The 111,490-nt window shown below is 72.7% G+C and carries 108 protein-coding genes and 2 pseudogenes (2 of these 110 running past the window's edge); 65 read left to right on the plus strand and 45 right to left on the minus strand.

Annotated elements, in window-relative coordinates; all coding sequences use genetic code 11:
* Window positions 1-17 carry the 3' portion of a hypothetical protein gene (locus ESZ52_RS01060; protein WP_131103301.1) on the plus strand. It extends 412 nt beyond the left edge of the window, so the window shows 17 of its 429 coding nt (coding positions 413-429); its start codon lies off the left edge, out of view; its stop codon occupies window positions 15-17.
* Window positions 18-69: 52 nt separating this feature from the next.
* Here the strand turns inward: ESZ52_RS01060 and ESZ52_RS01065 are convergent, their stop codons facing one another.
* Genes ESZ52_RS01065 through galE form a run of 5 tightly spaced genes read right to left on the minus strand, consistent with a single transcriptional unit; the run spans window position 70 to window position 3,811 of the window.
* Window positions 70-513, minus strand: a complete 444-nt coding sequence (locus ESZ52_RS01065; RefSeq protein WP_131103302.1) for a guanyl-specific ribonuclease — start codon at window positions 511-513, stop codon at window positions 70-72.
* Complete coding sequence (locus ESZ52_RS01070; RefSeq protein ID WP_131103303.1) at window positions 510-908, minus strand: barstar family protein; 399 nt, start codon at window positions 906-908, stop codon at window positions 510-512. The genes ESZ52_RS01065 and ESZ52_RS01070 overlap by 4 nt, the downstream gene beginning before the upstream one ends.
* Window positions 908-2,341 carry an adenylosuccinate lyase gene (gene purB, locus ESZ52_RS01075; RefSeq protein WP_131103304.1) on the minus strand — a complete coding sequence of 478 codons (1,434 nt, stop codon included), beginning with the start codon at window positions 2,339-2,341 and terminating at the stop codon, window positions 908-910. The genes ESZ52_RS01070 and purB overlap by 1 nt, the downstream gene beginning before the upstream one ends.
* A 37-nt stretch (window positions 2,342-2,378) precedes the next feature.
* A complete protein-coding gene (locus tag ESZ52_RS01080; RefSeq protein ID WP_131103305.1) occupies window positions 2,379-2,729 on the minus strand; it encodes a hypothetical protein in 351 nt (116 codons plus the stop codon).
* A 50-nt stretch (window positions 2,730-2,779) separates the two neighbouring features.
* Window positions 2,780-3,811 (minus strand): UDP-glucose 4-epimerase GalE, encoded by a 1,032-nt coding sequence (gene galE / locus ESZ52_RS01085; RefSeq protein ID WP_131103306.1) that lies wholly within the window; start codon window positions 3,809-3,811, stop codon window positions 2,780-2,782.
* A gap of 106 nt (window positions 3,812-3,917) precedes the next feature.
* Here galE and ESZ52_RS01090 point away from each other — a divergent pair, with 106 nt between their 5' ends.
* Window positions 3,918-4,304, plus strand: a complete 387-nt coding sequence (locus ESZ52_RS01090; protein ID WP_131103307.1) for a BlaI/MecI/CopY family transcriptional regulator — start codon at window positions 3,918-3,920, stop codon at window positions 4,302-4,304.
* 2 nt (window positions 4,305-4,306) lie between these two features.
* The gene (locus ESZ52_RS01095; protein WP_131103308.1) at window positions 4,307-5,347 is read left to right on the plus strand and encodes a M48 family metalloprotease; all 1,041 of its coding nucleotides are present in this window, start codon (window positions 4,307-4,309) and stop codon (window positions 5,345-5,347) included.
* Window positions 5,348-5,368: 21 nt separating this feature from the next.
* On the opposite strand, the gene ESZ52_RS01100 is transcribed toward ESZ52_RS01095, so the two are convergent.
* From ESZ52_RS01100 to ESZ52_RS01130, 7 genes are all read right to left on the minus strand, one after another.
* Window positions 5,369-6,100, minus strand: coding sequence for an ABC transporter ATP-binding protein (locus ESZ52_RS01100; RefSeq protein WP_131103309.1), 732 nt, complete (start codon window positions 6,098-6,100; stop codon window positions 5,369-5,371).
* On the minus strand, window positions 6,100-7,041 hold the full coding sequence (locus ESZ52_RS01105; RefSeq protein WP_131103310.1) for an ABC transporter ATP-binding protein: 942 nt from the start codon (window positions 7,039-7,041) through the stop codon (window positions 6,100-6,102). Before ESZ52_RS01105 ends, ESZ52_RS01100 begins: the two co-directional genes overlap by 1 nt.
* Window positions 7,042-7,043: 2 nt before the next feature.
* The gene (locus ESZ52_RS01110; protein ID WP_131103311.1) at window positions 7,044-9,929 is read right to left on the minus strand and encodes an FtsX-like permease family protein; all 2,886 of its coding nucleotides are present in this window, start codon (window positions 9,927-9,929) and stop codon (window positions 7,044-7,046) included.
* A complete protein-coding gene (locus ESZ52_RS01115) occupies window positions 9,929-13,555 on the minus strand; it encodes an FtsX-like permease family protein (RefSeq protein ID WP_131103312.1) in 3,627 nt (1,208 codons plus the stop codon). Before ESZ52_RS01115 ends, ESZ52_RS01110 begins: the two co-directional genes overlap by 1 nt.
* A gap of 196 nt (window positions 13,556-13,751) precedes the next feature.
* Entirely contained in the window at window positions 13,752-15,065 is a 1,314-nt protein-coding gene (gene paaK, locus ESZ52_RS01120; protein WP_131103313.1) for a phenylacetate--CoA ligase PaaK, read from the minus strand.
* The gene (gene paaI / locus ESZ52_RS01125) at window positions 15,062-15,553 is read right to left on the minus strand and encodes a hydroxyphenylacetyl-CoA thioesterase PaaI (protein ID WP_238154700.1); all 492 of its coding nucleotides are present in this window, start codon (window positions 15,551-15,553) and stop codon (window positions 15,062-15,064) included. The genes paaK and paaI overlap by 4 nt, the downstream gene beginning before the upstream one ends.
* Complete coding sequence (locus ESZ52_RS01130; protein WP_238154699.1) at window positions 15,550-16,881, minus strand: 3-hydroxyacyl-CoA dehydrogenase NAD-binding domain-containing protein; 1,332 nt, start codon at window positions 16,879-16,881, stop codon at window positions 15,550-15,552. Before ESZ52_RS01130 ends, paaI begins: the two co-directional genes overlap by 4 nt.
* A 171-nt stretch (window positions 16,882-17,052) precedes the next feature.
* Here ESZ52_RS01130 and paaN point away from each other — a divergent pair, with 171 nt between their 5' ends.
* Genes paaN through ESZ52_RS01145 form a run of 3 tightly spaced genes read left to right on the plus strand, consistent with a single transcriptional unit; the run spans window position 17,053 to window position 20,663 of the window.
* Window positions 17,053-18,768 (plus strand): phenylacetic acid degradation protein PaaN, encoded by a 1,716-nt coding sequence (gene paaN / locus ESZ52_RS01135; RefSeq protein ID WP_131103315.1) that lies wholly within the window; start codon window positions 17,053-17,055, stop codon window positions 18,766-18,768.
* Complete coding sequence (locus ESZ52_RS19585; RefSeq protein ID WP_238154698.1) at window positions 18,765-19,577, plus strand: NUDIX hydrolase; 813 nt, start codon at window positions 18,765-18,767, stop codon at window positions 19,575-19,577. Before paaN ends, ESZ52_RS19585 begins: the two co-directional genes overlap by 4 nt.
* 36 nt (window positions 19,578-19,613) lie before the next feature.
* The gene (locus tag ESZ52_RS01145; protein WP_131103316.1) at window positions 19,614-20,663 is read left to right on the plus strand and encodes an alpha/beta fold hydrolase; all 1,050 of its coding nucleotides are present in this window, start codon (window positions 19,614-19,616) and stop codon (window positions 20,661-20,663) included.
* A gap of 7 nt (window positions 20,664-20,670) precedes the next feature.
* Here ESZ52_RS01145 and deoD read toward each other — a convergent pair whose 3' ends face one another.
* Window positions 20,671-21,390 carry a purine-nucleoside phosphorylase gene (deoD, locus tag ESZ52_RS01150; RefSeq protein WP_131103317.1) on the minus strand — a complete coding sequence of 240 codons (720 nt, stop codon included), beginning with the start codon at window positions 21,388-21,390 and terminating at the stop codon, window positions 20,671-20,673.
* Between the two features lie 147 nt (window positions 21,391-21,537).
* On the opposite strand from deoD, the gene ESZ52_RS01155 reads away from it, so the two are divergent.
* The 3 genes from ESZ52_RS01155 to ESZ52_RS01165 are packed head-to-tail and all read left to right on the plus strand — an operon-like array spanning window position 21,538 to window position 25,279.
* The gene (locus tag ESZ52_RS01155) at window positions 21,538-23,448 is read left to right on the plus strand and encodes a glycosyltransferase family A protein (protein WP_131103318.1); all 1,911 of its coding nucleotides are present in this window, start codon (window positions 21,538-21,540) and stop codon (window positions 23,446-23,448) included.
* On the plus strand, window positions 23,445-24,710 hold the full coding sequence (locus ESZ52_RS01160; protein WP_131103319.1) for a phosphotransferase: 1,266 nt from the start codon (window positions 23,445-23,447) through the stop codon (window positions 24,708-24,710). Before ESZ52_RS01155 ends, ESZ52_RS01160 begins: the two co-directional genes overlap by 4 nt.
* A 32-nt stretch (window positions 24,711-24,742) precedes the next feature.
* Window positions 24,743-25,279: an NADPH-dependent FMN reductase gene (locus ESZ52_RS01165; RefSeq protein WP_131103320.1), complete on the plus strand. Its 537-nt coding sequence runs from the start codon at window positions 24,743-24,745 to the stop codon at window positions 25,277-25,279.
* Between the two features lie 9 nt (window positions 25,280-25,288).
* Here the strand turns inward: ESZ52_RS01165 and ESZ52_RS01170 are convergent, their stop codons facing one another.
* A complete protein-coding gene (locus ESZ52_RS01170; RefSeq protein ID WP_131103321.1) occupies window positions 25,289-26,119 on the minus strand; it encodes a crotonase/enoyl-CoA hydratase family protein in 831 nt (276 codons plus the stop codon).
* 113 nt (window positions 26,120-26,232) lie between these two features.
* On the opposite strand from ESZ52_RS01170, the gene uidA reads away from it, so the two are divergent.
* Entirely contained in the window at window positions 26,233-28,017 is a 1,785-nt protein-coding gene (gene uidA / locus ESZ52_RS01175) for a beta-glucuronidase (protein WP_131103322.1), read from the plus strand.
* A gap of 27 nt (window positions 28,018-28,044) precedes the next feature.
* Here uidA and ESZ52_RS01180 read toward each other — a convergent pair whose 3' ends face one another.
* Entirely contained in the window at window positions 28,045-29,352 is a 1,308-nt protein-coding gene (locus tag ESZ52_RS01180) for a glucose-1-phosphate adenylyltransferase family protein (RefSeq protein WP_238154697.1), read from the minus strand.
* A gap of 51 nt (window positions 29,353-29,403) precedes the next feature.
* Between ESZ52_RS01180 and ESZ52_RS01185 the strand changes: the two genes are divergently transcribed.
* Entirely contained in the window at window positions 29,404-30,057 is a 654-nt protein-coding gene (locus ESZ52_RS01185; RefSeq protein ID WP_131103323.1) for an alpha/beta fold hydrolase, read from the plus strand.
* 7 nt (window positions 30,058-30,064) lie between these two features.
* Here ESZ52_RS01185 and ESZ52_RS01190 read toward each other — a convergent pair whose 3' ends face one another.
* The 4 genes from ESZ52_RS01190 to ESZ52_RS01205 form a co-directional block, all read right to left on the minus strand.
* Complete coding sequence (locus ESZ52_RS01190) at window positions 30,065-30,274, minus strand: hypothetical protein (protein WP_131103324.1); 210 nt, start codon at window positions 30,272-30,274, stop codon at window positions 30,065-30,067.
* 70 nt (window positions 30,275-30,344) lie between these two features.
* Entirely contained in the window at window positions 30,345-31,382 is a 1,038-nt protein-coding gene (locus tag ESZ52_RS01195) for an NAD-dependent epimerase/dehydratase family protein (RefSeq protein ID WP_131103325.1), read from the minus strand.
* Between the two features lie 55 nt (window positions 31,383-31,437).
* Window positions 31,438-32,406 carry an HAAS signaling domain-containing protein gene (locus tag ESZ52_RS01200; protein ID WP_131103326.1) on the minus strand — a complete coding sequence of 323 codons (969 nt, stop codon included), beginning with the start codon at window positions 32,404-32,406 and terminating at the stop codon, window positions 31,438-31,440.
* Between the two features lies 1 nt (window position 32,407).
* Window positions 32,408-32,743 carry a PadR family transcriptional regulator gene (locus ESZ52_RS01205; protein WP_131103327.1) on the minus strand — a complete coding sequence of 112 codons (336 nt, stop codon included), beginning with the start codon at window positions 32,741-32,743 and terminating at the stop codon, window positions 32,408-32,410.
* Between the two features lie 97 nt (window positions 32,744-32,840).
* On the opposite strand from ESZ52_RS01205, the gene ESZ52_RS19045 reads away from it, so the two are divergent.
* Together ESZ52_RS19045 and ESZ52_RS01210 are read left to right on the plus strand one after the other, a co-directional pair.
* Window positions 32,841-33,350: a YqeB family protein gene (locus ESZ52_RS19045; protein ID WP_132974545.1), complete on the plus strand. Its 510-nt coding sequence runs from the start codon at window positions 32,841-32,843 to the stop codon at window positions 33,348-33,350.
* Between the two features lie 131 nt (window positions 33,351-33,481).
* Window positions 33,482-35,092, plus strand: a complete 1,611-nt coding sequence (locus ESZ52_RS01210; protein WP_186364090.1) for an HNH endonuclease — start codon at window positions 33,482-33,484, stop codon at window positions 35,090-35,092.
* A gap of 47 nt (window positions 35,093-35,139) precedes the next feature.
* Here the strand turns inward: ESZ52_RS01210 and ESZ52_RS01215 are convergent, their stop codons facing one another.
* Complete coding sequence (locus tag ESZ52_RS01215; RefSeq protein WP_131103329.1) at window positions 35,140-36,318, minus strand: M24 family metallopeptidase; 1,179 nt, start codon at window positions 36,316-36,318, stop codon at window positions 35,140-35,142.
* A 314-nt stretch (window positions 36,319-36,632) separates the two neighbouring features.
* On the opposite strand from ESZ52_RS01215, the gene ESZ52_RS19050 reads away from it, so the two are divergent.
* The 9 genes from ESZ52_RS19050 (at window position 36,633) to ESZ52_RS01255 (ending at window position 43,622) form a co-directional block, all read left to right on the plus strand.
* The gene (locus ESZ52_RS19050) at window positions 36,633-36,788 is read left to right on the plus strand and encodes a hypothetical protein (RefSeq protein WP_181009828.1); all 156 of its coding nucleotides are present in this window, start codon (window positions 36,633-36,635) and stop codon (window positions 36,786-36,788) included.
* Between the two features lie 170 nt (window positions 36,789-36,958).
* Window positions 36,959-37,873 (plus strand): ABC transporter ATP-binding protein, encoded by a 915-nt coding sequence (locus ESZ52_RS01220; protein ID WP_131103330.1) that lies wholly within the window; start codon window positions 36,959-36,961, stop codon window positions 37,871-37,873.
* A complete protein-coding gene (locus ESZ52_RS01225; RefSeq protein ID WP_131103331.1) occupies window positions 37,870-38,715 on the plus strand; it encodes an ABC transporter permease in 846 nt (281 codons plus the stop codon). The genes ESZ52_RS01220 and ESZ52_RS01225 overlap by 4 nt, the downstream gene beginning before the upstream one ends.
* Before the next feature lie 5 nt (window positions 38,716-38,720).
* The gene (locus tag ESZ52_RS01230; RefSeq protein ID WP_145968816.1) at window positions 38,721-39,503 is read left to right on the plus strand and encodes a hypothetical protein; all 783 of its coding nucleotides are present in this window, start codon (window positions 38,721-38,723) and stop codon (window positions 39,501-39,503) included.
* 99 nt (window positions 39,504-39,602) lie between these two features.
* The gene (locus ESZ52_RS01235) at window positions 39,603-39,806 is read left to right on the plus strand and encodes a hypothetical protein (RefSeq protein WP_131103333.1); all 204 of its coding nucleotides are present in this window, start codon (window positions 39,603-39,605) and stop codon (window positions 39,804-39,806) included.
* Window positions 39,803-40,762, plus strand: coding sequence for a TOMM precursor leader peptide-binding protein (locus tag ESZ52_RS01240; protein ID WP_131103334.1), 960 nt, complete (start codon window positions 39,803-39,805; stop codon window positions 40,760-40,762). Before ESZ52_RS01235 ends, ESZ52_RS01240 begins: the two co-directional genes overlap by 4 nt.
* Window positions 40,759-42,171, plus strand: a complete 1,413-nt coding sequence (locus tag ESZ52_RS01245; RefSeq protein WP_131103335.1) for a YcaO-like family protein — start codon at window positions 40,759-40,761, stop codon at window positions 42,169-42,171. The genes ESZ52_RS01240 and ESZ52_RS01245 overlap by 4 nt, the downstream gene beginning before the upstream one ends.
* A 33-nt stretch (window positions 42,172-42,204) precedes the next feature.
* The gene (locus tag ESZ52_RS01250; RefSeq protein ID WP_131103336.1) at window positions 42,205-43,038 is read left to right on the plus strand and encodes a SagB/ThcOx family dehydrogenase; all 834 of its coding nucleotides are present in this window, start codon (window positions 42,205-42,207) and stop codon (window positions 43,036-43,038) included.
* Window positions 43,038-43,622 (plus strand): CPBP family intramembrane metalloprotease, encoded by a 585-nt coding sequence (locus tag ESZ52_RS01255; RefSeq protein ID WP_131103337.1) that lies wholly within the window; start codon window positions 43,038-43,040, stop codon window positions 43,620-43,622. The genes ESZ52_RS01250 and ESZ52_RS01255 overlap by 1 nt, the downstream gene beginning before the upstream one ends.
* A gap of 7 nt (window positions 43,623-43,629) precedes the next feature.
* Here ESZ52_RS01255 and ESZ52_RS01260 read toward each other — a convergent pair whose 3' ends face one another.
* From ESZ52_RS01260 to ESZ52_RS01275, 4 genes are all read right to left on the minus strand, one after another.
* Window positions 43,630-44,268: a response regulator transcription factor gene (locus ESZ52_RS01260; RefSeq protein ID WP_131103338.1), complete on the minus strand. Its 639-nt coding sequence runs from the start codon at window positions 44,266-44,268 to the stop codon at window positions 43,630-43,632.
* A complete protein-coding gene (locus tag ESZ52_RS01265; RefSeq protein ID WP_131103339.1) occupies window positions 44,265-45,476 on the minus strand; it encodes a sensor histidine kinase in 1,212 nt (403 codons plus the stop codon). The genes ESZ52_RS01260 and ESZ52_RS01265 overlap by 4 nt, the downstream gene beginning before the upstream one ends.
* Window positions 45,473-46,285 carry a class I SAM-dependent methyltransferase gene (locus ESZ52_RS01270; protein WP_131103340.1) on the minus strand — a complete coding sequence of 271 codons (813 nt, stop codon included), beginning with the start codon at window positions 46,283-46,285 and terminating at the stop codon, window positions 45,473-45,475. Before ESZ52_RS01270 ends, ESZ52_RS01265 begins: the two co-directional genes overlap by 4 nt.
* Window positions 46,286-46,389: 104 nt before the next feature.
* Window positions 46,390-46,548, minus strand: a complete 159-nt coding sequence (locus ESZ52_RS01275) for a hypothetical protein (RefSeq protein WP_238154306.1) — start codon at window positions 46,546-46,548, stop codon at window positions 46,390-46,392.
* 282 nt (window positions 46,549-46,830) lie between these two features.
* Here ESZ52_RS01275 and ESZ52_RS01280 point away from each other — a divergent pair, with 282 nt between their 5' ends.
* Entirely contained in the window at window positions 46,831-47,766 is a 936-nt protein-coding gene (locus ESZ52_RS01280; protein WP_131103342.1) for an ABC transporter ATP-binding protein, read from the plus strand.
* A gap of 29 nt (window positions 47,767-47,795) precedes the next feature.
* Here the strand turns inward: ESZ52_RS01280 and ESZ52_RS19590 are convergent.
* Together ESZ52_RS19590 and ESZ52_RS01295 are read right to left on the minus strand one after the other, a co-directional pair.
* Window positions 47,796-48,664: pseudogene (locus ESZ52_RS19590) on the minus strand (IS3 family transposase); the annotation flags it as partial.
* Window positions 48,665-48,712: 48 nt separating this feature from the next.
* Complete coding sequence (locus tag ESZ52_RS01295; protein ID WP_131103345.1) at window positions 48,713-49,057, minus strand: hypothetical protein; 345 nt, start codon at window positions 49,055-49,057, stop codon at window positions 48,713-48,715.
* Between the two features lie 288 nt (window positions 49,058-49,345).
* Between ESZ52_RS01295 and dnaK the strand changes: the two genes are divergently transcribed.
* The 4 genes from dnaK to ESZ52_RS01315 all read left to right on the plus strand — a co-directional run bounded on the left by dnaK (window position 49,346) and on the right by ESZ52_RS01315 (window position 53,521).
* Window positions 49,346-51,253 carry a molecular chaperone DnaK gene (dnaK, locus tag ESZ52_RS01300; RefSeq protein WP_131103346.1) on the plus strand — a complete coding sequence of 636 codons (1,908 nt, stop codon included), beginning with the start codon at window positions 49,346-49,348 and terminating at the stop codon, window positions 51,251-51,253.
* The gene (locus ESZ52_RS01305; protein WP_131103347.1) at window positions 51,250-51,951 is read left to right on the plus strand and encodes a nucleotide exchange factor GrpE; all 702 of its coding nucleotides are present in this window, start codon (window positions 51,250-51,252) and stop codon (window positions 51,949-51,951) included. Before dnaK ends, ESZ52_RS01305 begins: the two co-directional genes overlap by 4 nt.
* Before the next feature lie 80 nt (window positions 51,952-52,031).
* Complete coding sequence (locus tag ESZ52_RS01310) at window positions 52,032-53,063, plus strand: DnaJ C-terminal domain-containing protein (protein ID WP_131103348.1); 1,032 nt, start codon at window positions 52,032-52,034, stop codon at window positions 53,061-53,063.
* 17 nt (window positions 53,064-53,080) lie between these two features.
* Complete coding sequence (locus tag ESZ52_RS01315) at window positions 53,081-53,521, plus strand: heat shock protein transcriptional repressor HspR (protein WP_131103349.1); 441 nt, start codon at window positions 53,081-53,083, stop codon at window positions 53,519-53,521.
* Window positions 53,522-53,630: 109 nt separating this feature from the next.
* Here the strand turns inward: ESZ52_RS01315 and ESZ52_RS01320 are convergent, their stop codons facing one another.
* Together ESZ52_RS01320 and ESZ52_RS01325 are read right to left on the minus strand one after the other, a co-directional pair.
* Window positions 53,631-54,470 carry an ABC transporter permease gene (locus ESZ52_RS01320; RefSeq protein ID WP_186364092.1) on the minus strand — a complete coding sequence of 280 codons (840 nt, stop codon included), beginning with the start codon at window positions 54,468-54,470 and terminating at the stop codon, window positions 53,631-53,633.
* Between the two features lie 83 nt (window positions 54,471-54,553).
* Window positions 54,554-55,465, minus strand: coding sequence for an ABC transporter ATP-binding protein (locus ESZ52_RS01325; RefSeq protein WP_131103351.1), 912 nt, complete (start codon window positions 55,463-55,465; stop codon window positions 54,554-54,556).
* Between the two features lie 160 nt (window positions 55,466-55,625).
* On the opposite strand from ESZ52_RS01325, the gene ESZ52_RS01330 reads away from it, so the two are divergent.
* Both ESZ52_RS01330 and ESZ52_RS01335 read left to right on the plus strand, forming a co-directional pair.
* Complete coding sequence (locus ESZ52_RS01330) at window positions 55,626-56,945, plus strand: sensor histidine kinase (protein ID WP_131103352.1); 1,320 nt, start codon at window positions 55,626-55,628, stop codon at window positions 56,943-56,945.
* A 40-nt stretch (window positions 56,946-56,985) separates the two neighbouring features.
* Window positions 56,986-57,681 carry a response regulator transcription factor gene (locus tag ESZ52_RS01335; RefSeq protein ID WP_131103353.1) on the plus strand — a complete coding sequence of 232 codons (696 nt, stop codon included), beginning with the start codon at window positions 56,986-56,988 and terminating at the stop codon, window positions 57,679-57,681.
* Between the two features lie 250 nt (window positions 57,682-57,931).
* On the opposite strand, the gene ESZ52_RS01340 is transcribed toward ESZ52_RS01335, so the two are convergent.
* Both ESZ52_RS01340 and ESZ52_RS01345 read right to left on the minus strand, forming a co-directional pair.
* Entirely contained in the window at window positions 57,932-58,819 is an 888-nt protein-coding gene (locus ESZ52_RS01340) for a patatin-like phospholipase family protein (RefSeq protein ID WP_131103354.1), read from the minus strand.
* Between the two features lie 30 nt (window positions 58,820-58,849).
* Window positions 58,850-59,641, minus strand: a complete 792-nt coding sequence (locus tag ESZ52_RS01345; RefSeq protein ID WP_131103355.1) for an ICP22 family protein — start codon at window positions 59,639-59,641, stop codon at window positions 58,850-58,852.
* A 178-nt stretch (window positions 59,642-59,819) separates the two neighbouring features.
* On the opposite strand from ESZ52_RS01345, the gene ESZ52_RS01350 reads away from it, so the two are divergent.
* From ESZ52_RS01350 to ESZ52_RS01375, 6 genes are all read left to right on the plus strand, one after another.
* Window positions 59,820-60,587 carry an SIR2 family NAD-dependent protein deacylase gene (locus ESZ52_RS01350; RefSeq protein WP_131103356.1) on the plus strand — a complete coding sequence of 256 codons (768 nt, stop codon included), beginning with the start codon at window positions 59,820-59,822 and terminating at the stop codon, window positions 60,585-60,587.
* Window positions 60,588-60,743: 156 nt separating this feature from the next.
* Window positions 60,744-61,853 (plus strand): ATP-binding protein, encoded by a 1,110-nt coding sequence (locus tag ESZ52_RS01355; protein ID WP_131103357.1) that lies wholly within the window; start codon window positions 60,744-60,746, stop codon window positions 61,851-61,853.
* Window positions 61,850-63,076: an MFS transporter gene (locus ESZ52_RS01360; RefSeq protein WP_131103358.1), complete on the plus strand. Its 1,227-nt coding sequence runs from the start codon at window positions 61,850-61,852 to the stop codon at window positions 63,074-63,076. The genes ESZ52_RS01355 and ESZ52_RS01360 overlap by 4 nt, the downstream gene beginning before the upstream one ends.
* 362 nt (window positions 63,077-63,438) lie before the next feature.
* Entirely contained in the window at window positions 63,439-63,627 is a 189-nt protein-coding gene (locus ESZ52_RS01365) for a hypothetical protein (RefSeq protein ID WP_131103359.1), read from the plus strand.
* Window positions 63,628-63,816: 189 nt separating this feature from the next.
* Complete coding sequence (locus ESZ52_RS01370; protein WP_131106354.1) at window positions 63,817-64,119, plus strand: ribonuclease E inhibitor RraB; 303 nt, start codon at window positions 63,817-63,819, stop codon at window positions 64,117-64,119.
* An 81-nt stretch (window positions 64,120-64,200) separates the two neighbouring features.
* Complete coding sequence (locus tag ESZ52_RS01375) at window positions 64,201-65,868, plus strand: CYTH and CHAD domain-containing protein (protein ID WP_131103360.1); 1,668 nt, start codon at window positions 64,201-64,203, stop codon at window positions 65,866-65,868.
* A 37-nt stretch (window positions 65,869-65,905) separates the two neighbouring features.
* Here ESZ52_RS01375 and ESZ52_RS19595 read toward each other — a convergent pair whose 3' ends face one another.
* Together ESZ52_RS19595 and ESZ52_RS19600 are read right to left on the minus strand one after the other, a co-directional pair.
* Window positions 65,906-66,088, minus strand: coding sequence for a hypothetical protein (locus tag ESZ52_RS19595; protein WP_238154359.1), 183 nt, complete (start codon window positions 66,086-66,088; stop codon window positions 65,906-65,908).
* A 31-nt stretch (window positions 66,089-66,119) separates the two neighbouring features.
* Window positions 66,120-66,275: pseudogene (locus ESZ52_RS19600) on the minus strand (macro domain-containing protein); the annotation flags it as partial.
* Between the two features lie 137 nt (window positions 66,276-66,412).
* Between ESZ52_RS19600 and zupT the strand changes: the two are divergent.
* The 10 genes from zupT to ESZ52_RS01430 all read left to right on the plus strand — a co-directional run bounded on the left by zupT (window position 66,413) and on the right by ESZ52_RS01430 (window position 79,004).
* Window positions 66,413-67,216 (plus strand): zinc transporter ZupT, encoded by an 804-nt coding sequence (gene zupT / locus ESZ52_RS01385; protein WP_181009786.1) that lies wholly within the window; start codon window positions 66,413-66,415, stop codon window positions 67,214-67,216.
* A gap of 112 nt (window positions 67,217-67,328) precedes the next feature.
* Complete coding sequence (gene clpB / locus ESZ52_RS01390; RefSeq protein ID WP_131103363.1) at window positions 67,329-69,899, plus strand: ATP-dependent chaperone ClpB; 2,571 nt, start codon at window positions 67,329-67,331, stop codon at window positions 69,897-69,899.
* A gap of 218 nt (window positions 69,900-70,117) precedes the next feature.
* Entirely contained in the window at window positions 70,118-71,290 is a 1,173-nt protein-coding gene (gene pstS / locus ESZ52_RS01395) for a phosphate ABC transporter substrate-binding protein PstS (RefSeq protein WP_238154307.1), read from the plus strand.
* A 130-nt stretch (window positions 71,291-71,420) separates the two neighbouring features.
* Entirely contained in the window at window positions 71,421-72,386 is a 966-nt protein-coding gene (gene pstC, locus ESZ52_RS01400; protein WP_131103364.1) for a phosphate ABC transporter permease subunit PstC, read from the plus strand.
* Window positions 72,386-73,540 (plus strand): phosphate ABC transporter permease PstA, encoded by a 1,155-nt coding sequence (pstA, locus tag ESZ52_RS01405; protein ID WP_131103365.1) that lies wholly within the window; start codon window positions 72,386-72,388, stop codon window positions 73,538-73,540. The genes pstC and pstA overlap by 1 nt, the downstream gene beginning before the upstream one ends.
* A gap of 20 nt (window positions 73,541-73,560) precedes the next feature.
* Window positions 73,561-74,340, plus strand: coding sequence for a phosphate ABC transporter ATP-binding protein PstB (pstB, locus tag ESZ52_RS01410; protein ID WP_131103366.1), 780 nt, complete (start codon window positions 73,561-73,563; stop codon window positions 74,338-74,340).
* A 231-nt stretch (window positions 74,341-74,571) separates the two neighbouring features.
* Complete coding sequence (locus ESZ52_RS01415; protein WP_131103367.1) at window positions 74,572-75,300, plus strand: LppX_LprAFG lipoprotein; 729 nt, start codon at window positions 74,572-74,574, stop codon at window positions 75,298-75,300.
* Window position 75,301: 1 nt separating this feature from the next.
* Window positions 75,302-77,185 carry an MFS transporter gene (locus ESZ52_RS01420; protein WP_425600027.1) on the plus strand — a complete coding sequence of 628 codons (1,884 nt, stop codon included), beginning with the start codon at window positions 75,302-75,304 and terminating at the stop codon, window positions 77,183-77,185.
* Entirely contained in the window at window positions 77,182-77,763 is a 582-nt protein-coding gene (locus tag ESZ52_RS01425; RefSeq protein ID WP_131103368.1) for an HhH-GPD-type base excision DNA repair protein, read from the plus strand. The genes ESZ52_RS01420 and ESZ52_RS01425 overlap by 4 nt, the downstream gene beginning before the upstream one ends.
* Window positions 77,760-79,004, plus strand: a complete 1,245-nt coding sequence (locus ESZ52_RS01430; RefSeq protein WP_131103369.1) for an MFS transporter — start codon at window positions 77,760-77,762, stop codon at window positions 79,002-79,004. Before ESZ52_RS01425 ends, ESZ52_RS01430 begins: the two co-directional genes overlap by 4 nt.
* Before the next feature lie 16 nt (window positions 79,005-79,020).
* Here the strand turns inward: ESZ52_RS01430 and ESZ52_RS01435 are convergent, their stop codons facing one another.
* Together ESZ52_RS01435 and ESZ52_RS01440 are read right to left on the minus strand one after the other, a co-directional pair.
* Window positions 79,021-79,818 (minus strand): exodeoxyribonuclease III, encoded by a 798-nt coding sequence (locus tag ESZ52_RS01435; protein ID WP_131103370.1) that lies wholly within the window; start codon window positions 79,816-79,818, stop codon window positions 79,021-79,023.
* Between the two features lie 9 nt (window positions 79,819-79,827).
* On the minus strand, window positions 79,828-80,268 hold the full coding sequence (locus ESZ52_RS01440; protein ID WP_181009787.1) for an SRPBCC family protein: 441 nt from the start codon (window positions 80,266-80,268) through the stop codon (window positions 79,828-79,830).
* A 47-nt stretch (window positions 80,269-80,315) separates the two neighbouring features.
* Between ESZ52_RS01440 and ESZ52_RS01445 the strand changes: the two genes are divergently transcribed.
* The 3 genes from ESZ52_RS01445 (at window position 80,316) to pyrE (ending at window position 82,536) form a co-directional block, all read left to right on the plus strand.
* Complete coding sequence (locus tag ESZ52_RS01445; RefSeq protein WP_131103372.1) at window positions 80,316-81,110, plus strand: deoxyribonuclease IV; 795 nt, start codon at window positions 80,316-80,318, stop codon at window positions 81,108-81,110.
* Window positions 81,111-81,130: 20 nt separating this feature from the next.
* Window positions 81,131-81,925 carry an SDR family NAD(P)-dependent oxidoreductase gene (locus ESZ52_RS01450; protein WP_131103373.1) on the plus strand — a complete coding sequence of 265 codons (795 nt, stop codon included), beginning with the start codon at window positions 81,131-81,133 and terminating at the stop codon, window positions 81,923-81,925.
* Window positions 81,926-81,990: 65 nt separating this feature from the next.
* Window positions 81,991-82,536, plus strand: a complete 546-nt coding sequence (gene pyrE, locus ESZ52_RS01455; RefSeq protein WP_131103374.1) for an orotate phosphoribosyltransferase — start codon at window positions 81,991-81,993, stop codon at window positions 82,534-82,536.
* Between the two features lie 103 nt (window positions 82,537-82,639).
* Here the strand turns inward: pyrE and ESZ52_RS01460 are convergent, their stop codons facing one another.
* The gene (locus tag ESZ52_RS01460; RefSeq protein WP_131103375.1) at window positions 82,640-83,734 is read right to left on the minus strand and encodes a sunset domain-containing protein; all 1,095 of its coding nucleotides are present in this window, start codon (window positions 83,732-83,734) and stop codon (window positions 82,640-82,642) included.
* A gap of 196 nt (window positions 83,735-83,930) precedes the next feature.
* Here ESZ52_RS01460 and ESZ52_RS01465 point away from each other — a divergent pair, with 196 nt between their 5' ends.
* The 6 genes from ESZ52_RS01465 to ESZ52_RS01490 all read left to right on the plus strand — a co-directional run bounded on the left by ESZ52_RS01465 (window position 83,931) and on the right by ESZ52_RS01490 (window position 89,274).
* On the plus strand, window positions 83,931-84,539 hold the full coding sequence (locus ESZ52_RS01465) for a DedA family protein (protein ID WP_131106357.1): 609 nt from the start codon (window positions 83,931-83,933) through the stop codon (window positions 84,537-84,539).
* On the plus strand, window positions 84,536-85,180 hold the full coding sequence (locus ESZ52_RS01470) for a TrmH family RNA methyltransferase (RefSeq protein ID WP_238154308.1): 645 nt from the start codon (window positions 84,536-84,538) through the stop codon (window positions 85,178-85,180). Before ESZ52_RS01465 ends, ESZ52_RS01470 begins: the two co-directional genes overlap by 4 nt.
* Window positions 85,181-85,244: 64 nt before the next feature.
* Complete coding sequence (fbaA, locus tag ESZ52_RS01475) at window positions 85,245-86,273, plus strand: class II fructose-bisphosphate aldolase (RefSeq protein ID WP_131103376.1); 1,029 nt, start codon at window positions 85,245-85,247, stop codon at window positions 86,271-86,273.
* Window positions 86,270-86,683: a DUF3151 domain-containing protein gene (locus ESZ52_RS01480; RefSeq protein WP_131103377.1), complete on the plus strand. Its 414-nt coding sequence runs from the start codon at window positions 86,270-86,272 to the stop codon at window positions 86,681-86,683. The genes fbaA and ESZ52_RS01480 overlap by 4 nt, the downstream gene beginning before the upstream one ends.
* Window positions 86,684-86,950: 267 nt before the next feature.
* A complete protein-coding gene (locus ESZ52_RS19055) occupies window positions 86,951-87,928 on the plus strand; it encodes a helix-turn-helix domain-containing protein (protein ID WP_181009788.1) in 978 nt (325 codons plus the stop codon).
* A 53-nt stretch (window positions 87,929-87,981) separates the two neighbouring features.
* Window positions 87,982-89,274, plus strand: a complete 1,293-nt coding sequence (locus ESZ52_RS01490) for an adenylosuccinate synthase (RefSeq protein ID WP_131103378.1) — start codon at window positions 87,982-87,984, stop codon at window positions 89,272-89,274.
* A gap of 55 nt (window positions 89,275-89,329) precedes the next feature.
* On the opposite strand, the gene ESZ52_RS01495 is transcribed toward ESZ52_RS01490, so the two are convergent.
* Window positions 89,330-89,845 (minus strand): pyridoxamine 5'-phosphate oxidase family protein, encoded by a 516-nt coding sequence (locus ESZ52_RS01495; RefSeq protein WP_131103379.1) that lies wholly within the window; start codon window positions 89,843-89,845, stop codon window positions 89,330-89,332.
* 140 nt (window positions 89,846-89,985) lie between these two features.
* Between ESZ52_RS01495 and ESZ52_RS01500 the strand changes: the two genes are divergently transcribed.
* From ESZ52_RS01500 to ESZ52_RS01510, 3 genes are read left to right on the plus strand one after another with little or no spacing between them, the layout of a single operon-like run.
* Window positions 89,986-90,429, plus strand: coding sequence for a helix-turn-helix transcriptional regulator (locus ESZ52_RS01500; RefSeq protein ID WP_131103380.1), 444 nt, complete (start codon window positions 89,986-89,988; stop codon window positions 90,427-90,429).
* Window positions 90,430-90,434: 5 nt separating this feature from the next.
* Window positions 90,435-90,842: a VOC family protein gene (locus ESZ52_RS01505; RefSeq protein WP_131103381.1), complete on the plus strand. Its 408-nt coding sequence runs from the start codon at window positions 90,435-90,437 to the stop codon at window positions 90,840-90,842.
* A gap of 17 nt (window positions 90,843-90,859) precedes the next feature.
* On the plus strand, window positions 90,860-91,291 hold the full coding sequence (locus ESZ52_RS01510) for an iron chaperone (protein ID WP_131103382.1): 432 nt from the start codon (window positions 90,860-90,862) through the stop codon (window positions 91,289-91,291).
* Between the two features lie 2 nt (window positions 91,292-91,293).
* Here the strand turns inward: ESZ52_RS01510 and ppk2 are convergent, their stop codons facing one another.
* Genes ppk2 through purD form a run of 4 tightly spaced genes read right to left on the minus strand, consistent with a single transcriptional unit; the run spans window position 91,294 to window position 98,662 of the window.
* A complete protein-coding gene (gene ppk2 / locus ESZ52_RS01515) occupies window positions 91,294-92,190 on the minus strand; it encodes a polyphosphate kinase 2 (protein ID WP_131103383.1) in 897 nt (298 codons plus the stop codon).
* Window position 92,191: 1 nt separating this feature from the next.
* On the minus strand, window positions 92,192-96,256 hold the full coding sequence (gene purL, locus ESZ52_RS01520) for a phosphoribosylformylglycinamidine synthase (protein ID WP_131103384.1): 4,065 nt from the start codon (window positions 96,254-96,256) through the stop codon (window positions 92,192-92,194).
* A gap of 10 nt (window positions 96,257-96,266) precedes the next feature.
* Window positions 96,267-97,313 (minus strand): phosphoribosylaminoimidazolesuccinocarboxamide synthase, encoded by a 1,047-nt coding sequence (locus ESZ52_RS01525; RefSeq protein ID WP_131103385.1) that lies wholly within the window; start codon window positions 97,311-97,313, stop codon window positions 96,267-96,269.
* Window positions 97,313-98,662 (minus strand): phosphoribosylamine--glycine ligase, encoded by a 1,350-nt coding sequence (purD, locus tag ESZ52_RS01530; protein ID WP_131103386.1) that lies wholly within the window; start codon window positions 98,660-98,662, stop codon window positions 97,313-97,315. The genes ESZ52_RS01525 and purD overlap by 1 nt, the downstream gene beginning before the upstream one ends.
* Window positions 98,663-98,965: 303 nt before the next feature.
* Between purD and ESZ52_RS01535 the strand changes: the two genes are divergently transcribed.
* The 8 genes from ESZ52_RS01535 (at window position 98,966) to ESZ52_RS01570 (ending at window position 108,881) form a co-directional block, all read left to right on the plus strand.
* Entirely contained in the window at window positions 98,966-99,985 is a 1,020-nt protein-coding gene (locus ESZ52_RS01535; RefSeq protein ID WP_181009789.1) for a LuxR C-terminal-related transcriptional regulator, read from the plus strand.
* Between the two features lie 143 nt (window positions 99,986-100,128).
* Window positions 100,129-102,366 carry a HelD family protein gene (locus ESZ52_RS01540; protein ID WP_131103388.1) on the plus strand — a complete coding sequence of 746 codons (2,238 nt, stop codon included), beginning with the start codon at window positions 100,129-100,131 and terminating at the stop codon, window positions 102,364-102,366.
* 130 nt (window positions 102,367-102,496) lie between these two features.
* Entirely contained in the window at window positions 102,497-105,043 is a 2,547-nt protein-coding gene (locus tag ESZ52_RS01545) for a DNA polymerase III subunit gamma and tau (protein WP_131103389.1), read from the plus strand.
* A 10-nt stretch (window positions 105,044-105,053) separates the two neighbouring features.
* Entirely contained in the window at window positions 105,054-105,728 is a 675-nt protein-coding gene (locus ESZ52_RS01550; RefSeq protein WP_131103390.1) for a lysophospholipid acyltransferase family protein, read from the plus strand.
* Window positions 105,725-106,399 (plus strand): HAD family hydrolase, encoded by a 675-nt coding sequence (locus ESZ52_RS01555; RefSeq protein WP_131103391.1) that lies wholly within the window; start codon window positions 105,725-105,727, stop codon window positions 106,397-106,399. The genes ESZ52_RS01550 and ESZ52_RS01555 overlap by 4 nt, the downstream gene beginning before the upstream one ends.
* 63 nt (window positions 106,400-106,462) lie before the next feature.
* On the plus strand, window positions 106,463-107,089 hold the full coding sequence (recR, locus tag ESZ52_RS01560; RefSeq protein WP_131103392.1) for a recombination mediator RecR: 627 nt from the start codon (window positions 106,463-106,465) through the stop codon (window positions 107,087-107,089).
* Between the two features lie 50 nt (window positions 107,090-107,139).
* Window positions 107,140-107,715, plus strand: a complete 576-nt coding sequence (locus ESZ52_RS01565) for a DUF5063 domain-containing protein (protein WP_131103393.1) — start codon at window positions 107,140-107,142, stop codon at window positions 107,713-107,715.
* A gap of 17 nt (window positions 107,716-107,732) precedes the next feature.
* Window positions 107,733-108,881: a TolB family protein gene (locus tag ESZ52_RS01570; protein WP_131103394.1), complete on the plus strand. Its 1,149-nt coding sequence runs from the start codon at window positions 107,733-107,735 to the stop codon at window positions 108,879-108,881.
* Here the strand turns inward: ESZ52_RS01570 and ESZ52_RS01575 are convergent.
* The 5 genes in view from ESZ52_RS01575 to ESZ52_RS01595 are tightly spaced (each overlapping or abutting the next) and all read right to left on the minus strand, a layout consistent with a single transcriptional unit that may run on beyond the window.
* On the minus strand, window positions 108,878-109,228 hold the full coding sequence (locus tag ESZ52_RS01575) for a cation:proton antiporter (RefSeq protein WP_131103395.1): 351 nt from the start codon (window positions 109,226-109,228) through the stop codon (window positions 108,878-108,880). The two genes, ESZ52_RS01570 and ESZ52_RS01575, sit on opposite strands and share 4 nt — an antisense overlap.
* Window positions 109,228-109,488 carry a monovalent cation/H+ antiporter complex subunit F gene (locus ESZ52_RS01580; protein WP_131103396.1) on the minus strand — a complete coding sequence of 87 codons (261 nt, stop codon included), beginning with the start codon at window positions 109,486-109,488 and terminating at the stop codon, window positions 109,228-109,230. Before ESZ52_RS01580 ends, ESZ52_RS01575 begins: the two co-directional genes overlap by 1 nt.
* Window positions 109,485-109,847 (minus strand): Na+/H+ antiporter subunit E, encoded by a 363-nt coding sequence (locus ESZ52_RS01585; RefSeq protein WP_238154309.1) that lies wholly within the window; start codon window positions 109,845-109,847, stop codon window positions 109,485-109,487. Before ESZ52_RS01585 ends, ESZ52_RS01580 begins: the two co-directional genes overlap by 4 nt.
* Window positions 109,844-111,358, minus strand: a complete 1,515-nt coding sequence (locus ESZ52_RS01590; protein ID WP_238154310.1) for a monovalent cation/H+ antiporter subunit D family protein — start codon at window positions 111,356-111,358, stop codon at window positions 109,844-109,846. Before ESZ52_RS01590 ends, ESZ52_RS01585 begins: the two co-directional genes overlap by 4 nt.
* Window positions 111,355-111,490, minus strand: partial view of a sodium:proton antiporter gene (locus ESZ52_RS01595; RefSeq protein ID WP_131103397.1) — the end only. Its footprint extends 197 nt past the window's final position; the window shows 136 of its 333 coding nt (coding positions 198-333); its start codon lies off the right edge, out of view; it ends in the stop codon at window positions 111,355-111,357. The genes ESZ52_RS01590 and ESZ52_RS01595 overlap by 4 nt, the downstream gene beginning before the upstream one ends.

Raw genomic sequence — 111,490 nt, forward strand, 5'->3', positions numbered from 1 at the left:
TCTCCCGCCGCAGCTGAGACCCAGCTCAGCTGACCCCTCAGACTGGCCCGGAGACTGGCGCAGCGCCGGTCAGGGAGCGAACTCGCAGAAGCTCTCGTAGTGGTCCTCGGTGTAGTACCAGACCTCGGGCTCATCCTCCGCGCCTCCGCCGGTGACGATCCGGCGGGGGCCACGGTGGTCCAGCCCAGGGGTGCGCACGGTGTACTCGCGGTAGTAGCCGAGGTCCTCGTCGGGCAGGTATCCCTCGTAGTTGCCGAACCGGGTGCCGTCCCGGTCCGGGTAGTCGTACGGACCGCCGGTCCAGATGTCCTCGACGACGGGGACCGTGGTCGCGGGCAGGACGTCGTCCTCGCACGCGTCGATCCCGTCCCACGGCCGGGTGTCCGTCCCGGTCGGGCCAGGTTCGGCACCTGGGGCGGTGCGCCCGACGCCGCCGTCCCACGCGAGCGACCACCACAGGGCACCGAGGAGCAGCGCCACCACCAGCCCGACGAGCCAGGGCGGAAACCTCATACCTCGCCGTCCCGCGGGGTCGGCGGCTGCGTGAGGTCAGGCTCGACCGAGCCGACCACCGCGATCGTCGGCACCTGCGCCCCGTCGAGAAGGCCGGCCAGCAGCTGCCAGGCGGGCTCGTCGGCCTCCCGCAGCAGCCCTGCGCCCTCCCAGACGAGCGCCACCGTCTGCCCCTTCCACCACACGCTCAGGTCGCGGAGGGCGTCGGCGAAGGTGTCGAGGTTGCGCTCGGCCGGGGAGGGCAGGCGCAGGGCGGCGGCGAGGGCGGCCTGGGTCTCGCGCAGGTCGGCCGACGTCGGCTGCTGCACCGTCACCAGCCGCATCCCGTCGGCCGCGAAGCGTCCCGCCGCCAGCGGCGCGTCCTGCTCGGTCCGCTCCCAGACCCAGCCGTCCATCAGGAGAGGTGCTCGACCAGCTCAGGCGCGATGCCGACGTAGGAGGCGGGCGTGAGCGCGACCAGCCGCGCCTCCTCCTCCGGGGGCAGCCCCAGCCCGCGGACGAACTCGACCAGCTCGGCCCGGCCGATCCGCCGTCCGCGGGTCAGCTCCTTGAGCCGCTCGTAGGGGTTGGCCATCCCCTCCACGCCGCGTGCGGCGAGCGCGCGCATCACGGACTGGATCGGCTCGGCCAGCACCTCCCAGTTGGCGTCGAGGTCGGCAGCCATCGCCGCGGGCACCGCGTCCAGCCCCGCGAGCCCCCGGGAGGCGTTGTCCACCGCCAGCAGGCTGTGCCCCAGCGCGGTGCCGATGTTGCGCTGCATGGACGAGTCGGTGAGGTCGCGCTGCAGCCGGCTGGTGACCAGCGTCGAGGAGAGCACGTCCAGCAGCGCGTTGGACACCTCGAGGTTGGCCTCGGCGTTCTCGAAGCGGATCGGGTTGACCTTGTGCGGCATCGTCGAGGACCCGACCGTGCCCTGACCGCGGACCTGGGCGAAGTAGCCCATCGAGATGTAGGTCCAGACGTCGGTGCACAGGTTGTGCAGGATGCGGTTGAAGCGCGCGATGTCGCCGTAGAGCTCGGCCTGCCAGTCGTGGCTCTCGATCTGGGTGGTCAGCGGGTTCCAGGTGAGCCCGAGGCCCTCTACGAAGGTGCGGCTGACCTGCTGCCAGTCCGCCCCCGGCACCGCCTCCACGTGGGCGCCGTAGGTGCCGGTGGCCCCGTTCATCTTCGCCAGGTATGCGGTGCTGTCCCGGCCCCCCACCCGGTCCAGCTGCCGGGTCAGGCGCCAGGCGAGCACGGCGAGCTCCTTGCCCATCGTCGTCGGCGTGGCCGGCTGGCCGTGCGTGTGCGCCAGCAGCGGCACCTCGGCGAGCTCGCGCGCCATACCGGAGAGCTGCTCGACCAGGGCACGGGCGCGCGGCAGCCAGACCTGCTCGACCGCGCCGCGGACCATCAGGGCGTAGGAGGTGTTGTTGATGTCCTCGCTGGTGCAGGCGAAGTGGACGAGCTCGCCGAGGGTGGCCGCGCGCTGCTCGCCGACGACCTCCACGAGGCGGCGGCGCACGTAGTACTCGACCGCCTTGACGTCGTGCACCGTCTCGGCCTCGATCTGGGCCAGCTCGGCGATGGCGGCGGCGTCGAAGCCGGTGACCAGGTCACGCAGACTGGCCTGCTCGGCGTCGCTGAGGCGGTCGGCCCCCGGCACGACCTCCAGGGTGACCAGGTGGATCAGCCACTCGACCTCGACGTGCAGCCGGGCCCGGTTGAGCGCGGCCTCGGAGAGGTGGTCGACCAGGGGCGCGACGACGGCCCGGTAGCGACCGTCCAGGGCACCCAGCGCGATGGGCGGGGAGAGCTCGGCGAGGGGGGTGCGGGCAGCAGGCAGCATGCCCGTATTGTCGCAGGCTCTAGCGCCGCTTCTTCCTCTAGCGCCGCTTCTTCTTCGCGTCGGGGTCGACCTCGTCGGCGTCGACGAAGGTGCCGGTCACCCGGTCGCGCTGCTCGCGGGCCTGGCGGGTGGCCTCCTCCGCCTGGGCGTAGAGCTCGTCCGCCTTCTGCTGCGCCTCGCGGGCCTGCGCCTGCAGCTGGGCGGCCCTCTCCTCCGCGCCCGCCGCGACACCCTCGCTCTGCTGCGCGCGGGTACGCAGTGCTGCCGCCTCCTTGCGGGCGGTCTCCAGGCGCTTCCTCCGGGCGATGAGGGCCCACGCGATGAGGGCCGCGAGGACGACGACCGCGAGGACGATCCACAACCACCAGAGCGAAGCGATGTCGGACATGCCCCTGAACCTAGCCGTTCAGCGCAGGCCGCGCCCCGCGAGCGGGACCGTCAGGCCGGGTAGCCCTCCGGGTTGGCCTGCTGCCAGCGCCAGGTGTCGGCGCACATGTCCTCGACCGTGCGCGTCGCCCGCCAGCCGAGCTCCGCCTCTGCACGGGCGGGGTCGGCGTAGGAGCTGGCGATGTCGCCGGGGCGGCGGCCGACGATCTCGTAGTGGATCTCCCGGCCGCTGGCCCGCTCGAAGGCGGCGACCAGCTCCAGCACCGACGTGCCTCGTCCGGTGCCCAGGTTCCACACCGACAGCGGCTCGTCGTGCCCGCGCAGCTGCTCCAGGGCGGCCAGGTGCCCCGCGGCCAGGTCCTCCACGTGGATGTAGTCGCGCACCCCGGTGCCGTCCACGGTGTCGTAGTCGTCGCCGAACACCGACAGCTTCTCCCGCCGGCCGACCGCGACCTGGGCGAGGTAGGGCATCAGGTTGTTGGGGACATCGGCCGGGTCCTCGCCGATCCGGCCGCTGGGGTGGGCCCCGACCGGGTTGAAGTACCGCAGCAGCGCCACCCGCAGCCCGGGGTGGGCGACGACGGCGTCCCGCAGGATCTGCTCGCTCATCACCTTGGTCCACCCGTAGGGGTTCGTCGCCGACACCGGCAGGTCCTCGGTCATCGGCACCGGGGCCTTCGCGCCGTAGACGGTCGCTGAGGAGGAGAAGACCAGGTCGGGTATGCCGTGCCGCACCATCGTCTCGGCGACCGCCAGGGTGGCGCCGAGGTTGTTGCGGTAGTAGGCCAGCGGTTGCGCGACCGAGTCGCCCACCGCCTTGAAGGCGGCGAAGTGGATGACCGCGTCGACCGGCATACCCTCCTGCTCCTGCTCGGTGAACAGGGCGTCCAGCTGCTCGGTGTCGGCGACGTCGAAGGCGTGCGCGGGGATCGGCCGACCGGCCAGCTCCTCGAGCCGCTCCAGCACGCTGGGGCGGCTGTTGGAGAAGTCGTCGACGATGAGCACCTGGTGGCCCGCCGCGACCAGCTGCAGGACGGTGTGGGACCCGATGTAGCCGGCGCCGCCGGTGACGAGGACGTGCATGGGCCCAGATCCTGCCAGACGGTGGGCAGAGCCGTCTCTCCCTTGCCCGTACGGCCCTAGACATTGCCCGTACGGGTCTACGACGTAGCGCAGTAGAATGGGCCCTATGGCCCTTCGCTCTACCTCTCTCGGCGACCTCGAGCGCGCCGTCATGGACGCCCTCTGGTCCCACGGCCCGGACCTGTCCGTGCGCGACGTCATGGACCGGTTGACGGAGGCCGGCTCCAAGGAGCTGGCCTACACGACCGTGATGACCGTCCTGGACCGGCTGGCCAAGAAGGGGCTCGCCGACCGCACCCGTGACGGTCGCGCGTGGCGCTACACCGCGGCGGCGAGTCGCGAGGAGCTGGCCGCGACGGCGGTGCGCTCCGCCTTCGACCACGTGCAGGCGGACCGCCGCGTGGCGATGCTGCACTTCCTGGACGACGCGACCCCGGCCGAGATCGACGACCTGCGCGCCGCCCTCGCCGAGGTCGAGCGGCGCCACGGCTGACGGTGACGGGGACCTTCGTCACGGTCGCGCTCATCACGAGCGCTGTCCTGCTGACCCTCGTGGTGCCGGGGACCCTGGCCCGCTGGCGTCGCCAGCGCACCGATCCTGCTCGGGCGCTGCTGCTGTGGCAGTCCGTCTCGGTCGCCGGCGTGGTCTGCGCGCTGCTGGCCGCCCCGGTTGCGGTCCTCACCTCCGGGCTGCGGCACCCGTGGCTGCTCGGCCTCGCTGTCGCCGTCTCGGCCGGGATGCTGGCCCGCGTGCTGTGGTCCGGCCATCGCGTGGGCACCGACCTGCGCCGGCTGCGCGCCGAGCACCGTGCCATGGTCGACCTGCTGGGCGAGCGCCTGGAGGACCTCGAGGACGGTGACGGCCGGTCGGGTGCGCAGGGCTATGGAGGCCGCGGGGACCGTGAGGGCGGTAAGGACCGGACCGCGCGGGACCCGATCCGGGTCCTGGCCCACCCGGCGCCGACCGCCTTCTGCCTGCCCGGCAAGGGCGACCGGATCGTGCTCACCCGCGCCACGGTCGAGCGGCTGGGGCACGAGGAGCTGCGGGCGGTGCTGGCCCACGAGCAGGCGCACCTGGACCACCGCCACGACCTGCTTCTCGAGCTGTTCACCGTGCTGCACAAGGCGGTGCCGGCCCGCGTCCGGGCGCACACCGCGCTGCACGAGGTGCACCTCCTCGCCGAGGTGCTGGCCGACCACCGGGCCGCCGCCCGGACCTCTGCCCCGGCGCTGGCCCGCGCGCTCGTGGCGATGGTGGCTCCCGAGGCGCTGGACGACCACGCGGCCTCGACCTCCGCGACGGGCGGGGGAAGGGCGGGTCGGGGCACGACGGACGGGGATCTCACCCACCGGGACCTGCTGCAGGAGCCGCGCCTGCAGCACGCCCTCGGCGCCGCGGACACCCAGGTGGGGACCCGGCTGCAGCTGCTGGCCCAGCCCCCGGCCCCGGCGGGCCTGCGGCTCGCGCTCACGAGCGGTGCGGTCGGGGTCCTCGCCCTGCCGGCGGTCCTGCTCCTGCTGCTGTGGTGGGCCTGACCACCCCACAGCACCGCGCGCTCACCCCTCGCCGCTGACCCGCCTGCCGTCCTGCAGCTGCACCACCTGGTCCGCCCGGCTCATCAGCACCGGGTCGTGGGTGGAGACCACCGAGGCGATCTGCTGCTCGTGCGTGACCCGGGCGAGGAGGTCCATGATGAGCGCGCCGGTCTCGGAGTCCAGCTGTCCGGTCGGCTCGTCGGCGATGAGGATGTCCGGCCGCGAGACCAGGGCCCGCGCGATGCCGACCCGCTGCTGCTGCCCGCCGGAGAGCTCGTACGGCCGCTGCCTCGCGTGCCGCTCCAGCCCCACCATCGCCAGCGCCTGCTCGACCCGCTCGGTCCGCTCGCCCACGGCGACCTTCTGCAGCCGCAGCGGCACCTCCACGTTCTCGGCGGCGGACAGCACCGGGACGAGCCCGAAGCTCTGGAAGACGTAGCCGATCCGCTCGCGGCGCACCGCGAGCACCTCCTTCTCGGGCAGCTCCGAGAGCACCCGACCGTCGTCGAGCAGCACCTGCCCCGCGCTCGGTCGGTCCAGCCCGCCCAGCAGGTTGAGCAGCGTCGTCTTGCCCGAGCCGGAAGGGCCGCGCACGACGGTGATCGCGCCCGCGGGCACCTCGATATCGACCCCGTCCAGCGCGTGCACCTCGGTCGCGCCGCTGCCGAAGGTGCGGCGCAGCCCCCGGCCGACCAGCACCGCGCGGCCCTGCGTGCGCGAGCCCTCCTCCGGGTATGCCGTCCGCTCACCCATCACCGCTCCTCACCCTCGGCCGGTGCGGGCCGACCCTCGGCCGTGACGGGCTCGTCCCCGCCCCGCCGCTCGTGCTCGTCGTCGGGCCAGACCTGCACGTGCTCGCTCTCCTTCTCGATCCGGACCCGGTCGCGCAGCCCGAGCGCCTCGACGTGCGCCTTCGGCAGCTGGATCCGGCCGGCGCGGTCGATGACGGTGTACTCCTTGGCGATCTGCCGCACCGTGCCGTCGGCGTCGGTCACGACATACCTGAGCACCTCGGTGGAGGTGCGCCCGTCGCGGATCGCGACCGTGCGCCGCACGTGGTCGGACACGGTCGGGTCGTGGGTCACGACCAGGACGGTGGTGCCCAGCTCGCCGGCGGCCTGACGCATGGCGTCCAGCACCTGGGCGGAGGAGGCGTCGTCCAGCTCCCCGGTGGGCTCGTCGGCGAGCAGCACCGCGGGGGTGTTGGCCAGGGCCGTCGCGATCGCCACCCGCTGCTGCTGGCCGCCGGACAGCTCGGCCGGCCGCCGGGCGCCGAGGTCGCCGATGCCCAGCAGGTCCAGCAGCATCTGGACTCGCTCAGACCGTTGCCGACGGCCGCTGATGACCATCGGCAGGGCGACGTTCTCGGCGGCGGTGAGGAAGGGCAGCAGGTTGCGCGAGGTCTGCTGCCAGACGAAGCCCACGGTGTGCCGCTGGTAGTCCACCCGCTGCGCCCGGCTCATCGTCAGCAGGTCCACCCCCGCGACCCGGGCCCGACCGCCGGTCGGCCGGTCGAGGCCGGAGAGGATCCCCAGCAGGGTCGACTTGCCCGAGCCGGAGGCGCCGACGAGGGCGACGACGTCACCGGGGTCGACGACGAGGTTGAGCCCCTGCAGGGCCTGCACCTCGACACCCTCGGTGGAGTAGATCCGGACGAGGTCCTCGCACCAGATCACAGGTTGGTCGGTGGCCATGGTTACCTCTCTTCCCCGACGCGCAGGGCCTGCGCGAGGTTGGTGCGGCCGGCGAGCCAGGCGCTGACGGCGATGGCGATCAGGACGGTGAGGACGACGGCGCCGAGCACGAGCGCCAGCAGCAGCGGGTCCAGGACCAGCGGGGGCTGGGCGGCGCCCCCGGTGAGGCCGGTCAGGTCCAGCCCGCGCAGCAGCACCCAGGGGACGGCGATGCCGAGCAGCCCGCCGACCACGGCGGAGACCGTGAGCAGCGGCGCCAGCTCCCAGGCGGTGAGGGCGCGGGTCTGCGAGGGGGCCAGGCCGAGGGTGCGCAGCAGGGCGAGCAGGCGGGCCCGGGCGACGGAGCCCATCAGCTGCACGACCACGACCGCGAGCACGGTGAGCAGGCCGGAGACCACGGTGGCGCCGACGAAGAGCCGGGTCAGCCCCTCGGTCACCGGCGCCTGCGTGAACGACCGCAGCTGCTCGGCCACCGTGGTCCGCACCCCGGAGCGCTCGCCCATGGTCCGGCCCACCTCGTCGGCGACCCAGTCCGGGTCGGCGCCGTCGGCCAGACCGATGAGGATGATGTTGGCCAGCGGGCCGCTGGACCCGGTGGCCTCCCACACCTCGCGGTCCACGACGAGGCCACCGGCGCGTGCGGCCCCCGGCAGCTGGGGCAGGTGGGCCACGACATCCACGTCGCCGACTCGGGACAGGGTGAGCCCCTCGCGCTCGTCGTCCTCGACGCTCAGGCTGCGCAGGGTGGCGATAGGGGCGGGGCCCTCGGTGCTTCCGGCGAAGATCTCGGCCGGCAGCAGGTCGACCGGGGCGTCCGCCTGTACCTCCTGGACCGGTGCGTCGACCAGCCAGACCCGGGCCGCCCGGCGGGTCCCGTCGACTGTGAGCCGGGCCGTCTGACCGCTGTCCGCGATCCCGGCCACGGCGCTGACGCCGTCGATCTGCTGCAGCCGCTCGCGCAGGTCGTCGGTCAGCGGCGGCCCGGTCACCCGGATTGCCGCGCCGTTGTTCTCCCACGCCGCCACCTCGGCCCCGCGGGTCACGGTCGACAGCAGGACGGCGCTGACCAGGGCGATCGCGGTCCCCAGCACGACGGCGAGCGCCGGGACCAGCCCCCCGGCGGGGTCGCGCAGGGCCCGGGCGGCCCCCAGGAACGGGGTCAACGACCGGCGCCCGCGCAAGCTACGGGTCAGCGCCGCGAGGGGCAGCGGGTAGAGGCGCAGCGTGACCACGCAGGCGGCCAGCGCCAGCAGCACGGGCGTGGCCGCGGCGAGCAGGTCGATGCCGCTCTCGGCGGCGTCGTCGCCCCGCTCTCCGCGGTCCAGGAGCCGCCAGGTCGCCAGCGCGGCCAGGCCGACCAGGGCGAGCTCGACGACCCACCGCCATCGGCTGCCGCTGCGCCCGCTGAGGTCGCTGCGTCGCTGCAGCAGCGAGGCATCGTCGAGGGAGGCGGCCAGGGTCACCGACGGCACCAGGGCGATCGCCGTGGTCACCGCCCACTGCCACCACGGGGTGGGGCCGGGCAGGAGCAGCGTGGCGCCCAGGTGGCCCAGGGCAGCAGCCGGTATGCCGAGCAGCAGCCCCTCGAGCGCGACCAAGGTGCGCAGCTGCGAGGGCGCGGCGCCGCGCGCCAGGGCCATCGCGAGGGCGGGCTGGCGGCGGTGGACGACCAGCCGCGCCCCCAGCGCCGCCACGGCCAGCGCCACGCCGAGGGGACCCGCGGCGACGACGGCCAGCAGGGAGCTGGTCGCGCGCTGCTGCGCCGCGATGCGGTCCAGGGTGGGGGCGAGGTCTGCGGAGAAGACCGGGAGCTGGTCAGGGCCGTCCCAGACCTCGGCGGCCGGGACGAGGACGTGCTGCTGGGCCAGGAAGGTGGTCAGCTGGGTGCGCAGGGTCGTGACCTCGTCGGTGCGCCCGGTGATCCCGGCCGGGCCGACCGGGTACCAGAGCCGCATGTCCACCGTGGCCGGCTGGCCGAGCGCACCGCGGTTCTGCGGGGACAGGAAGGCCGCCGCGAACACGGAGGTGCCGGCGTCCGGGTCAGGGATGATCCCCAGCCGGTCGGCGGAGTCGATGTGCTGCCAGCGCGGGTCGTCCGGGTCGCTGACCCGGTAGGTGCCGGAGAGCAGCAGGGTCTGCGCGTTGACGTCCTCGATGACGTCTCCGGGCTTGACGAGCAGCTGGTCGGCCGCGTCCTGGGAGAGCATGACCTCGGGGATGTCGCCCACCTCAGGGTCGCCCTCCCCGGCGTCCTCCTCCTCACCATCCTCCGTGATGATGCCCTGCTCCGGACCGACGCCACCGAACATCGACCGGTCCCGGTAGGTCAGCGCCGGCCAGTCACCGTCGACCAGCTCCACGTGCGTTGACAGGTCCGGGTCGACTGTGAGGGTGAAGGAGGCGCTGACGAAGCCGGTCTCGACCTCGGGGACCCAGGTGAAGGGCTGGTTGAGCTCGGCCACCAGCTGCGCGGGCTGCAGCACGTCGCGCAGCGGCTCGGGCTGCTCGGTCCGGATCCGCTCGGCGCCCTCGCGGAACGGCCTCCACGGGTCCTGGACCAGCTCCTCGTGCTCGTCGTCGTCGAGGTCCACCATGTCCGGAGCCCACACCTGGAAGGTCGGGATCTCCACCGTCCGGTTCCACGTCCCCACCACGTCGCGCTGCGCCGCCGAGAGGCTGGTGACGTCCTGCACCAGCTGCCGGGACTGGACGTCGGTGAGGGCGCGCGGGACCGCGGTCAGCAGAAGGGCGACCAGGCCCACCAGCAGCGCCAGCCCGAGGGAGACCCATGGGTCGGAGGCGAACTGCCGGGCGCCCAGCCGACCCGGGGTCAGGCCGCCCGAGCCGCGGCGCCGGACGCGGCGGGAGGGGGTGGAGTGCCGGCCCATCAGCGCACCTCCTCGCGGTACTCGTCGTCCAGGGCCTGTCCGCGCACCTGGCGGGTGAGGACGAGGGTGAGCAGACCGAGCACCACCGCACCGGCGGTGAGGAGGATCACCCACGGCCCGGCCTCGAGGCGCAGGACGGCCGGCAGCTGCACCCGCCCGGGCTGGGTCGTGGCGGAGGCCAGCTCGGGGACGACCAGGGCGCTGACCGCCCAGCCGGCCGCCAGGCCCATGAGCACCGCGGCCAGCACCACGCCGGCCAGCTCGGCGGCGCGGGAGCGCGCCTGGGCGCCGGGCTCCATACCCAGCGCGCGCAGCACGGCGACCTCCGGCCGGCGGGCGGACACCAGGGTGGCGGCCATCGCGGCGATGCCGGTGAGGGCGAGCAGCACCGCGCCGGCGGAAGCGACCCAGAAGACGAGGCGGGCCGCGCTGGTGGCGTCGGTGACGGTGACGCTGCCCGGCCCGGTGACCGCGCGCAGGTCCGGCTGGTCGCGGAGCGCGACCACGGCGTCCTCGACGGGGACCGCTGGGGTGGCCCACACCTGGCTCGGCCACGGGAGGCTGGCCTGGGTCGTGGCCAGCAGGGTGCCCAGAGCCGTGCTGTCGACCAGGGCTGCCTGCGGCTGGGTCCGGCCCGGGACGGCGGGCACCACGTCGGTGAGCACGGCCGGACGGCGCTGGCCGGACATGGTGAGCTCGAAGACATCCCCGACCACGAGACCGGCAGCGTCGGCCGCGGCAGGGGTCAGGGCCACCGGGATCCGCGGACCGCCGGAGGCCTCGTCGTCCTCGGTGGTGGGCATGTCCCGCGGCACAGCGCCACCCAGGTGCGGCGGCCGGACGTACTCCGCGCCAGGGGCGATGGTCAGGGTGGGGCCCGCCGTCGGGTCCCCGCTGGGCGGCCCCATCAGGATGGTCCAGCTAGCGCCGTCCGTGTCGAGGATGGGATCGATCGGTACGTAGTTGGACTCGGTGTACATCGACCAGTTGTCCTCGGAGTGGATCTCTATCTGCTGCCGGTGGTAAGGGCCCTCCTCCAGGGCAGCGGCGCGTCGGTCGAGGTCCGCGAGGGCCTGGTTCGGGGTCATGGCCTGCTGGGAGCCCCAGGGGGTCGCGGTGGTGGCCAGGAGGTCCTGCCCGCCGCTCCGGACGCGGAGCCGGATCTCGTGCTCGATGTACTGGTCGATGGTGTAGCTCATGAAGACCGGGCCGGATGCTCCGGCTCTGGCGACCTCGATCGCCTCGACCGTCACCGCACGGCCTGGCTGGAGGGTGAACTCGACCGTGTCGCTCGCCGAGGCGGGCTCCACGGTGACGTCCGTCGGGTCGTCCTCGTCGTAGGTCAGCTCCAGGCCCGGGACGACGACCGGCGCACCCGGCACGGTGTTGGCGACGCCGGTGGCGGTGTCCCGGACCAGCAGCCGCACCTCGAACTCCGTCGGCTCCGCCAGGTCGGCGACTGTCTGGTCCAGCTGCAGCACCGCTGCGGTCCGAGGGTCCGGCTCCTGCGGGGCGGTCATTCCCGCCTCGGCGAGCGCCTCGAGGTACTGCTCCTGGCTCTCCTCGAAGCTCTCCAGGTAGGCGAACCCCCACGGGTCCAGTTCGCGCTCGACCGCCAGCTCGACCATGAGAGTCTCGGCGCCGGCGGGGACCTCGATCGCGCCCGTAGCGAGCAGCTCGTCGCCGTCCTCGGAGCGCAGCTGGTGCAGCCCTGTCGGGACCAGCGAGCGGTCGCCGGCCATGCGGTTGGCCACGGCGTCCAGGCCACCGGTGTCCGCAGCGGTGAGCGGCAGGACGAGGTCGCCGACGCGGGCGTTGTCGTCCAGCCAGACCAGCGTGGCCCGGTCGATCTCCGGAAGGGTCGTGATGTCCACCGGCGGAGGTGGCACGACGCCGGGCTCGACGGTCGCCGGGGGGCGGACCAGGTCCGCCCGCAGCGGCGCGCCCTCGGTGACATCGGCCAGGTCGTCGCGCAGCTGCGCCGAGGTCCCGGCGTAGAGGGCGGCCATCGTGGTGGCGCCGACGGCGAGCACGGTGAGGACGACGGGCACGGCATACACGGTCAGGTGGCGGGAGACCTGGGCCGAGGCCAGGTGACCGCCCGCCGAGCGCGAGGGTCGGGTGGCCAGCTCGACGGCACGCGAGAGCGGGCCGAGCAGGGCGGCGGCGACGACGGCTGCCGCCGCGAGCAGCAGCGCGGGAGCTGCCCCGGCGACCAGGTCGGTGCCCAGGGTCCCGTCCGCGCGGCGGACGAGGGGGGAGCCGGCCCGGTCCAGCTGCCACCAGGACACGCCGGCCGCGGCGAGCACCAGGACGAGGGTGGCCAGCGCCGTTGCCGCCCGGGCGCGGCCGGACCGGTCGGCCACGGCCTGGCCACCGGAGAGCCGTCCGGCCTGGAGGGCGGCGACGGCGCCGAGCACGAGGAGCACGCCGACCAGCGTGACGAGGGCGGTGGTGAGGACGGTACGGCCGACCAGGTCGCCACCGGGCACCAGCTGCATCAAACCCCAGGCGGCGACCGCACCCAGCGCGGCGCCGAGCACGGCGACGACCGAGGACTCCAGGAAGCCGGTCAGCAGGACCTGGCGACGTGCGGCGCCGCGGGCGACCAGCAGCTGGACCTGGCCCTCGCGGGTCGTGGTCAGCAGCCGGGCCAGCTGGACCACGGCGAGCCCGGTCACCAGGACGAGCACCGAGAGCGGGACCACGCCGAGGGCGCGGGCGGTGGCCAGGTTGGTGGCGGCGGTGGCCGCGGTCGGCGCGAGGTCACCGTCGATGGTGATGCCCCGGACCCCGACGCCGTCGACGTCCCCGAGGTCGCCGCGCAGGTTCTCGGCCCCCGCGGCGAGCACGGCGAGGTCGTCCGGGGAGATCTCCGAGGCGTCGGGGCGCACCGGCCAGCGCACGAACGGGGTGCCGATCTCCCGGGCCACGCCCTCGTCGACGACCAGGGGACCGTAGTCGGAGTCCACCTGACCGGTGCGGGCCAGGTCGTCGCCGAACCAGAAGGCGTCCTGGGTGTCGGTCGGCTCCCACGTCGCGGTGACCTCGATCTCGCGGTCCTCGACCACCAGGACGTCGCCCACCGAGACGTCCCAGGCCTGCGCGGCCCCGACGTGCAGGGCGCCCTGACCGCGGACGACGTCCTGCTCGCTGGCGTCCTGTCCGCTGGCGTCCGGCCCACCCACGGCGGGCCAACTGCCCTCGACGACGGACACCAGCTCCTCGACCCGGGAGCTCTGTCCGCCCAGGGCGAGGTCGGGTCCACCCAGCAGCACCACCCGGCCCTCGAAGGACTCTCCGTCGCGCTGCACCGGCCGCGGCTCGGTGACCACCGTGCGGCCGATGGAGACCGGGGCGGGCGCGAAGGCGTCGACGATGGCCTCCCGGGCCATGGAGTCCTGCGCCTCGGGGTCCTCGGCGAGCCGTGTCTGCACCTGCACACCGGTCTCGGTGGGCTCCCCAGAGCTCAGCGCCCCCCGGGCGGCGGTGGTCGCGGCGGCCTGCGAGTAGCCGACTGTCCCGGCGATGATGCCGGTCGTCACGGTGACGAGGACCAGCAGGGTCAGCAGCAGCCCCGCAGCGGCCCGGGCACGCGCGAGGGCGAACCCGGACCACGACGTCATGACGCGGATCCTAGGAAGCCGCTGGTCAGAGCACAAGAAGGACACCAAGGAACCGGCTCAGACGTGACCGGATCGTGACGACACAAGGATCGTGACGACAGAACACGGGAAAGAGCCCGACAGGACACGGGAGAAGGCCCGACAGGACACGTGGAGAGGTCGATCAGGGCACGCGACAGGGCGGCAGCGGATCGACTCAGCCCAGCGGCCGCTGGTCGACGATGCGGCGCGCCTTGCCCACCGAGCGCTCGATCCCACCCTCGGCGAGCACCACGACCCGGGCCGAGGTGCCGATGCGGGACTTGATCTGTGCCGACAGCTCGCGGGCCAGAGCCTCGTGGCGCTCCGCCGGCACCCCGGGCGCCGTCTCGACGTTGATCGTGAGCTCGTCGAGCCGTGACGGTCGGGTGAGGATGCACTGGAAGTGTGGGGCGAGCCCGTCGATCTGCAGCACCAGCTCCTCGATCTGGGTGGGGAAGACGTTGACGCCGCGCACGATCATCAGGTCGTCGGACCGGCCGGTGATCTTGGCCATCCGCCGCATCGAGGGTCGCGCGGTGCCGGGCAGCAGACGCGTCAGGTCCCGGGTGCGGTAGCGCAGCACGGGCATCGCCTCCCGGGTCAGAGAGGTCAGCACCAGCTCGCCCTCCTCGCCGTCGGGGACCGGCTCCTCGGTGATCGGGTCGATGATCTCGGGGTAGAAGTGGTCCTCCCAGAGCGTCAGCCCGTCCTTGGTCTCGACGCACTCCTGGGCCACCCCGGGCCCCATCATCTCGGAGAGCCCGAAGATGTCCGTGGCGTGCATGCCGCAGGACTGCTCGATCTCGGCCCGCATCGCCTCCGTCCAGGGCTCGGCGCCGAAGACGCCGAGCCGCAGGGAGGTCTCGCGCGGGTCCAGGCCCAGGCTCCGGACGTGGTCGACCATGGTCAGGAAGTAGGAGGGCGTCACCATGATGGCGTCCGGTCGCAGGTCCCGGATGAGCTGGATCTGCTTCTCGGTCTGACCCCCGCTCATCGGCACCGCAGTGCACCCCAGCCGCTCGACGCCGTAGTGCGCCCCGAGCCCGCCGGTGAACAGCCCGTAGCCGTAGGCGACGTGCACCATCTGGCCCGGGCGGACGCCCGCCGCCCGCAGCGAGCGGGCCACGAGGCCCGCCCACGTGTCGATGTCGCCGCTGGTGTAGCCGACCACGGTGGGCAGGCCGGTGGTGCCCGAGCTGGCGTGGACCCGGACGCACTGCTCCCGGGGGACGGCCAGCATCCCGAACGGGTAGTTCGTGCGCAGGTCGTCCTTGGTGGTGAACGGCAGCAGGCGTATGTCGTCCAGGCTCCGGATGTCGTCCGGGTGCACGCCGCGCGCCTCGAGCTGGGCCTGGTAGTGCGGGATCCGGCTGGCGCGGAGCACCGCCCCCTGCAGACGCTCCAGCTGCCGGGTGCGCAGCTCGTCGACCGACCAGTTCTCCGCCTCGTCGTACAGGTCGGGCCGGGGGGTGATCTCGGGAAGGGTCATCGCGTCACCTCCGTGGGCGTCGGGAGGGAGCGGCTGCGCCCCCGGAACTCGGCGAGCACCGCTCCGTCGGACGCGCGGGTGACGGTGACGTCGGTGATCCCGCTCCGCCCGTACCGCACCCGCTCCACGGCGGTCGCCACCAGGACGTCACCGAGCCGCCCCGCGGCGACGTAGGTGATGTCGGCGCCAGCTGCGACGGTGAGCCGCCCGGTCGCGTTGCAGGCCAGGGCGAAGGTGGAGTCGGCGAGGGTGAAGATGTACCCGCCGTGCGCGATCTCGTGCCCGTTGACCATCGCGGCGGTCACCCGCATGCGGGTGCGGGCCCGACCGACCGGCGTGGCGCCCGCGGTGTCCACCTCGAGCTGCAGCACCTCGATACCGAGGGCTCGGGATGCCTCGTCGGCGGCCCACATGGCGTTGACGTGCGGGAGATCCGGCCGGCCCAGGCCCGCTTGCTCCGGCTCGCCGACCGGGCCTTGGCCGCTCACAGCGCCTCGCTCGGCCGGTAGCGGCCCCCGGGGTAGCGGGCCTCCAGCTCCGCCAGCGTCGCCCGGACCGTCTCCCGCCCGAGCTCCTCGAGCCACCCGAACGGTCCCTTGGGGTAGTTGGTGCCGAGCCGCATCGCGGTGTCGACGTCCTCCGCGGTGGCCTCGCCGCGTTGGACGAGATCCACGCCCTCGTTGACCAGCATGGCCAGCGTCCGGGCCACCGGGTCCTGGTGGACCGGACCGCCGACGAGGCGTTGCGCGAGCTGCTCGTCCGGCTCGGCGTCGGTGGCAGAGCCGTCCTCGCCGTAGGAGAAGACCCCCCGTCCGGTCTTGCGGCCCAGGCGACCCTCGCGCACCAGGGCGCGCTGCCAGTCGGTGGGGGCGTAGCGGGGGTCCTCACCGGTCTGACGCCATACCGACTCCCCGACCGCCAGGTTGACGTCCTGCCCGATCAGGTCGGTCAGTTCGAACGGGCCCATCCGGAAACCGGCCCCGCGCAGGGCAAGGTCGAGCGTCGCGGGGTCGGCGATGCCCTCCTCGACCATGCGCTGGGCCTCGCCGTAGAAGGGGCGGGCGACCCGGTTGACGATGAACCCGGGCGTCGACGTGCACCGCACCGGGGTCTTGCCCCAGCGCCGCATCAGCTCACTGGCAGCGTCCAGGACCTGCCCGTCCGTGGCCGAGCCGGAGATGACCTCCACCAGGCGCATCAGCGGCGGCGGGTTGAAGAAGTGCAGCCCGAGCACCTGCCCCGGCCGCTGCAGCGCGGGAGAGACCCCGCCGTGGGACGCGGCGTCGTGCCCGGTCTGCGCCTCCTCCACGATCCCGTCGATGGACAGGCTGGAGGTGTTGGTGGCCAGCACGGTCGTGGCCGGCTGCGCGCCCTCCAGCTGGCGGGAGATCGCCCGCTTGACGTCCAGGTGCTCGACGACGGCCTCGACGACCAGCGCCACGGGGGGCACCGTGGACATGTCCTTGGCGGTATGCGGTCGCACCCGGCCCAGCACGTCCCTCGCCTGGTCCGCGTCCAGGCGACCCTTCGCGACCAGCCGGTCCAGGGTGGCGCCGAGCCGCTCGACGGCGCGGTCGGCAGCGCCCGGCTGTGCGTCGACGAGGACCACCGGGTGTCCCGCCTGCGCCGCAACCTGCGCGATGCCGCTGCCCATCGCCCCCGCGCCGATCACGGCGACGGCGACGTCACCGGCGTCGCTCAGCAGGGGGTGCGGTCGGGGATGGTCGCTCGGCGGGTGGCTGGCGGGCAGGTCGTCCTGCCCCGCAGTCGCCGGGGGGTCGTGGGCCGGGCCGGACTCCGCTGTCATGGTCGCCATCCTGCCAGCCTTGTGCAGGAACGTTGTGTCACATCAGTGGTGTGCACGACGGATGTGACACACCGTTCCCGCACGTCGATGTGTGGTGGCTCCTGCACGGGCATCGTGGTGGGCTCCGCAGTGCTGGCCGGGCGTCTCGCGACGGTCTGGGCCGCGGATTAGGCTGGGTGCATGCTCGACACCGCAACGGCGCAGCCGACGACGCACCCCCTGCTGGAGGCCCACCGCGCGACCCTGGAGGAGGCGGCGCAGGCGCTGCGCGACCGCAGCTACTACAGCCGCTACCCGGAGTCGCCCAGCCCCCGGGTCTACGGGGAGAACGCCCCGCAGGACGGGCAGGCGGCGCACGAGACCACGATCAACAAGGACTACACCGCGCTGAAGGACCAGCCCGGCACCGGGGAGAGCGTCGGTGACGAGAAGTCGCCCTACGGCCCGACCCTGGGCATCCGCTACCCGCGGCTCGACGTGGAGGCGGCCATGGCGGCCGCGCTCGCCGCGATGCCTGCCTGGCGCGACGCCGGCGCCGAGGTGCGCGCCGCGGTCTGCGTCGAGATCATCGACCGGATCAACCAGCGCTCGCACGAGATGGCGCACGCCGTGATGCACACCAGCGGCCAGCCGTTCGTGATGTCCTTCCAGGCCGGTGGCCCGCACGCCCAGGACCGCGCGCTCGAGGCGGTCGTGGCCGCGCTGGAGGAGCAGCGCCGCATACCCTCCTCCGTCACCTGGGAGAAGCCGGCCAAGGGCGAGCCGATCCGGATGCAGAAGGACTACCGCATCGTGCCCCGCGGCGTCGCGCTGGTGATCTGCAGCAACACCTTCCCCACGTGGAACGCCTACCCGGCCATCTTCGCCAGCCTGGCCACCGCCAACCCGGTCGTCGTCAAGCCGCACCCGCGCGCGATCCTGCCGCTCGCGCTCACCGTGCAGATCGCCCGGGACACCCTGGAGGACGCCGGCTTCGACCGCGCCCTCGTCCAGCTGGCGCCCGAGGGCGACGGCGGCACCCTGGCCAAGGACCTGGCCCTGCACCCGGCGGTGAAGATCATCGACTACACGGGCGGCCCCGGCTTCGGCACCTGGCTGGAGACCGAGGCGGGCGCCCAGGGCAAGCTGGTCTACACCGAGAAGGCCGGCCTCAACACCGTCGTGGTCGACTCCACCGACGACCTCAAGGGGATGCTCGGCAACCTGGCCTTCTCCTTCTCCCTGTACTCCGGGCAGATGTGCACCGCCCCGCAGAACGTCTACGTGCCGGCGGACGGCGTGGACACCGACCAGGGCCACCTGTCCGCGGAGGAGTTCACCGCCAGGCTCGGCGAGGCGATCTCCCGGTTCAACGCCGACGACGCCCGGGCCGTGGAGATCCTGGGAGCCACCGTCAACGACGACGTCCGCAGCCGGGCCACCGACGTGCCGGCGCTGGCCGCGAGCCTCGGCGGCTCGGTGGCACTCGACTCGCGTCCGGTGACCCACCCGTCCTACCCCGACGCCGTCATCCGGACCCCCGCGCTCATCAGTGTCGAGGTCGACAACCTCCGGGCCTACACCCAGGAGTGCTTCGGCCCCGTCGCCTTCGTCATCACCACGGAGGGCACCGCGGAGTCCCTGCAGCGGTTCGCCGGCACGGTCCGCCAGCACGGCGGGATGACCGCGGCCGTCTACTCCACCGACGAGGACACCCTGGAGCAGGCCCGCGAGGCGGCCGCGGACGCCGGGGTCGCCCTGTCCGAGAACCTCACCGGGCAGGTCTTCGTCAACCAGACCGCGGCCTTCTCCGACCTGCACGGCACCGGCGCCAACCCGGCCGCCAACGCGGCTTACTCCGACGCGGCGTTCGTCGCCAACCGGTTCCGGGTCATCACCAGCCGCCGGCACGTGTGACCAGCCCCGAGGCACCGGACCCCGCGCTCGCCGCGGCAGCCGCCGACGGCGTTCCTGGCGTGGCGCGGCTCGTCGGGCTCGACCAGCTGCCCACGGACGAGTGGGCCGCCGTCGAGATCGTGGCGGCGCTGGTCGACCGGGCCTTCGCTGCCGGGAACCACCGGGTCGAGGCCGAGGTCCCCTCCGCGGAGCCGGCGCTGCAACGGGTGCTGCGCCGGGTCGGGTTGCGCCCAGAGGGTATGGCGCGCGGGCGCGCGACGGGCCCGGACGGCATACCGGTGGACGTGGTCCGGATGGCGCGGCTGCGCGACGACCCCGAGCCGGGGGAGCCGGGCGCCTTCCTCGGGATGCTCAACGCCACCCTGCCCCGCAAGCGGGTGATCGTCCAGGGCGTCGCCGACGACGGGGCCGGGCGGTTCCTGCTCTGCGAGCTGACCTACAAGGCGCACTGGGACCTGCCCGGTGGGGTCGCCGAGCCCGCGGAGTCGCCGGTGACCAGCCTGCGGCGCGAGCTGCGCGAGGAGCTGGGCCTGGACCTGCCCGTCGGTGAGCTCATCGCGGTCGACTGGCTCCCGCCCTACAAGCAGTGGGAGGACGCGGTGCTGCTGGTCTTCGACCTGGGCAGCGTCCCCGACCTCATCGAGCGGGCCGTGCTGCAGCCCACCGAGCTGCGCGCCGTGCACTGGACCCGGCCCGAGCAGGCCGGCGACCACGTCGCCCCCTACGTGGCCCGGCTGCTCGACGCCCTGGCCGACCGGTCGCCCGGGCGTTGCCTGTTCCTGGAGGACGGGCTGCCGCGCTGCGGCTGAGTGCTGCGCGCGTGCCGCTGCTGCCAGGATGAGGCCATGACCACTCCGACCTCGCCGCGCGGCATCGAGCTGCACACCGTCCAGACGACCCGTCTGCGCACCGCCTTCCGGGCCGCCGGCGACCTCGGCGCACCGGTGCTGGTGCTCCTGCACGGCAACGTCTCCTCCTCCGCGTTCTTCGAGCACCTGATGACCGACCTCATCGCCGACTTCCGCATCGTCGCCCCCGACTTCCGGGGGTATGGCGACTCCGAGCGCAAGGCGATCGACGGCACCCGGGGCGTGGCGGACCTCTCCGACGACACGGCCGCGCTGCTGGACGCGCTCGGGATCGAGGGCCCCGTGGACGTGCTCGGCTGGTCGGCGGGCGGCAACGTGGCCCTGCAGCTGGCGATCGACCACCCGGGCCGGGTGCGCAGGCTCGTGCTGGAGGCGCCGGGCAGCCCGTTCGGTTTCGGCGGCAGCACCGGGCTGGACGGCCGCCCGGTCGCCGACGACTTCGCCGGCAGCGGCGGCGGCACGGTCAACCCCCAGTTCGTCCAGGCGTTGCTCGACGGTGACCGGGGCGAGGAGGCGGTGAGCCCACGGACCACGCTGAGGTCGTTCTACGTCAAGCCCGGCTTCACCTTCGCCGAGGAGGACGAGGAGGCCTACGTCGACGCCATGCTCAAGACCTCCGTCGGGGACGACGTCTATCCCGGTGACCGGGCCAGCTCGGAGAACTGGCCCGGGGTGGCGCCGGGCAGGACCGGCATGAACAACGCGCTGTCGCCCAAGTACCTGCGCCAGGGTGCCTTCGCCGACCTCGACCCGGCCCCGCCCGTGCTGTGGATCCGGGGCGACGCCGACCAGATCGTCTCCGACACCTCGATGTTCGACATGGCCCAGCTGGGCAAGCTCGGGGCCCTGCCGGGCTACCCCGGCGAGGAGGTCTGCCCCACCCAGCCGATGGTCTCGCAGATGCGCACCGTGCTCGAGGCGGCCGGGAACGTCACCGAGGTCGTGTACGAGGACACCGGCCACAGCCCGCACCTGGAGCAGCGGCAGCGCTTCGTCGACGACGTCCGCAGCCTCCTCCGGGCGTGAGCGGGGGTCAGCCCGGCAGCGGAGTGGCGAGCGCCGCGTCCAGGGCGATGGTGACCATGTCCGCGAAGGTCTGCTCGCGCTCCTCCGCCGAGGTCTCCTCACCGGTGACGATGTGGTCGGAGACGGTGCACACCGCCAGCGCCTGCCGGCCGTGGCGCGCGGCGAGCGTGTAGATCTCGGCCGCCTCCATCTCCACCGCGACGACGCCGTACTCGACCACCTGCTGGGTCAGCTCCGGCCGCGGGTGGTAGAAGCTGTCGGAGCTGAAGACCGTCCCGACCAGGTGCGGGGTCCGGGACTCCTCGGCGGCCCGGACGGCGGCGCGCAGCAGTCCGAAGTCGGCCACGGCCGGGTAGTGGTAGCCCTGGAAACGCAGCGCGTTCATCGAGCTGTCGGTCGCGGCGGCCTGGGCCAGGACCACGTCGCGGACCTTCAGCCGCTCGGTGAGCGCCCCGCAGGAGCCGACGCGGACCAGCTGCTGCACGTCATACTCGCGGATCAGCTCGTTGGCGTAGATCGACGCGGACGGCTGCCCCATGCCGGTCCCCTGCACGGAGACCCGCTCACCGCGGAAGGTGCCGGTGTAGCCCAGCATGCCGCGCACCTGAGAGTAGCACTCGGCGCCCTCCAGGAAGTTCTCGGCGATCCACCGCGCCCGCAGCGGGTCACCGGGCAGGAGGATGCGGGGGGCGATCTGACCGGGCTGGGCGGCGATGTGGGTGCTCACGCAGCAAGGGTATGCGGGCCGGCGAGCTGGCGGGGCGTGCGGGATCTGCGAGTGGCGGTGCTTCTCATCCGCCTCTCGTTCGTGAGATGTTCTGTGGTCCCGTGAGATGTTGGTGGGCGTCGCCCGCGTTCGAGGAGGAACGAGCAGATGAGCACGACCAGCGTGGTGCGCACCGTCGGCGGGGCGCTGCTCGCCGCCCGTGACGGTCCACCGGCCGACGAGGCGCTGCGACTGCGTGCCCTCGCGCTGCGCAGCGGCCACGACACGGTCGGCGACGCCCTGGCGCTCCGGGCGGGCAGCCCGGTCCCCGCATCCGTGCTGGTGGCCCGGCTCGCCTCCGGCATGCCGGTCCCGGCGGCCCTGCCCGCCCTGACCTCCCAGGAGTCCCTGCCGGCGACCCTCGCGCTCGCCACCGCCCTCGTCGGTATGCAGCGCAGCGAGCCGGAGCTGCAGGCAGGGGTGGCGCTGTTCGAGGCGGTGCTCACCGCGCACGGTCCGCGGGCGCTGACCAGCCAGGACCAGCGCCACCTGGCCCAGGCTGCCTTCCTGGCCGGCCGGCACGACCTGGTCGAGCACGCGCTCGAGGTGCTGCCCCGGCTCACCGACGCCGTCGCCTCGGGGCTGCGGGCCGACCTGGCCAACCCCGTCGTCGGGGGGCCCACGGCACGTCCGCACGCGGAGTGGGAGCGGCTCTTCGGGGCCCGGTTCGTGGCCCGTGAGCTGGCGCCTCCGCAGGTGGACCCGGGGCGGGCCTGCCTCTTCGACGGTCTGCACCTGTCGCCGTCCCGCTCCGTCGACGGCCCCCTGGTCACCGTCGTGGTCCCCGCCTACCGGCCGGACGAGGGCCTGGTCACCTCGGTGCGCTCGATCCTGGCGCAGAGCCACGGCAACCTCGAGGTCCTGCTCGTCGACGACTGCTCCGGGCCGGACTACCAGCAGCTGTTCGCCCGCGTCGAGGCGCTGGACGAGCGGGTCCGCCTGATCCGGCAGGAGCGCAACGGGGGGTCCTACCTGGCCCGCAACACCGCCCTGGCCCAGGCGCGCGGCGAGCTGGTGACGACCCAGGACGCCGACGACTGGAGCCATCCGGAACGCATCGCGGCCCAGGTGGCGCTGATGGCGCAGCACCCAGGTGCCCCCGCGAGCCGCAGCGCGGCCATCCGCTGCCGCCCCGACCTGACCCGCCAGTGGTTCGGCTACAGCCCCGAACGGATGAACGCCAGCGCCCTGATGGTCCGCCGGGAGGTGCTGGAGCAGGTGGGCGGCTACGACCAGATCCGCAAGGGCGCGGACTCGGAGATGTACGAGCGCCTCCAGCTGCTCGGGGAGGTCGTCGACGTCGTCGCACCCCTGGCCGTCACCCGGCTGGCGGCCGGGTCCCTGTCCCGGGCCGACTTCAGCTTCGGCCGGCACTCCCCGGACCGCGTGCTCTTCCGCAGCGCGTTCCGGGACTGGCACCGCCGGCTGGGCGCGAAGGTGGACCCCCGAGATCTCGCGGGCCGCCGCGATGGCCCGTCGCCCTACCCCGTGCCCCGCTCCTTCGCCAGGGCCCTGCCGCACTCCGCGCCCGCCGCCGCTCACCTACCGGTGGTGCTGCTGGCCGACCTCGCCGACCCGGTGCCCGTGGGGATGGCCCTGGAGCAGCTCACCGCCGGCCGCGGCGACCGGCTCGGGGTCCTCGGGCGGGAGGACCTGAGCCGGGCGGGCATCGAGGGTCCGGTGTGGGACCCGCTGCTGCTGTCCGCGGCACGGGAGGGCCGGGTCGAGGTGCTGGTCGACGGCGACACCGTGCACGCGGACACACTGGTGGTGCTGGAGCCGACCCTGCTGGCCCTGCCGGCGCTGCCCCTGCCCGCGGTGACCGTCGACAGGCTGCTGCTCGCCGCGATCCCCCCGGGCCCGACCGAGCCGGTGCGTGACCTGGAGGCGGCCGCCGCGACCGTGCGCGAGCACTGGGGGATCGCCCCGGTGTGGGTCGCCCGGGACACCGGCGACCAGCGGGCCTGGGCGGATGATGGGTGGCGTCTGCCTCTCCTGGCCGAGGAGCTGGCGCCGTGAGCGAGGACACGCCGGTGGGGCGCGGCGGCCGCCCGCTGCGGCCAGGAAAACTGCCCCCGACGTTGCCCTCGACGTTGCCCTCGAAGCTGCCCTCGGTGCGCCGCCGGCTGGTCCCCGCTCGCCGTGCCCTCTCCGGTATGGCGGGCAGGTTCGCCTCCTGGATGGACCCGGGCCGGTCCTCCTCCGCGGCCGTGTCGCCCGTGGTCGAGGACCGGCTGGCCGCGGCGCTGGAGGTCGTCGCCCAGATCGAGGCCAGCGCGGAGGCCCTGCCGGTGGCGTCGGGCCCGGTGACGTTCTGGGGTCGCGGGCGGGTGGCCCGCCGCCCGGAGGTGCACCCGGCGGTGGCGGGGCTCGTCCCGCGCACCGAGCGTGACGGCTGGGCGGTGGACGGTCCGCAGATCCGCACGCTGGAGGCGGCGACCGCGGCCGACCTGGTGGTCATGGCCAAGTTCGACGTGCACGAGCGGACCAAGCTGCGGGCCGCGTACGGGGAGGACGGCCTGACCCTGGCCGTCCAGCCGAAGAGCCCCACCGGTGTGGACGGCATCGCAAGGATCGTCCGCGCCCAAGAGGTGGTGTCGCAGCACGCACCGGACCTGATGACCGACGTCCTGGGCTACGGCCGCCTGCCGAGCGGGCTGCCCTTCGTCGTCGAGCGCTGGCTGGACGGCCAGCCGCTCGGCTCCTCGACGGAGCTGTCCGCGGCCGCGCCCGAGATCCTGGCCGGGCTCTCGGCCGTCCACCGGGGCCACGGCTTCACCCGGGTGCGGCTCTCCGAGCACTGGGCGCCGCTGGCGGACCGGTGGGCGAAGACCCTGGCCACCGGGCTGGTCCCCGACGACCTCGGCGCCTGGGTGGGACGGCTCATCGACCGCGACGCAACCCTGCGGCACTCCTGGGTGCACGGCGACCTGGTCGCCTCCAACGTCATCCGAACCCCGGACCGGCTGGTGCTGATCGACTGGGAGCACTCCCAGCAGGCCCCGATCATGAACGATGCCGCCAAGCTGCACCTGTTCGTCGCGGACCCGACGCAGCTGCTGAGCACGGTGCTCGACGTCCTCGACGACGCCGGCCGGCAGGGTGCGGGTGCGGCCGACGCCTTCTCCCCGGCCGAGGAGCTGGCGCTGGCGCACGCACAGCTGATCAGCCACTACCCGCGACGCAGTGCGCAGCTCGTCGGCCACCCCAGGGAGGGGGTCTACGACAAGCAGGTCCGGCGCCAGTTGCAGCGGCTGGCCGAGGTCAGGGACGCCGTTTAGGCATTGAGTGACGTATCACTTATCCTGAGGATATGAGTACGCGTATCGGTGTCGTCATCACGTCCACCCGCCCCACCCGCATCGGTGACAAGGTCGCCGCCTGGATCGCCGAGCAGGCGCCCGAGGGCGTGCAGGCGGAGCTCGTCGACCTGCGCGAGGTCGACCTGCCGTTCCTGCACGAGCCGGCCCAGCCCGCGATGGGTGACTACACCCAGGACTCCACCAAGGCCTGGAGCGAGCTGGTCTCCGGCTTTGACGCGCTGATCCTCGCCGTCGCCGAGTACAACGGCGGCTACACCGCCCAGCTCAAGAACGCCATCGACACCCTCTATGCCGAGTGGACGGACCTGCCGATCGGCATCGTCGGCTACGGCTACGGCGGGGCGGCCCGTGCGGTCGCCGCCCTGGAGCCGATCGTGCTCAACGTCAAGGCCGTGCCCGTGCAGGGCCCCGGCCTGGTCTTCGACCAGCACCTGACGCTGGAGGGCGAGCTCCTCGAGGCGGCGCCCGCCGACGAGGTGCGTGCCCTCTTCGAGGCCGTGCGGGACCAGGTCCCCGCCCTCGTCTGAGCTGACCCGTCAGCGCACGGGCAGCCCCCGGCGGCCCATCCGGGCCAGCAGGGCAAGCTGGGCGCGGCGCTCGCGGGCGAACGCCCGCCGTGGGGACGAGGCCCGGGCGGTGGTGAGCAGGCGCTTGCCTGCGGCCACGGCCTGGGGGTCGTTGGCCAGGATGGGCGCCAGCAGCTCGACGGCTCCCGCGATCGGGTCGTCGGCGAGGCGGGTCACCAGACCCAGCCGCGCCGCCTCGTCACCGGGCAGCACCCGGGCGCTCAGCGTCAGCTCCTGCGCCACGTCCAGGCCGACCACCTCGCTCAGCGAGCGGGTGCCGCTCATGTCGGGGGTCAACCCCCAGTGCGCCTCCCGCACCGACCAGCGGGCGTCCGGCGTGCTCACCCGCAGGTCGGCGCCGAGAGCGAGCTGGAGACCCGCGCCGAGACAGTGACCGTGCACGGCGGCGACGACCGGGACGGGGAGCCGGCGCCATGCCCAGCACGCCTCCTGGAAGACGTTGGTGCCCAGCCAGGGTCGGGAGACGAACCGGCGAGCGATCCCCACGGGGTCCTTCAGCGCATGCCCCAGGTCCATCCCGGCGCAGAACGCCTCGCCCTCCCCGTGGAGGACCACCGCCCGCACGTGCCGGTTCCGCCGCCGACGAAAGATCGGGGCGACGTCGACGAGCGAGTCGAGCATCGACAGCGTCAGGGCGTTGAGCTTGTCCGGCCGTCGGAGTCCGACGAAGGCGATGTCCTCGACGATCTCCACGACGATCGTGCCCTCGCTCGGGACCGGGGGATCGGTGGCCGGGTCGTAGGGCTGCGGGAAGGTGGCGGAGGTCGCGCGGTGCGGCATACCGCCACCCTGCCACCGCCTGCACACCGGCCGCTCGCGCGAGGACATGACCGCACCCGTCAGAAGGGCTACGGTGGCGAGAAGGTTCGCACCGCCCGCGAAAGGACCACCCCATGCTGCGCCCCCAGGAGACCCTCACCCGCGAGCTGAAGAGCCTGGACGGGCTCTGGCGGTTCCGGACGGATCCCGACGGCAGGGGGCGGGACGAGCGGTGGTTCGCCGCCCCGCTGGCGGACGCCCGCGACATGCCGGTGCCGTCCAGCTTCAACGAGATCGTGCCCGACCCGGCGCTGTACGACTACGTCGGTGAGGTCTGGTACCAGCGCACGGTCCGGGTCCCCCGCGGCTGGGCGGGCCAGCGGGTGGTGCTGCGCTTCGGGTCGGCCACGCACGCCGCCACCGTCTACGTCGGGGAGGTGGAGGTGGTCAGCCACGTCGGCGGCTACCTACCGTTCGAGGCCGACGTGACCGCGCACGTCACCGCCGGCGAGGAGGCCACCGTCACCGTCGTCGTCGACAACCGGCTGTCCTGGCAGACCATCCCGCCGGGCTACGTCGAGGAGACCGAGGCCGGTCCGCGGCAGCGTTACTACCACGACTTTTTCAACTACGCGGGGCTGCACCGGCCGGTGCTGCTCTACTCGACGCCGCACGTGCACGTCGCCGATGTCACGGTCACCACCGGGTGGGAGGGGTCGGCCGGCAGGTCGACCGGCACCGTCGGGTATGACGTGCAGCTCGCCGGTGGCGACGCGCAGGTCGGGGTCGAGCTGCGGGACGCGGAGGGCGAAGTGGTGGCGTCCGGCGACGGGGCGTCGGGCGAGCTGCGGGTCGAGGACGTTCACCTGTGGCAGCCGGGGGAGGGGTACCTCTACGACCTGGTGATCACGGCGACGACCGGCGAGGAGCAGGACGTCTACGTGCAGAAGGTGGGGGTCCGCACGGTGGAGATCCGGGGCACGCAGTTCCTCATCAACGGAGAGCCCTTCTACTTCAAGGGCTTCGGGATGCACGAGGACCACCTGGTGCGCGGCAAGGGCTACGACGACGTGTCGATGGTCCACGACTTCGAGCTGCTGAGGTGGATCGGGGCCAACTCCTTCCGCACCTCGCACTACCCCTACAGCGAGGAGATCATGGACTACGCCGACGCCCACGGCGTGGTGGTGATCGACGAGACCCCGGCCGTGGGCCAGAACCTCGGCGTGTCGGGCGGGATCATGGGCGGTGCCTCGCGGACGACGTTCTCGGAGGAGACGATCAACGACGAGTCGCAGGAGGCGCACGCCCGGGAGATCCGCGACCTGATCGCGCGGGACAAGAACCGTCCCTCGGTGGTCATCTGGTCGATCGCCAACGAGCCCGAGTCGCACACCGAGGAGTCGGAGCGCTACTTCGAGCCGCTCTTCCAGGTCGCGCGCGAGGCCGACCCGACCCGGCCCGTGGGTTTCGTCAACGTCATGCTCGCACCGGCCGGGGAGTGCCGGGTCACCCAGTTCGCCGACCTGGTGATGATCAACCGCTACTACGGCTGGTACGTCCTCCCCGGCGAGCTCGAGGTCGCCCGCAACCGGCTGGACGAGGAGCTGGCCCTGTGGGCCGAGGACGGCAAGCCGATCATCATCACCGAGTACGGCGGTGACACCGTGGCCGGCCTGCACGCGCTCACGCCCTCGCTGTGGACCGAGGAGTACCAGGTCGACCTCGTCAACATGACCCACGAGGCGTTCGACGCCTGCGAGGCCGTCGTGGGCGAGCACATGTGGAACTTCGCTGACTTCCAGACGGTCGCCGGCTTCGCTCGCGCCGACGGCAACAAGAAGGGTGCCTTCACCCGGGGTCGCCGACCGAAGGCGGTCGCCCATCTGCTCCGCAAGCGGTGGCGGGAAGAGGGCTGAGGCGACGCGGGCACGAGCGCGGCGGCGCTAGGCCGTGGTGCCCGGCTCCAGCCGGGCACCGGCGTCGATCGTGACACCTCGTCCGACCCGGCTGTCCCGACCGACCAGGGTGATCGCCTCGTCGGTCAGCCGCGTCCCGGCGGGGGCGCCACCGATCGTCGCGTCCCGTCCGACGACGCTGCCCCGGTCCACCACGGCGGTGTGCACCCGGGCCCCGGCCTCCACGTGCACGCCGCTGAGCAGGACGCTGTCCTCCACCACGGCGCCGGCGTCGACCCGCACGCCCGGGCCGAGAACCGACCGCACGACCCGACCGCGGACGTCGGCGCCGGGCCCCAGCATCGAGTCCTCCACCTCGGCGCCGGCGCGGACCCGCGCGGGCGGCCCGACGGGCGTCGGGCCCAGCACCGGCCGGTCCGGCCGGTCGAAGACGTCGACCCGCCCGGCGAGCAGGTCCCGGTGCGCCTGCAGGTAGGCCTGCGGCCGGCCGACGTCCTTCCAGTAGCCGGTGATCGGCTCTGCCCACACCTTGCCCCGTTCGACCAGGGCGGGCACGAGCAGGCTGCCGAAGTCACCGAGACCGGTGTCCTCGGCATCCGCCTCGCCGGCGGCAGGCACGCCCTCGCCGGTGCTGCCGGACAGCTCGCGGTGCAGCCGCTCCAGCTCTGTCAGCAGCACACCGGGGTCGTAGAGGAAGATCTCCGTCGCGACCGTCCCGATCGAGGTCTCGCCGGGCTTGTCCTGGACCTTCCGCACCCGACCGTCCGGGTCCGCGTGCACGACCATGTTGTGCGCGGCCTCCTGGACCCCCACCTCCGCGGTGACCAGGGTGCACTCGGCGCCGCGCTCGAGGTGCCGGGCGATGACGGGCTGCAGGTCGAGGTTGAAGACGTGGTCGGAGGAGAGCACGAGGAGCACGTCGGGGTCGAAGACGCGGACGTCGTCGCGCAGGCGGAAGAGGTTGTCGGCGTTGCCGTGGCTGAACCCCTCGGCGTGCGCGGAGCCTGATCCCTGCTCGGGCGTGATCCGGCGGAAGCCGCCGCGGGTCCGGTCCAGGTCCCAGGGACGACCGCCCGCGAGGTAGGCGTCCAGGGAGCTCGACTGGTACTGCACGCTGACCCACACGTCGACGATGCCCGAGGCGGCCAGCGAGGAGAGCGGAAAGTCGACGAGGGCGTGCGTGGCGGCGAACGGCAGGGCGGGCTTGGCGCGCTCGCGGGTGAGCACGTCCAGACGGCTCCCCTGACCGCCGGCCTGGATGATCGCCAGCGGTCGCAGACCCGTCGGCAGGAAGGTGCGCGTGCCGGTCGGCGTAGGGGTGGGCGCGGGTGTCACGGATCGACGCTACTCCTCGGGGCGGCGCTCTGCGAGGGCTAGGCTGATGCGGTGACCGACGCCGCACCCGCCACCCCGCTCGTCCTCCTGCACGGTGTCGGCCAGGCACCGATGGCGTGGGAGGACGTCGTGGTCCAGCTCTACGGCAGCCGCCGTCTGCTCACCCCCTGGGTGCCGGGGTTGCGGCCGACGGAGAAGCAGGTGCTGCCGCTGTCCGACGGCGCGGCCGCGCTGGACCAGCAGCTCATGCTGGAGGGTATGCAGCAGGTCGACCTGTGCGGGCTGTCCTACGGGGCGATGGTGGCCACCCGGGTGGCAGCGGACTTCCCCGAGCGGGTCCGGCGGCTGGTGCTCATCGCCGGGCAGGTCCGCCCGCCGCGCATGCTCATGCGGGCGCAGACGACTGCGCTGAAGCTGGTGCCGGCGTCGCGGTTCGCGGACTCGGGAGTCTCCAAGGAACGGCTCCTGCAGGCGCTCGACGCGGCCCGTGCCACCGACCTGTCCGACGCACTGCCGCGGATCGAGGCCAGGACGCTGGTGCTGGTCGGCGCCAGGGACAAGGCCAACCAGCCCGCGGCCCGAGCCCTGGCCGAGGGCATCCCGCAGGCCCGCCTGCGCATCGTGCAGGGCGCCGGTCACGCGCTCAACGAGGATGCACCCGGTGAGCTGGTGCAGATCCTGCGGGACTTCCTCGACGTGCCCTGAGCGCTGCTCAGTTCGAGTCGTCCACCTTGAGGGCCGGGTGCACGTGGTCCGGGGTGTCCGGGTTCTCGTGCTCGTGGCCGGGCGCCTGCTCGTCGGGCTCCTCGCCCAACGCCGGCGAGTCGTTCGGGTCGTCCTGACCGTCCAGCGGCAGGTGGTCGGTCTCGCTGAGCTCGCCCAGGCCGCTGCGGTTCAGCTGGTTCTCGACAGGACGGGACATGGGTTCCTCCTTGGTCGTCGGGACTCCTCCATCCTCACAAAGCCCGGTGCCGGCCGCAGGCCGAGCAGGCTCACGCCTCCCGCAGCACCCGTGCCTCGTCCGCGTCGTCGAGACCGCAGCGGCGAGGATCCTGCCGAGCCTCCTCGAAGGGCAGCACGTCGCGGAAGGTCTCGACCAACGGCCGGGTCACCAGCCCCGACCCCACAGCCCGGCGCGTGTCCAGCGTGCCGAACCCGCGCAGCGCGGGGTCGTCGATCCACAGCGGTAGGGAGGCCGGTCCCATCCAGCCCGAGACACCGAGCTCGGCCAGCCGGGCCGGCGGGATCGGCCGAGGACGGGCGCGACTGCCGGCCGCCTCGGCGGCGGCAGCGAGAGCCTGACCCAGCGGCACGGTCGGCCCGGTGACGTTGTAGGCGCCGTCCAGCTTTTCCGTCGCTGCCCTCACCAGCCAGCCCGCCAGGTCCCGGACGTCGATGAGCGCGGTCGGGTAGTCGGGGTCGTCGGGGACCACCACCTCGGGCAGGGCGCCCTCCGCGCGCTGCCCAGCTTCCCCATACTCGTGGTGGTGCATGGGGTGCATGGGGTGCCCGGGGTGCACGGGGTGCGCGAACCGCCAGGGCCAGTAGCCGCTGCGGCCCGACACGTCGCCCGGCCCGCCGATCAGCCCCGCCCGGGCGATCGTCGCCGTCCTCCCGCTCTGCCGGTAGGCCTCCTCGCAGGCGACCTTGGCCGGGCCGTACTCCTCCATGGCGCTCATCCGTTCACCGGTGAACGGCTCCAGCAAGGGAGCCGACTCGTCCAGGCCTGCCCCCGGCTCGTAGACGTTGGCGGTCGAGACGAACACCCAGTGGTCGGTCTCCAGGTCCCGCACGGCCCGGTGCACGTGGACCGGGTGCAGGGTGACGTCGACGACGGCGTCCCAACGGTGGCCGGCCACGGCGTGCAGGCCGTCGTCCTCGTCCCGGTCGCCGGCGACGAACATCACGCCCTCGGGCGGAGGGGCCGAGCCACGGGCGAGGCAGGTGACGTCATACCCGGCCGTCACCGCCTGCCGGGCCACCTCCCGGCCGAGGAAGGCCGTGCCGCCCAGGACGAGGATGCGTGTCATCTCCGTACTGTGGCACGAAGGGTGGCCCCGCGGGAGGGTCGCGCCCGGGAGGAGCTCACGACGACCGCGCGGCCTTGCGGAAGCTGTCCACCCACTCCCAGACCAGGATGGCTGCCAGGGCCCCGACGGTCGCGGCCAGGGTGACCGTCTCGTTGATCACCAGCGGCTCCTCACTGATCCAGCCGAGCGGCAAGGTCTCCCAGGCGAAGAGGTCGTTGCGGAAGGCGAGCCAGACGATCGGCAGGAGGAAGACCAGGCCGCCGACGAGGTTGGCCACGGCGCTGGGCCAGGTCCAGCGGCTGCGGGCCAGGACGAAGATGCTGGCGAGGAGGGAGAGCGCGATCCCGGCGGCGAGCACCCAGCGCAGGGAGTATGCCGTGTCGGTGAAGATCTGTCCCCACTCGACGTCCTCCACGCGACCGCCGAGCCGGACCGGCAGAGCCAGCAGCACCAGCACCAGAGCATTGCCCAGGACCGACCAGATCGCCTCGGATCGGGAGACGTGCCGTCCCCGGGGCTCTGGCAGGTCCGCCGGGTCCCACTCGTCGTGCGCCACGCCGGGAAGGCCGCCCAGGTCGTCCTGCCCTGCGCCGGAGCGCTCGGCGATGGCGAACCCGAGGGTGGTCCAGAAGGCGACCGATATCGCCGCCCAGAAGGCACCGCTGATCGCCCCCACGATGATCCTGACGGCGGTCTGGTCCTCGAGCACGCCGACCACCAGCGTGATGACGACGACGAGGGCGGGGACGAAGGCCAGCAGCATCTTGAGTGTCCACACCCAGCCGGGGTAGAGGCGGGGCCCGATGAGCGAGCGACCCTCGCCCCGGTAGCTGTCGGCCAGCGCGGTCGGGTGGCCGAGGTCGATCAGCACCTGCCGCTCGGTCCGGACGGGGTCGGTGTCCGGCGGTGCGGCAGCGACGGTGTCCTCGATGGTCGCGCGCAGCTCACGGGCGATGTCGTCGCGCTGCCCCTCGGGCAGCTGGGCGGTGACGGCGTGCACGTATCGGTCGGTCAGGGTGGTCATGTCAGCCCCTCGTGGTGAGTGTGGTCAGTGCGGTGTCCAGAGCGGCCCACTCGCGGGTCAGCGCCTCCAGGGCGCGGTGACCGAGCGCGGTGAGCGTGTAGAACTTGCGCGGCCGGCTCTCCTCGGTGTTCCACTCGCTGGTGAGCAGGCCCTGTTTCTCGAGCCTGCGCAGCAGGGGGTAGAGGGTGTTGCCCTCCACGTCGATCCCTGCCGTGGCCAGATGCTCCAGCAGGGCGTATCCGTAGCGCGGCTCCCGCAGGCTGGCCAGCGCGGCCAGCACGACGGTGCCTCGGCGCAACTCGAGGCTGTGCGTGGCCAGAGCCTCTTCAGCGGTCATGGTGCGAGCATACTGTGTGACGCACACTATTGTCTATCACACGTCATTGTGGGGCTGTGTAACGCTAGGGGGCCGGCGCGGTCTATCGTGGGCGCCCATGACGGACCGCGAAGCTGACGGTGCTCTCCCTGCCCGGACCGTCGGGGGCTTCGACCAGACCGGGCGCACCTGGGTCCTGGTCCTGTTCGCTCTCGGTGGCGCCGGCATCGGTGCGGTCATCCCGCTCCTTTCCGGGTGGGCGGCGCAGCTGGCCTGGGTGCCCTTCGAGGGCCCGTTGCGGCTGCTCGGCTCCTTCGACCAGCAGTGGTTGGTATGGGGTCGCCCGGCTCTCGGGCTCCTGCTCGGCCTGGCGTTCGCCACCTGGGTGATCCACGACTCCCCAGTGCTGGCGATCGACGGCAAGCACGTCACGGTGCGCCGGCGGGGCGAGGTCCAGCGGGTCATCGCCCGGGACACGGTGGCGGCCGTCTACCCCAAGGGCGCCAAGATCATCGTCGAGACCGAGGCTGGGCGGGTGCTCTTCGGGGAGGACGTCGAGGGGGACAAGGCGGCGGTGCGGGAGGCCTTCATCGAGCACGGGTATCCGTGGGAGGGGCCACGGGAGTAGGCCGACGGACTCTCCGGCTGAACGTCAAGAAAATGGCCCCGAACATGTGTTGCATCCGGGTTCGTGCTCCGTTAGGATGTGTGTACGAGCACCAGGGTAGGTGCTCCGACGGGCACCGGGGGGTGTTGCAGGTGAGTTCATGGGCCGAGGAGATCGCGTCCTGGCGGGAGTCGCTGTCTGGTGCCAGCGTGGAGGGTCTGTGTGATGAGGACCGGTTGGCTGTGCTGCGGGAGCTGGAGCTGCTCACCCGGGCTGCGGCCGGGGTCGGTGCTGGTCTGCAGGTCGCGTTCTACACCTCGCAGGTCGCTGCGCAGATCGCTGACGGCATCGCCCCCTCACGCGCCGGGAAAGCGGTGCCGGATGACCTGGCCCAGGCCCGGCTGACCTCTCCCTACTGGGGGTCACGGGAGCTGACCAGCGCCAAGGCCCTGGTGCAGGAGATGCCGCGCACGCTGGGTGCGTTGCGTACCGGGGTGATCACCGCGCTGCAGGCCCGGGTCATCACCGAGGCCACCACCTGCGTCGACGTGGCCGACCGTGCCGAGATCGATGAGCGGCTGGCGCCCCAGCTGGCCGGGGCGTCCACGCGCGAGATCGGGGCCCTGGCGCGCGCGCTGGTGTATGAGGTGGACCCGGCCGGTTTCGTGGCCCGCGCCCGCAAGGCGGCCGCGGACCGCGGGGTCTCGATCCGTCCCTGCCCGGACGTCATGGCCCTGCTCAGCGCTCGCCTGCCCGCACCGCAGGCCATCGCCTGCTACCAGTCACTGCGCACCACAGCCGAGGCCATGAAGACCTCCGGCGACCCTCGCACCCTGAGCCAGCTGATGGCCGACGTGCTCTTCGAACGCCTCACCGGCCGCACCGTCGTCGACGGCATCGACGTCGAGGTCGGCCTGGTCATCACCGACGAAGCCCTCTTCGCCGGCACCTCCGACACGGCCCTCCTGCTCGGCTACGGACCGATCCCGGCCCAGACCGCCCGGGACCTGCTGAACCCCACCACCGACACCAACGCCAACGACGACCAGGCTGCCCCCACCGACGCCGCCGAGGACGACGAGGCAGCCCCCAGCGATGCCGCAGAGGACGACGACGCTGCCCCCAGCGGTGCCACCGAGGACGAGCAACCTGCCGTCCGTGCCGGCTACTGCCCCGAGGGTCCCCGGTGCACCAGCTTCTCCTGCACCTTGACCCACGGCCACCCGGCCGCCAGCGGGCTCCCCGCACCCCCCGACCTCGGCTCACTGACCCACGAGGCGCGGCACGCTGAACCAGCCGACACGACCGTCGCCAGCCCGCACGAACCTCGACCTCCCGCCTCGGGGGAGGAGTCTGCCCACCGGGCCCCGCCAGCCGGGCTGCCATCGGCGGCCGGACACGCGGCGACCGTGTGGGTACGACGGCTGTACACAGACCCCGTGACCGGTGTCCTCACCGACCGCGACAGCCGCAAGCGACTCTTCACCGGCTCCCTGCGCGCCTTCCTCATCTCCCGCGACCAGACCTGCCGCAACACCTGGTGCGGTGCGCCCGTGCGGCACATCGACCACGCCCAGCGCCACGCCGACCACGGCCCCACCGACGCAGACAACGGCCGCGGCCTCTGCGCTCGTTGCAACCTCGCCCGAGAACGCCCCCGACAGCTCGACACCCCACCGGCGACCTACCGCCCCCCACCCCCGATGCTCCCCTGCCTACCCCGGCCCGAGCACAGCAGCGGACCTCCAGGTCGAGCGGCATGACCTCACCCACCGGACACGGCTGGACCAGCCCGCTGGACGGGTAGCGCTCACCGCTGGATGAGCTCCCTCGGGAAGTGGGTGAAGATCTCCACGCCGTCGTCCATGACGCGGACGGCCTCCGACACCACGTAGCCGTAACCGGTCATCCACATGCCGCAGATGATGTGGAAGGTCATGTTGGTCTCGAGCAGGGTCGTGTCCTCGCTGCGGATGCTCACCGTCCGCTCGCCCCAGTCCGGGGGGTAGCCGATGCCGATGGAGTAGCCCAGCCGCGAGGGTTTGGTCAGCCCGTGCTCGGCGAGGGCGAAGTTCCACACCTCGGCCAGCCGCGCGACCGGCACCCCCGCCCGCGTGCTGTCGAGCACCTGCTGCAGGCCGCTCGCCACCGCCTCCTCCACCCGCAGCAGCTCTGCCGTGGGCCGTCCGAGCATCACCGTCCGGGCCGACGGCACGTGGTAGCGGCGGTGTGCCCCGGCCAGCTCGACGACCACTGCCTCGTCGCGCTGGAGCGGGCGGTCGGTCCAGGTCAGGTGGGGGGTGTCGGAGGACTGCCCGGTCGGCAGCAGCGGCACGATGGCCGGGAAGTCCCCCCAGGCGTCCCCGTCGCCCAGCGTCTGGGCGCGCTGGATCTCGGCCGCCACGACATGCTGGGGCACGCCGACCCCGATGGTCCCCAGCGCGGCCTCCATGGCCTTCGTCGTCACCCGCGCCGCCAGCCGCATGAGCTGGATCTCGACGTCCGACTTGACCAGCCGGACCCAGTTGACCAGCTCGAAGCAGTCGACGAAGGTCCACTCCGGCACCGCGTTGACCAGGGCCCGGTAGGCCTTGGGGGAGAAGAAGTGGGAGTCCATCTCCAACCCGATCACCCCGCGCGTCCGACCCACGAGGTGCCGCTTGCGCAGGTTGATGGCGACCCAGTCGAAGGGGTGGAAGTGCGGCCGGTGGATGTGGTTCTCCGGGTAGCCGACGATCTGCTCCTGGGGCAGCCAGCAGGTGCGGTGCGCGCCGCCGGCGTCCATGTGCCGGGTGTAGAGCACCAGCTCACCCTCGGCCGGGACGAAGAGCAGCTGCGGGGTGTAGAACGACCACGCGTGGTAGCCGGTGAGGTAGTAGATGTTCGCCGGGTCGGTGACCAGCAGGGCGGCCAGCCCCTGGTCGGACATCCGTGCTCGCACCCTCGCCAGCCGGGCGTCATACTCCCCGCGCGTGATCTCCACGCTCATCGAAGTCCTCCTGACCGACGGACGGGCCTGATCATGCATTCCTCCAGCTCCCACTGCGCGGTCGACGGTGACGGGGTGGGCTGCTGCGGCAGCGGCTCAGGCGCGGGCATGCCCGATCCTAGGGCCCGGGGCCTGCGTCCGTGACACGGGTGTCACCCGATCGGCGGACACGGCGCCATCCGATCGGCGAGAGTCGTCCCGCACCTGTTGCCGAGCCGCTGCGCGAGGCCGAACACTGGTGTGCGCACCCGCTTCTCGCGGGAACCTGCACTCGATCACCATCACCCACCGGATCAGAAAGGAAGATGACTGCCATGACCCTCCCCCTCACGCCGGATGCACTGCGAGGCGCCGTCGACAGCGCGATGGTCCAGACCTTCGGCGAGACGGCCGTGCTGTTCGAGCCGACCGCCGCTCGCTGTTCGTCGTCCTCCTCGACCTGCTGCGTCCTCTGCGTCAAGGTGTCCTGACGCCAGGCCGCCCCTGAGGGCCCGGAGCTCCGCGCTGCTGCGGGGCCCCGGGCCCTCCGTCGTCCGGCCACTCCTGGGTGGGGCCAACGGCCTTGTCCTCCGAACGGATGACAGCCCGACGAGCCGAGTGGGCGTCGCGGGCGGCGGCCCCGGGCAGCCACAGTGGCGCCATGGACACCACATACCTCAGCCACGCGATCGATGTGCAGGACGTCGTCGTCCGCTACGGCGACGTGACGGCTCTGGACGGCGTCGACCTCCAGGTCGAGCCGGGCCAGGTGACGGCCCTGCTGGGCCCCAACGGGGCCGGCAAGACCACCTTGGTCGACTGCCTGGAGGGCTTCCGCCGACCGACCTCGGGCACGGTGCGCGTCCTGGGCACCGACCCGTGGCGCGCCGGCACCCGTTGGCGCGACCGCATCGGCGTCGTCCTGCAGGACACCAGGATGGACGCCGACCTCACCGTCGCGGAGTTCGTCGCGATGACCCGCGGGTGGTATGCCGACCCGCTCGGGGCCGACGAGATCCTCTCCGCCGTGGGGCTCACCGGGCTGGCCGACCGCCGGGTGCACAAGCTCTCCGGCGGCGAACGGCGCCGCCTCGACCTGGGGCTGGCGCTGGCCGGACGGCCGGACCTGCTCTTCCTCGACGAGCCCACCACAGGGCTGGACCCCAACGCCCGGCGCGAGCTGTGGGACCTGCTCTCCGGCCTGCGCAGCCAGGGGCACACCATCCTGCTGACCAGCCACGACATGCACGAGGTCGAGGCGCTCGCCGACCGGGTCGCCGTGCTCATCGACGGACGGATCCGCGCGGAGGGCACGGTCGCACAGCTGCGCGAGCAGTCGGAGCTGCCCTCGACCGTGTCCTTCGTCAGCAGCGCCGACCCCACGCGCATCGCCCCGCTGGGAGCCGAGCGTGACGAGCGCACCGGGCGCTGGCAGCTCCGCACGGACGACACCACCGACGCGCTGCGGCGGATCACCGCCGCACTGGGCGAGGACGTGATGGACGTCCAGCTCCGTACCCCCACCTTCGAGGACGTCTACCTCACCCTGCTCGGCCGAAAGGAGGCCCACTCATGATGACCGCCAGCTCCGTCCACAACGACACCGCACCGCTCATGACCACCCCCGCCACCCCTGCCGACGGCCAGACCTCGTCCCGCCGCCCATCCCCGCCGGGTGCGCTCGGCAGCGCCGTGCGGCAGCTGCGCTGGGACTGGCTGCAGCAGGTGCGCAACCCGTCTGCGGTCTTCTTCACGCTGGCGCTGCCGGTGCTCTTCCTGCTCGCGTTCGCGGTCACCAGCACCGACACCGAGGCCGCCGCGGGGTACTACGTCCCGACGATGATGGGGTTGGCCGCGGCCTCGGGCACGCTGACCAACCTCGCGGTCACGCTGACCTACCTGCGCGAGTACGGCCAGCTCAAGCGCATCCTGGTCACGCCGCTGCCGCGCAGCTCCTTCCTCGCCGGCCGGATCGCGGCCGCGGGCATCGTCTCCCTGCTGACCTGTGCCGTGCTCGGCCTCGTCGGGGCAGTCGCGTATGACGTCGTGCCCGAGCAGGTGTGGGCACTGCTGCTCGCCCTGGTCCTGATCATCGCGGCCGGCAGTGCGATCGGGGTGCTCACCACGACGATCATCCGCAGCGAGACCGCCGCGGCGCCCGTCGCCAACGCCATCGGCCTTCCGGTCATGCTGGCCTCCGGAGTCTTCTTCCCGCTCTCCACCGCCCCCGACTGGTTCACGCGGGTCGCCGAGCTCCTCCCGTTCACCCGGTCCGTCGAGCTGGCGGTGGCCGCGTACGACGGGACCGTCACCAGCGAGCTCGTGCTGCAGGCGCTGCTCACCGGCGGCCTGTGGACCCTCGGGGCGATCCTGCTGGCCGTCCGGTTCTTCAGCTGGGCGCCACGCAAGAGGCGGTGACGGCGATGCCCGTGTCGATGCCATCGGCCACCCCCGCCCTTGCCGCGAACAGCCTGACCGTCCGCTCCCAGCGAGAGAGCATCCTCCGCGCCGCTCGGCAGGCCCACGGCACCGAGACCGCTGACCTCCCCGAGGGCGCCGTGCTCGCTGACCTGTGGAGCACCGACGAGTCCTGGCGCGACCACCTCCGTCAGGCCCTCGCGACCGGAGGGCCGGTGGTGCTCCTGTCCAGCCTGGGGATCGACGGTCCCGGGCGCCACGCCGCCTATGCGCAGGTCCTCGCGGACCGCGAGCGGTACGCGCGCCAGGCGGCCCCGGACGCGGTGGTGCTGCGGCTGGCGCCGGTCGTCGAGGACCTGGCCGTCTACGAGGACGCGCTGCGTGCGGGGCTGCCCATCCACCACGCGTACCCGGCGGAGCCGGTCGCCTGGCTCGCGGCGCGTGACGCCGTCGCCGTGGCCGCGGCGGCCCTGCGCACCGGCCGCACCGCCGCGGTGCTCGACGTGGCCGGCGGTCAGGAGGTCACCGTGACCAGGCTCCTGCAGGAGTACGCGCGCCAGCTCGGCGCAACCTCTCCAGGACTCGTCCCCGTCCCGCCCGAGCAGCTGCTGGCCCGGCTCCAGCAGGTCTTCGGGGCGGCCAGTGCCGCCGCCGTCGTCGGCCACCAGCAGTGGGTGGGCTCCCTCGCCGGACGCACCGGCCGTGGCGCCGAGACGGTGCGACGGGCGCTGGGGCGAGAGCCCACCGACTGGGCCACGGCGGTGGCCGACCTCGCGATGCTCCGCTGACCCACCCACGGCGCGCCCTGACCGCACCACGCGACGCCCTGACCGACACCACAGGGGCGCCCTGACCGACACGACACAGAGCGACGGAAGGAATCGACCATGTCACCCTCGCGCAACGATCTCGTCCTCGCGCCGATCCTGCTGGCCCTGGGCCTCAGCGTCTTCGGCGGCCTGGTGGTCTGGCTGATCACCCAGTCGACCGGCCACGCGCTGACCTCCGCGGCCATCGGCCTCGTCATCGGCGCAGCCATCTACCTGCTCTCCGTCGGCAGCGCCCGCAAGAACGAAAGGCAGCTTCCATGACCTCCCCCACGCTCGCCCCGCGCACCCGGTTGCTCCGGTCCGGCGACACCTTGCTGGTCGCCAAGGACTCCGAGGTCCGCACCATCTCAGGCGCCCCTGCGGTCGACCTCGTCGAGACCCTGGTCCGCTCCGCCCGCGGCCCCCGGCTACCGGTCCCCGCCGATGCCGGCCCGGAGTGGCACGCCTTCGTCGCGCTGCTCACCGAGGCTGGGCTGGTGACGACCGACCCGGCCGTGGCACGGGCCAGCGGGCAGGCCCGCCTGCTCTGGGACCGCTGCGGGCAGGCGCTACCCATCCAGAACATCGACCGGGCGCTGCGCGGGTCGACGATCCCCGTGGTGGGCAGCGGCACGGTGGCGGACCGCATCCGCCAGATCGTCGAGGAGGCCGGGCCGCGGGTCGTGGCGGACCGGGAGGCCGGCAGGTGCGGCGCCGACATCCCTGGCGCGGCCGCGGTCACCGTGGTCGTCGGGGAGTCGCTCACCGACCCGGTCCTGCTGGACCACAACGAGTGGGCGCTGGAGCACCGTGCGCCGTGGCTGGCCGTCGTCCCGGACGACGCCGGGCGCTCGGTCGTCGGGCCGTATGTCGTGCCCGGCTCCTCGGCCTGCTTCCGCTGCTACCTGCTCCGAAGGAACGCCAACTTCCCGGACCGGCGCATCATCGGCGAGCTGAGCACCGCCGAGCCGGTGCCCACGAGCACCCCTCGGGTCGAGCTGCTGGGTATGGGGTGGTTCACCGCCGCCCTCGCGGCGGAGAAGGTGCTGGAACGGGTGGCGCTCGGCGACCACTCCTCGATGAGCGCTCCCGGCTCCCTGGCCAGCATCGAGCCCGCCCGACCCGGCGTCGACGTCTCCGAGCACCGGGTGCTGCGGGTACCGCGCTGCCCGGCCTGCTCGCCGACGGCCGGGCGCGGCCTGCCCCAGGTGTGGTTCCACGGTGGTGAGCGGCCGTGACGGCGACGATCACGGGCGCATCGACCACCGGCCTGATGACCGCGCCGCCCACCCGCGCCATACCCACCCTGTGCACCGACACCCCCTGGACCGACCCCGCGGTCGGCTGGGACCGGCTGGCCACCTTCGCCTCCCCGCTGGTCGGGGTCGCGCACCGGCTCTTCGAACAGCTCCACGACGTGGACGACATCCGGATGGCCGGCGTGGGTGCGCAGGCGTGCGAGTCGACCTGGCTGCTCGGCGCCCCCTGCAACGAGCTCAACGGCGGCGGCGCCGGCGACCCACGCCAGGCACGGGCCGCCGCGATCGGCGAGACGGTCGAGCGCTACAGCGGCGCCTACGTCGACCCGCTGACCTTGACCCCCGCCACGCCTGCCGAGCTCGCGGCCCAGGGTGTCGACCACGTCCGGCCCGACGAGCTGACGCTCCTGGCGCCCGAGCAGCTCGCCGACCCGGAGTGCCCGTTCTCCCCGTTCACCGACCGCACCCGGCTGCAGTGGGTGACCGGCACCGACCTGGTCGGTGGCCACCCGGTCGCCGTGCCCGCCCAGCTCGTCCACCTGATCGGCCGCGCACTGGGTGACACCCCGATCGGTTATGCCACCAGCAACGGTATGGCGTGCGCCTGCACCTGGGAGGAGGCCGTCCTGTCGGGCCTGCTGGAGGTCGTCGAGCGCGACGCCTTCATGGCCACCTGGTACGGCCGGCTGTCGTTGCCCCGCGTCGACGTCTCGTCCTCCCCCGAGCTGCGCCGGTTCTTCGCCGACCACGTCGACCCAGCGGGCCTCGACGTGACGCTGGTCGACATGTCGGTGCTGGTGGACGTGCCGGCCGTGCTGGCGGTGGTCCGCAACGACGGCAGCGGCGTCGCCCCCCTCGCGCTCGGCGCCGCGGCCTCCGCCGACCCGGCCACCGCGGTCCGCAAGGCAGTCATCGAGGCCTTCCAGACGCGCACCTGGGCCAAGGCCGAGCAACGGGAGGGTGCGGTCATCGACCCGGCGGAGGGCCTGGACCAGGTCCACGACTTCGACGACCACGTGCGGCTCTCGCTGCACCCCGCGACCATCGAGGCGGCCTCGTTCCTGGACGCCTTACCGGTCACGGTGCCGCTCTCGGCGCTCCCGGCCGTCGACGGCGACACCCCCGGTCGGATCGTGCGCAACGTCATGGCGCGACTCACCCCGCAGGGCGTGCGGGCCGTGGCCTGCGACGTGACCAGCCCCGACGTCGCCGAGGGCGGCCTCGTCGTGGCGAAGGTCTTCTCCCCGCAGCTCAGCCCGCTCGACAGCGGCTACCGCACCCGGCTGCTCGGCAGCCGCCGGCTGCGGGAGCGGGCCTTCGAGGTCGGGGTCCTGGACCGCCCGCTCGACTTCAGCGACCTCAACCCGTGGCCGCACCCCTTCCCGTGAGGCCACGTCCCACCCCCTGGAGGTAAGAACGAGATGATCACCGACTCCATCCACGGCGCCAACCTGGTCGACATCGTCTACGGCGAGGTGCCGGCGCCAGGTGACGTCGCCGAGGACTTCGTCGAGGCGACCAAGATCCACCGGGACGCCATGGGCTGGGACGCGCCCGGAGTACGCATCCTGGAGACCACGCCCGAGATGCACCCGGTCGTCGCCCGCGCCGGCCAGCGCCACCTGTCCCGGGACGCCGTCGAGCTGCCCGAGCCAGAGCCCGTCGCCGCCGCCTTCAGTGACGTCTTGCGGCGACGGGTCAGCGCGGAGCACTTCTCGGCCGAGCCGCTGACCTTGGCGGAGCTGTCGACGCTGCTGCGCCACGCCTGGGAGCCGCAGCCCGGTACCGGCCCGGCCCACGGCGGGCCGCCACGCCGTCCCTCTCCGTCCGCCGGGGCGCTGAACCCGCTCGAGCTGTGGGTGGTGGTCCGGGACGTGCGGGGCCTGGCGCCGGGGCTGTACCACGTCGAGATGCCCAGCTCCGGCACGGCGCTGCTGACCCGGGTCCGGGACGCGGACGTGCCGGCGCTGGCCCGCGCCGCCCTGCAGGAGGAGATGGTCCTGGCTGCGCCGGCGACCCTCGTGGTGGCGATGATGCCGTGGCGGTCGCGGTTCAAGTACGGTCCACGGGCGGTCCGGTTCGCCCTCATGGAGGCGGGCCACACCTGCCAGACGCTGCTGCTGACCTGCGCGGCCATGGGGCTGGCGGCCCGGCCGCTGGGCGGCTTCTGCGACGACGAGGTCAATGAGCTGCTGGGCTTCTGCGGCGTGGACCAGGTGCCGCTGTACCTGGTGCCGGTCGGGCGTCCGGGCTGATGAGCCCGGCCCGTCCGGCCCGGGTCGGCGCCTCCGCGCCCCCGGTGGCGCTGGTCCACGGGCTGGTTCCCTGGGCGATCGCTGCGGGGGCGCGGGGTCGTGGGCCCGCGGCCTGGGTCGAGACCTGCACCCGCCACCCGCAGCGGACGTATGACGTGGCGACCCTCCTGCTGGCCGCGCTCGCCGCGGCGCGCGGCCACCGAGGAGGGACCCTGGCCGCCGTCGCGACGGGGATCTGGCTGGGCGCTCCCAGGCCAGCCTCAGCCCCCGCGCTGACCTGCTCCGTGGCAACGGCCGAAGAGGTGATCTGGCGCGGCGTGCGGACGCCGGCGTGGTCGGTGGTGATGTTCGCCCTGCTGCACGCGCCGGCGCATCCCCGTCGCTGGCCCTACCACCTGCTCACCGGGGCTGTGCTGCACGGCGTCGCCAGCCACCTGGGGGTGACGGCGGCAGCCCTGCTGCACGCCGTCCACAACCTGGCCGTGGAACGCCGCGCCGCGCTGGCGACACGGGCGGCTCGCGAGTCGACAGCAGGAGCCGGGACCGGTGCGGCACCCGCCCTCGACCCGGCGGTCGACTGGTGACCGGGCCTCAGCCCTCCGGGTCGATCAGCCCCTGGGTGATCGCCGCGCGCACCGCGGCCGCCCGGTCGTTGACGCCGAGCTTGGTGTAGCACCGGGCGAGGTAGGTCTTCACGGTGGCCTCGGACAGGTACAGCCGCCGACAGATCTGCCCGTTGGTCATGCCGAGCGACACCAGGGTGAGGATCTCCCGCTCCCGCTCGCTCAACGCTGCCTTCTCCTGCGGCTCCCGCAGATGCCGGGCCAGTGCTGCGCCGACCTCCGGGGAGACCACCATCTCGCCGCGGGAGGCTTGGGCCAGCGCACCCCTGATCTCGCTCAGGGAGGCGTGCTTGGGCACGAAGCCGACGGCGCCGGCCCGGATCCCGTTGGCGATCTCGACCGGGTTGGACGTGGCTGACAGGATGAGGACGGGCACGTCCGGGTGCGCGTCCCGCAGCTGGGCGATGAGGTCCGTGCCGGTCATCCCCGGCATGGACAGGTCGGTGAGCACCACGTCCGGGCTGGTGCGGGCGACGGCGGCGAGGGTGTCGCGGGGGTCGGTGACACTGGCGACCACCTCGATCTCGCCGGACTCACCCAGCAGCAGCGACAGGCCGGTGGTGACGATCTCGTGGTCGTCGACGACGAGCACCCGCAACGGGGTCATCGGCCCGCCTCTGCCGGTGCCGCCGTGCCGGCCGCGTCGAGCGGCACCATGGCCGAGACGGTCGTGCCCTGTCCTGGCTCGGTGTCCAGGAGCAGCACCCCGCCGGCCTCGCGGACCCGGGTGCGCATGCCACCCAGGCCGAAGCCGTGGCCGGCGCTGCGGCCGGGGGCGATGGCGTCGGGGTCGAAGCCGGCGCCGTCGTCCGTCACCTCGAGCAGCAGCATCTCGCCGTCGGGGCGCACACTCACCTCGACGCGGCCGGCCCGGGCGTGCGCAGCCGTGTTGGAGAGGGCCTCCCGCAGCACCCGCAGGATGACCCCGCGCGCCACCGGTGACGGGCAGCAGCCCTCGAGGTCGACCGTGACCTGGGAGCGCAGACCGGTGGCCGTCGTCACCGCCTGCACGGCCATGGTGACCGAACGCTCGAAGTCGTCCTCCTCCAGGTCGTCCTCCGCCGTCCGCGCGAGGAGACCGCGCAGCTCGCCCAGCGCGCTGACCACCTGCTCGTAGGCCATCGCGGTATGGGTGTCGTCGGCGACCGCGCCGCTGCCCGCCTGGCGCTGGTGGGCGACCTCGAGCAGCATCCGGGTCACCGTGAGCCGTTGCAGCACGCCGTCGTGGACGTCCTGAGCCATCCGTGCGCGCTCAGCGGCGGCGCCCTGCTGCCGGCTGGCCTCCGCGAGGTCGGCCTGGGTCGCGGCGAGGTGGCGCAGCGCCTGCGCCCGTGACTCGCTGAGGGAGACGATCTGGGAGACCCAGGTGCCGGCGATCAGGCTGAAGACGAAGCCGACCACGAGGGCCACCAGGGCTGGCTGGCCGGAGGCTCCCTGATGGAGCAGCAGCGCCCCGACACACAGGGCGAACAGCGCGGTCACGCTGGCCAGGGCCCGGGGCAGGGGCAGGAACCAGAACAGCTGCGGGACGAGCGCGGGGAGGAGCAGCGCCGCGGCTGGGGTCACGACCGCCACGACGGCGCAACCCAGCAGCGAGGAGCCGATGAGCAGCAGGTCGTGGTAGGCCGCCCGACCGTCCTCGCGGGCGTTCACGACATACCCGGCCACGATCACCACGGCGCCCACGATGACGAGGGCCGCGCGGGGCCACCCCGCCGCAGCGAGCGCGAGCACGACGGCGACGCCGAGCGTCAGCCCGAAGAACGCGTGCCAGCCGGGTCCGGTCCCCTCCCGCTCCTCGGCGTTCACCGTCATGGCCGGCGCAGTCGGGCGTACAGGACGGTATCGGCCTTGGCGGTCGCCGCCTCGTCGCCGTCGAACGCGGCCACGGCCTGGGCCACCCCGGGCGCCGTCCACAGGTCGGCCGCCTCCGCGGAGTCGTAGGGATACCCGGCCAACCCGCCCCGGGCGACGTGCACCACCGCCGAGCCCCCCGCCTCGGCCGCAGCCCGGCGCAGCAGATCGTCCAGGGCCGCGACGTCGAAGGATGCCGCGAGCTGGTCGTGGAGATAGGCACGCTCCTGCGGGGTGCGGGCCAGGTCCAGGAAACGCTCGCGGTCCGCTTCGTCCTGCGGGGCAGCCACGTCCACGAGGTAGAGCGTCCCGCCTGCGCCGAGGTGGGACACCGCCTGGCGCAGCCCCTGCCCTGGGTCGCTCCACAGCCCGAGGTTGAGGTGGCACAGCACCAGGTCGAAGTGTCGCGGCCCGTCATACCCGCGCGCGGCCAGCGCCTCCGGGAGCCGCTCGGCGGTGCCCGCCAGGATATGGACCGCGGGATCGCCGGCGTGCCGGGAGGTGGCGGCCGCCACCGCCTCGGGGGCGGGGTCGAGGCCCACGAGGACCGCGTCGCGGTCCAACGCCCGGAGGTCGCTGATCAGCTCGCCCCCGCCACAGCCGAGGTCCAGCACCGCTGCCGGCGACGGCCGCAACGCCAGTCCCAGGGCGGCCGTCAGGCGCCGTGAACCGGCGGTCTCCCGGTCGTCGAAACTGCCGCTCACCGAGCGGCGGTCAGCCCTGACGAACCAGCTCTGCGCGGTGGCCCCTGATGCGTCATCCCCTCGCATGTGGCGACCTTACTGCACCCTTACGACCCGCTCAGCCGTGCGCGACGCGACCCTGCTCTGGCGCCAGGGCCAGCGTCATCGCTCCGGCGAGGACGTCCTGCCGCCTACAGCTTCTCCAGCTTGTGGAACGGGCTGACGATGCGCTCGGTGCGGTTGCTGAAGTTCACGGTGACCGCTGCCTTCTCGGTGCCCACCACCCGCCCGAGCCCGTACGACTGGTGTGAGACTCGGTCGTGCAGCTCGAAGGTCTCGATCTCGGGCACGACGTCTGGCTTGAAGGGGCTCGACGCGAGGTGACGCCGCTGAGGTCTGGACCGTGATGTCATCTTCTCAGTATGGGCTCTGCAGCGGCCCACCCGGTCAGCCGGTCAGCGCCATGCTGTCGGTCGGGAGCCGGACGCGGGTCGAGGCCGGCATCGGTGAGGACCGCGAGGGCTCCCTGCGACAAGGCCCCGGCGATCCACCGAACGGTGGAGGCGCGGATCAACCCTGGCTCGGCCGTGACGGTGGATGTGGAGGCAGCGGTGCGCTCGTAGGTTCGCACCATGACCGCCGTTGAAGTGCGACATCTGCACAAGCGCTACGGGCAGCACCCTGCCGTCGACGACGTCTCGTTCTCCGTGGAGGAGGGGGAGATCTTCGGCATCATCGGGCCCAACGGCGCCGGCAAGACGACCACGGTCGAGAGCATCGCCGGCCTGCGGACGCCCGACTCCGGCTCGATCTCCGTCCTGGGACTCGACCCGGTCAAGGACCGGGCCGAGGTGCGTGAGCGACTCGGGGTGCAGCTGCAGGAGAGCAGCTTTCCCGATGCGATCAGGGTCGCCGAGGCGCTCGACCTCTACAGCTCCTTCTACCGTGACCCCGCCGACTGGCGCGAGCTCATGGGGCTGCTCGGTCTCACCGAGAAGCGCAACACGCAGTACCGGGCCCTCTCAGGAGGCCAGAAGCAGCGCCTGTCGATCGCGCTCGCCCTGGTGGGCAACCCCAAGGTCGCGATCCTGGACGAGCTCACGACGGGGCTGGACCCGCAGGCGAGGCGGGACACCTGGACCCTCATCGAGCGGGTGCGTGACACGGGCGTGACGATCCTCCTGGTCACGCACTTCATGGATGAGGCACAGCGCCTCAGCGACCGGATCGCCGTCATCGACGGTGGCCGGGTGGCTGCACTGGACACGCCCTCAGGGCTGATCGCGCGGACCAGCGCGGTGCAGCAGGTCCGGTTCCGCGTGGGTCGGCCGCTGGAGAAGAGTGTCCTCACCGAGCTGCCCGAGGTGACCGAGGTCGACGTCAGGGAGGGCCGCTGGGTGGTCACCGGCCGGGGCCAGCTCCTGAGCAGCGTCGCAGAGGCCCTCGCGAGGGCCCAGGTGGTGGCCATGGATCTGCGCGCCGACCAGGGGACGCTCGACGACGCGTTCCTGACCCTGACGGGACGGGCCCCGGACCACTCCCCAGCCACTGATCGGAAGGGTCACTGATGGGTGCTTTCCCCAGGATGGTCGCGGTCGAGACGAAGCTGTTCCTCCGAGACCGCCCGCCAGCCGATCACCCGGCGGGAGAAGGCGTCGATCACGAACGCGACGTAGACCATGCCCAGCCAGGTCGGCACGTAGGTGAAGTCGGCAACCCAGAGCCGGTTCGGCGCGGGCGGGTCGAAGTCACGGTTGACCAGGTCCGTCGCCCGCCGCGCGTGCTTGTCCGCGATGGTGGTGCGGGGCTTCTTGCCGTACTGGGCGCCTTCCCAGCCGTTAGCGCGGTAGAGCCGCTCGATCGTGCACCTGGCCACGTCGTGGCCCTTGCCGCGTAGCCGCAGCCACATCTTGCGACTGCCGAGGCCGGCCACCAGTTTCGAGGAAGCGCGCTCGGCCCGGATGAGCTCGGTGACCTGCTCGTCGCGCAGCGCCCGCGCGCTGGGCTTGCGGTTCACCCACTCGTAGTAGGTGGAGGGGCTGATGCCGATGCCGTGCTCGCTCAGCACGGCGCACAAGGGCTCGACACCCCACCGCAGGCCATCGCCCACCCGGTGGTCCTTGTGCTCGGTGATGAAGGCGATCACCTGCGCCCGGGCCGGTCGAGCTCGGCCCCGAAGAAAGCCGCCGCGGCCTTCAGGATCTCGTTCGCGCGCCGCAGCTCGGCGTTCTCCCGCCGCAGCGCCTTGATCTGCTCGTGCTCAGCGGTCGTGACGCCGGGTCGGGTGCCGGAGTCGATCTCCGCACGGCGGACCCACTTACGCAACGTCTCGGCCGAGCCGATACCCAACTTCGCCGCGATCGAGCGGATCGCCTCGAACTCCGAGGCGTACTCCTCACGCTGCTCCAGCACCAGCCGCACCGCCCGCTCGCGGAACTCCTGGCTGTACTTCGACGGTCTTGCCATGACCTGCATCCTTCCAACGGATCAGGTCTCCGGACACCCCGGGATGGCTCACTCGTCGGTCAGCAGTAGGTCCGGCGCGTGCCGACGCGCGACCCCCTCGTCAAACCCGACGAACCACATCGGCTGTGAGGCGATCCATCGCACACCGGGATCGAAATCCGCCAGCCACAGCCGATCAAGTTCCAAGCGGCTTTCGTAGGGCACGTGCCCACGCGTGGTCGCCGACCAGAATCGGCCCGAGTAGTGACGTTGCCGCGCGTGCGACCTCGGCCGACGCACCGGCAGCGCGGTGGAGGCCTGGTGGAGGTCCAGCTGCCGCAACGACGTGGTGACCACCTCGCCGTCGACATCGACGTAGCGAACTTCGGTGTCCATCGGGTCCTTCGCACCCACGAGCTCAGTGTGGCGTGGTGACACGAAACTGAGACGCGGTGACACGCCGGTGACACGAAATTGAGACGGTGACACGAAATCGGGGTTCCTACAAACGTCCCGGCCAGCGCGTCCCGGTCGAGGCGGGAATGAACCGGCCCGACCCAAGGTTGAGCCTGATGAACTCAACTTCGATGAGCCTCGGTTTGACAACTCGGGGGAGCCTCCTCGTAGGTTGAGTGCAGACGTGTCAACCCCGCGTTGCGCCCGGCCCGGGTGCGGCGCACCGCAGACCAAGGAGAACACCACATGGGACGTGCAGTCGGCATCGACCTCGGCACCACCAACTCGGCCGTCGCCGTGCTCACCGGCGGTGAGCCGGAGATCATCGCGAACGCCGAAGGCGGTCGCACCACCCCGTCCGTCGTCAGCTTCGCCAAGAACGGCGAGGTGCTCGTCGGTGAGGTCGCCAAGCGGCAGGCCGTCACCAACGTCGACCGGACCATCCGCTCGGTCAAGCGCGAGATGGGCACCGACTGGAAGACCCAGGACATCGACGGCAAGGCCTACACCGCGCAGGAGATCAGCGCCCGCGTGCTGATGAAGCTCAAGCGCGACGCCGAGGCCTACCTCGGCGAGCCGGTGACCGACGCGGTCGTCACCGTCCCCGCCTACTTCGACGACGCCGAGCGCCAGGCCACCAAGGACGCCGGCGAGATCGCCGGCCTCAACGTGCTGCGCATCGTCAACGAGCCCACCGCCGCGGCCCTGGCCTATGGCCTGGACAAGGGCAAGGAGGACGAGCTGATCCTCGTCTTCGACCTCGGTGGCGGCACCTTCGACGTGTCCCTGCTCGAGGTGGGCAAGGACGCCGACGACGGCTTCGCGACCATCCAGGTCCGCGCCACCCACGGCGATAACAAGCTCGGTGGTGACGACTGGGACCAGCGCGTGATCGACCACCTGGTCACCACGGTCAAGAACCAGTCGGGTGTCGACCTGGCCAAGGACAAGATCGCCCTGCAGCGTCTCAAGGACGCCGCCGAGCAGGCCAAGAAGGAGCTGTCGTCCTCGACCAGCACCAACATCAACCTGCAGTACCTGTCGATGGGTGAGAACGGCCCGATCCACCTGGACGAGACGCTCTCCCGCGCCCAGTTCGAGCAGATGACCTCCGACCTCCTGGAGCGCACGAAGGCGCCCTTCGAGCAGGTCATCAAGGACGCCGGGATCTCGGTCAACGAGATCGACCACGTCGTCCTCGTCGGTGGCTCCACCCGCATGCCGGCCGTCGTCGAGCTGATCAAGAAGCTCACCGGTGGCAAGGAGCCCAACAAGGGCGTCAACCCGGACGAGGTGGTCGCCGTCGGCGCCGCCCTGCAGGCCGGTGTCCTCAAGGGCGACCGCAAGGACGTCCTGCTCATCGACGTGACCCCGCTGAGCCTGGGCATCGAGACCCAGGGCGGCATCATGACCACGCTGATCGAGCGCAACACGGCCATCCCGACCAAGCGCTCGGAGGTCTTCACCACGGCCAGCGACAACCAGCCGTCGGTGGGCATCCAGGTCTACCAGGGTGAGCGGCAGATCGCCGCGCACAACAAGCTGCTCGGCAACTTCGAGCTGACCGGCATCGCCCCGGCCCCCCGCGGCGTCCCGCAGATCGAGGTCACCTTCGACATCGACGCCAACGGCATCGTGCACGTCTCCGCCAAGGACCGCGGCACGGGCAAGGAGCAGTCGATGACGATCTCCGGCGGCTCGGCCCTGCCCAAGGACGAGATCGAGCGGATGATCAAGGACGCCGAGGCGCACGCCGAGGAGGACAAGAAGCGCAAGGAGGAGACCGAGCTGCGCAACACCGCCGAGCAGCTGGTCTACTCGACCGAGAAGTTCCTGGCCGACTCCGGCGACCAGGTCCCGGCCGACACCCGCGGCCCGGTCGACTCGGCGCTGACCGACCTCAAGGACGCCCTCAAGGCCGACAGCGGTGCGTCGCTGGACGACATCAAGACCAAGATGGAGACCCTCTCCACCGAGTCCCAGAAGATGGGTTCGGCCATGTATGCCGCGCAGCAGGACGGTGCGGCGGGTGCCGGCGCCGGCTTCCAGGACGCGACCGGTGCGGCCGACGTCGACCCGAACGCGGCCGGCGGCTCCGGCGACGACGGTGACGTGGTCGACGCCGAGGTCGTGGACGACGAGGACTCCAAGTGACGGACGTCAACAGGACCCCGACCGGCGGCCCCTCCGAGGAGGAGGCCGCCGGGAAGGGCCCGGTGATCCGCGACAAGCGCCGCATCGACCCCGAGACCGGCCAGCCCCGTCAGGTGGCGGACCCGCAGCCGACCGCGCCCGAAGACGCCCAGGCGGCCTCCGCCGAGCAGGCCGGTGCCGGCAACCCCGCCGGCAGCCCCGCTGGCAACCCTGCCGCCGACGGAGAAGCCGATGAAGGTGACCTGCACCCGGACACCCAGCTGGCCGCCGAGCGGCTGGAGGAGATGCGCCGGATGCAGGCCGAGTTCGTCAACTTCCGCAACCGCACCCAGCGGGAGCGGGAGGCGGACCGGACCCGCGCCACCGGCGCCGTGGTCGAGGCGATGCTGCCCCTGCTGGACGACATCCACTCCGCCCGGGAGCACGGCGACCTCGAGGAGGGCACGCCGTTCGCGGCCATGGCCGACAAGCTGGAGGCCACCCTCGGTCGCTTCGGCGTCGAGCGCACCGGCTTCGTCGGCGAGGTCTTCGACCCGACCGTCCACGAGGCGCTGATGCACATGCCGGCCGACAGTCCCGGCGTCGAGCTCCCCGAGGGCGCGACCGAGATGACGATCGTCCAGGTGATGCAGCCTGGCTTCAAGATCGGCGACCAGGTCGTGCGCGCCGCGCGGGTGGCGGTCGCCGACCCCAGCTGACCCCGATGCGGGGCAGGCACGACATACCCACGCAGGAGTGGGAGAGGATGACCAGGAGATGACAGGGAGGTGAGGACCGCATGGTGAGCCAGGACTGGATGGACAAGGACTTCTACGCCATCCTCGGCGTCGAGAAGGACGTCGACGACAAGACCCTGAAGAAGACCTACCGCAAGCTGGCACGCGAGTGGCACCCGGACTCCCGTCCGGGGGACAAGGCGGCGGAGCAGCGCTTCAAGGACGTCGGTGAGGCCTATGCGGTCCTCTCCGACCCCGAGAAGCGCAAGCAGTATGACGCCGTCCGCGCCATGGGCGGCGGCGCCCGCTTCACCGCCGGTGCCGGTGGCGCCGGCGGCGGCGGGGGCTTCGAGGACGTCTTCGCCCAGATGTTCGGCGGCGCCGGCGGGGCCCAGAACGTCCGGTTCGAGACCGGCGGTGGTGGCATCGACCTGGAGGACCTGCTCGGTGCCTTCGGCGGCGGCGGGTTCGGCGGTCAGCAGGGCTTCCCCGGGGGTTTCCCCGGAGGCAGCCAGGGTGGCTTCGGCCGCCGCGCTGCGCCCCGCGGTCAGGACGTCGAGGCGCGCACGACCATCGACTTCAGGGCTGCGGTCAACGGTGACACCGTCACGCTGAGCAAGCCCGATGGCGGCACGGTGACCACACGCATCCCCGCCGGAGTCAAGGACGGCCAGAAGATCCGCCTGCGCGGCAAGGGGCAGCCCTCGCCGGTGCAGGGCGGTGAGCCCGGCGACATGTACCTGCACGTCACGGTGACGCCCCACCCGGTCTTCGGCCGGGACGGGCTCAACCTCACCGTCGACGTACCCGTCACCTTCGCCGAGGCCGCCCTGGGCGCGACCGTCCAGGTGCCCACGCTCGACGGCTCCTCCGTCAAGGTGAGGGTCGCCCCCGGCACCCCCTCCGGGCGGGTGCTACGGGTCAAGGGGCGCGGCATCGAGACCAAGAACGGTACCGGCGACCTGCTCGCCAAGGTCCAGGTCGTGGTGCCCCAGCGGCTCTCCGACCAGGCACGGGAGGCCGTGGAGCTCCTCCAGGCGGAAGACGGCGACACTGACCCGCGGGCCGAGCTGCTGCGACGAGCGAGGACGTGAGGGGCGACGTGAGGGCGATGATCGACCGCGACACCCCCGTCTACGTGATCTCGGTGGCGGCCGAGCTGGCCGGGATGCACGCGCAGACGCTGCGCCAGTACGACCGGCTCGGGCTGGTCACACCCTCGCGCACGCGAGGTGGCGGCCGGCGCTACTCGGCCCGCGACGTCGACCGGCTCCGTGAGGTGCAGCGCCTGTCCAGCGAGGGTGTGAGCCTGGCCGGCATCCAGCGCATCCTCGACCTGGAGACCCAGGTCGAGGCGATGCGCGCCCGGCTGGCGGAGCTGACCGCCGAGAACCACGCGCTGCGCGAGGCTGTGGGGCGCTCCCAGCGCGTCTTCGCCGCCGGTCGTACCGGCGAGGTGGTGGCGCTGCGCGCCGGCACCCGCCCCCGGGGCACCTCGGCCAGCACCGCGCTGACCCTGTGGCGTCCTCAGGGCTGGCCGTTCGACGACTGACGCGAGCCGAAGGGCTCACGGACGAGACGCGCGTTGTGCACCACCCTGCCGGTGCACAACGCGCGTCTTCGTCAGATCCCACCCGGCGCCCCGGCGCCCACCCGTCTGACTACTTGACCTCCTTGCGGGCCACCCGCCAGGAGCCGATGGTCAGCGGGAGCAGGATCCAGATCGCGGCCGTGGTGCCGATCTGCGCCCACTCCGTCGAGGACAGCGCCTCGTCACTCAGCAGGCCCGCCTGGGCCAGGCCGAGGTCGAACCAGGCGGCGTTCTCCCGCAGCCAGTCGGTGGCCATGAACAGGAGCGGGGACAGGGTAGGCACCAGCACGTAGGCGACGATGCCCAGCGGCACGTTGAGCAGCAGGGCGCCGAAGGCGACACCCATGAGCACGCCGAGGACCTGCAGGACCAGCAGGTGCCCGAGGAAGGTCCAGCCCATCGCCAGGTCGACCTGGCCACCGTCGGCCACCATCATCGAGACCGCGTGCGCGGCCATGGCCAGCCCGATGGACAGGGCCAGGACGAGCAGCCCCAGCAGGACCGCGGCGACGGTCTTGGCCAGCATCACCCGCATCCGTCGGGGCTCCTGGGTGAAGGTGATGAGCGCGGTCCGCTGGCTCCACTCGTTGGCCGCGGTCATGATGCCCAGGATCGGGATCAGGAGCGCCTGGGGGATGTTGGCCGCGGCGAGCAGGGGGAACAGCTGGGTGCCGCTGTCGCGGTTGACCCACAGCGTGATCCCCATCGCGAGAGCCGTGATGATCAGGATGGAGATCAGCAGCCAGCGCCCCGCCCGGGTGTCGACCAGCTTGCGCAGCTCGACCTTCAGCAGGGTGGAGAAGGGCACACCCCTGACGTCCGCCAGCCGCGGGTGCGCCGCGTCGTCCTTCCGTGCCGCCGTGCCCGCCGGGGTTGCGGAGGAATCGGGGTGGGTGTCGGTGGTGGTCATCGGATGCTCCTGGTAGGTCGTGCCGGCATGGGTCTGCGTCGGGGCGGGCTGCTGCTCTCGCGTCGGGCGGCGGCTCGGCGTGCTCACGCCGCCGCCCCCTCGGTGACGCCCTCGCGGGCGTCGTCTGCGGTCAGCTGCAGGAACATGTCCTCCAGCCCGCCGCCGGAGGCGCTGCGCAGCTCGGTGACCAGCACCTGCTCGGCCAGCGCGAGCCGGGCGACCTCCTCCGCCGTGGCCGTGGTGACCAGGTCGCCCTCAGGGCGCGTGGTGACCTGGTGCCCGGCGTGCTGCAGGACCTCGGCGAGGCGGGTGCGGTCGGGCGAGCCGACGATGGTGCCGCCCCCGCGGAGCAGCTCGTCCTTCGTGCCCTGCGCGACGATCCGGCCGCGGCCGATCATCACCAGGTCCTGGGCGATCTGCTCGACCTCGTGCAGCAGGTGCGAGCTGAGCAGGACCGTGCCGCCGTCGGCGGCGTAGTCACGCAGCAGGCCGCGCATCCAGCGGATGCCGGCGGGGTCCAGGCCGTTGGCCGGCTCGTCGAGGATGAGCACCTGCGGGTCGCCGACGAGCGCGCCGGCCAGGCCGAGCCGCTGCCGCATACCGAGGGAGTAGTTGCCCACCCTGCGCCCCGCCTCGGAGGGCGTGAGGCCGACCCGTTCCAGCGCGGCGTCGACGCTGCCGCGCGGCATCCCCGCCATCGCCGCCGCCAGCGCGAGCGTCTCCCGACCGGTGCGTCCGGGGTGCTGGGCGGTCGCGTCGAGCATGACCCCGACGTGGCGGGTGGGGGTGGGCAGCGAGCGGTAGTCGCGGCCCAGGACCCGGGCGGTCCCCGACGTCGGGGTGGTCAGGCCAACCATCATCCGCATCGCGGTGGACTTGCCCGCGCCATTGGGCCCGAGGAAGCCCGTGACCCTCCCCGAGCGGGCGGTGAAGCTGATGTCGTCCACGGCGGTGAACGAGCCGTAGCGCTTGGTGAGGTTCTCGATCTGGATCATGGGACCAGCCTGGGCGATGCCGGGACCCTCCACATCGGTCAGGGGTCGGCGCCTCGGGTCTCCTTGGTCGGCGATCAGGGAGCCGCGCGCATACCGAAGTAGGGGGTGGCGCGGCCGAAGGACGGTGTGTGGCGTGCGGGGCGCGACCTAGCATCGGGGTATGCCGTCCACCTCCGCCCGCCCGCTGCCGGGCGCTGCGGACGTGCCGTCGGCGAAGGCGTCCTTCGAGCGGCTGCCCCTGTGGAAGAACGCCTGGCGGCTGTTCGTGGCCTGGGCGCTGGGGATGCTGCTCTTCCTCTTCTCCATCGCCCCGCTGGTGCTCCCTGCCGAGAACGACGAGTTCGACGTCGCCATGGGCCCGGCCGTCACCCTGCTGCTGATCGACCTCCTGGTCGGGCACTTCATCCTGGGGATCACCGCCTACCGGCGCAGGGCGCCGGTGGCCGTCGCGCTGGTCACCGCGGCGCTCTCCGCCGTCTCGATCTCCGGGGCCGCCGCAGCCTTGCTGGCCGCAGCCTCGCTGGCCACCCAGCGACGTCTGCTGCCGACCGTCTGGGTCGGGCTGGTCCACGTCCTGTCGGGGATCGCGCACGAGGAGACCATCGCGCCGTGGACGGTGCCGGCGGAGTTCCGCGGGAGCCTCACGGGCCAGGGCTGGCTGTTGGACACCCTCGTCTTCGTCGCCTTCATCGTCCTCTTCTACGGGGTGGTCGTGCTGATCGGCTGGAACGCCGGCTCGCGCCGCGAGCTGGTCGCCAGCTGGCGCAGGCAGGCGGAGACGGCCGGGAGCGAGCAGGCGGCACGGGTGGCCCAGGCGCAGCTGGCCGAGCGGGCGCGGATCGCCCGGGAGATGCACGACGTGCTGGCTCACCGGCTCTCGCTGGTGGCCATGCACGCCGGTGTCCTGGCCCACCGTCCCGACCTGTCCGACGAGGAGCGGGCCGAAGCTGCCGAGGTGGTGCGGGCCGGTGCGCACCAGGCGCTCGAGGAGCTGCGCGAGGTGCTCGGAGTCCTGCGCGAGGACGGAGAGACGCCCGAGCAGGGCCGTCCGGTGGAGGCGCCCCAGCCGGGGCTGAGCGGCATACCTGCGCTGGTGGCGGAGGTGACCAGCAGCGGTCAGGAGGTGCGGCTCCGCGCGGACGAAGACCTGTGGCCCCGGTCCGTCTCGCTCCCGGCCAGCACCGGCCGGCACGCCTACCGCGTCGTGCAGGAGGCGCTGACCAACGCTCGCAGACACGCTCCGGGCAGGACGGTGACCGTGCGGATCGGCGGGCGGGCCGGCGACGGGCTGACGATCGAGGTGAGCAACCCGGCGGGGGCCGTGCCGGAGGGTACGCTGCCGTCCGGCGGCCGCGGCCTGACCGGAATGGCCGAGCGGGTGGAGCTCGCGGGCGGGCGCTTCTCGGCCGGTGTCGAGATCAGCACCTTCGTCGTGCGGGCCTGGCTGCCCTGGCCGGGCAGCGGGAGGAAGACAGGATGAAGGCCGGGATGACGTCGGATGAGACGGGGGTGAAGCGCGCATGACGCACGGCGCACGGCCACGCGTGGTGCTGGTCGACGACGACCCGCTGGTGCGGGCCGGGCTGCGGATGATGCTCGGGGGCCCGGACGGGGTCGACGTCGTCGCCGAGGGGGAGGACGGCGACCAGGTCCTCGCGCTGGTGGCGGCGCACCGCCCGGACGTGGTCCTCATGGACATCCGGATGGCCCGCACCGACGGGCTGGCCGCGACGCGGGACCTGCTCGCGGCCCACCCGGAGGCCAAGGTGCTCATCCTGACCACCTTCGACGCCGACGCCTACGTCATGGAGGCGCTGCGCGCCGGAGCCCGCGGCTTCGTGCTCAAGGACACCCCGCCGGACCGGCTGGTCGCGGCCGTCCACGAGGTGGCGGGCGGCGACCACGCGCTGTCCCCGTCCGTGGCGGCCCTGCTGGTGCGGCACGTCGCCGACGACCAGCGAGCCGGCCAGCGCGCCGGGTCCGCCCGCGACCGGCGGGCGCAGCAGGCCCGGGCCCGCCTGACGCAGCTCACGGAGCGGGAGCTCGAGGTCGCCCGGGCGGTGGCCCGTGGCGGGGCCAACGCCCAGATCGCCCGCGATCTCTACATGGGGGTGCCGACGGTCAAGGCGCACGTCTCCAGCATCCTGGCCAAGCTGCGCCTGGCCAACCGGGTGCAGATCGCGCTGCTGGTGCACGACGCGGAGGAGCTGGAGTAGGTCAGGGGCGCGTGCGCCGGATCGATGGCCGGAGCCTGAGACAGGCAACGTCCTGCACGACAGACGACGTCGGGGGCCTTGTCCGTGGTGCAGGACCTTGTCTGTCTCGCAGATGAGCTAGGCGCCTCACCTGGCGGAAGCGGTGGTGGGATGCGGTGCCTTCGTCGCCGCGCTGGCCCGGCTCCCGCTCAGCTGCCCATGGTCAGGACGGCACTGTCGGTGCGATGAAGGGTGTGCACGCCAGCGCGCGTCACGCCAGGAACTCCCGGATCGCCGGGATCTCCCGCCGGGCCTGCGCCAGACCGGCCTCGTGGCTGGCTCGCAGCGTGGCCACGGAGCGCTCGCCGTTGCCGACGGGCATCCGCTCGGGCACGAAGAGGTATGCCGTGCCGGCCCGCTCCAGCTCCCACAGCTCCTCGCGGGTGGCGTTGTAGCGGGCGGGGCGGGCGCGCAGCGCCTCCGCGACCGCCGGCATCCTGCGGAACCACCGCCGGACCAGGGCGTCTCCCCGCGCCCGGGCAGGCTTGACGTAGCCACGCTCCTGGGTGAGCACCACCAGGAACCTCTCGTAGCCGTCGGCCCTGGCCGCGTCCAGCGGGATGCCGCCGGCCGGTCCGAGGGCGCCGTCGACGAACACCTCGCCGTCGATCGTCACCGGAGGCATGACCAGCGGCATCGTCGAGGAGGCCCGCACCCGCACCATGAGGTCGCGCACGGTCCGCAGGTCCTCGCGGCCCCAGTGCACCTGCTCGCCCCGGGTGGCGTTGAAGGCACCGATCCGCACGGCCGCGCCGGAGCCGGCGAAGGTCTCCCAGTCGAAGGGCAGCGCCTGCCCGGGCAGCGAGGTCTCCTCGTAGATGTAGCGGGCGTTGAACAGTCCCTGCCCCCGCACGAAGGTCCGCCAGTCCCCGAACTGCGGGTCGGCGGCGAAGTCGGTGAAGCTGTGCCTGGCCCGCCAGGGGTCCCGTGAGACGTAGTTGGCGGTGGTGCTCGAGCCGGCCGAGATCCCGCCCACCCAGGGCAGGTGCAGCCCGGCCTCCAGCAGCGCGACCGCCAGCCCTGAGGTGTAGGACGCCCGCATGCCCCCGCCTTCGAACAGCAGCGCGGTGCCGCTCACGGTGGGCTCTAGGTCGGTCACCGACTCAGGGTATGTCGTGCGGGGCGAGGGTCAGGGTGTCCACTGCTCCTCGACGGCCACGACCGCGCCGTCGTCCACGGTGAGCCAGACCCCGAGCAGGAGGACCTGGCCGTCCCTGACCAGCCCGGCCCACTCGGCGTAGCCCAGCACCCGCGCCGTCGCCGGGTCGCCCGTCGGGTAGTGGAGGACCTGGGTGCCCGCCGCCACGTCGAAGGTTCGCACCGCGGGGTCGGTGTTGCGCACGTAGTAGCCGTTGGGCACGGGCACCATCACCTCGCCGTCCTCCAGCGCCGCCCGGTCCGCCTCCTCGCCGAGGAAGAAGCACTGAAGGTCGAGCTGCACGCCCGCAGTGTCTGCCCCGTCCACCTCGCCGTACCACTGCCCGTCCGGCAGCGGCCCCTCCCCGGGCGTGCAGCCGGACCCCTCGGGGACGGCCAGACCGTCGGCCGGCGGGTCGGCCGGGTCGCCTCCCGCTGAGCCGTCTTCGCCGGGGTCCTCACCCGCGCCCGGGTCCGTCGGACCTGCGGGGCCGGTCACCGTGGGCTCCTCGTCCGCGGGGACACCTGTCCCGGGCTCGCCGGTGACGTCCTCCGCCACGTCCTCCGTGCTGTTCTCACCAGGGGCTTCCTGGGTCGCGTCGTCGCCTGCGTCCGGCTCGGCGGAGGAGGTCGCGGTCGTGGGCTCCGCGGGAGCGGGAGCCGCCGTCACCGACGGGGTCGCTGGACCGGTCGGCGAACCGGTCCCCTCACCACCGGAGCAGCCGGCCACCAGGGCCAGGCTGAGCAGACCGGTCAGGGTCACGGCGGTCCCGTGCGTGCGCATGCGTGCTCCATGTTCTCTCGTCGGTGGTCCGCACCGTAGTCAGGCCCGGGGCGCGGGACGACACCGGCCCCGACCGCGTTAGGGTCGGCAAGGCTGCACGCACGGCCGGGCGACCTCCCGTCGCAGCCCCGCCCGTCCACCCCACCCGGCCTGCACGGCCTACCGCCAAGGAGCCAGGATGACCGACGACCTCACGGTGCCGCCCCGCGTTCTCGACCTGGCCCGGCACGCCCGACGGGTCTGCGTGCTCACCGGCGCCGGGATGTCGGCCGAGTCGGGGCTGCCGACGTTCCGGGACGTCCAGGTCGGGCTGTGGGAGGCCTACGACCCCATGGAGCTGGCCACGGCCGAGGCGTGGACGGAGGACCCTGGGCACGTGTGGGCGTGGTACGCCTGGCGGGCCGACCTGGTCCGTCGCTCCGAGCCGAACGCCGGGCACCGGGCGCTGACCGACTGGCAGCGGCGACCCGGTGTCTCCCTGTCCGTCGTCACCCAGAACGTCGACGACCTGCACGAGCGGGCGGGGAGCGAGGTGCTCGCCCACGTGCACGGCAGCCTGTTCGCGCTGCGCTGCAGCGGCTGCGGGCTGCCGAGCGAGGCGGAGTACCCGTCGGTGCCCGAGCCCGTGTCCCACCTGGAGCCGCCGGTGTGCCAGCGGTGCGAAGGCCTGGTGCGACCCGGCGTCGTCTGGTTCGGGGAGGCACTGCCGCAGGAGGAGTTCTACGCCGGGGTCGAGGCCGCGCAGAGCGCCGACCTGGTCCTGGTGGTCGGCACCTCCGGACTGGTGCACCCGGCCGCCACGATCCCGCACCTGGCCGGTGCCCGGGGCGTGCCGGTCGTCGAGATCAACCCCCGGGAGACTGAGGTCAGTGAGGCCGCCGACGTGACCTGGCGGGCCACCGCGGCGACCGCGCTACCGGCCCTGGTCGCCGAGCTGGAGTTCTGACACCGCTCTGTCGGTGGGCCGTGCCATGCTCGTCGTGCTCGGAGCAGGCTGGCTGCTCGCGTCGTCGGCGTGGCATCCGCGGACCGTCGAACAGTATAACAAGTATAACGACATACCTGGGGTATAACAGGTATAACGACGTGAGAGGGAGGTCGGTTGGCGACCCGCAACCCGTTCCGCCCCAGCTTCGGGGTGAGCCCGCGCGTCCTGGCCGGACGTGATGGGCTGATCGACGACTTCGACGTGGCCCTCGACGAGGGCCCGGGCTCACCGATGCGGGCGGTGCTGGTGAGCGGGGCGCGGGGCATCGGCAAGACCGTGGTGCTGGGCGAGCTGGAGGACCGCGCCCGGAGCCGCGGATGGCTGGTCCTCCGGCTGCCGGAGGGCCCACGGCTGGTCACCGAGCTGGAGGAGACCGTCCTGCCGTCACTGCTGAGCGAGCACGACCCGGAGGCGGTGCGGCGCCGGGTGACCGGAGGCGGCATCAGCCCGCTGGGCAGCATCTCCACGGAGGTCACCGAGCGGTTCCCGGTCGCCCCGTCGCTGACCCGGATGCTGACCCGGCTGGCCGGGATCGTGAAGGAGCGAGGTGGCGGCCTCCTGCTGACCCTGGACGAGGTGCAGGCCGCGCCGCCGGAGGATCTGGCGCGGCTGGCCTCGGCGTACCAGCACCTGGTCCGCGACGACGAGGAGGTGGCGCTGGCGGCGGCGGGGCTCCCGATCGGCATCGACGCCCTGCTCGAGCAGCCGGGCACGACCTTCCTGCGGCGCGCTGAGCGGATCAACCTGGAGTCGCTCTCCGACGACCAGGTCGCCGAGGCCGCGGTGGCGACGGTGCGCGCCGCGGGCCGGGTGATCAGCGCCGAGGCGGTGCAGGAGCTGGTGGCGATCGTCCACGGCTACCCCTACCTGCTGCAGCTGGTCGGCTACCACGCCTGGCGGGCTGCGGGCAGGGACGAGGTGATCACCCTCGCCGACGTGCGGGGGACCCTGCCCGTGGTAGTCGAACGGATGGGCCGGCTGGTGCACGCGCCGGCGCTGCGCGGTGTCCCGCCCGGCCAGCGCGCCTACCTGCAGGCGATGGCGCAGGACGACGGGCCGTCCTCCACCGGCCAGATCGCCGAGCGGCTCGGCGTGAGCAAGGGCAACCAGAACATGCAGCGCACCCGGCTGATCGACCGCGAGCTCATCGTCCCCGCCGGTCACGGGCTGGTCGACTACGCCCTGCCCTACCTGCGCGAGCACCTCCGGGCGACATCCGCATGACCACCCCTCCCTCCACGGCGCGCATCCCCATCCCGCGCGAGATCTGGATCCTCGTCGGCGCCGCGTTCGTCATCGCGATCGGCTTCGGCATCGTCTCGCCGGTGCTGCCGGCCTATGCCCGGTCCTTCGACGTCGGGGTCACCGCGGCGTCGGTGATCGTCTCCGCCTTCGCCTTCTTCCGCCTGGTCTTCGCCCCCGCGGGCGGCGCCCTCGTCGAGCGGCTGGGCGAGCGGCCGGTCTACCTGAGCGGGCTGATCATCGTCGCCCTGTCCTCGCTGGCGTCGGCGTTCGCGCAGTCCTACTGGCAGCTGCTGGCCTTCCGCGGGCTGGGCGGCATCGGGTCCACGATGTTCACCATCTCGGCGATGGCACTCCTGGTGCGGCTCGCGCCACCGAGCGGCCGTGGCCGGGTCTCGTCGGCCTACGGCTCGGCCTTCCTCATCGGCGGCATGGCCGGCCCTCTGCTCGGCGGGCTCGTCGCCCAGTGGGGGATGCGGGCACCGTTCATCCTGTATGCAGTCCTCCTCCTGGTCGCCGCCGCGGTGGTGGCCGTCGGGCTGGGCGGGGCCCGGCTACGACCCGCTCCCGATGCCGCCAACCGTCCGGTGATGACCCTGGCGGAGGCCTGGGAGCACCGTGCCTACCGTGCGGTGCTCGTCTCCGCGGTGGCCAACGGGTGGAGCAACTTCGGCGTTCGTAACGCCCTGCTGCCCCTGCTGGCGGCGGCGGTCCTGGACGAACCCTGGGTCGCCGGCGTGGTGCTGGCGGTCGGTGCGGTGGGGACCGCGGCGACCCTGCAGTTCTCCGGGCGGCTGTCCGACCGGGTGGGGCGACGCCCGCCGATCCTGGTGGGCCTGGTCGTGCTGGGCATCTCTATGGGCGCGATGGGGGTGGTCACCTCCGACCGGGTTCCGGACTCCGCGAGCCTGGGGCTCCTGCTGGCCCTGTCCCTGGTCTCCGGCGTGGGCGCCGGCCTGGTGAACCCGTCCCAGCAGGCGACGGTCGCCGACATCATCGGCCACGAGCGCAGCGGCGGACGGGTGCTCTCCACCTTCCAGATGGCCCAGGACGTGGGGGCCATCGTCGGGCCGATCCTGGTCGGCGTGGTCGCCGACACGCTCGGCTTCGGGGCGGCGTTCGCCACGACCGGGGTGGTCTGCCTGCTCGCCACGCTCCCGTGGCTACGGGCGCCCGAGCCGCTGACGCTGCACCGCGACGGCTGACGCGGGCCGCGCGGATAAAACCCGTTGCGGCCGGAGACGGGCGTGGGGCAGGGTGGTCCGCATGACCAGGAACACGGTGATGGGGCCCGTGCCTGTCGGCGGAGCGTACTAGCCCGCTCGTCCACGCGAGCGGCCGGTGCCGTCGGCGGCACCGGCTCCGGTGAGGCGTCCTCGACGACGCTGTCCGCGTCGCGCAGCGTGGCTGCGTGACGACCTCCGGGCGCAGCTGGGCAGCTGCCCGGATCACGCGCGCACCCGCGCACAACGCGCCCAACGCACACAACGCGCACCAGGCGCGCTGACGTGGCTGTCGCCTGCCCGCACGCACGTCGGACCCGACCGCGGGAGAGGAGGACAACCTGATGAACACCTATCTGGACCAGCTCGTCGCGCGGAGCACCGCTCATGAGCGTGAGCGCGAGCTGCAGCTGGCGCTCACGCAGCAGCGAGGCGGCCGCGCCACCCGCAGCCGGCGCGGTCGCCACGTCGCGGCCGCCCCGCAGCCCTCGCTGCGCGCGCGACTGGCCCACATCTGGGCCGTGTCGCAGTGAGCGACGCCTCCACAGGCACCCAGGAGCCACCGGAGGCTTCGCCGTGCCAGAGCGCCAACGACGCACGGGCCGCGGGCGAGATCCTCGCTCGTGGCCCGTGCTGTCTGCATCCGACGCCGGGAGGGGCACGACCGTGCCGTCCGCACCCTCGACAGGCGGGGCACGGCATACCCTCGACCGGTGAGCACCATGCACCCGGGCAGCGAGCACCTCATCATCCTGCCCGACCGGGAGATCGCCGAGGAGATCGCGGAAGAGCTGCGCGAGGAGGGCTTCGAGCACGTGCGGGTGGTCCGGGAGGCGGCCCGGAACCAGGAGCACGGCGAGGATGACCTGGAAGTCGAGTGGGCGGTCTACGTGCTCGACACCAGGCTCCCGGACACCTCCGGCGGCGGGGCCTACGAGGGCCTGCGCGAGCGGTTCACCGACCTGGCCCAGGAGCACGGCGGCTGGTACGACGAGCCGGGGGACCCGCGACCGCCCCAGGCCTGACGCCGACCAGTCCGGGCGCTGGTGACCCCGTCCTCGCCGTCCCGGCGCGAGTGACGCGGGCGCCGCGGACATGATGGGTCCATGGCCGACCACCGCGACCACCCCGTCCGCCACCTGGAGCGGGAGCAGAAGTTCGACCTCGCGCCGGACGCGCCGCTGCCGGATGTCGGGGGGCTGCTCCGGTCCGGCGACACGCGGCACCACCGGCTGCGTGCCGTCTACCTCGACACCCCCGACCTGCTGCTGATCCGGCAGCGGATCACCCTGCGCCGCAGGGAGGGTGGGACCGACGAGGGCTGGCACCTCAAGCTGCCCGCTGAGGAGGGGTCGTCGGCGCGGTGGGAGCTGCATGCCCCGCTGACCCACGGACCGGGACGGTGGCGGGTGCCCTCCGGCCACCTCGGGGCGGTGGCCGAGCGCCTGGGCGAGATCTGGACCGGTCGGCCCGACGCCGAGCGGGGCCTGGTGCCGGTGGCGGTCCTCCGCACCCACCGCACCGAGATCGACCTGCTCGACGACGAGGAGCGGGTCGTCGCGCTGCTCTGCGACGACGTCGTGCAGGCTGAGCCCGCGGGCCGCCGCTGGCGAGAGCTGGAGGTGGAGCTGGCCGGGGACGGCGGTGAGGACGACGACGGAGGCGCCCTGCTCGGGAGGATCACGGACCACCTCGCCGACCAGGGGGTGCGCACGGCGGACTTCCCGTCCAAGCTGAGTCGTGCACTGGGCGACCGTGCGCAGCGGGCCGAGGAGGGCCTGCCGCCGGACCCGGAAGGTCCCGCCGCCGACGTCGTGCTGGCCTACCTCGCCGAGCAGGTGGCGGTGGTCCTCGGACGTGAGGCGTCCCTGCGCGAGGACGGTCCGGCCGCGGTGCACAAGACGAGGGTCGCCACCCGCCGGCTGCGCAGCGCGCTGCGTACCTTCCGCCGACTCCTCGACCGGGACGTGACCGACCCCCTGCGGCAGGAGGTCAGGTGGTACGCCGAGGTGCTCGGCGCGCCTCGGGACGCCGAGGTGATGCGGGCGGCGGTCCTGGACGACCTCGCCGAGCTGCCGTCGGCCCTGGAGGTGGGCCCCGTCGCCGACCGGGTGCGCGAGGAGCTGGACGGCGAGCACACCCGGGCGCACGCGGCCCTGGTCGAGGTGCTGGACGAGCCACGGTATGCCGAGCTGGTCGACCGCCTCGTCGACCTTCTCGCCGACCCGCCCTGGCGCGGCCGCGCCGGGCGACGCGCGGCGACCGTCCTGCCGCCTCTGGTGGCGAAGTCCGTCGGCCGGGTCGAGCGTGAGTGGCGGGACCTGCGCGCCGCCGAGCAGGCTGCCGCCGCAGGTGACGAGGCGGACCTGGATCTGGGTCGGGAGGGTCGGGACACGGGCGAGGCGGGCCCGGAATCGAGGGAGACGGGCTTGGCACCGGGCGACCGGATGCACCGGCTGCACGAGATCCGCAAGCGCGCCAAGGCGGCTCGGTACGCCTACGAGGCGCTGGCGCCCTCCTTCGGCGAGGAGGCTGCGGCGCTGGCGACCGCGTGGGAGCGGGTCACCGAGGCTCTCGGCGCGGTCCAGGACAGCGTGGTCGGCGAGGAGCGGCTGCAGGAGCTGACCCTCGCGGCTCGCGACGCCGGCGACCCCGACTTCACCTACGGCGTCCTCGTCGGTCGCCAGCTCGGGGTGCGCGCGCCGATGGTGATGGTCGGAGAGGAGGCGGTCGAGACGGCACTGCAGCGAGAGCAGGACCGCACCGACGGGTGAACCGGCTGGTCAGCTCATCGACGAGGGGTCCCGCTGGTCACGGTATCGGCCCCGTCGTCGCCAGGGCCCGCTCGAACTCGCTGAGCACGGGCTGGCTGAGGAGCAGGAAGCGCACCTCCTCCACCCCGGCCTCCGACCGGGCGCGCGCCCACTCCCGCACCGCCGCCACCGCCACGTCCGCGACCGCCCCGGCGGCCCGCGCCGGTCGCGACCGCCTCACCGACCGGGAGGCCGTCGGGGAAGCGTTCCGACCGGACCACCCGGCACTCCTCGAGCAGCTCCGCCCCGGCGGCGGCATGGATGGCCCCGTCGACACCACCCCCACCCATCAGTGAGGAGTTGGCCGCGTTGACGATCGCGTCCACCGCCTGGACGGTGAGGTCGCCCAGGTGGCAGGTGAGCTCCATACCCCCAGGGTCGCAGAGCCCCGGCTCGCCTGCCGGTCGACGTCGTGACTCGGGCGCGGAGGCGCCCGAGGGGGAGCCGGACGGCCGTGGTGCACAATCGGTCGCACAGTCGACCGCGGGTGCGAGGGAGGTATGGCGTGCTGCTCGCCTTCGTGGTCACGCTGCTCGCGGGGCTGTCGACGGTGATCGGAGGTTGGCTCGGCACGCAGACCCGGGTGCTGCGCCGGGACATCCTCGCCGCAGCGCTCGCCTTCGCCGCCGGCATCATGATCACGATCTCCGTGGTGGAGATCGCTCCCAGCGCACTGCGCTCCCTGGGCGAGATCGTCGGCACGGCCGAGGCGCTGCTGTGGGTCGGGGGTGCGCTGCTGCTCGGCGGGGCGCTGGTGGTGCTCATCGACAAGGGCATCCCGCACGACGTCAACCCGGCGGAGATCGGTGGCGGCGCGCAGCTGGACCGTATCCAGGCCGGGCACGTCGACGCCCGGCTGCTGCGCAGCGGCATCCTCCTGGCCGCGGTCGTCGCCCTGCACAACCTGCCCGAGGGGTTGGCCACCTTCATCTCCACCCTCAAGGAACCGGCCGGAGGCATCACCCTGGCCATCGCCATCGCGATCCACAACGTGCCCGAGGGTCTGGCGGTGGCCGCGCCGATCTACGCGGCTACCCGCTCCAAGGCGCAGGCGCTGCTCTGGGCGACCATCTCCGGGCTGGCCGAGCCGGTCGGCGGGGTGCTGGGCTACCTGCTCCTGAGGGTCGTGCTCCCGGAGGAGTGGCTCAACATCACTCTGGCGCTGGTGGCCGGGATGATGATCGCCGTGAGCTTCCTGGAGCTGCTGCCGGCCGCCCGGCGCTACGAGACGCACTACACGCAGACGCTGGTCGGCTTCTTTCTCGGCGCCGTCGTGATGGTGCTGTCCCTGAGCCTGCTGGCCCTCTGACCCCCGCGCTAAAGTTGAGCGGAATGCGCTCAACTTCGACGGCGTTGCTTCAGGTGAGACCACTACTGTTCGAGCTGGCGCCCACCGGCGTCGGAAGGAGAACGACACACCCATGGACCTGACCACCAAGGCGCAGGAGGCGCTGCAGGCCGCCGTCCGCGACGCCGCCGCCTCCGGCCACGCCCAGGTCGAGCCCGCGCACCTGCTGCTCGCGCTGGCCGGCCAGCCCGACACCACCACCGGCCCGCTGCTGGACGCGACCGGGGCCTCGGCCCGCTCCGCCGCGCAGGCCGCGGCGAACACGCTCGCCACCCTGCCCCGGGCGACCGGTCAGACGATCGGCAACCCGCAGTTCTCCCGGGCCATGCACAGCGTGATCAAGGACGCCCAGGACGCGATGTCCGCGCTGGGTGACAGCTTCATCTCCACCGACCACCTGCTGCTGGGTCTGGCCCGTTCCGGCGCCTTCCCCCTGCTCGACGCCGCCGCGATCGAGCAGCGGATCCCCACCCTGCGTGGCGGCCAGAAGGTGGACTCCGCCGACCCCGAGGCGACCTTCGACGCCCTGGGCAAGTACGGCCACGACCTCACCGCCGCCGCCCGCGAGGGCCGGCTGGACCCGGTCATCGGCCGTGACTCCGAGATCCGGCGCGTGGTCCAGGTCCTGTCCCGGCGGACCAAGAACAACCCGGTGCTCATCGGCGAGCCGGGGGTGGGCAAGACCGCGGTGGTCGAGGGCCTGGCGCAGCGCATCGTCGCCGGGGACGTCCCCGCGTCGCTGGAGGGCAAGACCCTCATCGCCCTGGACCTGCCCGCGATGGTGGCGGGCGCCAAGTACCGCGGCGAGTTCGAGGAGCGGCTCAAGGCCGTGCTCGGCGAGATCAAGGCCAGCGAGGGCCGGGTCATCACCTTCATCGACGAGCTGCACAACGTCGTCGGGGCCGGCGCGTCCGGCGACTCCTCGATGGACGCCGGCAACATGCTCAAGCCGCTCCTGGCCCGCGGCGAGCTGCGGATGGTCGGCGCCACGACGCTGGACGAGTACCGCGAGAACATCGAGAAGGACCCCGCCCTGGAGCGCCGGTTCCAGCAGGTCTTCGTCGGCGAGCCGTCCGTGGAGGACACGATCGCGATCCTGCGCGGCCTCAAGGAGAGGTATGAGGCGCACCACAAGGTGGCCATCGCCGACTCCGCCCTGGTCGCGGCCGCCGCGCTGTCCGACCGCTACATCAGCGGGCGCAAGCTGCCCGACAAGGCGATCGACCTCGTCGACGAGTCCGCGTCGCGGCTGCGGATGGAGATCGACTCCAGCCCGGTCGAGATCGACCAGCTGCAGCGGCAGGTCGACCGGCTGCTGATGGAGGAGCTGCACCTGGCCAAGGCCGCCGAGGAGGACGAGGCGGCGCGCGAGCGGCTGGAGCGGCTGCGCGCCGAGCTGGCCGACCGGCAGGAGGAGCTGGCCGGTCTCACCGCCCGCTGGGAGGCCGAGAAGTCGGGCCTGAACCAGGTCGGTGAGCTCAAGGCCCGGCTGGACGACCTGCGCACGCAGGCCGACAGGGCTCAGCGTGAGGGTGACTACGAGACCGCCTCCCGGCTCCTCTACGGCGAGATCCCCGACGCCGAGAAGCAGCTGTCCGCCGCCCACGAGCAGGAGCGCGCCGCGAGCGCCGAGGCCACCAACGCCCCGATGGTCAAGGACGAGGTCGGCCCCGACGACATCGCCGAGGTGATCTCCGCCTGGACCGGGATCCCGGCCGGTCGGCTGCTGGAGGGGGAGACCGACAAGCTGCTGCGGATGGAGCAGGTCATCGGCGAACGGCTGATCGGCCAGGAGGCGGCGGTCCGCGCGGTGAGCGACGCGGTCCGCCGTGCCCGGGCGGGCCTCTCCGACCCGGACCGGCCCACCGGCTCCTTCCTCTTCCTGGGCCCGACCGGTGTCGGCAAGACCGAGCTGGCCAAGGCCCTGGCCGACTTCCTCTTCGACGACGACCGCGCGATCGTGCGGATCGACATGTCGGAGTACTCCGAGCGGCACGCCGTCGCCCGGCTCATCGGCTCACCGCCCGGGTACGTCGGGTACGAGGAGGGTGGTCAGCTGACCGAGGCGGTGCGCCGCCGGCCCTACTCGGTGGTGCTCCTGGACGAGGTGGAGAAGGCCCACCCGGAGACGTTCGACATCCTGCTGCAGGTGCTCGACGACGGCCGGCTCACCGACGGCCAGGGCCGCACAGTCGACTTCCGCAACGTCCTGCTGGTGATGACCTCCAACCTGGGCAGCCACGTCCTCGTCGACCCCCTGGTCGCCGAGGAGGTCAAGCGGGAGCAGGTCATGGCCACGGTGCGCCAGTCGTTCAAGCCGGAGTTCCTCAACCGGCTGGACGAGATCGTCATCTTCGACCCGCTGAGCCCGGACCAGCTGGCCACCATCGTCGGGCTGCAGGTCGAGCTGCTGGCCCGCCGGCTCAGCGACCGCCGGATCGGCCTGGAGGTCACCGACGAGGCCCGGGACTGGCTGGCTCTGCGCGGCTACGACCCCGCCTACGGTGCCCGACCGCTGCGCCGCCTGGTGCAGACCGAGATCGGTGACCGCCTCGCCCGCGCGCTGCTCGCCGGGGAGGTCCGCGACGGCCAGCACGTGGTGGTCGACCGCGACGGCGAGGAGGACGGGCTCGTCCTGCGGTAGGGCGACGGCGGGGGCGACAGCAGGATCGTCCCGAGGTCGGCGCGGCATACCGGGATTCGTTACTCGTTCACCGGTCATTCACCTGAGCCGCCTCTCCGGGACACATCACCTGCCTACCGTCGCTCTCGTCGGCACCGCCGCCAGCACGCCCAGCCCCCTGCCGGTTGGCCCTGGTGGGCGTGCGACCACCTACCGCAGACACCGAAAGAGGTCCCACCGTGACGCTTCGCCGTTTTGCTCCGACGTTGGCCATCGCCATGGCCGCGTCCTTGACGCTCGCCGCCTGTGGCAACGACAACCCCACCGCGGAGCAGACCCCCGCCGAGGACACGGCCGCCGACGCCGGTACTGACGCCGACACCGACACCGACGCGGCGACCGGCGACGCCGGGGGCGACGCCTCCGGTGGTGACCTGACCGGCAGCCTGGCCGCGGCCGGTGCCTCCGCGCAGAACGCGGCGATGACCGCGTGGATCTCCGCCTACGGCGAGGTCCAGCCCGGCGTGCAGGTGACCTACGACTCCGTGGGCTCCGGCGCCGGCGTGACCTCCCTGGGGCAGGGGGCCGTCGACTTCGCCGGCTCCGACTCCTACCTCAACGAGGAGCGTCGCGAGGCCGTGAAGGACTTCTGCGGGGACGAGGGCGCGATCAACCTGCCCGTCTACGTCTCCCCGATCGCGGTGGCCTTCAACCTGGAGGGCGTGGACTCCCTCAACCTGAACCCGGAGACGATCGCCAAGATCTTCAACCAGGACATCACCCGCTGGAACGACCCGGAGATCGCGGAGCAGAACCCCGACGCGGACCTGCCCGACGAGCGCATCGTCCCGGTCAACCGCTCCGACGACTCCGGCACCACCGACAACTTCACCAAGTACCTCGCCGCCGCGGCCGGTGACGCCTGGCCGCACGAGGCGGGCCAGACCTGGCCGGTGGCCGGTGGTGAGGCCGGCGCCCAGACCGCTGGCGTCGTCTCCATCCTGTCCAACACCCCGGGCACCATCGGCTACTCCGACGCCTCGGCCGTCGAGGGCATGACCCTGGTCAACGTCGGGGTGGGCGATGAGTATGTCGAGCTCTCGCCGGAGGCTGCCGCGCAGGTCGTGGAGGCCTCGCCGCTGGCGGACACCGGTGTCGAGGGCGACCTCGCCGTCGACCTGGACTACGCCACCACCGAGTCCGGTGCCTACCCGATCGTCCTGATCTCCTACCACGTGGTGTGCAAGAACTACCAGGACGCCGACAAGGCCAACCTGGTCAAGGACTTCATCTCCTACGTGGCCTCCCCGGAGGGCCAGGACGTCGCGGCCGACGGTGCCGGCTCCGCCCCCATCTCCGACGGTCTGCGCGAGCAGGTCCTGGACGCTCTGGGCGCGGTCAACGGCGGTTGATCCCAGCACCCACCCCGACGTCACGACGGTCGTGGTCCAGCCCTGGCTGGACGACGACCGTCGTGGCCGTCGTGCGCCTCGGCGGGGGATATCCTCGCCACAGTCCTCCTGGTGAACGAAAGGGTTGCCGATGAGCAACACGACGCAGGACGCGCCCCCGACCAGCCCCGCACCGGCACGGTCGCGCAAGGCCGTCCGCCGCCCCGGCGACCTGGTCTTCTCCGGTCTGTCGATCGGCTCGGCCGCCCTGATCCTGGTGATCCTGGCCGGGGTCGCGATCTTCCTGATCATCAACGCCCTGCCGGTCTTCGAGGCCGACCCCGAGGACATCTCGGGCGGCAACGGCTTCTTCAGCTACGTCTGGCCGCTGGCCGCCGGCACCGTGGTGGTCTCGATCATCGCGATGGTCCTGGCCACGCCCGTCGCCGTCGGCATCGCCCTCTACGTCTCGCACTACGCGCCGAAGCGGCTGGGCGCCTCCATCGGCTTCGTCATCGACCTGCTCGCCGCGGTGCCCAGCGTCGTCTACGGCCTGTGGGGCTACATGGTGTTCGCCCCGCAGATGCGGCCCTTCTACGAGTGGCTGTCCGAGAACATGGGCTGGCTGCCGATCTTCGGCGGCAACCCCTCGACCACCGGGCGCACCCTGCTGACCGCAGGCATCGTGCTGGCGGTGATGATCCTGCCGATCATCACCAGCGTCTCCCGGGAGGTCTTCCTGCAGACGCCGCGGCTGCACGAGGAAGCTGCCCTCGCCCTGGGCGCGACCAAGTGGGAGATGATCCGCACCGCCGTGCTGCCGTTCGGCAAGCCCGGCATCATCGGCGGCACCATGCTGGGGCTGGGCCGGGCCCTCGGCGAGACGATGGCCGTGGCCATGATCCTGTCCGTCGGGCCGTTCACCTGGTCCCTGATCAGCTCCGGCAACCGCACCATCCCCGGTGAGATCGCGCTGAACTTCCCCGAGGCCCAGGGCGGGCTGCGGATGCACGAGCTCATCGCCGCCGGCCTGGTGCTGTTCGTCATCACCCTCGCCGTCAACCTCGTCGCCCGGTGGATCGTCCAGCGCTCCGCCGAGTTCTCTGGAGCCAACTGATGAGCACCGATCTTCGGCCGCAGACCCGCGAGGAGCTGCCGCCCACCGGGCTGGACCAGGTGTCCGGCGTCGAGGTGGCGCCCGTGCAGCCCGCGACCGACGGACCCGGCCGCGTCGTGCTGGCCGTGGCCGCCGTCGTGGCCGTGCTGCTCTGGCAGGTCGCCGGCTTCCACGTCGCGGTGTCCGCCGCCCTGGCCTTCCTCATCTACCTGGTCGCCCTGTACGGGGTGTACCGGCACGCGTCCGGCCACCGGCAGGCGGTGAACCGGGTGATGACGGGCATGATCACCGGCGCCTTCGTGCTGGCGGTCCTGCCGCTGATCTCGCTGCTGTGGACCGTGACCAGCAACGGCATCGGCCTGGCCACCGACCTGGACTTCCTGCAGTCCACCATGCGTGGCGTGGACGGCCGGCACGACCGGGCCATCTTCGAGGACGGCGCCCCGCTCATCGGCGGTGTCTACCACGCCGTCATGGGCACCCTGATCATCACCGGGATCGCCACCCTCATCTCGGTCCCGATCGGCCTGCTCACGGCGATCTACCTGGTCGAGTACGGCGCCGGCTCCAAGCTCGCCCAGGCCATCCGGTTCATGGTCGACGTGATGACCGGCATCCCCTCGATCGTCGCCGGCCTGTTCGCCTTCGCCCTGTTCTCGCTGTTCCTCGGCCCCGCCGAGGCCAAGATCGGCATCGCCGGGTCCGTCGCGCTGTGCGTGCTGATGATCCCCACGGTCGTGCGCAACAGCGAGGAGATGCTGCGCATCGTGCCCAACGAGCTGCGCGAGGCGGCCCTGGCCCTCGGCGTGCCCAAGTGGCGGGTCATCCTCAAGGTGGTCCTGCCCACCGCCGCCTCCGGCCTCGCCTCGGGCGTCACGCTGTCCATCGCCCGCGTCATCGGCGAGACGGCACCCCTGCTGGTGACCATCGGCGCCGTCCCGTTCCTCAACCTCAACCCCGTCGACGGTCGGATGAACACCCTGGCCGTCTACGCCTACGACCTGTTCAAGAACCCGCTCTCGCCCGGCTCCTACGCCGAGCCCAGCATGCAGCGCGCGTGGGCAGCCGCCCTGCTGCTCCTGCTCATCGTCATCCTGCTCAACCTGGCGGCCCGCCTCATCGCCAAGATCTTCGCGCCGAAGACCGGCCGCTGAACCCCTGGGAGAACTACCTCATGTCCAAGCGCATCGACGTCAAGAACCTTGACATCTACTACGGCGACTTCCATGCCGTGAAGGACGTCAGCATGACCATCGAGCCCAAGGCCGTCACCGCCTTCATCGGGCCGTCCGGCTGCGGCAAGTCCACCTTCATCCGCACCCTGAACCGGATGCACGAGGTGATCCCCGGGGCCCGCGTGGACGGTGTCGTGGAGATGGACGGCAAGAACCTCTACGGCAAGGACGTGGACCCGGTCGACGTGCGCCGCCGGGTGGGGATGGTCTTCCAGCGGCCCAACCCGTTCCCGACGATGTCCATCAAGGAGAACGTCCTGGCCGGCGTGCGGCTGAACTCCAAGCGGCTGTCCGGCAAGGCCGCGGACGAGCTGGCCGAGCGGTCGCTGCGCGGGGCCAACCTGTGGAACGAGGTCAAGGACCGGCTCGACAAGCCCGGCTCCGGCCTCTCCGGTGGTCAGCAGCAGCGGCTGTGCATCGCCCGCGCGATCGCGATCCAGCCCGAGGTGCTCCTCATGGACGAGCCGTGCTCGGCCCTGGACCCGATCTCCACGCTGGCCATCGAGGACCTGATCAACGAGCTGAAGCAGGACTACACGGTCGTCATCGTCACGCACAACATGCAGCAGGCGGCCCGCGTCTCGGACCGCACCGGCTTCTTCAACCTCGAGGCAACCGGCAAGCCGGGGGAGCTCGTGGAGTTCGACAGCACGCAGACGATCTTCAACAACCCCAGCAAGAAGGCGACCGAGGACTACATCTCCGGTCGTTTCGGCTGATCGGTTGATCCTGGCTCCCCGGCCGGGGCCACGTTCTGCGGGCGACCGGGAACACGTTCTGCGGGCGACCGGGAACACGTTCTGCTCCCCGGGGCCACACGGTGGCCCCGGTAGGTTCAAAGCGTGTCGCCGGTCGGGGGCAAACCCTGTCGGCGGTCGGGGGCAAACCGTGTCGCCGGTCGGGAGGTGCGCTACGGACGTTTCGGCTGACCTGCTGCCATAGTGGCGGGTATGACGAGGCGCACCGCACCGCATACCCGCCACCTGACCGCCCTGGCCCTGGTGGCGGCCACGCTCACCGCCTGCAGCGACGGTGAGGACGAGTCGGGTGCGAGCTCGGCACCCCCGCCGCCGAGCGCCGCGGACCGGTTGAGCCAGGCCCACGACGTGCTGGTCGAGGCCGGGTCGCTGCACCTGGAGATGACCGGTAGCGACCTGCCCGAGGGCGAGAGCACCTACATCATCAGCGCCACCGGCGACGGCACGATGGACCCGCCGGCGTTCGACGGCACGATCACCGCCCAGATGGCCGGGGTCCAGGCGGACGTGCCCACGGTCGCCGTCGACGGCGAGCTCTACGTCAAGCTGCCCTACGTGCCCAGCCACGTGCGCACCGCGCCCGAGGACCTGGGCGTGCCGGACCCGGCGACGCTGTTCGACCCGGAGGAAGGGCTGGTGGGCCTGCTGGGGGAGACGGCTGACCCGCAGTTCGGCGAGCGCCGCCGGGAGGGCGCGGAGGTCGTGCAGGAGGTGGTCGGGACGCTGCCCGGCCAGGTGGTCCGCGACCTGCTGAGCGTGGGGGACGCCGAGGCCGACTTCGACGTGAGCTACGGGCTGGTCGAGGAGGACTGGCAGGTGCGCACGGTGGTGATCACCGGGCCGTTCTACCCGCCCGCAGCCTCCACCTACTCGCTGACGCTCAGCTCCTACGGGGCACCCGTCACCGTCACCGCGCCCTGACGTGACGCGGGCAGATCTCCCGCGCGGCCCGGGGGGGCGCGGGGCAGCTGCCGGCCGTCCGGCAGGCCCGCCGCCGCGCTCCCGGACGCTGCTGACGGTCGCGGCGCTGGCCGTGGCGCTCGCCGCTGCGGACACCTACGTGGTGGTGCTGGCCCTGACCGACATGATGGCCGGGGTCGGGGTGGGCATCGAGTCCCTGCAGCGCGGGACGCCGATCATCTCCGGCTTCCTGCTCGGCTACATCGCCGTGCTGCCCCTGATCGGGCGACTGTCGGACCTGGTCGACCGGCGCCGGATCCTGCTGTGGTGCCTGGTCGTCTTCATCGTCGGCTCGGCGGTGACCGCGGTCTCGGTCGACCTGCCGGTGATGGTGGCCGGCCGCTTCCTGCAGGGCCTGGGCGGCGGCGGCCTGGTCCCGGCGACCCTGGCGCTCGTCGCCGACCTGTGGCCGCGTGGGCAGCGGGGCCTGCCGCTCGGCGTCGTCGGCGGCGTCCAGGAGCTCGGCTCGGTCCTCGGCCCGCTGCTCGGCGCCCTCATCCTCGTCGTCGGCGACTGGCGGGACATCTTCTGGGTGAACGTCGCCCTCGGCGCCGCCTGCCTCGTCGGGGTCTGGCTCCTGCGTCCCCACCGAACACGGGCAAAGGCCCGACAGGACACGCAAAACGGCCCGACAGGACACGCGCAAGGGCCGCACAGGACACGCAGCGACACCGGAGCGGAGCCAGGCGGGACGGCTGAGCGCTCCCGCGTGGTGACCGGCGCGGCATACCTCGTAGCGATACTGGCGGCGGCCCTGTGGACCCTCACCATGACCGCTCCCGCCGCGCTGACCAGCTCGATCACTCTCGGTGCGCCGTTCGTGCCGTTCGAGGGCTGGGAGAGCCGGGTCGGCACGCCCATCGGGCTGGCCGCGACCGCTCTGACGGTGCTGCTCGCGGTGCTGACCGCCCGCCGCTGGCTGCCGCTGCTCCTCGCCGCCGACCTGCTGGGGGCGGCGTTCCTGGCCGTCGCGCTGGGGTCGCTGGTGCTGACCTTCTCCACGGCCAACCCGGAGACCGAGGTGCTGGGGCCGATGGGGTGGTGGCTGCTGCCGCTCGGCGCCGCGGCGGTGGTCGCCTTCCTCGTGCGACAGCGCACGGCCCGCCGGCCGCTCGTCCCGAGCGGGGTGGTGCGGGGCCGCGTCTGGCCGGCCCTGGCCGTCAGCCTGCTCGTCGGGGCTGCCCTGGTCGCCGTCGTCGTGGACGTGCCCCTGCTCTCTCGGCTGACCCAGGGCACCGACGAGACGGACGCCGCGCTGGTCCTGGTCCGGTTCCTCGTCGCCGTCCCCGTCGGCGCGGTCCTCGGGGGCTGGCTGCTGCGCAGGCTCGGGCCGGCCCTCGTCGCGACACCCGGTCTGGCCCTCGCCGCCGTGTCGATCCTGGCGATGGCGCAGTGGGAGCGCAGCTCGCTGGACGCGGTGGTGGCGACGACGCTCCCGCTGGTCGGTGCCGGCCTGGGTGTCGGCCTGGCCATCGCCCCCGTCAACGACGCCGCCCTCGCCGATGCCGTCGAGGAGGGCCACGGGGCGGTGAGCTCGCTGGTGGTGGTCGCCCGCATGGTCGGCATGGTCGTCGGCCTGGCCCTCCTGACCGCTCTCGGCCTGCGGCGCTTCCACCTCGAGGTCGGTCGGCTCGTCGACCCCACCGACACCGACGCCCTGCTCGGCGCCGCCGTGGTCCAGGTGCAGACCGTGCTGACCGGCGCCGGGATCGCGGCTGCCGTGGCGGCGGTCGTCGCGCTGGCCCTGGGCCTGCGTCCGGTCGGGTCGACGAGCCAGCAGCCCGTGCAGGAACAGCCCCGGGACACGGGCGGGAGCGTCCCCCGACGGCCTACCCTGGGAGCATGACCGAGACCCTGCACCTGGTCGGTGAGCCGGAGGCCGACCGGATCCTCAGCGAGCATCCGTTCGCCCTGCTCACCGGCATGCTGCTGGACCAGCAGATCCCCATGGAGGTGGCCTTCGACGGCCCACGCAAGATCGTCGAACGGCTGGGGTCGATCGACCCGGCGGCGATCGCCGCAGCCGACCCGGAGGAGTTCATCGCGATCTGCGCGACGCCGCCCGCCGTGCACCGCTTCCCCCGGTCCATGGGTCAGCGCGTCCACGACCTGGCGACCGCGGTGGTGCGGGACTACGACGGCGACGCCGCCGCTATCTGGACCGACGAGGACCCGGACGGCAAGGAGGTCCTCAGGCGGCTCAAGGGCCTGCCCGGCTTCGGCGACCAGAAGGCCAGGATCTTCCTGGCGCTGCTGGGTAAGCAGCGCGGCCTGACGGCGGTCGGCTGGCGCGAGGCCGCGGGCGACTACGGGCGGGACGGCGTGCACATGTCGATCGCCGACGTCACCAGCGTGGAGTCGCTGCAGCAGGTGCGTGCCTACAAGAAGGAGAAGAAGGCCGCCGCCAAGGCAGCCAAGGGGTGAACCGCCCCGATCCGGCCCAGCCCGCGTCCGCCCGGGCCGGTGCTCCCGACCTGCCCCGCACCTCCGTCTGGGCCGTCCCCGGCATGATCGCCCTGGCGGTCGTGGCCTTCACCGGTTTCTCCGGGTATGCCGCGCTCCTGCCCGCGGCCCCGTTGTGGGTCGTCCGCGAGGGCACGTCGGACTCCGCCGGCGCGGGCGCGGTCAACTTCGTGCTCCTCGCCGCCACCGTCGCCACCCAGTTCGCCGTGCCCTGGATAATCCGCAGGGCCGGGTGGGGTCCGGTGCTCGCGGCCGGGATGGTGCTGCTGGGCGCGCCCTCCCTCCTGCACGGGTTCACCGCGGACCTGGCCCCCACGCTCGCTCTCTCGGCCGTCCGCGGGGTCGGCTTCGGCATCCTCACCGTCGCGGCCAGCGCCGCGGCGGTCCTGCTCGTCGAACCCCGCCGCCGGGGTGCCGCGGTCGGCGCCTACTCGCTCGCGCTGTCGGTGCCCAACGTCCTGCTCATGCCCAGCGGCGGCTGGATCGGGGACACCTGGGGCTTCTGGCCGGTCTTCCTCCTCGGCGCGGTCCCCCTGGTCGGCATCCCCGCCTGCTTCGCCCTGGCCCGCCACCTGCCGGAGCGCTCCACCCACGCCCCCGACCATCACGAGGCGGCGGACGCGCCCGCCGGGCGAGCCACCTACCTGCGGCTGATCCCGCCCAGCCTCATCCTGCTCACGGTCACCCTCGCCGGCGGCGCGATCATCACCTTCGCGCCGCAGCTGGTGGCGGTGCCCTGGCTGTCCGCGGTGGGCCTGTTCGCCTTCGGACTGACCTCGACCCTGACCCGCTGGCGGATCGGCGCCTTCTCCGACCGGGTCGGCGTCGACCGGCTGCTCTGGCCCTTCGTCATCCTCATCGTGCTCGGGCTGTCCGCGCTCGCCTGGGTGGTCCGTACCCCCGTCGGCACCGAGCAGGTCGCGGCCTGGGTCGCCGCGTGCGCGGTCGTCGGCATCAGCTACGGCGCGCTGCAGAACCTCACCATGCTGCAGGCCTTCGCCGCAGCCGGACCCCGACGTGTCGGTGCTGCCAGCGCGGTCTGGAACGCCGGCTTCGACACCGGCACCGGCACTGGTGCGCTGCTCGTCGGGGCGGTCGCCCTGGGGGCTGGGTTCGGCCCCGCCATGGCGCTGACCGCCGCCCTCTGCCTGCTCACGCTGCCGTGGGCGCTGCGCTCGGCGAGGACCCGGCGGGCGAGCTGACGGCCGTCCGGCTGGCTCAGCCGGCGTCCGCCAGGTCCACGACCACCGGCGCGTGGTCGGAGGCACCCTTGCCCTTGCGCTCCTCCCGGTCGATGAACGCTCCCTCGACCCGGGCCTCCAGCGCCGGGCTGCCCAGCACGAAGTCGATCCGCATCCCGCGCCGCTTGGGGAACGCCAGCCGGGTGTAGTCCCAGTAGGTGTAGACCCCCGGACCCTCGGTGTACGGCCGGGCCAGGTCGGCATACCCCGCGTCCACGACCCCCTGGAAGGCGGACCGCTCGGCCGGGCTGGTGTGCGTGCGTCCCTCGTAGAACGGCACCGACCAGACGTCCTCGTCCCGCGGTGCGATGTTCCAGTCACCCAGGAGCGCGATCTGCGCCTGCGGGTCCTCGGCCAGCCAGGCGGTGCCGGCCTCGCGCAGGGCTGTGAGCCAGTCCAGCTTGTAGGCCAGGTGCGGGTCCTGCAGGGAGCGGCCGTTGGGCACGTAGAGGCTCCACAGCCGCACCCCTGCGCAGGTCGCCCCGATGGCGCGCGCCTCCGCCTCGGCCGGGTCGCCCCAGCCCGGCTGACCAGGGAAGCCGACCTCCACGTCCTCGATCCCGACCCGGCTCACCAGCGCGACGCCGTTCCACTGCGAGTGACCGACGTGCGCCACCTCATACCCGGCCGCCTCGAACGGCAGCAGCGGGAACTGGTCGTCCTTGCACTTGGTCTCCTGCAGCGCCAGCACGTCGACCTGGTGGCGCTCCAGCAGGGCGACGACGCGGTCGACGCGGGTCCGGACGGAGTTGCAGTTGAAGGTCGCGATGCGCACCCGGTCAGCCTACGGGCGGGTGATCCGCACCAACGTCCGACGGTATGCGGCTCCCACCGGGCGGGAGACCAGGCCGGCGAGGGCGTCGGGGACCCAGGCGGCGCCGAAGGTCTGGGACCAGCGCAGGCGGGTGCCGCTGCCCTCCGGACGCAGGTGCACCTCGATGCGCCCGGACAGCACGCGGCCGACCTTGTCGACGACCGCGTGCCGGGGCGGGTCCCAGGTGCGGACGACCATGTCGTCGTCCAGCCGGACCGGGCCGAGCGCGGTGCGGGCGGTGAACCGCGCGCCCTGCCGCAGACCGGCGCCGGACTGACCGGCCGGTGGCTGCTCCCGGACGGTGGTGAGCGGCACGGCCGCGGTATGCCGGTCCAGGTCCCACAGCCTGGCCCACACCTCGGCGGGCGGACCGGCGACCAGCAGCTCGATCTGGAAGGCAGGGCGCGGCATACCCATGAGGCTAGAGGGTGTCGGGGTGCGCGCCTACGATAACGGGCATGAGCAGCCAGCCCCTCGGAGCACACGTCGACCAGACCGACCCTGTCGCGGAGGCCCAGCAGCGCGGCATCTCCATGGTCCAGTTCTTCCTCGGTGACCCGCAGAGCTACAAGGGGCCCCAGGTGCGCTACGAGGGCGGCGCGGAGGCGCTGCGCGCGGCTGCCGAGGAGGCGGGGGTCGACCTCTACGTGCACGCTCCCTACCTGATCAACGTCGCGACGCTGAACAACCGGATCCGGATCCCCTCGCGCAAGCTGCTCCAGCAGCACATGGACGCGGCTGCGGAGATCGGCGCCAAGGGCCTGATCGTGCACGGCGGGCACGTGGGGGAGGACGACGACCCCGAGAAGGGCTTCGACAACTGGCGCAAGGCGATCCAGGCGACCGACCTCAAGGTCCCCCTCCTGCTGGAGAACACCGCAGGTGGGGAGAACGCCATGGCCCGCCACCTCGACCGGATCGCGCGGACCTGGGAGGCGATCCAGACGGCCGAGGGCGCCGAGATGGTCGGTTTCTGCCTGGACACCTGTCACGCCTGGGCCGGCGGCATCGAGCTGGGTGACGTCGTCGAGCAGGTCCGGGCCATCACCGGCCGGATCGACCTCGTCCACGCCAACGACTCCCGGGACGCCGCAGGCTCCGGCGCGGACCGGCACACCGGGCTGGGGTCCGGCCAGATCCCCGAGGACGAGCTCGCCGACGCGATCCGCAGCGCCGCTGCCCCGGTCATGCTCGAGACCCCGGGCCAGGACCTGCACGCCGCCGACCTCGCGTGGCTGCGCGAGCGGCTCTGAACCGCCCCTATCCTGCTGCGATGGGCACAGCACTGGTCACCGGAGCCTCCTCGGGGCTCGGCAAGGAGTTCGCGGAGCAGCTCGCCGGTCGCGGTCACGACCTGGTGCTGGTCGCCCGCAACCGCCAGGCGCTGGATGCGCTCGCCGCCGACCTGACCGCCCGTCGTGGGGTGCAGGTGGAGGTGCTGCCCGCCGACCTGACCGACCGTCCCCAGCTGCAGGAGGTCGCGGACCGGTTGGCGGACCCGGACCGTCCGGTCGATCTGCTCGTCAACAACGCCGGGTTCGGCGCCCGCAAGGGGTTCGTCCGCAACGACCTGGAGGAGGAGGAACGGGCCGTCGACCTGATGGTCAAGGCCGTCATGGTGCTGGCCCACGCCGCCGGGGGCGCGATGCGCGGCCGGCAGCGGGGTGCCATCCTCAACGTCTCGTCGGTGGCCGGTTTCGCCGTCATGGGTCACTACTCGGCGATCAAGTCCTACGTGACCGTCTTCTCCGAGGGGTTGGCGAGCGAGCTGGCCCCGCACGGGGTCACCGTCACGGCGGTCTGCCCCGGCTTCACGCACACGGAGTTCCACGACCGGGCCGAGATGAACATGTCGATGCTCCCCGACGCGTTGTGGCTCGAGGCACCGGACGTGGTCCGGACGGCGCTGGACGACGTGTCCCGGGGCAAGGTCGTCTCGGTTCCGTCCGCCACCTACAAGGGCGTCGTCGGGATGCTGAAGGTCGTGCCGCGAGCGCTGACGCGGCGGGTGGCCAGCGAGCTGGCCGAGCGCCGGCGTGCCGGCAGCCGCGCCCGAGACGGGCTCTGACGGCACAGGACCGGCACAGGACCGGCGCAGGGCCGGCGCAGGGCCGGCGCAGTAGGGTGCCAGCCATGACGTCCGCCCGCGACCGCCTGCAGCAGCTCATCCGGGACCTCGCCGTGGTGCACGGCAGGGTCACCCTGTCCTCCGGGCGAGCCGCCGACTACTACGTCGACCTGCGCCGGATCACGCTGCACGGTGAGGCCGCGCCCCTGGTGGGCGAGGTGATGCTCGACCTGGTGGACGACCTCGAGATCGACGCGGTCGGCGGGCTGACCATGGGTGCGGACCCGGTCGCCACCGCCATGCTGCACGCCGCGGCCCGCCGCGGCAGGGCGCTCGACGCCTTCGTGGTGCGCAAGACGGAGAAGACCCACGGGCTGCAGCAGCGGGTGGAGGGCCCGTCCGTCGCCGGACGTCGGGTGCTGGTGGTCGAGGACACCTCCACGACCGGGGGCTCGCCGCGCACCGCCGTCGAGGCGGTGCGCGAGGCCGGAGCGGAGGTCGTCGGGGTGGCGGTCATCGTCGACCGGGCCAGCGGGGCGGAGGAAGCACTCCGGGCACAGGGCCTGGACTACCGGGCGGCCTACGGGCTGGGCGACATCGGGCTCAGCTGACCCGACCGGCACCGTGCCGAGTCTTCGGGCGCAGACCCGGGAGCGGCCGTGGACACGACGAAGGGGCCCGACGATGTCGGGCCCCTTCGCTCTCGCCGGTGGGTCAGCGGCGGCGACGGTCCCAGTGGGCGAAGCCCGCGTTGCGCGCCGTCTCCTCACTGTCGAACCAGACCTCGGCCCGGACCGCGTCATAGCTCGGCGAGTCCGCGGTGTGGAAGAGCATCGAGCCGGTGTTGCCCTTGACCTCCCAGCCCTGGGGCCCGGAGCCGTCCTCGGCAGGCTCGACCGAACCCGCACCGTAGACGGACTCCGCGAAGACGTGACCGCCGACCGGAGCCTCCTGCTGTTGCTCCTCGGCCGCCGGCTCGTCCACCGCCGGCTCGTCCGCGAGCGGCTCGGCGACGACGGGCTCGACCGGCTCGGCTGCGACCGGCTCCTCGTGGACGACCGGCTCGACCGGCTCGACCGGCTCGGCTGCGATCGGCTCGGCAGGGACGGGCGGTGCTGCGTAACCGTCCCCCTGGTCACGGTCGCCCACGTCGCGGGCGTCGAGCACCTCGTCGGCCGTCAGCGGCTCGTCCTGGACCCCGGCCGCAGGACGGTCGGCCATCTCCTCGTGGCGTGCCTCGTCAGCGATCAGGTGACCGTCGGTGCGAGGGTCCTGGAACTGCGGGTCGGGCTCGACCTCCTCCCGCGGCTCGCGGTCGACACCGAAGAAGTCGTCGGCCGGACGGGCGGCCTCGGTCGTCCCGCCGGTCGCGGGCTGGGTGGAGGAAGCGGCATACCCCTCGTCATAGCTGTCCTCCATGACCGCGCGGTCCTCGACGTCGGCCCGGTCCACCGGCGTCGCGCCCCCGGTCCCGGCCGGGGCGTCGTACGTGGTCTGGTCGAACGGCGCGTCGTCCCGCGCGGGGGTCTCCACCGCGGCGACCCCCTGGGTCTCCTCCGGGGCGGTCCGCCCGCCCAGGTCGCCACGGCGGTCGGTGTCGGGGCGGTCGGTGTCGGGTCGGTCGGTGTCGGGTCGGTCGGTGTCCGGGCGGTCGGTGGCGGGCCGGTCGCTGTCACGGCCCACGGCCGGCGTGCCGGAGCCGTCCAGGGAGTCGTCGCCCCCCGGACGACGCAGGAGCATGAAGATCGCGGCGCCGATGAGCAGCACCAGGAGAGCAACAATGATCCACGTTGTCGTCGAGTTGTCCATCGTCCTACCTCCGTCTGGCGACCGTCACCGGCCGCGTTGGCGGGCGCACGCGGTGCCTGCGCCGTTGGCATTACCGTAGTGCGATTCGGTGGTGGCGGCCACGGGTACGGGCTGCCGACCTGCGCAGAAGTGGCAGACTCGGGGGGTGAGCGAAGCCCCCGAACTGACCGGAGTGGCCGGCTGGGCCGTGGGGGTGATGGAGGCGCTGGGGGGCCCGGGGGCGGGGCTGATCATCGCGCTGGAGAACCTCTTCCCGCCCATCCCCAGCGAGGTGATCCTGCCGCTCGCCGGGTTCGCCGCCAGCCAGGGCAGCTTCACCCTCCCGGGCGCGATCTTGTGGACCACCCTCGGCTCTGTCGTCGGTGCCCTGGTGATCTACACCCTGGGGGCCGCCCTGGGACGGGAGCGGTTCCGGTCCGTCTGGGGCCGGGTACCCCTGCTCGACCTGGAGGACCTCGACCGGGCCGAGGCGTGGTTCGACCGGCACGGGGGCAAGGCGGTCTTCCTCGGGCGCATGCTGCCGCTGATCCGCAGCCTGATCTCGATCCCGGCCGGCATCGAGCGGATGCCGCTGCGCCGGTTCCTGCCGCTGACGCTCGCCGGCAGCCTCCTCTGGAACTGCATCTTCATCCTCGCCGGGTACCAGCTCGGGGAGAGCTGGCACATCGTCGAGCGGTATGCCGGGGTGCTGCAGTGGCTGGTCATCGCCGGTGCCGCCGTCTTCGCCGTCTGGTTCGTCGTCCGCAAGGTGCGTCAGGCCCGGCAGTCCCGCGAGCGCCGCGACGCACCCGAGGCCGGCCGGTGACAGCGGGTCCGCCGGTCGGGGTCGGCCCGTGGGAGGGGGACTGGCCGGTCGGCGCGCACGGGGAGCTCCCGGCACACCTGGACCCTGACCTGCTGCGGGAGGGAGACACCCGCAACGTGGTCGACCGCTACCGGTACTGGCGGCACGAGGCGATCGTGGCCGACCTCGACCGGCACCGCCACGGCTTCCACGTAGCGGTGGAGAACTGGGAGCACGACTTCAACATCGGCTCGGTCATCCGCACGGCCAACGCCTTCAACGCCGCCGCCTTCCACATCGTGGGCCGCCGCCGCTGGAACCGGCGCGGCGCGATGGTCACCGACCGCTACCAGCACGAGCACCACCACCCCGACGTCAGCCACCTGCGGGCGTGGGCGGGCGAGCGGGGGCTGCCGATCCTCGCCGTCGACAACGTCCCCGGCTCGGTCCCGCTGGAGGGGTATGCCGTGCCCCGCCGCTGCATACTCCTCTTCGGCCAGGAGGGGCCGGGGGTGAGCGAGGAGGCACTGGCCGCCAGCGAGGCGGTGCTGGCCATCACGCAGTACGGCTCCACGCGGTCGGTCAACGCCGGGGCCGCGGCCGCCGTCGTGATGTACCACTGGGCCCTGCAGCACGCTGGCGGGGAGCCTGGGCAGGGGTAGGGCGCCCAGACCCGTTGTGGAAGAGTGGGAGGCGTATCGACCGCCGCCGCTCGAGGAGGATCCCATGCCTATCGCCACCCCAGAGGTCTACGCCGACATGCTCGACCGGGCGCAGAAGGAGAACTTCGCCTACCCGGCCATCAACGTCACCAGCAGCCAGACCCTGAACGCGGCCCTGAAGGGCTTCGCCGACGCCGGCTCCGACGGCATCATCCAGGTGAGCACGGGCGGTGCGGAGTACTTCTCCGGGCAGGGGGTGAAGAGCATGGTGACCGGCTCCCTGGCGTTCGCGGCGTTCGCCGAGGAGGTCGCCAAGGCCTACGACGTCAACATCGCCCTGCACACGGACCACTGCCCGAAGGACAAGCTGGACGGCTTCGTCCGCCCGCTGCTGGACGCCTCGATCGAGCGGGTGAAGAAGGGTGGGCTGCCCTACTTCCAGTCCCACATGTGGGACGGCTCGGCGGTGCCGCTGGAGGAGAACCTGCAGATCGCGCAGGAGCTGCTGGAGCTGGCCCAGCAGGCCAGCATCATCCTCGAGGTCGAGATCGGTGTCGTCGGCGGCGAGGAGGACGGGGTCGCCCACGAGATCAACGAGAAGCTCTACACCACCCCCGAGGATGCCATCGCGACGGTCAGGGCGCTCGGCCAGGGGGAGAAGGGCCGCTACCTGACGGCGCTGACCTTCGGCAACGTGCACGGCGTCTACAAACCGGGCAACGTCAAGCTGCGCCCGGAGATCCTCAAGGCCGCGCAGGAGGCGGCCATCGAGGAGCTCGGTCTCGAGCCCGACGCCCGCCCCTTCGACCTGGTCTTCCACGGCGGCTCCGGCTCCTCGGCGCAGGAGATCTCCGACGCTGTCGACTACGGGGTGGTCAAGATGAACATCGACACCGACACCCAGTACGCCTTCACCCGGCCGGTCGCCGGCTTCATGTTCGAGAACTACGACGGCGTGCTGAAGGTCGACGGCGAGGTCGGCAACAAGAAGATGTACGACCCCCGCACCTGGGGCAAGGCGGCGGAGAGCTCGATGACCGCCCGGGTCGTCGAGGCCTGCGAGGCGCTGCGTTCCGCCGGGACCCACCGGTGACCGCCACGCCAGGCGCCGACCTGCTCGGCATCCCGCCGACCGAGCTGCCGGAGGACCCCGCGGCCAGGGCACTGGAGGAGGGGGACCCGCGGACGGTGGCTGCGGCATACCCGTCGTCCTGCCTGGCCTGGGCGATGCTGGCCGAGGACGCGCTGCACGAGGGCGACGACGTGGCGGCCTACGCCTACGCCCGGACCGGCTACCACCGCGGCCTGGACCAGCTGCGTCGGGCGGGCTGGCGCGGTCAGGGGCCGGTGCCGTGGGAGCACGGGCCCAACCAGGGGTTCCTGCGGGCGCTGGGCGGGCTGGCCAAGGCGGCCGGCCGGATCGGGGAGACCGAGGAGGCGGTGCGGTGCACCGAGTTCCTCCGGGCCTCCTCGGCGACCGGCGCGCGCGAGCTGGGGCTGTAGCCACCACAAGGAGGACTGCCGGCCGCCGGTGGGTCCCGACCCGGTCCTGACCCGGGCGGACGTCCCGGACCAGAGCTCCTCGACGCTGAGGGCTCCGGGATCCCCGTGCGCTGGCCGGCGGCCAGATGCGCATCTGGCCGCCGTCGGCGCCCCGTGCCGAGGTCGTTCGCGTCCCCTGACGTCTCGTCCTCGGTTCGGATGCCTATGTAACCATGACTTTCCTCGCGAGGTTGTCACCGTCGTGCCAGTGGCCCTAACCTGCCATAGGTGAATGCTCAAGCACGCCGGTCCGGTCTGAGCGACCAGGCCGAGCAGCTCTACCGCCACGTCCTGCGCACGGAGCCCAGCGAGCTGGCGGTGCACGCCGACCAGCTGGGCTGGACCGTGCGCACCTGTGAACGCGCCGTGCGGAGCCTGGAGAAGATGGGTCTGGTGCGGCGTACGCCGGACGGACTGCTCCGCGCCGACGACCCTCGCGCGAGCGTGGGTCGGCTGCTGGCGACCGAGGAGGCGCTGCTGGACGAGCGGCGCCGCGAGCTGCTGGCGCTGCGCGAGTCGCTGGAGAGCTTCGAGTTCGACTACCGCCGCGGTCTCCAGCTCTCCGGTCCCCGACTTCCCCCGCTGGAGCAGGTCGGCGCCTCGGAGGCCCCGTCGGTGGTCGAGCAGTTGTACCGGACCTCCGAAGGGCCGGTCGTGCAGGTTGTCGTCCAGGTCGACTCGGGGCCTGGGCAGGCGGATCGGATCCGGCGGCACTGGGAGGACGTCGCGGCGTCCGGGCGCACGCTGCGCACCATCTTCCCGATGTCGGTGCTGGTCGACCCCGAGTGGCACGCCTTCGCCGCCCGGCGGGCCGCGGTGGGCGAGCAGCAGCGCTACCTGGCCGACGACGCGCTGCGGGTCGAGTTCGGGGTCTTCGGGCGGGCCGGCGTCCTGGTCGCCGAGGGGCAGGCACCCGAGGCGGACTTCCTCGTCCTTCGTCCCCCCGTCGTGGTCTCCGCCTTCCTCGACCTCTTCGAGGGCCTGTGGCGCCGGGCCGAGCCCTTGCTCACCAAGGAGGCCTCGCAGGTGGACATGAAGGTGCTGGAGCTGCTCTCGATGGGGTTCAAGGACGAGGCGATCGCCCGCCAGATGGGTCTGGGGCTGCGGACCGTCCGCCGCCGGGTCGCGCACCTCATGGACGAGCACGGCGTGGAGACCCGCTTCCAGCTGGGCCTGGCCGTCGCCAGGCGTGGCCTGGTGGGCTGAACCCGCCGGATAGAGTGAGGGGTCAGTCCGGACTCGAAGCGAAAGGCACGGACATGCCAGCGATCGTCCTGGTCGGCGCCCAGTGGGGTGACGAGGGCAAGGGCAAGGCGACCGATCTGCTCGGCTCCGCGCTCGACTACGTCGTCAAGTTCAACGGCGGCAACAACGCCGGCCATACGGTCGTCATCGGCGACCAGACCTACGCCCTGCACCTGCTGCCCTCCGGCATCCTCTCGCCCAACGTGGTCCCGGTCATCGCCAACGGCGTGGTCGTGGACCTCGCGGTCCTGATCGAGGAGCTGGACGGGCTGGAGGCCCGCGGGGTCGACATCTCCAAGCTGCGGATCAGCGCCAACGCGCACCTCATCCCGCCCTACAACCGGGTGCTGGACAAGGTGACCGAGCGCTTCCTCGGCAAGCGACGGCTCGGGACGACCGGACGCGGGATCGGCCCGACGTACGCCGACAAGATGAGCCGGGTCGGGATCCGCGTCCAGGACCTCTACGACGAGTCGATCCTGCGGCAGAAGGTGGAGGCCGCGCTCGGCACGAAGAACCAGCTGCTGCTGAAGATCTACAACCGCCGGGCCATCGAGGTCGACGAGGTCATGGCCGAGCTGCTCCAGCACGCCGAGCGGATCGCCCCCATGGTCGGCGACACCGCGCTGGAGCTCAACCAGGCCCTCGACGACGGCGCGAACGTCCTCTTCGAGGGCGGCCAGGCCACCCTCCTGGACGTCGACCACGGCACCTACCCCTTCGTCACCTCCTCCAACGCCACCTCCGGCGGCGCCTGCACCGGCTCCGGCGTGGCGCCGACCCGGATCGACCGGGTCATCGGCGTCGTCAAGGCCTACACCACCCGGGTCGGCGAGGGCCCCTTCCCCACCGAGCTGCACGACGAGTATGGCGAGCGCCTGCGCGAGGTGGGTGCGGAGTACGGCACCACCACCGGCCGTCCCCGCCGGTGCGGCTGGGCCGACGCGGTCATCGGCCGCTACGCGCAACGGGTCAACGGCGTCACCGACTTCGTGCTGACCAAGCTGGACGTCCTCACCGGGCTGGAGAAGATCCCGGTCTGCGTCGGCTACGACGTCCAGGGGCGCCGGTTCGACGACATGCCGGTCAACCAGTCCGACTTCCACCACGCCACCCCGGTGTACGAGGAGCTCGAGGGCTGGACCGAGGACATCACCGGTGCCCGCACCTTCGAGGACCTGCCCGCCGCCGCCCAGCGCTACGTCGAGCGGCTCGAGGAGCTCATGGGTGCGCGGATCTCGGTCGTGGGTGTCGGCCCCGGTCGCGACGAGGTCATCGTCCGGCACGACATGCTCGAGCGGGCCTGAGGCCTGGGCTGATCGCCCGCGTCGCTCACGCGACCGGGTCGCGCCCGCCGGCCCGTCACCTCCTGCCCGGGAACACGAACCTGGTGCAGTCGCTGGGGAAGTCGAACCACGCGAGCACCCGGTGCGGGACGATGGCCCGCAGGCCGCCGCCGTCCGGACCCGACCAGGAGTCCGCGGCCGGCGAGTAGCCCGAGGCCGCATACTTGCCGAACGCCTCGGCCAGGCGGACACCGAGCCCGTCCGGCTCGGCGGAGGTGGCGTGCGACTCGCCCTCGACGATGACCACCTCCGTGCCGCTCTCGAGGGTCAGCGTGACGGCCGGGTTGGCCTCGACGTTGCGGGTATGCCGGGTGGTCGGCGCGCCGTCGTACCAGAACCTGCCGTCGAGCCACACCCCCCAGCGAGGCACCGCGTGCGGCCGCCCGTCGGGTCGCACGCTGCCGAGCCAGTAGTGCTGCGCCTCGCGCAGCCGGGCCTCGACCTGGTCCCAGCGCAGCAGGCCGTCGGTCGTGTCCGGAAGGCCGTAGCCGTCCGGGAAGATGGGTCGGTCAGCGGTCGGTGTGGTCTCCATGGGAGGACGCTAGACCTGTCCAGCACCCGTGTGCACCAACGGTGTGACGCATCCGTCGCCCGGACCACGGATGTGACACACCGTTCGCGCACCAGGGTGGACTTGCCCCGGACGTTCGCATCGGTGGCATCATCGGCAGGGTGAGCCCCCGCAGCGCGGCCGACCAGCGGTTGCGCGACCTGGTCCTGCTGCGCCAGGTCCGCGACCGGATCGACCGCGACTACGCCCAGCCGCTGGACGTGCCGGGGCTGGCCCGCGGGGTGGGGATGTCGGCCGGGCACCTGTCGCGGCAGTTCAAGGAGGCGTACGGCGAGTCGCCGTACTCCTACCTGATGACCCGCCGGATCGAGCGGGCGATGACGCTGCTGCGCCGGGGGGAGCTCAGTGTCACCGAGGTCTGCTTCGAGGTCGGCTTCTCCTCGCTCGGGACCTTCAGCACCCGCTTCTCCGAGCTGGTCGGTATGCCGCCCAGCGTCTACCGGCGCGAGGCGGCGCGGCTCCCCATACCGCCCTGCGTGGTGCGGCGCGTCACCAGACCGGTCAGAAATGGAGAAGCGACGCTGCCCACCACGTCCCTAGGTTGAGGGGTATGGACATCACCATCGCCTCCAGCTTCCTGCCCACCGACGACCCCGAGGCCTCGCTCGCCTTCTACCGCGACGCCCTCGGGTTCGAGGTGCGGGCCGACGTGGGGTCCGGCCAGATGCGCTGGATCACCGTCGGCCCGCCCACCCAACCGGGGACGGCCATCGTGCTGCACCCGCCCAACGCCGACCCTGGCATCACCGAGGAGGAGCAGGCTGTCATCGCCGGGATGATGGCCAAGGGCACCTACGGCGGCATCAACCTGACCACCAGCGACCTGGACGCGGCCTTCGAGCGTGTCCAGGCCAGCGGGGCCGACATCATGCAGGAGCCGATGGACCAGGACTGGGGCGCACGGGACTTCGCCGTGCGTGACCCCGCCGGCAACTCGGTCCGCGTCCAGCAGGCCTGACCAGAGCAAGGAGCACCATGGCACAGCAGGAGAAGACCCTCTCCGCGGCCGAGAAGAAGGCGGTCCGCGACCGCGCCCGTGAGCTGAAGGCCAGCCAGCAGAAGGAGAAGCTCGAGCAGGCACTGCTGGCGGCCATCGAGGAGATGCCCGCGGCAGAGCAGAAGATCGCCAGGAAGGTGCACGAGATCGTCACCCGGGTGGCACCTCAGCTGACCGCCAAGACCTGGTACGGCATGCCCGCCTACGCCAACGAGAACGGCAAGGTCGTCGTGTACTTCCAGGGCGCCTCGAAGTTCGACGCCCGGTACTCGACCATCGGCTTCGACGAGGCGGCCGAGCTCGACGAGGGGTCGATGTGGCCCACGTCCTGGGCGTTGACCAAGCTCTCGGCCGCCGACGCCGAGAAGGTCGAGGAGCTGGTCCGCAGGGCCGTGGGCACCAGCTCCTGACCTCAGTCGCCCTGGGTGTGCTTGGCCCGGGAGACGATCTTCGGGTCCGGTGCGTGCACGACCCGCTCGTCGCGCCCCTCGTAGTCGAACTGGTGCAGGAAGGCCCGCATCGCGTTGATCCGCCCACGCTTCTTGTCGTTGGACTTCACCACGGTCCAGGGAGCGGACTTCTTGTCGGTGCGCTCGAAGGTCGCCTCCTTGGCCGCGGTGTAGTCCTCCCAGCGGTCCAGGCTCTCCAGGTCCATCGGCGACAGCTTCCACTGCCGGACGGGGTCGATCTGGCGCAGCGCGAACCGGGTCCGCTGCTCGTCCTGGGTCACCGAGAACCAGAACTTGGTCAGCGTCGTGCCGCTCTCGACCAGCATCTGCTCGAACCGGGGAGCCTGCTTCATGAAGGTCTCGTACTCCTCGTCGGTGGCGAAGCCCATGACCCGCTCGACCCCGCTGCGGTTGTACCAGCTGCGGTCGAAGAGCACCATCTCCCCGTCGGTCGGCAGGTGGTTCACGTAGCGCTGGAAGTACCACTGCCCCTTCTCGGTGGAGGACGGCTTGCTCAGCGCCACCACGCGGGCCGCCCGAGGGTTGAGGTGCTCGGTGAAGCGCTTGATCGTCCCGCCCTTGCCGGCGGCGTCGCGCCCCTCGAAGAGGATGACGTGCTTGGCGCCCACGTCCTGGCTCCAGTACTGGAACTTCAGCAGCTCCACCTGCAGGTCGTACTTCTGCTGCTGGTAGACCGCCTCGTCCATGAGCTCGTCGTAGGGGTAGCCCTGCCGCCAGGTCTCCACGGCGCTGCCGTCCGGCGCGATGAGGACGGGGTCCTCCTCGGTCGCGCCCTGGACGGTGTACCCCTCCAGGCGCAGCTGGTCGATGTACTCCCGCAGGTTGATCCGTCGGGCCATGTCAGTCCACCCAGACCCGGGCGTTGCGGAACATCCGCAGCCAGGGGCCGTCCTGCTCGAGCGGCCCGGCGGTCCAGGACAGCTGGGCGTTGCGGGTGACCCGCTCCGCGTGCGGCATGACCGCGGTGAACCGGCCGTCCGGGGTGGTCACCGCGGTCAGCCCGTCCGGCGAGCCGTTCGGGTTGGCCGGGTACGCCGTGGCCGGGCGATTCTGGCCGTCCACGTAACGCATCGCGGCATGCACCGTCGAGGGGTCGCCCTGGGCGGAGAAGTCGGCCCGCCCCTCACCGTGCGCGACCGCGATCGGGAGGTGCGAGCCGGCCATGCCCGAGAAGAGGATCGAGGGCGAGTCGAGCACCTCCACCTGCGACAGTCGGGCCTCGTACTGCTCGCTGCGGTTGCGGACGAACCGGGGCCAGGCCTGCGCGCCCGGGATCAGCCCGGCCAGCGCGGCGAACATCTGGCACCCGTTGCAGATGCCCAGCGCAAAAGTGTCCGGACGGGCGAAGAAGCCGGCGAAGGACTCGGTGAGCCGCGGGTTGAAGAGCACCGACCGGGCCCAGCCCTCTCCCGCGCCCAGCGTGTCGCCGTAGGAGAAGCCGCCGCAGGCCACCAGGCCCTTGAGGGACGGGTCCGCCAGGTCGAACCGGCCGGCCTGCAGGTCGGTCATGTGCACGTCATACGTCTCGAAGCCGGCGCGGTCGAAGGCGAAAGCCGTCTCCACGTGAGAGTTGACCCCCTGCTCGCGCAGGATCGCCACCCGGGGGCGCGCACCGAGGTTGAGGTAGGGCGCGGCGACGTCCTCGGCGGGGTCGAAGGTGGGCTTCACCCGGAGCCCCGGGTCGTCGTCGGCGCCAAAGGCTGTGTGCTCCTCGTCGGCGCACTCCGGGTTGTCCCGCAGGGCGGCGATCCGCCAGGACACCTCGTCCCAGGCCTGCGCCAGCTCCCGCAGCGGCTCGTCGAGGCGGACGGCCCCTGCTCGCACGCGGACCCGGCGGTCGGAGGTCGACCGGCCGAGGTGGTGCATGAAGGGAGTCAGCCCATGGGCCTCGAGGACCTCGCCCGCCTCCCGCAGCCGGTCGGCGGGCACCTCCAGCAGGACGCCCAGCTCCTCGGCGAACAGGGCCGCCAGGCCCTCGTCGTGCAGGTCCACGCTGGTCGGGTCCGGCGCACCGGAGGTGGGCACCACCACGTCGAGGCCGACGGCACCGGCGAAGGCCATCTCGCACAGCGTCGCCCACAGACCGCCGTCGGAGCGGTCGTGATAGGCCGTGACCAGGGCCTTCTCACGCAGCTCGGTGAGCGCCTCGGCCAACCGGGTCAACCGCTGCGGGTCGTCCAGGTCGGGCACCGGACCGCCGAACTCGCCGAGCACCTGGGCCAGCATCGAGCCGCCGAGCCGGTTGCGGCCGCCGCCGAGGTCGACGAGCAGCAGCTCGGAGCCGGCGTGCAGCTGCGGGGTCCACGTCCCGCGCACGTCGGGGAGCGCCGCGAAGGCCGAGACGACGAGCGAGACGGGGGAGACCACCTTGTGGAGGACGTCCTCCCCGTCCTCGCCCGCGTCGGTCCAGGTGGCCTGCATCGACAGCGAGTCCTTGCCGACCGGCACCGAGATGCCCAGCGCGGGGCACAGCTCCATCGCGACGGCGTGCACGGTGTCGTAGAGCGCGGCGTCCTCGCCGGGCTCGCCGCAGGCGGCCATCCAGTTGCAGGACAGCTTGACCCGTGACAGCGCGGGCACCGGTGCCGCGAGCAGGTTGGTCAGCGCCTCACCGACCGCCATCCGGCCCGAGGCCGGGGCATCCACCGCGGCCAGCGGCATGCGCTCGCCCGTGGCCATCGCCTCGCCGGCCAGCCCCACCAGGTCGGCCAGGGTGACCGCGACGTCGGCGACCGGCACCTGCCACGGGCCGACCATCTGGTCCCGGTGCGAGAGCCCGCCGACCGTCCGGTCACCGATGGTGATGAGGAAGCGCTTGGACGCCACGCTGGGATGGCGCAGGACGGCGTAGGCCGTGTCGCGCACCGCGCTCCCGGTCACGCCCGACAGGTCCAGCTCGTCGGTGGAGCGCTCGACCCGGTGCACGTCCCGGGTCATCCGAGGTGCCTTGCCGAGCAGCACCTCCATCGGCATGTCCACGGCCAGCGGACCAGCCCCGCCGTCGTCGTCCGGACCGGTGAGCACCAGCTGGCCGTCGTCCTGCGCGACCCCCACCACGGCATACCCGCACCGCTCCCGGGCGCAGATCCGGGCGAAGCCGTCCAGCGACTCCGGGGCGATCGCCAGCACGTAGCGCTCCTGGCTCTCGTTGCTCCAGATCTCCTTGGGGGACAGGCCGGACTCCTCCAGCGGGACGCTGCCCAGCTCGAACCGCGCGCCCAGCCCGGCGTCGTCGACCAGCTCGGGGAAGGCGTTGGACAGCCCTCCGGCGCCCACGTCGTGGATCGCCAGCACGGGGTTGTCGGCCCCCAGCGCCCAGCAGTGGTTGATGACCTCCTGCGCGCGGCGCTGCATCTCGGGGTTGCCGCGCTGCACCGAGTCGAAGTCGAGCTCGGCGGTGTTGGCCCCGGCCGCCATCGAGCTGGCGGCGCCCCCGCCCATGCCGATCCGCATTCCGGGCCCGCCGATCTGGATCAGCAGGGTGCCGGCCGGGAACCGGACCTTCTCGGTCATCGAGGCGCTGATCGAGCCGAGGCCGCCGGCGCTCATGATCGGCTTGTGGTAGCCCCGGTGCACGCCGTCGACGGTCTGCTCGTAGACCCGGAAGAAGCCACCGAGCCCCGGCCGGCCGAACTCGTTGTTGAACGCGGCGGCGCCGAGCGGGCCGTCGGTCATGATCTCCAGCGGGCTGGCCAGGTGGCTGGGGCCGTCGGTGGTCCCCGACTCCATCGACTCCTTCGACTCCCACGGCTCGTCGGTGCCGGGCAGGTGCAGGTGGGAGACCGCGAAGCCGGTGAGCCCCGCCTTGGGGGCGCTGCCGCGCCCGGTCGCGCCCTCGTCCCGGATCTCGCCCCCCGCGCCGGTCGCCGCGCCGGGGAAGGGGGAGATCGCGGTCGGGTGGTTGTGGGTCTCCACCTTCATCAGCACGTGCACGTCGTCCTCGTGCGGCGCGTAGCGGGTGGGGCCGCTGCGCGGGAATGCCGTGCCCGCGCTGGTGCCGTCCGGGCTGGTGCCGTTCTCCGGCAGCCACCGGACGACCCGTCCACCCTCCATCACGGAGGCGTTGTCCTTGTAGGCCACCACCGTGCCCTGCGGCGAGACCTGCTCGGTGTGGCGGATCATCCCGAACAGGCTGCGGGGCTGGGGCTCGCCGTCGATGACGAAGTCGGCGTTGAAGATCTTGTGCCGGCAGTGCTCGGAGTTGGCCTGGGCGAACATCGTCAGCTCGACGTCGGTCGGGTTGCGGTCGAGCCGGGTGAAGGCGTCGACGAGGTAGTCGACCTCGTCGGGCGACAGGGCCAGCCCCCAGGCCGCGTCCGCCGCCAGGACCGCGTCCCGCCCGCGCCCGAGGACGTCCACGTGCTCCATCGCCGCCGCGGCCCGCTCGTCGAAGAGCTCGTGCGGGGCCTGGCCCGAGGCCAGCACCGACTCGGTCATCCGGTCGTGCAGGGGGCCCAGGAGCGCGGCGAGCTCGTCGTCGCCCAGCTGCTCGAGGCTGCCGTCACCGTCGAGGGCGAGCGTGTACTCGACGACCCGCTCGACGCGGTGGATGTCGATCCCGCAGTTGTGCACGATGTCGGTGGCCTTGCTGGCCCACGGGGAGATGGTGCCCAGCCGGGGGCCGACGACGACCAGGAGCTCCGAGACCGCGTCCCCGCCGGCGGCAGGGTCGGTCGACGCCTCGTCCGCGACGAACGGCTCGCCGTAGGTGAGCAGGGCGGTGACGTCCCGGGCCGTCTGCGGGACCGGCGGCTCGAGGGTCGCCACCCAGTGCACGTACTGCGCCCGGACCCCCCGGACCCTGGGGGAGGCGGCCTGCAGCCGGCGCAGCAGGGCGACGGCGCGGAAGTCGGACAGGGCGCTGCCGCCCCGGACGGCCGTGAGGTGGTAGGTGTGCGCAGCCACAGGGGACTCCTCAGCGGTCGGCGGGCGGCCGGTCGGGATGGTCGGGGTCGATGGAGGGAGCAGGGGCCCGGAAGGTGAGTCCGGTGAGCGTCTCGAAGGCCTCGACGTAGCGGGCCCGGGTCAGGGTGACCACGTCGTCGGGCAGGGCCGGAGGCGGGGTGTCGGAGGCACGGTCCCAACCGCTGGCGGGAGAGGTGAGCCAGTCGCGCAGCACCTGCTTGTCGTAGGAGGTCTGGGGCCGCCCAGGCTGCCACGCGTCCGCCCGCCAGAAGCGGGAGGAGTCCGGGGTGAGCACCTCGTCGGCGAGGACCACGGGAACCACCTCCGGATCGACTGCGGCCCAGTCGATGTCATCGGCCATGGCCCGCTCGGAAGTGATCCCCAGCGCGGTGCCCAGCTGAACGGGATCCACGCCGAACTCGACCTTCGTGTCAGCGATGAGGATCCCGCGCTCGGCGGCGATCTCGTTGCCGTGCACCAGGATCCGTACGGTCAGGTCCCGGACCCGGGCAGCCAGACGGGAACCCACCAGCGACTCGACCCGGGCGTAGCTGATCGGCTCGTCGTGCTCGCCGGCCGGTGCCTTGGTGCTGGGGGTGAACACCGGCTCCGGCAGGCGTGAGCCGTCCACCAGGCCCTCCGGCAGGGCCACGCCGGAGACGCTGCCCTCCGCGCGGTACTCGGCGAGCCCGCCGCCGGTGAGGAAGGCGCGGGCGACGCACTCGACGGGCAGCATGCGCAGGCGCCGGACGTAGAGCCCGCGGCCAGCGACCTCGACCGGGACGTCGGCCGAGAGGACGTGGTGCGGGGCGTCGATGACGCCGGACAGCTGTTCGAACCACCACTGCGACAGCTGGGTCAGGACCGTGCCCTTGTCCGGGATCGGGGTGTTGAGGACGTGGTCGTAGGCGCTGATCCGGTCGGAGGCCACCAGGAGCAGGCGGGTCTGGTCGCGCTCCCCGGTCTCGGCGTCGAGCGGCGCGTAGAGCCCTCGAACCTTGCCGGAGTAGAGCAGCTCGTGCCCCGGGATCTGCGGGGCGTGCGCGGGGGCGTCCATCACGGCTCCTGGCTGGGGGATCGCGTCGGCTCCTCGGCGTCGGTGACCGCGGCCAGGACCTCGGCCAGGCTCGGCACCTCGATCTGCCCTGCGGCGGCGCGGTCGGCGATGTCGCGGCGGTGGTGGGAGCCGCGCAGCGAGACCCGCGCGACGCCGGCGTAGGCGCGCTCCCGTGCCTCGGCGAGGTCCTCGCCCAGCGCCACGACGGACAGCACCCGCCCGCCGGCCGAGACGAGCTGCCCGCTCGCCTCGTCGATACGCGTGCCGGCCTGCAGCACGTGCACACCCTCCACGGACTCGGCCTCGTCGATGCCCTTGACCGGGTCGCCGGTGAGGGGGCCGGCCGGGTACCCCTCGGCGGCGACCACGACCGTGACGCTGCTCTCGGGCGACCACTCCAGCGGTGGCAGCTCGTGCAGGCGACCCCGCGCGGCCGCGAGCAGCACGCCGGCCAGGGGGGTGCGCAGCCGGGCGAGCACGGACTGGGTCTCCGGGTCGCCGAACCGGGCGTTGTACTCGATCACCCGGGGCCCGGCCGGCGTCATGGCCAGCCCGATGTAGAGCAGCCCGATGAACGGCATACCCCGGGCCGCCATCTCCCGCACCGTCGGCTCGGCGACCGTGCGGACCACCTGGTCGACCAGGCCCTCCGGCGCCCACGGCAGGGGCGTGTAGGCACCCATCCCGCCGGTGTTCGGCCCGGTGTCCCCGTCGCCGGCCCGCTTGAAGTCCTGCACCGGCTCCAGGGGGACCACCGTGCGCCCGTCGGCGAGGCAGAACAGGGAGACCTCAGGGCCGTCCAGGAAGTCCTCCACGACGACCCGGCCGTCCTCCCGCCCCAGGCAGGCGGCGGCGTGGGCCAGGGCCTCGTCCCGGCTGGCGCACACCACGACCCCCTTGCCCGCGGCCAGGCCGTCCTCCTTGACCACGAAGGGGGACCCCGTGGCGGCCAAGGCTTCCTCGACGGCATCGAGGGTGGTGCACACGTGCGCGGCCGCGGTCGGCACCCCGGCCGCGGTCATCACCTCCTTGGCGAAGGCCTTGCTCCCCTCCAGCCGTGCCGCCTCCGCAGACGGGCCGAAGCAGGGGATCCCCGCGGCCCGCACGGTGTCCGCGACCCCGGCCACCAGGGGCGCCTCGGGACCGACCACGACCAGGTCCACCTGCTCGGAGGTCGCGACCTCCAGCACCAGCTCGGGGTCGGCGGGATCTCCCGGCACGCACCGGGCCAGGGACGCGATGCCCGGGTTGCCGGGCAGCGCCACCACCGCGCTCACCGCGGGATCGCTGGCGAGGGACCGGGCCAGGGCGTGCTCCCGCGCCCCCGAGCCGAGGAGGAGGACCTTCACGGCACCGAGCCTACCCAGCCGCGGCGGGCACGGCGGACCTCGGCCCGTTGAGAGGTGGTGCCGGACGCCGGCGCCGCTGACATGGTGAAGGTCCTCCTGGGAGGCAGGGGGGGTGATCTCCCAGGAGGACCTTGCACAGCAGGGCAGGGTCGTCACGGGACAAGATGGGGGCATATCCCGGATGACTCGCACGTTCCCTGCTCCGGCGAACCGGCTCGTTCACCATGGCACACCGTCGACGGGCTTGTCACCTCCAGGAGGGGCGGAATAGCGACAATGACGGGGATCCGCCAGGATGGCGCCATGACTGACGACCCGCGGGGGGAGACCGGCCTGCACGGCATCGCGTTCGACGACTTCGTCTACCGGATGTGCGTGACCTGCATCCGGCTCGGCACGGCGGACCGCCGCAGCCTGCGCGAGCGCGGCTACTCCGACGCCGAGATCGACCTGGGCACCGCCGAGCTGCTGGCGCGAGGGTTCCTGGAGCACACCGAGGAGGAGGACACCTGGGGCGTGGTCCCGCCGCGGGAGTCCTTCCCGCAGTACCTGGAGGTCATGGAGCAGCGGACAGCGCTGGCCCGGGCCTCGGTCTACGAGCTCGACAACCAGTGGCGGCGCGCCGTCGGTCGGGAGGCGCTGGCCACGCTGCCCGACCTCGACGTGCTCAGCAGCGTCCCGGAGGTGATCGAGCGGATCGTGGAGATGCACCGCTCGGCCCGGAGGCGGCTGTGGTGGGCTCTCGACGCCTCGGTGGTGACCCGCGAGCTGCTGGAGAGGGCTGCCGACGACGAGAGGCTGCTGGCGCTCGCGGAAGGCGTGGACGTGCGCCTGGTGCTCGACACCTCCGTCCTGGCCGAGCCCTGGGCGCTGGACCGTCTGGAGCGGGCGGACGCCCACGGGTATGCCGCACGCGTCGGCAACGGCGTCCCGTTCGGGGTCCTGGTCTGTGACGACGAGTCGGTGCTGGTGGACATCAGCGCCCACGACCCCGACGGGTACGGCTCGCTGGCCCTGCGCCGGGAACCCGCCCGGCAGGCGGTCACCCGGCTGTTCGAGGCGATCTGGGCCCTGTCCACCCCGTTCGGCCTCACCAGCAGGGCCCTCGACGCCAGGGGTGAGGGGCCGGTGGCGCCGCTGGACGACCGGGACACGAAGGTGCTGGCCCTGCTGTCCATCGGCGCCTCGGACAAGGTCATCGCCCGCCAGATCGGCGCCTCCGTACGCACCGTCGAGCGGCGGATCCGCTACCTCATGGACCACCTGGGCGCGGCCACCCGCTTCCAGGCCGGTGTCCAGGCGGTGCGCCGAGGCTGGGTCTGAGCCCGGCCCGCGCGGTAGAGTGAGGTCTTTGCCGTGTCTCTGCCGGATCCCTTGACGATGTCTTGGGAGGCCTCTGGCAGAGCTCTGGCAAGGCTCTTTGCAGGGTGCCGGACCGTGCCGGGGCCCGTGACGGAAGGTGGTTGATGACCGCGACCCAGGGCGACGTCGTCGCCGCCGAGATCGCGGCCGAGCAGGCGCACGTGGACAAGGTGTATGCCGAGCTGGCCAAGGCGGCGCAGCGCGTGGAGCTGATCCACGCGGAGGGGATGGCCAGGGGCCAGACCGACCGCCGGGGGACCGGGGACCCGCGTGAGGAGGAGCTCGCCGGGCTCTTCGAGCGGGATGCGCTGGTCTACTCCGCCGGCAAGCGCCGGGCCAGCCTGGAGCAGCAGCACGAAGGACTGGTCTTCGGCCGGCTCGACCTGGAGCACGACGTCCCGGACGAGCAGGGGCAGACCCGGGAGGTGCGCTACGTCGGGCGCCTCGGGGTGCGGGACGACGACTACGAGCCGCTCGTCGTGGACTGGCGGGCGCCTGCGGCCGCGCCCTTCTACCGCGCCACCCCCGTGGACCCCCAGGGCGTGATCCGTCGGCGGGTGCTGCGCTGCCGCGGGGAGCAGGTGGTGGGGGTCGAGGACGACCTCATGGTCGCCGAGGCCCCGGACGACGTCGTGGTGGTCGGCGACGGTGCTCTCATGGCCGCCCTCACCCGGACCCGCGGGGCCCGGATGCGCGACATCGTGGCCACCATCCAGCAGCACCAGGACGAGGCGATCCGCGCCCCTGCCCGCGGCGTCACCGAGATCACCGGGGGACCGGGCACGGGCAAGACGGTCGTGGCCCTGCACCGGGCGGCATACCTGCTCTACTCGGACCGCCGGCGCTTCGAGGGCGGCGGGGTCCTCGTCGTCGGTCCCTCGTCGGCCTACACCGCCTACATCGAGCGGGTCCTGCCCTCCCTGGGTGAGGACTCGGTCGTGCTGCGCTCGATCGGTGACGTGGTCGCGGGGGTCGACGCCACCCGCCTGGACCCGCCCGACGTCGCCGCAGTCAAGGGCAGCCTGCGCATCCGGCAGCTGCTCTCGCGGCTGGCCCGCGAGCCCATCCCCGACGCGCCGACCCTGCTGCGCACCTTCGTCGCCGGCCACGCGATCCGGCTGGAGCAGTCCCACCTCGACCGTGCCCGGCGTCAGGTGCTGCGCCATCACCATCGCAACTCCTCCTACGACGCGGCCGTCGACACCCTTGCCCGCATCGCCTGGGAGCAGGTCCCGCAGGGGGAGCGCGAGGAGTTCATCGGCCGGTTCACCGACTCCGGCGACGTCGAGGCGTTCATGCGGCAGTGGTGGCGTCCGCTGGACCCGCGCGAGGTGCTCCTGTGGCTCGCGGACGAGCAGGCCGTCCGGCGGCTCGGGGTTGCCCCGCGGGAGGCCGGGCTGATCGCCGGCTCCTACCAGGAGACGCTGCGCACCGGCGCGTGGAGCGTGGCGGACGTCGCGCTCGTCGACGACCTGCAGGCCCGGCTGGGACCGATGGTGGACCTGCCCAGCGAGGAGCGGGGTTTCTACGAGATCGAGGAGCTGGACGACGCCTCGCAGTACGGCGTCGCGGCCATCCAGCTGGGTGACCGCGACGGCGCGCGCGTGGCCGGTGACCACGCCGGGCTCACCCACGCCTCGGCGGCGCAACGGCTCTCGCAGGATCCGCGGGAGCGGCTGCTGGCCGGCCGGATCGGCGAGCCCGAGGAGTACGCCCACGTCCTGGTGGACGAGGCGCAGGACCTCTCGCCCATGCAGTGGCGGATGCTCGGCCGTCGCGGCCGGTGGGCCTCCTGGACCGTGGTCGGCGACCTGGCCCAGGCGTCGTGGGACGACCTGGACGAGGCCGCGCGGGCCCGCGAGGAGGCGTTCGGCACGCTGCCCCGGCAGGCCTTCCACATGGACACCAACTACCGCAACGCGCGGGAGATCTTCGAGCTGGCGGCCCGGATGATCCGGGAGCACGTGCCGGACGCCGACATCCCCGCAGCCGTCCGCGACACGGGCGTCGAGCCCGCCGAGATCACGGTCCCGGCCGACGCGATGACGGACGCGGTCACCGAGCAGGTGCGCAGCCTGATGGACGAGGTGGACGGCCAGGTCGCCGTCATCGCGCCCTGGTCCTGGCACGAGCGGCTGGGTCCGGTCGTCGACGGCCATGGCCGGGGCGAGGACTCGCGTCTTCTGCTCATCGACCCGCTGTCGACCAAGGGCCTGGAGTACGACGCGACCGTCGTCGTGGACCCCGACGCGATCGTCGCCGAGTCCCCCGGCGGTGTCCGGGCGCTGTATGTCGTGCTGACCCGCGCGGCGCACCGCACCGCCATCCTGCGTCTGCCGTGACCGGTCGGCAGGGTCGGCGGCAGGGGTCCTGGCCAGAGCTGTCGACGGGCCGGCTGGGTCAGCGCCGTCGCCCGGACGGACTGTGGATCGGCATACCTGACTGTCAGGCCCGGCGGTTAGGGTCGGTGGGGTGAGCACCGCCCTGTACCGCCGCTACCGGCCCGAGTCGTTCGCCGACGTCATCGGCCAGGAGCACGTCACCGAGCCGTTGATGCAGGCGCTGCGCACGGGACGGGTCAACCATGCCTATCTCTTCTCCGGCCCGCGCGGGTGCGGCAAGACCACCAGCGCTCGCATCCTGGCGCGGTGCCTCAACTGCGAGAAGGGGCCGACGCCGGAGCCGTGCGGCACCTGCGAGTCGTGCGTCGCCCTCGCCCGGGACGGGGCCGGGGCCGTCGACGTCATCGAGATCGACGCGGCCAGCCACGGGCGGGTCGACGACACCCGCGAGCTAAGGGAGCGGGCGGCCTTCGGGCCGGCCCAGTCCCGGTTCAAGATCTACATCATCGACGAGGCGCACATGGTCAGCCGCGAGGGTTTCAACTCGCTGCTGAAGATCGTCGAGGAGCCGCCGCCCCATGTGATGTTCATCTTCGCCACGACCGAGCCGGAGAAGGTGCTGGCGACCATCCGGTCGCGGACCCACCACTACCCCTTCCACCTGGTGCCGCCGCAGCGGCTCACCGGCTACCTGGAGCAGCTGTGCACCCAGGAGGGGGTCCGGCTGGAGCCGGGGGTCCTCTCCTTCGTCACCCGGGCCGGAGGCGGGTCCGTGCGCGACTCGCTGTCGGTGCTGGACCAGCTCATCTCCGGGGCGGGTCAGGAAGGGCTGACCTACGAGCGCACGGCTGCCCTGCTGGGCTTCACCGACGTGGAGCTGCTCGACGCGGTCGTCGACGCGGTGGCGGCGGGGGACGCCGCCACCGTCTTCCAGCAGGTGGACCGGGTGATGGAGTCCGGTCAGGACCCGCGACGGTTCGTCGAGGACCTGCTGGAGCGCTATCGCGACCTCATCGTGCTGGCCGCCGTCGGCGAGCACGCCGGCGGCCTGCTTCCCGGCCTGCCCGAGGACCAGGTCGAGAGGATGCGCCGCCAGGCCCAGGGCTACGGCCCGGCCGGGCTGTCCCGGGCCGCCGACCTCGTCGCCCGCGGCTTGTCCGAGATGGCCGGGGCCGTCTCCTACCGGCTCATGCTCGAGCTGCTCGCGGCCCGGCTGCTCCTCCCCGCCGCTGCGGGTGAGGACGGGTATGGCGCCCGCCTGGACCGGATCGAGCGCCGCCTCGCCGCCGGGCCGGCCGCCGACGGGCAGCCGACCGCCGCCCCGGTCCGTGGCGCGACGCCGCCAGGGCAGGGGGCCGGGCTCGGCTCTGCCCTCGACGCGCGCGTGCAGCCCGCCCCGGTCAGGCCTGGGTCCGCGCCCACCGAGTGGCCGGCCGCCTCCGCGTCGTCGCCGGCCACACACGCCGCTCCGCCCCGGACTGCGTACTCCGAGCCCGCCCCCGACTCGGCCGCCGCCGCGGCACCTGGCCCGGCACCCGCCCCCGCCGGCCCGCCCCGACCGGGTGACCTGGACACGGCCGCCCTGCGCCGCCACTGGCCGGACATCATCACCGCGGTGCGGGAGATCAGCCGACGCACCGCCGGGGCGCTGGAGTCGATCCAGGTCGTCGACTACGACGGCCGCCGTCTGCTGGTCGGGATGCCCGACGAGCGGTGGATCAGGCACTTCATGGGCACCTCCAACGAGGAGGCGCTGCGCCAGGGGGTGCTGGACGCCCTGGCGCTGGACGTGCGGGTCGAGGCGACCGTCGCCGGCGTTGACGCGCCGCGGCCGGCAGAGAGTGCCGGGCAGGCTCCCCACACCCGCCCCCCGGCGCAGGGCGCGGGCGATGCGGGACGCCCACCGTCGGTCCCCGAGCCACCCGATGAGTTCGGCGAGCCACCCCTCGATCCCGACGAGCCGCCGCCGCCCGTACCTGAGGAGCCGCCGGGTCGGTCCAGGATTCCTTCGGCACCGCCTGCTGCACCAGCAGGTGTGCAGGTTCCAGGCGGCGACACCCCTCCTCGCGGCAGACTGCGCACGCGGGGCGGTCAGCCCACGCCCCCGTCCGCGCAACCTCCTGCCAGCAGCCCGCCGGTGCGCGTGCGTGGTCGCGGCGGGGCCGCGAGCGAGGCTCAGGGCGGGTCGGGCCGCGCGGGGGAGCCGACGATGGCCGAGCAGCTCGGCGCGACGGGTTCCCGCGCACCGGCCGACGCCGGCCCGGACTGGGCGCAGACCGCCCGCAGCTCCTCCGCACCGGCCTGGGCGACCCAGGACGCTGAGTCGCCGTCGTCGGCGCCAGAGATCGACACCGGCCCGGACGCCGGCGCACGTCGGTCCCCCCAGGGGTCGCCTACCGCCCGGGAGCAGGAGGAGGTGGCCCGGCAGGCGGAGCGCCCCACCGACGGCCAGCTGCACCCGGAGGTGCGCACTGGCCCCCCGAGCGCAGGCGGTCCGGACCCTCAGGAGCGGGAGGCGGTCAGGGCCAGGCGCGGACCGGCGGCCGTGGACGAGTACTCGGACGCGCCCAGCGACGACGACGAGGACCTCAGCACGTCCGGGGCAGTGGGACAGCCGGTCATCGAGACCGTCCTGGGCGGTACCGTCATCGAGATCAACGACGAGCCGGTCGCCTGAGAGGGCCAGCATGATCTACGAGCTGCTCCACCCCATCGTCACCCCGCTGGCCACGGTCATCTGGCGACCCGAGGTCGTGGGCACCGAGCACGTCCCTGCGCAGGGTCCGGTGATCCTGGCCAGCAACCACCTGTCGTTCGTCGACAGCGTGGTCATCCCGCTCACGGCGCCGCGGCAGGTCGCCTTCCTCGCCAAGGCCGAGTACTTCACCGGCACCGGCATCAGGGGCTGGATCAGCCGCGAGTGGTTCCAGGGGGTCGGCTCCATCCCGGTGGACCGGGACGACACCCGCGCCGCCCAGAAGTCGCTGGACCTGGCCCTGGCCCACCTGCTCGAGGGCGGCGCCTTCGGCATCTACCCCGAGGGCACCCGGTCCCGCGACGGCCGGCTCTACCGCGGGCGGACGGGCATGGCCTGGCTGGCGCTCCAGGCGCAGTGCCCGATCGTCCCGGTGGCCCTGTCGGGCACCCGGGACATCATGCCGGTGGGCTCCAAGCTGCCCCGGCGGGCCAAGGTCCGGGTCGAGTTCGGCGCCCCGATCGAGGTCGCGGGACGCTTCGGGGGTATGCCGCAAGGCCGGGCCCGCCGCGAGCTCACCGACGAGGTGATGGCCGCCATTCTCGCGATGAGCGGCCAGGAGTGGGCCGGCGAGTACAACCAGCGCGCCCCCGAGACCCCGGCATGAGCAGGAGCGCGGTCCTCTTCGACTTCGACGGGACGCTGGCGGACACCATCCCGCTCATCGTCGCCTCCTACCGGCACACCCTCACCGCGCCGGACCAGCCGGCACCGACGGAGGCGGTGATCCGCAGCTGGATCGGGCGTCCGCTGCTGGAGACTCTCGAGGCGCACCGGCCCGGGGAGGGTGCCCTCCTCGTCGACCGCTACCGCGAGCACAGCACCGCCCACCACGACACCCTGATCGCCGTCGTTCCCGGCGCCGCCGACCTGGTCACCGCACTGCAGGAGCGGCAGGTCCCGGTCGGCGTCGTCTCCTCCAAGCGCGCCGACATGGTCCGCCACGGCATGCGGGTCACCGAGCTGCCGCACGTCGACGTCGTCGTGGGGCTGCTGGAGACGACCGCGCACAAGCCCGACCCGGCACCCCTGCTGGAGGGTGCCCGTCGGCTCGGCATCGACCCCGCAGACTGCGTCTACGTCGGTGACGCCGTCGTCGACGTGCAGGCGGCGCACGCCGCCGGGATGGCCGCGGTCGCCGTCACCTGGGGCGCCGGCGAGGAGGACGCCCTGCGGGCGCTGGCCCCCGACGCCGTGGCGCGTGACGTGGACGAGCTCCGCACCGCGCTGACGGGCCTGCTGGAGCTCGACGGAGGATCCTCCGCCCCGACATCATGAGCGGTGACCCGCCGGTCGGAGTCTGTCGCTGGCTGTCAGCCTCAGCACCTAGAGTGGTCTGCTGTGTATGAAGGCGTGGTCCAGGACCTGATCGACGAGCTCGGACGGCTCCCCGGTGTCGGTCCCAAGGGTGCCCAGCGCATCGCCTTCCACCTGCTCACCGCGGACCCGGAGGACATCACCCGGCTGGCGGAGGCCCTGCTGCAGATCCGCGAGAAGATCAGCTTCTGCGAGGTGTGCGGCAACGTCGCGGAGGCGCAGCGCTGCCGGATCTGCCTGGACGAACGGCGCGACCCCGGGGTGATCTGCGTGGTCGAGCAGAGCCAGGACGTGGCCGCGATCGAGCGCACCCGCGAGTTCCGCGGTCGCTACCACGTGCTCGGCGGCGCCATCAACCCGATCGGCGGCGTCGGCCCCGAGGACCTGCGCCTGCGTGAGCTGGTCGCCCGCCTCGCGGACGGCGCGGTCAGCGAGGTCATCATCGCCACCGACCCGGACCTGGAGGGCGAGGCCACCGCGACCTACCTGACCCGGTTGCTCGCGCCCTACGAGGAGGTCACGGTGAGCCGGCTCGCCTCGGGCCTGCCCGTGGGTGGGGACCTGGAGTATGCCGACGAGGTCACCCTCGGCCGGGCGTTCGAGGGCCGCCGGCGGGTCTCCGGCCAGACCCCCTCGGCCGCCACTCGCTGACCCGGCTCGGAACCACCCCCCGGCCCCTCGTCGAGGTCTAGGGTGGGGCCATGAGCGAGCCCGTCGAGGAGGAGGGCTGGGAGCAGCCGGCCGCCCAGATGCACGCCGAGGTGGAGGCCTACCTCGCCGCGCTGGAGCAGGTGGCCTCCGGTGCGGCCGCCGAGACGGCGCTGCCGCTGCTCCTGCTCTCCGTCGGGCAGCTGTGCGCCGCCGGGGCCCGGGTGGGTGCCCTGGTCGACGTCGTCCCGGTCGAGCGGTTCGAGCCCGACGCCGGCCCCGACGCGGACCTGGAGACGGTCCGGGAAGGCCTGCACGAGCTGCTGGGCGGGCTCGACGACTACTGCGACATCGAGGATCCGGTCATCTCCACCCAGGTCGTGCCCGGCTCGCTGTCGGCCGACCTCGTCGCGGTGGCCGCCGACCTCGAGCACGGCCGCACCCACTACCTCGCCGGTCGGGTCACCGAGGCGATGTGGTGGTGGCAGTTCAGCTATCTGTCCTCGTGGGGGGAACGTGCCGCCTCGGCCCTGCGGGTGCTGCTCACCCTGCTCGCGCACGTCCGGCTGGACGCCGACGACGAGCAGGTCATGGAGGCCGAGCTGGCCGCCCTCCACGGCTCTGCCTAGCAGGACCTCGCACCAGCATGGCCAGGCATGTCCTCGTACCGGGACTGGTGTCCGCGGCGCTGCTCCTGTGCGGCTGCACCGACGGCGGCGGACAGGGAGCGGAGACCGCCACCGCCACCCGGGGAAGGACGGATGCCGCGACCGGAGCCGGGACCGGCACCGACGCGGGCACCGCTACCCGGCCGAGGACGAAGACGCAGGAGGTGGCGCACTCCGGCTGCCTCGTCGGCCAGGCCGTCATCGGGATCCACCAGGTCGACCTGCCGGACGGGTCCGCCGAGGAGCTGCTCGACCAGGCCGACTTCCAGGCCGGCCACACCGCCACGCTCCAGCGCGGTCAGGCGGGAGAGCCGCTGCTGCATACCGCGTGGCTGCCCCTGGGGCCCGAGCCCCTCACCGTCCGCGGCTACCGCCTCGACGGGTCCGGGGACGGCTTGCCGGTCGACGAGTACTCCTGGCCAGGCACCGAGCTGGCCAACCGGGTGCGTGCCCTCGCGGCGAGCCCGGACGGGACCCACTTCGCGGCGCTCATCGCGGATGGGCCGTCCGTCTACCTCGAGGTGGTGGACCGCCGGACCGACGAGGTCGTCTTCAGCGGCCGTGACCGCACCGACCGGACGCTGGGTCTGGTGGGTGATGACCTGCTGTGGTCGCAGGAGCACGGCCTGGTCTACGTCGCCGATCTCGGCGCGGCTCCGGCAGATGCGGCCGGTGGCGTGGTCGGGGTCGCGCTCGAAGGGCTGCAGGAGGACACCGGGCAGGTCACCATGTCCCTGCTCCTCGGCTTCGACGAGGAGACGTGGAGGGGCGGCCGGCCACAGCACCTGGCTCTGAGCGCCGACGAGACCCAGCTGGCCTACGCCTACGTCCCGGAAGGCACCAACTCGCACCCGGACATCACCGCCCAGGTCTGGGCGGGCGACCTGGACGGCACCAGCGAGCCCAGGCAGGTCACCTCCGGCACGCTCAGCCTCGTCGGCCCGGCCTTCTCCCCGGACGGGCAGCACGTGGCCGTGGTCGAGTACGCCTCCCGCGGCAGCCGCAACGTCTACGTCGTCGACGCGCAGAACTCGACCCCGACCGAGTTCCGGGGACGGCTGGACACAGAGGCCGTGGTCGTGGCGACCGACACGAGGGTGGACACGCTGCTGGGCTGGCTGCCCTAGGGCCGCCGGTCCGGCGACTCGTCGGCCAGGGCGTTGGGTGAGGTATGGGGGTCGATCGGGGCGCCGGAGCGGTAGGCGGCACGGGTGAGGGCGTTGGAGGCCACCGAGCTCATGATGATAAAGCCCAGGATGGCGATGACGAGCTTGACCAGGTCGAGCCAGAGGAAGCCGTCGGTCTGAAGGACGCGCAGGTAGACGCCGATCGCGAGGAAGGGCATGCCGACGCCAGTGGCGGCGGACAGGACGTTGACCCTGCTGAGGCCGTCGCGGGCCTTGAACATCGCGATGCCGCTCACCAGCACGAAGAACGCCCCGGTGAGACACAGGAGACCGATCAGCACGAGCATCAGCGCCGCCCCCTCGTCAGGATGCGGGACAGGGCCACGGTGGCCAGGATGCCCAGCAGCGAGCCGATGGCCAGCACGTCCATGGTGATCGAGGAGCCGACGAGCACCGCGCCGAGGCAGACCATCCCGATCCCGCAGAAGTAGATCAGGTCGCTGACGGCCGCGACGCTGGCGTCGTCGCGGGCGGTGTAGAGGCGGACCACACCGAGGACCGCGGCCACGGCGAGGATCCCGATGGCGAGGGTGGCGATCCAGGTCACCGTGGGCTCCTCTCCGCCATCCGGCCGCGGGTCATCGCCAGCAGCCGGTCCTCCATGTCGCGCAGCCCCTGCAGCACCTCGTCCGGGTCGGAGCCGTAGATCGCGTGCACGAAGAGAGTGGGCGGGTGGCGTGCGTCCCCGGGCGCCACGCCCAACGTGACGGTGCCCGGGGTGATGGTGATCGAGGAGGCCATCAGGCTCACCTCGAGGTCGGTGCGACAGCGCAGCGGCAGCTCGACGATCGCGGGGTCCATGGCCACGCCCGGGGTCAGGGCGTCCTTGGCGATGTCCACGGCGCCGACCATGATCTCCTTGGCGATCCAGGCCGCATACCCAACCATGCGTAGTGGGTTGATCATCCGAGCACCGCCTGGATGTATGCGGCCGGGTCGAGCAGGCCTTCAGCGGCCCGGCGGGTCATGGACATGAGCGGCCCGGCGAAGACGAACATGGCCAGCTGCAGGACCACCAGGGCGGCGCCCGGTGCGAGCAGCTGCCGGGTCACGCGCACGTCCGAGGTGAGCGGGACGCTGCGTGCCCGGCCCGGGCCGTCCCGGTCGGGCCGGTAGGTCTCCATGGGCGGGCCCCAGAAGACCCCGGCCCACAGCCGCTGCATGGCGATGATGCTGGCGATGGCTCCGACGAGCACGAGGGTGAGCATCAGCCAGCCCTCCCAGGTCTGAGCCCCGGCCGAGGCCTGGATCAGTCCGACCTTGCCGAAGAAGCCGGCTGAGGGAGGCAGCCCGACCAGCGAGAACAGGGCGAAGACGACGAAGATGGCGGTGGCTCTGTCGCGCTGCATCAGCCCGGACAGCCGGGCGTAGCGTCCGCTGCCGTAGACCTGCTCGATCGCTCCGGCGAGGAGCAGCAGGGCTCCCATCGTGACGATGTGGTGCAGCATGTAGAACAGCCCGGCCGACAGCGCCAGCTGGGTGAACAGCACGACGCCGATGAGGATGTGACCGACGCCGGCGATCATCTGCCAGGCCAGGGCCCGGCGCATGATGTGCTCGCCGAAGGTGGCGTAGGAGCCGACCACGATGGTCAGCGCCACCAGGAGGGCAAGGACCAGTGCCCACGGCGCCTGACCCTCGAAGAGCGTGGAGTAGACGCGGTAGATGGCGTAGACGGCGACCTTGGTGTGCAGCGCGGAGAACAGCGCCATGATCCCGGCGGAGGTGCCGGGGTAGGTGGCCGGCAGCCAGCCGTGCACCGGGACCATCGCCCCCTTGACCGCCAGGGCCAGGATCACCATCGCACCGGCGATCGCCGCGGAGGGGTTGTCATGGACGGCGCCCACCAGGACTGCCAGGTTGACCGAGCCGGTCGTGGCGTAGACGAGGCCGACGCCCGTCACCAGCACGCTGCTGGTGAGGAGGTTGACCACGACGAAGGTCCGGCCGACCCCGAGCCGCCGCCACGTCCCCGTCACTGCGATGAGCGCGTAGGAGGGCAGGACCATGACCTCGACCATGACGAAGAAGTTGAAGAGGTCGCCGGTGAGCAGGGCGCCGTTGACGCCCCCGAGCATCACCAGGATCAGGGGCGGGACAAAGCGGATCCGGTCCTCGCCGGTGACCATGAGGAACCAGACGCAGGCGAGCGAGGCCGCGGCCGTCACCACGATCATCAGCGCCGACAGGGTGTCGGAGACGAACGGGATGGCGATGCCGGGGATGTAGCCGCCGACCTGGTGGGCGATGACCGGCTCGCTGCGGTGCTGGAGCAGCAGGGTGACCCCGGCCACCAACGAGGCCGCCGGGACCAGGACGAGCAGCACCCGCTCGAGGAGCCTGCGCGGCCACATGACCAGCAGCCCCGCCAGCAGCAGGGGGCCGCCCATGAGCAGCGGCAGCAGGTCGGCCCTCACCGGTCGTGCACCTCCCCGATCTGCGGCATCTTCTTGGTGTCGTCGTCGTGGCCCACCGCGGCCAGGGCGAGCATGAGCACGGTCACCGAGAAGGCGATGACGATCGCGGTCAGCACGAAGGCGTGCGGTAGC

It is taken from the genome of Ornithinimicrobium sufpigmenti (assembly GCF_004322775.1).
In the GTDB taxonomy this organism is placed as follows: domain Bacteria; phylum Actinomycetota; class Actinomycetes; order Actinomycetales; family Dermatophilaceae; genus Ornithinicoccus; species Ornithinicoccus sufpigmenti.

Excerpts from the sequence above, each read along its gene's own strand:
- ESZ52_RS01065 (WP_131103302.1), bottom strand. The coding sequence starts at position 513 with ATGAGGTTTCCGCCCTGGCTCGTCGGGCTGGTGGTGGCGCTGCTCCTC.
- ESZ52_RS01070 (WP_131103303.1), bottom strand. The coding sequence starts at position 908 with ATGGACGGCTGGGTCTGGGAGCGGACCGAGCAGGACGCGCCGCTGGCG.
- purB (WP_131103304.1), bottom strand. The coding sequence starts at position 2,341 with ATGCTGCCTGCTGCCCGCACCCCCCTCGCCGAGCTCTCCCCGCCCATC.
- ESZ52_RS01080 (WP_131103305.1), bottom strand. The coding sequence starts at position 2,729 with ATGTCCGACATCGCTTCGCTCTGGTGGTTGTGGATCGTCCTCGCGGTC.
- galE (WP_131103306.1), bottom strand. The coding sequence starts at position 3,811 with ATGCACGTCCTCGTCACCGGCGGCGCCGGCTACATCGGGTCCCACACC.
- ESZ52_RS01090 (WP_131103307.1), top strand. The coding sequence starts at position 3,918 with ATGGCCCTTCGCTCTACCTCTCTCGGCGACCTCGAGCGCGCCGTCATG.
- ESZ52_RS01100 (WP_131103309.1), bottom strand. The coding sequence starts at position 6,100 with ATGGGTGAGCGGACGGCATACCCGGAGGAGGGCTCGCGCACGCAGGGC.
- ESZ52_RS01105 (WP_131103310.1), bottom strand. The coding sequence starts at position 7,041 with ATGGCCACCGACCAACCTGTGATCTGGTGCGAGGACCTCGTCCGGATC.
- ESZ52_RS01110 (WP_131103311.1), bottom strand. The coding sequence starts at position 9,929 with ATGGGCCGGCACTCCACCCCCTCCCGCCGCGTCCGGCGCCGCGGCTCG.
- ESZ52_RS01115 (WP_131103312.1), bottom strand. The coding sequence starts at position 13,555 with ATGACGTCGTGGTCCGGGTTCGCCCTCGCGCGTGCCCGGGCCGCTGCG.
- paaK (WP_131103313.1), bottom strand. The coding sequence starts at position 15,065 with ATGACCCTTCCCGAGATCACCCCCCGGCCCGACCTGTACGACGAGGCG.
- ESZ52_RS01130 (WP_238154699.1), bottom strand. The coding sequence starts at position 16,881 with ATGGCGACCATGACAGCGGAGTCCGGCCCGGCCCACGACCCCCCGGCG.
- paaN (WP_131103315.1), top strand. The coding sequence starts at position 17,053 with ATGCTCGACACCGCAACGGCGCAGCCGACGACGCACCCCCTGCTGGAG.
- ESZ52_RS01145 (WP_131103316.1), top strand. The coding sequence starts at position 19,614 with ATGACCACTCCGACCTCGCCGCGCGGCATCGAGCTGCACACCGTCCAG.
- ESZ52_RS01155 (WP_131103318.1), top strand. The coding sequence starts at position 21,538 with ATGAGCACGACCAGCGTGGTGCGCACCGTCGGCGGGGCGCTGCTCGCC.
- ESZ52_RS01165 (WP_131103320.1), top strand. The coding sequence starts at position 24,743 with ATGAGTACGCGTATCGGTGTCGTCATCACGTCCACCCGCCCCACCCGC.
- ESZ52_RS01170 (WP_131103321.1), bottom strand. The coding sequence starts at position 26,119 with ATGCCGCACCGCGCGACCTCCGCCACCTTCCCGCAGCCCTACGACCCG.
- uidA (WP_131103322.1), top strand. The coding sequence starts at position 26,233 with ATGCTGCGCCCCCAGGAGACCCTCACCCGCGAGCTGAAGAGCCTGGAC.
- ESZ52_RS01190 (WP_131103324.1), bottom strand. The coding sequence starts at position 30,274 with ATGTCCCGTCCTGTCGAGAACCAGCTGAACCGCAGCGGCCTGGGCGAG.
- ESZ52_RS01195 (WP_131103325.1), bottom strand. The coding sequence starts at position 31,382 with ATGACACGCATCCTCGTCCTGGGCGGCACGGCCTTCCTCGGCCGGGAG.
- ESZ52_RS01200 (WP_131103326.1), bottom strand. The coding sequence starts at position 32,406 with ATGACCACCCTGACCGACCGATACGTGCACGCCGTCACCGCCCAGCTG.
- ESZ52_RS01205 (WP_131103327.1), bottom strand. The coding sequence starts at position 32,743 with ATGACCGCTGAAGAGGCTCTGGCCACGCACAGCCTCGAGTTGCGCCGA.
- ESZ52_RS19045 (WP_132974545.1), top strand. The coding sequence starts at position 32,841 with ATGACGGACCGCGAAGCTGACGGTGCTCTCCCTGCCCGGACCGTCGGG.
- ESZ52_RS01215 (WP_131103329.1), bottom strand. The coding sequence starts at position 36,318 with ATGAGCGTGGAGATCACGCGCGGGGAGTATGACGCCCGGCTGGCGAGG.
- ESZ52_RS19050 (WP_181009828.1), top strand. The coding sequence starts at position 36,633 with ATGACCCTCCCCCTCACGCCGGATGCACTGCGAGGCGCCGTCGACAGC.
- ESZ52_RS01220 (WP_131103330.1), top strand. The coding sequence starts at position 36,959 with ATGGACACCACATACCTCAGCCACGCGATCGATGTGCAGGACGTCGTC.
- ESZ52_RS01225 (WP_131103331.1), top strand. The coding sequence starts at position 37,870 with ATGATGACCGCCAGCTCCGTCCACAACGACACCGCACCGCTCATGACC.
- ESZ52_RS01230 (WP_145968816.1), top strand. The coding sequence starts at position 38,721 with ATGCCCGTGTCGATGCCATCGGCCACCCCCGCCCTTGCCGCGAACAGC.
- ESZ52_RS01235 (WP_131103333.1), top strand. The coding sequence starts at position 39,603 with ATGTCACCCTCGCGCAACGATCTCGTCCTCGCGCCGATCCTGCTGGCC.
- ESZ52_RS01240 (WP_131103334.1), top strand. The coding sequence starts at position 39,803 with ATGACCTCCCCCACGCTCGCCCCGCGCACCCGGTTGCTCCGGTCCGGC.
- ESZ52_RS01250 (WP_131103336.1), top strand. The coding sequence starts at position 42,205 with ATGATCACCGACTCCATCCACGGCGCCAACCTGGTCGACATCGTCTAC.
- ESZ52_RS01255 (WP_131103337.1), top strand. The coding sequence starts at position 43,038 with ATGAGCCCGGCCCGTCCGGCCCGGGTCGGCGCCTCCGCGCCCCCGGTG.
- ESZ52_RS01260 (WP_131103338.1), bottom strand. The coding sequence starts at position 44,268 with ATGACCCCGTTGCGGGTGCTCGTCGTCGACGACCACGAGATCGTCACC.
- ESZ52_RS01265 (WP_131103339.1), bottom strand. The coding sequence starts at position 45,476 with ATGACGGTGAACGCCGAGGAGCGGGAGGGGACCGGACCCGGCTGGCAC.
- ESZ52_RS01270 (WP_131103340.1), bottom strand. The coding sequence starts at position 46,285 with ATGCGAGGGGATGACGCATCAGGGGCCACCGCGCAGAGCTGGTTCGTC.
- ESZ52_RS01280 (WP_131103342.1), top strand. The coding sequence starts at position 46,831 with ATGACCGCCGTTGAAGTGCGACATCTGCACAAGCGCTACGGGCAGCAC.
- dnaK (WP_131103346.1), top strand. The coding sequence starts at position 49,346 with ATGGGACGTGCAGTCGGCATCGACCTCGGCACCACCAACTCGGCCGTC.
- ESZ52_RS01310 (WP_131103348.1), top strand. The coding sequence starts at position 52,032 with ATGGTGAGCCAGGACTGGATGGACAAGGACTTCTACGCCATCCTCGGC.
- ESZ52_RS01315 (WP_131103349.1), top strand. The coding sequence starts at position 53,081 with ATGATCGACCGCGACACCCCCGTCTACGTGATCTCGGTGGCGGCCGAG.
- ESZ52_RS01320 (WP_186364092.1), bottom strand. The coding sequence starts at position 54,470 with ATGACCACCACCGACACCCACCCCGATTCCTCCGCAACCCCGGCGGGC.
- ESZ52_RS01325 (WP_131103351.1), bottom strand. The coding sequence starts at position 55,465 with ATGATCCAGATCGAGAACCTCACCAAGCGCTACGGCTCGTTCACCGCC.
- ESZ52_RS01330 (WP_131103352.1), top strand. The coding sequence starts at position 55,626 with ATGCCGTCCACCTCCGCCCGCCCGCTGCCGGGCGCTGCGGACGTGCCG.
- ESZ52_RS01335 (WP_131103353.1), top strand. The coding sequence starts at position 56,986 with ATGACGCACGGCGCACGGCCACGCGTGGTGCTGGTCGACGACGACCCG.
- ESZ52_RS01345 (WP_131103355.1), bottom strand. The coding sequence starts at position 59,641 with ATGCGCACGCACGGGACCGCCGTGACCCTGACCGGTCTGCTCAGCCTG.
- ESZ52_RS01350 (WP_131103356.1), top strand. The coding sequence starts at position 59,820 with ATGACCGACGACCTCACGGTGCCGCCCCGCGTTCTCGACCTGGCCCGG.
- ESZ52_RS01360 (WP_131103358.1), top strand. The coding sequence starts at position 61,850 with ATGACCACCCCTCCCTCCACGGCGCGCATCCCCATCCCGCGCGAGATC.
- ESZ52_RS01365 (WP_131103359.1), top strand. The coding sequence starts at position 63,439 with ATGAACACCTATCTGGACCAGCTCGTCGCGCGGAGCACCGCTCATGAG.
- ESZ52_RS01370 (WP_131106354.1), top strand. The coding sequence starts at position 63,817 with ATGCACCCGGGCAGCGAGCACCTCATCATCCTGCCCGACCGGGAGATC.
- ESZ52_RS01375 (WP_131103360.1), top strand. The coding sequence starts at position 64,201 with ATGGCCGACCACCGCGACCACCCCGTCCGCCACCTGGAGCGGGAGCAG.
- clpB (WP_131103363.1), top strand. The coding sequence starts at position 67,329 with ATGGACCTGACCACCAAGGCGCAGGAGGCGCTGCAGGCCGCCGTCCGC.
- pstC (WP_131103364.1), top strand. The coding sequence starts at position 71,421 with ATGAGCAACACGACGCAGGACGCGCCCCCGACCAGCCCCGCACCGGCA.
- pstA (WP_131103365.1), top strand. The coding sequence starts at position 72,386 with ATGAGCACCGATCTTCGGCCGCAGACCCGCGAGGAGCTGCCGCCCACC.
- pstB (WP_131103366.1), top strand. The coding sequence starts at position 73,561 with ATGTCCAAGCGCATCGACGTCAAGAACCTTGACATCTACTACGGCGAC.
- ESZ52_RS01415 (WP_131103367.1), top strand. The coding sequence starts at position 74,572 with ATGACGAGGCGCACCGCACCGCATACCCGCCACCTGACCGCCCTGGCC.
- ESZ52_RS01425 (WP_131103368.1), top strand. The coding sequence starts at position 77,182 with ATGACCGAGACCCTGCACCTGGTCGGTGAGCCGGAGGCCGACCGGATC.
- ESZ52_RS01440 (WP_181009787.1), bottom strand. The coding sequence starts at position 80,268 with ATGCCGCGCCCTGCCTTCCAGATCGAGCTGCTGGTCGCCGGTCCGCCC.
- ESZ52_RS01445 (WP_131103372.1), top strand. The coding sequence starts at position 80,316 with ATGAGCAGCCAGCCCCTCGGAGCACACGTCGACCAGACCGACCCTGTC.
- ESZ52_RS01450 (WP_131103373.1), top strand. The coding sequence starts at position 81,131 with ATGGGCACAGCACTGGTCACCGGAGCCTCCTCGGGGCTCGGCAAGGAG.
- pyrE (WP_131103374.1), top strand. The coding sequence starts at position 81,991 with ATGACGTCCGCCCGCGACCGCCTGCAGCAGCTCATCCGGGACCTCGCC.
- ESZ52_RS01460 (WP_131103375.1), bottom strand. The coding sequence starts at position 83,734 with ATGGACAACTCGACGACAACGTGGATCATTGTTGCTCTCCTGGTGCTG.
- ESZ52_RS01465 (WP_131106357.1), top strand. The coding sequence starts at position 83,931 with ATGGAGGCGCTGGGGGGCCCGGGGGCGGGGCTGATCATCGCGCTGGAG.
- fbaA (WP_131103376.1), top strand. The coding sequence starts at position 85,245 with ATGCCTATCGCCACCCCAGAGGTCTACGCCGACATGCTCGACCGGGCG.
- ESZ52_RS01490 (WP_131103378.1), top strand. The coding sequence starts at position 87,982 with ATGCCAGCGATCGTCCTGGTCGGCGCCCAGTGGGGTGACGAGGGCAAG.
- ESZ52_RS01495 (WP_131103379.1), bottom strand. The coding sequence starts at position 89,845 with ATGGAGACCACACCGACCGCTGACCGACCCATCTTCCCGGACGGCTAC.
- ESZ52_RS01505 (WP_131103381.1), top strand. The coding sequence starts at position 90,435 with ATGGACATCACCATCGCCTCCAGCTTCCTGCCCACCGACGACCCCGAG.
- ESZ52_RS01510 (WP_131103382.1), top strand. The coding sequence starts at position 90,860 with ATGGCACAGCAGGAGAAGACCCTCTCCGCGGCCGAGAAGAAGGCGGTC.
- ppk2 (WP_131103383.1), bottom strand. The coding sequence starts at position 92,190 with ATGGCCCGACGGATCAACCTGCGGGAGTACATCGACCAGCTGCGCCTG.
- ESZ52_RS01525 (WP_131103385.1), bottom strand. The coding sequence starts at position 97,313 with ATGGACGCCCCCGCGCACGCCCCGCAGATCCCGGGGCACGAGCTGCTC.
- ESZ52_RS01535 (WP_181009789.1), top strand. The coding sequence starts at position 98,966 with ATGACTGACGACCCGCGGGGGGAGACCGGCCTGCACGGCATCGCGTTC.
- ESZ52_RS01540 (WP_131103388.1), top strand. The coding sequence starts at position 100,129 with ATGACCGCGACCCAGGGCGACGTCGTCGCCGCCGAGATCGCGGCCGAG.
- ESZ52_RS01550 (WP_131103390.1), top strand. The coding sequence starts at position 105,054 with ATGATCTACGAGCTGCTCCACCCCATCGTCACCCCGCTGGCCACGGTC.
- ESZ52_RS01555 (WP_131103391.1), top strand. The coding sequence starts at position 105,725 with ATGAGCAGGAGCGCGGTCCTCTTCGACTTCGACGGGACGCTGGCGGAC.
- ESZ52_RS01565 (WP_131103393.1), top strand. The coding sequence starts at position 107,140 with ATGAGCGAGCCCGTCGAGGAGGAGGGCTGGGAGCAGCCGGCCGCCCAG.
- ESZ52_RS01570 (WP_131103394.1), top strand. The coding sequence starts at position 107,733 with ATGGCCAGGCATGTCCTCGTACCGGGACTGGTGTCCGCGGCGCTGCTC.
- ESZ52_RS01575 (WP_131103395.1), bottom strand. The coding sequence starts at position 109,228 with ATGCTCGTGCTGATCGGTCTCCTGTGTCTCACCGGGGCGTTCTTCGTG.
- ESZ52_RS01585 (WP_238154309.1), bottom strand. The coding sequence starts at position 109,847 with ATGATCAACCCACTACGCATGGTTGGGTATGCGGCCTGGATCGCCAAG.